Genomic DNA, 114,410 nt, shown 5'->3' with positions numbered 1-114,410 from the left:
AGGGTCTGGCGGTCGTTCGAGGGTCTGGCGGTCGTTCGAGGGGGCCTACGGTCGGTCAACGGTCTCGCGGTCGTTCAGGTCTCACGGTCGCTCGTGGGGAGCGCGGTCGCTGCGGGGCCTCGCGGTCGGTGATCTGTCGGGCGTCGCGGGGCTTCTCCCCGTTGTCAGGATTCTGTGCTTGGAACGGGGGTGTGCCGGGGCCGGCGCGCGGATATGCCCGGGCGTGGTCGGGATCGGCCGCCCGGACGTGCTCCCGGTCGGCTGTACCCCGCAGGGTCTGCTCCACGGAGATGATCCGCCGGCGCCGATCGTCTCAGACCGCGCCGGGCCGGCGCGCGACGGCCTCCTGTCGGCCTGCGCCGTGACTGTCCACCCGTGGCCTGCTCCTTGCGATCCCGCCGACGACTTTCCTCTTTCGATCACCGGGCGGTTCGGCCACTCCTCGGCTCAGCACCCCTGGTGTGGAGGGCTGTCCACAGCCGGCCGGAATTCGCGGGGTGCGTTGTCCACAGATCGCCCACAGGGCTGGCGGACGCCGCGGCCGGCAATGATCCTTCCTCTCATGGCCCGCGCATTCCTGCCCCTGCTTGTCCGGAACCTGGCGATCCTCGCCGACCTGATCGTGCCGCTCTCCTGCGCCGGCTGCGGTGGTCGCGGGGCGTCCGTCTGTCCGGCGTGCGTCGCGGAGCTGCGCGGTCCAGCCTTCCTCGCCGCCGCGGGTCCCATGGCCACCCCGCGGCGGCGGGGGCTGCCGCCGTGTCTGGCGGCGGCTCGTTACGGTGGCCGGGTTCGGTCGATTCTGCTGGCCTACAAGGAGCGCGGCCGGGTGGACGCCGCCCGGCCGCTGGGCGCCGCACTGGCCCGCGCGGTCGCGCGGGCGCTGCCGGCTGCCGCGCCCGCCGCCCTGGGTGGTCCCAGCGGGGTCCGTTCCGCGCCGGCACCCGCGCCTGCGTTCGTGCTCGTGCCGGTGCCCTCCACTGCGGCGGCGCGCCGTCGCCGGGGCTTCGATCATCTGGCGCTGCTGTGTTCCGCGGCAGCCGCCGTGCTGCGCCGCCACGGTCACCGGGTGCGCGTCGCGCCCGTGCTGCGGCCGGTGCGCCGGCTCGCCGACCAGGCCGGGCTGGGCGCCGCGGCGCGGGCGGTGAACCTCGCCGGCGCCTTCGAGGTGGTGAATCCAGCGCGGGCGGCCCGACGCGCGACATTGCCGGCGGGCGCGCGGGTCGTCGTAGTCGACGACGTGCTGACAACCGGCGCGACGATGGGGGAGGCGGTGCGGGCGTTGCGGGCCGCCTCCGTGCGAACCACCGCGGTCGCCGTGGTCGCCGTCACCGATCCGACGCGCGGAAGAGTCGGCCTACCCGCGATCCACGGTCCGCCGGGGTGAAACTGCCGGTACGCGCCGTCCGCGCCGGCCCGCAAGGGGCGAATGGCCCGGCGGTGGCAGGCCCTCATGCCTGCCGGGCGTAGCGCACGCGTCGTGCGGATGCTGGGCTGACGGGCGGAGTAGGGGCGCCGCAGAGGGGAAGGAGCCGAACGCGGGCGACCGACCGCAAACGGCACGACGGAAAGGTGCGACAACCGTGGACAGGGCGTCCGTGGATCGTCTCGACCCGAGGCCGTGACGTATCCCGGGGGACGCCGCAACATGCCGGCGCACGGCTGGCCGCTGGCGCAGGTCGCGTCGCCGGAAATGGCGAACGGGAGGTGGATCGCGTGGACATCGTGGTCAAGGGCAGGCACACTGCGGTTCCGGAACGGTTCCGCAATCATGTTGAGGCCAAGCTCGCCAAGTTGGAGCGGCTGGACTCCAACATCATCAGTGTCGACGTCGAGCTGTCGAAGGAGCACAACCCCCGGCTGTCCGACGTCTGTGACCGGGTCGAGCTCACCGTGTACTCGCGGGGCCCGGTGATCCGGGCCGAGGCCGCCGCAGCCGACTGCTACGCCGCCCTCGACCTGGCCACCGGCAAGCTCACCGAGCGCCTGCGCCGGGCCGCCGACCGGCGAGTCCGTCACCACGCCAACCACGCCGGTGCCAAGCCGGCCGGCATCACCTCCGTGCCGCTGGAGAGCCTGATGCCGTTGGAGGGCACCCGCCCGGCCGACCTGCGTCCCGCCCCCGAAGCGCAACCGTCCGTGGGGCACTCGGTGCGCCCGGTCGTCGCGGCCCCCGCCGACGCGCTCGCCGCAGCCGACAGCCCGGCCGGCCGGGGCGAGGCGGCGGACCAGGCGCCGCTGGTCGTGCGGGAGAAGACGCACGAGGCCGACCCGATGACGCTCGAGGATGCCCTGTCCAACATGGAGCTGGTCGGGCACGACTTCTACCTCTTCCTGGACGTCGACCTCGGCCTGCCCAGCGTCGTCTACCGTCGCGTCGGCTACGACTACGGCGTGATCAGGCTCGCGGGCCCGGCCGGGGCGGCGGCCGCCGCGTCGCTGGACGCGCACCATGGCGTGGACCAATCGGCGCAGGATCGCGGCGCCTTCGCGAGCTCGGTCGCTCTTTAGACGATCTGCAGGTCACGTCCACCGGCTGACGTGGGACCATTTGCCTCGGGTGTCGGAGTGCACGGCACGCCACCCCGCGTGTAGTCGCGTGGGGTGGCGTGACCGGGGTGAAAGTGGTCCTAAGGAGGTCAGATGACGGTGGAGGAGCAGCGCTCTGAGGAGGTGCTGCCGACGCCATCGGAGGCGAACCCCATCCGGGTGCTCATCGTCGACGACCATGCACTGTTCCGGCGCGGGTTGGAGATGGTGCTGGGCCAGGAGGTCGACATCGAGGTCGTCGGGGAGGCCGCGGACGGGTCCGAGGCCGTGACGATGGCGAAGGAGATGGCTCCCGACATCGTGCTCATGGACGTGCGGATGCCGCGTCGCGGCGGGATCGACGCCACGAGCGCCATCAAGGAGGCGGTGCCGAGCGCGAAGATCGTCATGTTGACGATCAGTGACGAGGAGGCTGACCTCTACGACGCGATCAAGGCAGGGGCCATGGGCTACCTGCTCAAGGAGATCTCCATCGACGAGGTCGCCGCCGACATCCGCGCCGTCTACGGCGGGCAGAGCCTGATCAGCCCGTCGATGGCGTCGAAGCTGCTCAGCGAGTTCGCGGCGATGATCAAGAACAAGGACGACCGGCCGCAGCTACCCACCCCCCGGCTCACCGACCGGGAGATGGAGGTGCTGCGCCTCGTCGCCAAGGGCATGAACAACCGCGACATCGCCAAGCAGCTCTACATCAGTGAGAACACCGTGAAAAACCACATTCGCAACATCCTGGAGAAGCTGCAGCTGCATTCCAGGATGGAAGCGGTGGTCTACGCGGTCCGGGAGAAACTGCTCGAAATCACCTGAGTCATCGGTGCAGGTTACCGGGTGGGGGTGGATCGTCCGGGAGTCGGGAGCCCACCCAGCAGTCGACTCGCCGTCCGTCGCCCACCACCAGGGCCTGTCGCAGGGTTCCCTCCAGCGTGAATCCGCATTTCTCGGCCACCCGGAGGGACGCGGTGTTGCCGACCTGGGCCCGCCAGCCAATCCGGGCCAGTCCAAGTGCCCCGAAGCCCCAGCGGGTCACGGTCGTCACCGCCTGTGACATCACGCCCTGGCCGCGGGCCGGCGCCGCGCACCAGTAGCCGAGATCGGCGTCGCCCTGGTCGGTGATGTCCAGCAGCGCGACCGAGGCGAGCAGCCCCTCGGTCGTGGCGTCGACCACCGCGAACAGTGCGCCGGTCCCGTCCGCCCAGGCGGCGGGGGCCTGCCGGGTCACGAAGTCTTCGGCGTGCCGACGTTCGTAGGGCGTGGGCACCTGCGTCCACCGCGGAATCTCCGGATCCTGGCAGGCCTCGTGCACGGCGTCGACGTCATAGGGGCGCCATGGGCGCAGATGCAGGCGGCCGGCGGTGATCTCCGCCGGTTCGAGAGACGGCATGTCTCTCCTTTTACCGGCTCGCCGCCGGCCCCGTGGCGTACCCCCGTCCACCCACCCGGGCACCCCATGGCGCCCCCGGTCGTTGGAGTGGGTGACGCCAGCGTGTCCCCGCGTCGTCGCCCCTGTTGTCCTGCTCGTTTGTGCCCACGCAATCCCCGCCCCCGGGCGTCGGTACCCGTCCCCACCCCGCACACCCCGTCCTCGACCGCGGCCGGAGGAACCGCGTCCCGATGGATGTTGTGGGGGACGGTCCAGGGGCTAGCATCGTGTGGTCGGTGCCTCGCCGACATGCCTGCCGGAGGAGTTTCGCCCGTGGTTCTAGACAAGATCTTGCGTGCCGGCGAGGGCCGGATTCTGCGCAAGCTCAAGGCGATCGCCGAGCAGGTGAACCTGATCGAGGACGACTTCACCGGGCTGTCCGACGGCGAGCTGCGCGGCATGACCGACGAGTTCCGCCAGCGTGTCGGGGAGGGCAGGGAGTCCCTCGACGACCTGCTGCCCGAGGCATTCGCCGCCGTCCGCGAGGCCGCCCGGCGCACGCTCGGCCAGCGGCACTTCGACGTGCAGATCATGGGCGGCGCGGCGCTTCATCTGGGCAACATCGCCGAGATGAAGACCGGTGAGGGCAAGACGCTGGTCTCCACTCTGCCCGCGTATCTGAACGCCCTGTCCGGCAAGGGCGTGCACGTCGTCACGGTCAACGACTACCTCGCCCAGCGTGACGCCGAGAACATGGGCCGCGTCCATCGTTTTCTCGGGCTCACCGTCGGGGTGATCCACCCGCAGATGCCGCCCCCGGTGCGTCGCGCTCAGTACGCCTGCGACATCACCTACGGCACGAACAACGAGTTCGGGTTCGACTATCTGCGCGACAACATGGCCTGGAGCGCGGACGAGCTGGTCCAGCGCGGCCACAACTTCGCGGTGGTCGACGAAGTCGACTCCATCCTCATCGACGAGGCCCGCACGCCGCTGATCATCAGCGGCCCGGCGGACCACCCGACCCGCTGGTACACGGAATTCGCCCGGATCGCCCCGCTGCTGGAGCGCGACGTCGACTACGAGGTCGAAGAGGGCAAGCGGACGGTCGCCATCACCGAGTCCGGCGTCGAGAAGGTCGAGGACCAGCTCGGCATCGACAATCTCTACGAGTCGGTGAACACCCCCCTCGTGGGCTACCTGAACAACTCGCTGAAGGCCAAGGAGCTCTACAAGCGGGACAAGGACTACATCGTCACCGACGGCGAGGTCCTCATCGTCGACGAGTTCACCGGCCGGGTGCTGCACGGCCGGCGCTACAGCGAGGGAATGCACCAGGCGATCGAGGCCAAGGAAAAGGTCGAGATCAAGCAGGAGAACCAGACCCTCGCGACGATCACCCTGCAGAACTACTTCCGGCTTTACGACAAGCTTTCCGGAATGACCGGTACCGCCATGACCGAGGCGGCCGAGTTCCACCAGATCTACTCGCTCGGCGTGGTGCCGATCCCGACGAACAAGCCGATGATCCGTAACGACCAGCCGGACGTCGTCTACAAGACCGAGATCGCGAAGTTCGACGCCGTGGTCGAGGACATCGCCGAGCGGCACGAGAAGGGCCAGCCGGTCCTGGTCGGCACCACGAGCGTGGAGAAGTCCGAGTACCTGTCCAAGGAGCTGACCAAGCGGGGCGTGCCGCACGAGGTCCTCAACGCCAAGCACCACGAGCGGGAGGCGACCATCATCGCCGAGGCGGGCCGCAAGGGCGCCGTCACAGTGGCGACGAACATGGCCGGCCGCGGTACCGACATCATGCTCGGCGGGAACCCGGAGTTCATCGCCCAGGCCGAGCTGCGCCAGCGCGGACTGTCGCCCATCGAAACTCCCGAGGACTACGAGGCCGCCTGGCAGGAGGCGCTGGAGAAGGCCCGTCAGTCGGTGAAGACCGAGCACGAGGAGGTCGTCGAGGCCGGCGGTCTGTACGTGCTCGGCACCGAACGGCACGAGTCCCGGCGCATCGACAACCAGCTGCGCGGCCGGGCCGGCCGGCAGGGCGACCGCGGAGAGTCGCGCTTCTACCTCTCCCTCGGTGACGACCTCATGCGGCTGTTCAACGCCGCCGCCGTCGAGGGAATCATGGATCGCCTCAACATCCCCGAGGACGTCCCGATCGAGTCGAAGATCGTGACGCGGGCGATCCGGTCGGCCCAGACCCAGGTCGAGGGCCAGAACTTCGAGATCCGCAAGAACGTCCTCAAGTACGACGAGGTCATGAACAAGCAGCGCACCGTCATCTACGACGAGCGCCGCAAGGTCCTCGACGGCGCCGACCTGCACGAGCAGGTGCGGCACTTCGTCGACGACACCGTCGAGGGGTACGTGCGCGGCGCCACCTCCGACGGCTACCCCGAGGAGTGGGACCTCGACACCCTGTGGACCGCGCTCGGCCAGCTCTATCCCGTCGGGGTGGAAGCGCCCGGCACCGATGACCGGGACGGGCTCACCCCCGACCACCTGCTGGAGGACATCCAGGCCGACGCGCAGGAGGCGTACGACCGCCGCGAGCTCGACCTCGGCGAAGGCGCCGACGACGAGCCGATCATGCGCGAGCTGGAGCGACGGGTCGTCCTCGCCGTGCTGGACCGCAAGTGGCGCGAGCACCTCTACGAGATGGACTACCTGCAGGAGGGCATCGGCCTGCGGGCGATGGGGCAGCGCGACCCGCTGGTCGAATACCAGCGCGAGGGTTTCGACATGTTCCAGACGATGATGGAGGGCATCAAGGAGGAGTCCGTCCGCCTCCTGTTCAACGTCGAGGTCCAGATCGCCGGCCAGGAGAGTGAGGCGGCCCCCGCGGAGAGCGTCTCGGTCGCTCCCGCGGCTCCGGCGGGAGCCGCTGCCCTGCCCGCATCGGTGGTGCCCGTGGCCCTGCCGGAGGATGTGCCCGCCTCGGGCGACAGGGCGGCCGCGCGCCGGACGCCACCGGAGGCCCCGGCTGCGCCGGCGCCGCCCGCCGCGCCGCCGGTCTTCGTCAAGGGCCTGGAGCCGCGCCGCCCGACCGGTGGGCTTCGCTACACCGCGCCGTCGGTCGACGGGGGCTCCGGACCGGTCACCACCCTGGACTCAGGCGCCGAGCCGCCGGTCGGTGGCGGCGCGGCTCGTGGCGCCGGCGGGTCGGTGACGGGGGCGAGTGCCCGCCCCGCTCGCAACGCCCCCTGCCCGTGCGGCTCGGGTCGCAAGTACAAGCGGTGCCACGGCGATCCCGCGCGGCGCAACGCCGAGTAGGGGCGCCGCCCGCACCCTCCGCTCCCGACCGCCGGACAACGGGCAACACCCGCGGTCCGGCGCCGGGAAGCGGACACTGTGATCCCCGCTCGGTCAGCCGACCTGCAGGGTCGTGACTCGCCAGCGGCCGCCCGCGGCCTCCATCCGCAGCGCCAGCGCAGCCGCCCGCGCGCCGCGGCTGATCACCGCCGACACCTCGGCCACGCCCGGCCGCGGTTCACTCACCCGCACGCTGCGCACCTGCCCGCGGCGGCGGTCGCTGAGCTGCGCGGCGATGCGTTCGAGATCGCTCTGAAGCCGGGGCGTCGTCCAACCGGCGAGGTGGGACACGGGCCGGACGCCGCCGAGTGCCTCGACGATCGCCCGGACGACGATCACGGCGGCCTCCCGCGCGGGCGCTACCGGCCGGCCGGTAGCGGGGGCGCGGGCCGGTCGGCGTCCCGTCGCAGGCAGATCGCCTGAGGCCGGTCGCAGCGGTCCCGCCTCGGTGAACACCTGCTCCGGCACGGCCAACTGCCGGGGCGAGCGGTCCACGGTGACGGTGCCGCCACCAGCCCGCTGCTCGCCGCTGCGGGGGCCGCTCGGGTGGTCCGCGGCCGTGTCCGGGCAACCCGTGCCCGTTCGGTCGGTATCCGCGTGGCTGCTCTCCGGGCGCTCGGTGGTTCTGCCGCCGGGGGGAGTGGCGGGGCGGCCCCCGCCACGGCTGCCGGTGGATCCGCGGCGATGGCCGCCCCCGCCGGGATCGGCCGCGGGTCGGGCGGTCCGGTCGGCGGCGCCGCCGGCTCGCCGGGCGGGCCGGATCCGAGTGTGGGACGGCCGGCCGGTGGTACTCACGGGGGCGGGCTCGATCTCGTCGTCGTAGGGGGGTTCGTTCGGGGTGACGGGGAGCAGCCGCATGCCGGGGACCGACTGTGGTCGCCGGGGCAGGGTCAGGGCACAGGTGGCGGTCACGGCAGGCTCCGATGGTGGCGGGCGGGGTCAGGGCCCGGATGGCGGTCTGAGGCGTTGGCCGGGAAGGATCACGTTCGGGTCGTGGCCGATCACGTCGGAGTTCGCGGCCCACCAGCGGGGCCATTCCGCCGCGATCTGCTCGTGCGTGGCGGTGGGGCCGAGATGGCGGGCGGCGATCGTCCACAGGTTGTCCCCGCGCAGGACGACGACCTCCTCGGCCTCGCCGCGTGGCGACTGACCGGTGCCCGACGGGCTGGCGGGAACGCCCGTGCCGCGGTGGGAGGACGGGACCAGCGGGTCGCGTGCCGGCGCCGAGGAGGCGGGTGTGGGTTTCGGTGCGGGCGCCGTCGAGGCACCGCCGGCGGGGGCCGGGCCGGTCGGTGCCGTCGACGGCGTCGCGGTGCGCGGCGGATCAGTGGCCGGGCGCTCGAGATCCGGCCAGCTCGCCGACGTGCGGGCCGTGGTGAGCCGGACGGGGGGGCCGGGGTCAGGGGCCGCCGGAGCGCCGCTCTGGGCGGCGTCCGGAGATCGGGGCGGCGTCGACGAGGTCGACGCCGGTGCTGTCGCGTGCATGTCGACGACGGGGATGGCCTCGCCCAGGCCCGGCACGGAGATCGTCGGGCTGGTACCCGCGGTCGAGGCCGGGGCGTGGATGGGCGTCGAACCGGCCGACGGTGGGCTCTCGGGAGCGGCGGCCGATTGGGCCGGTGCGGCGCCGGGGGAGCGCGTGGCCGTCGTCGACTCGGCGGCTCCCCCCCGGGGCGGCGGAGGCGGGGCGGCCGAGGTCGGGCAGCCGGGGGCATGGCCATGGCGGGGCGATCGAGGTCGGGCAGCCCGGCCGCACCGGGGGAGGCCGGGCCCGAACGGACGGCCTCGCCGCGGTAAGCCACGTCCTGCACCCGGGGTCCGGCCGCGCCGGTGCCGGCCGCGTCGCCCTGGACCGGGCCGGGCACCCCCGCGGCCGGGCGGTCGAGGGACGGCAGGCCGGTGGCGTGACCCGCGGCCGCTGCCGGCGCGCCCGGCGCGCCCCCGAGGCCGACCGCCGCCGGGCGGCCGAGGTCGGGAAACGTCGCTGGCGCCGTGACGCCGATCCCGGGGCCCGGGTGGCTGCCGGCGGCCACGGCGGGCATCGCCGCCATGACCGGGGCGACGCCGGCGACCAGGGTGACGCCGAGGCCGAGCTCGATCAGCCGGCGCACCGCGCGGGGCAGGATCAGGCGGGCCAGCGCCGCGCTGAGCCGGCCGACGCCGCCGGGGATGGCGGCGGCCACGCCGAGCAGGACGCCCAGGCACAGCCAGAGCAGGCACAGCCATGCCACCGCGCCGACGACCGTGACGAGGGCCTGCTCGGGCGCCGCGGTGAACCAGTCCGGCACGTCGCCGACGCTGCCCGGCAGGTCCGCCAGCCGGGGGCCGAAGACGATCAATATGATCGCCGTGCCCACGGCTCCGGCCGCGCCGGCGAACAGCGCCAGCGTCCGCCGAGCCGCTCCCGCGATCATCGTCGCCTGCTCCTGTCTGCCGGATGTCGTCGAACGACTTCGTTTGCCTATGTTTGGTTGTGTAAACCTCTGGCGTCCCACTGTCAATCCCGCTTGCGTCGTGCGTGAGGGATCGAGTCGGCCGGCGTGCAGCGGAACGTACCCGTACGGGAGGAGACCTGATGCGTTGGGAGGACCTGTTCGCGGACCTGGAGCTGCAGTGGGAGGCGAACGAGGCCGCGGAGCTCGCCGCCGAGCTCGCCGACCGCAGCCGCCGGGAGGCCGCCTACCTGCGGCTGATCGATCGCCTGCGGCCGGTCGTGGGATACCCGGCGCGCTGCCGGGTGCTGGGCGGGCAGCGGGCGCCCGAGACGCTGCACGGCACGCTGTCCGCGCTGGGGGTGGACTGGTTCCTGCTCGCCGAGCCCGGCGCGACGGAGGTGCTGGTGCCGATGCGGTCGCTGCTCGCGGTCGAGAACCTGCCGGTCGTCTCCGCCCAGCCGGGTCACGAGGGGCCGCTGGCCGCGAAGCTGGACCTGCGGTACGTGCTGCGCGGGCTCGTTCGCGACCGCTCCGCGTGCACGCTGCTGCTCGTGGACGGGACGAGCCTGCACGGGACTCCGGTGCGGGTGGGGGCGGACTTCCTGGAGGTCGCCGAGCATGCGGTGGGCGAGTTCGCCCGCCGTGGGCGGGTCCGGTCGGGGTGGACCATGCCGCTGGACGCGATCGCCTACGTGCGCCGCATCCCCTGAGCCCTCCGGCGCGGTTTGGCGGTCCGGCGCGGATCAGTCCTCCGGCACGGCCTCGTTGCGGCTCATCGGATTGGCCGCGACGAAGGCTCTGGTCTGCTCGTAGGCGCGCTGGATGTACGCCTCCAGCTCCGAGCGCTCCACCCGCCACTGCCCCCGACCGCCGATCTTGATGGCGGGGAGCTCGCCCGAGCGGACGAGGGCGTAGGTCTGACTGGACGAGATGTTGAGGATGTCCGCCACATCGCTCAGTTGAAGGAAGCGGTCGTTCATCAAAGTCCTCCTGCTGAGGGCGGATGTCTCTCCTCACGTGTGTATCAGAGATTCCACTACTCATCGCGTCCAGATGCGTCAGCTTGTGGATAACTACGCGCGGACGCGACCGAAAGCCCTCGCTCGCCGATGTTCTGGTTCGCTTCCCCCCGGATCTGCCGCCGCCGGCCGGCATCGGGGGCCCGGCGGGCCCCCGACCTGCGTCATAACCCGCGTGCGACGTCGGAGAACGGTATGGCAGCCGGGCCCGGTGACGCGAAAATCGCGTGGCTTCGTCCCGATCGCGCATCGCATCGGGCCGGCTGCGCGTCCAACCGGGTGAGCTCAGGACACCCGGGATGTCGCTGCGCGCGGGCGGTCGGCCGACACCGATTGTCGACGGTGGCGTTCCGCAGCGGAATCCTCGCTGGTTTCGGTGGGTTCGGAGCCTTCGACCGCGTACGCTCTGCGACCGGAAGGTGTGAACATGCACCAAAGGTCCGGCCAGGAGAAAAGGGAGGTCTCCCGGTGACCGAGCTCGCCGCGGCGCCGGTCCGTTCCGAGGCGCCCCCGCCGCCGGGCTCGCCTCCCGCCCGCCGGCTGACCCGGCGGCGTTGGCGGGACTCCCGGCTGCTCGTCGGGGTGCTGCTCGTGCTCGTCTCGGTCGTCGTCGGGGCGCGGCTGTTCGCGTCGGCGGACTCGACCCGGCAGTGGGTGGTGGCGAAGGCCGGCCTGCCCGCCGGGCACGTCATCGTCCAGGGGGACCTCACCACGGTGTCCGCCCGGCTCGATGCCAGGACGTCCGACCGCTACTACCCGGGCAGCCGCCTGCGCGACCTGACCGGTGCCACCCTCGCCCGGCCCGTCGACGCCGGGGAGCTGGTCAGCGGAGCCGACTTCGCCGGGCGGAACACGCAGTCCACCAGGCTGGTCCCCGTCATCGTCAAGGCGGGCCGGCTGCCTGCCCTCGAGCCCGGCGACCACGTCGACGTCTACGTGTTCTCCGCCGGGGCCGCGGCGGCCACCGGCTCCGGGGACCAGGCCGGCGACCAGCCGAACCAGCCGAACCAGCCGGCGCCGGCCGCGGGGGCCGGCGCCGAGTCGCTGGTCCTGCACGACGTCGAGTTCGTCGGGCTGGAGAAGCTGGCCAGCGGCGACCGCTCGCTGACGCTGCGGGTGCCGGTCGACAACGCGATCCAGGCGGTGGCGGCGTCCCAGAGCGAACGGGTCGACGTCGTGAAGCTCGAACGGGACTCCCGCGGCGGCGTCGGCTCGACTGGACCGACCACCGTGGCGGGGTACGGCCGGTGAGCCTGCCGATCCTGACCGCGGTGACCGACTCCGAGGTCGAGGCCGGCCTGGTCTCGGCCTTCGATCGCCGCGACCTCGGCGTCACCGTGGTCCGCCGCTGCGTCGACCTGCCGGATCTGCTGGCCGCGGCCACGACCGGTGCGGCGCGGGCGGCGCTGCTTTCGGCCGATCTGCGCCGGCTGGACCGCGATGCGCTGACCCGGCTGGCGATGGCCGGCATCGCGGTGGTCGGCCTGATCGCGCCCGGGGACGAGGACGCCGACCGTCGGCTGCGCCAGCTCGGTGTCGCCGCGGTCATCCCCGCCGACGCCACCGCCGAGGTGGTCGCCGGCGCCGTCGTCGAGGCCTCCCGCGCGCTCGCGTCGCACGCCGCCGCCCCGTCGGCCTGGCCGGCCGCCTCCTCCTACAGCGAGCCGCTGCTGGGCTTCGGGCAGCTCGCCCCGGCCGGCACCAACACCGACGGCCTCGCCCTCGGCGAGCCCGGGGGCGGCCGGGTGATCGCGGTCTGGGGGCCGGCCGGAGCGCCAGGGCGCACGACGATCGCGCTCTGTCTCGCCGCCGAGATCGCCGCGCTGGGAACCTCGACGCTGCTGGTCGACGCCGACTCCTACGGCGGGGCGATCGGCCAGCTCGTCGGCCTGCTGGAGGAGGCGCCGGGGCTCGCCGCCGCGGCCCGGTCGGCCAACCAGGGCCTGCTCGACGTGCCGCGGCTGGCGATGCTGTGCCGGGACCTGGGCGAGGGCCTGCGGGTGCTGCCCGGTATCTCCCGGCCGTCGCGGTGGCCCGAGCTGCGCCCGGCGTCCATCGAGACGGTGCTGTCGATGGCCCGGCGGCTGGCGTCGTACGTGGTGGTGGACTGCGGCTTCTGCCTGGAGGCGGATGAGGAGCTGTCGTTCGACACCGCCGCGCCGCGGCGTAACGGGGCGACGCTCGCGGTGCTGGAGGCGGCCGACGTCGTCCTCGCGGTCGCCTCGGCGGAACCGGTTGGTCTGGTCCGCTTCGTCCGTGGGCTGGCCGATCTGCGGGAGACCGTGCCGGGGGCCGACCCGCTCGTGGTGGTCAACCGGCTGCGCGCCTCGGTCGTCGGCGGCGACCCGTCCCGGGAGGTCAGCCGGGCGATCCTGCGACACACCGGGACGGAGCCGGTCGCGCTCGTGCCCTACGACCTCGCCGGGCTGGACGCCGCGCAGGTCGCGGGTCAGCTCCTGCGGGACATCGCGCCCACCTCCCCGGCCCGGCTGGCGATCCGGGACCTGGCCGGTCGGCTGGCCGGGCGGCCCGAGATCTCCCGCCGGCGCAGGGGTGGGTTCCGCCGCCAGTCGCGGTAGGCGATCGCCGCCCCCGCCATCCGCCCACCGCCCGCTCTCCGCCCCCGGCGAGCGTGGCCCGCCGGATCGACCGATGGCAACTCACCGTTACGCCCTTGGCATAACTGTGACATAAAGTATTCGTCTTGTCATGCATGTGTAGTGGGTGCGGTTACAGCGAGCGATTCATGGGCATCGCTGAGTGGAACGGTTCCGGTCGAGAAGTGAGGGTGATCTTACTCAAAGCTTCCGGCGAGATGAGGTCGACCACGTATTGATGTCGATCTGATGCGCTGCGAAGTGAAAGGGTGAATGCATGTGCAGTCATGCTGCAGAGAGTGAGGCAATGTCTGCCTGCGTTAGGATCCCCTTTCGGCAACGTTACGTTAGTGTTGAACAAGCCTCGAAGGTGCCATCCGGAGCACGGTCGCAACCGCGTCCGGCGAGCCGGGAGGCGCAAGGATGCTCGGGCGAGACGGCTTGGGGGGTGTGTCGGGTGAGCCGGGAGTACGCGAAGGCGGTGGGCGCCCGCCTGCGGGCGATTCGGATACAGCAGGGGCTGTCGCTCCAGGGGGTCGAGCAGAAGTCGCGAGGCCGCTGGAAGACCGCCGCCGTCGGTTCCTATGAGCGCGGGGACCGCATGATCAGTGTCCACCAGCTCTCCGAGCTCGCCGGCTTCTACGGCGTGCCGGTGTCGGCGCTGCTGCCCAGCGAGGACCAGCTGCCCCCGCGCGAGCGCCGCCCGCGCACGGTCCTGAACCTGGAAAAGCTCAGCGAGGCCCCGCCCGACTCCTCCGCGCTCGTCCGGCGCTGGGTGGCACAGATTCAGCGCCAGCGCGACGACTACGCCGGGCACGTGCTGTCGATCCGTGACGGCGACGTGCGCGCGCTGGCCCTGCTGCACGACACCACGCCGCAGGAGTTCGCCGAGCGCCTGCGCAACTGGGGCGTCCTGGAGACGAGTTTCCCCGAGGAGAGCGAGGAACCGCCGGAGTAGTCCGGTGGCCCGTCCGGGCGCGTCACGCGCCGCAGGGAACGAACGGTCGACGCGGACCGTGGACTGCGACTGTCCCATCCCCGGGAGGCCCCACGCGGCGCAACCGCCGCCGGCCGACCGGTCCAGGTGCGACCGGGCGGCCCACATGGCAGCGGGCGGACCGGGGCGGCAGGTGGCCCAGCGCAGGGCGCATCCCCTCCCGGCCGTCGCGCCGGGAGGTGGACAATGACCAGAAGGCGGGCCGCGCGCAGCGGCCTGGTCCTCGGCGCAGGCGGAGTCCTCGGCTCCGCCTGGATGATCGGTGCCATGCGGGCCGTCGAGACCGAGACGGGCCGCGACCTGGGCAATAGCGACCTGGTGGTCGGCACCTCGGCCGGCTCCGTCGTCGCGGCGCTGCTCAGCCTCGGCATCGGCATCGACGTGATGGCCAACTCCGAGCGCGGGCTGTACGAGGCGGGCGACCCCGTCCTCGACTATCGCGACCTCGGCGCGTCCCTCCCGCCGCGGCCCCGGATGCGGATGGGCTCCCCGCGACTGCTCACGGCCAGCGCGCTGCACCCCCGGCACGCCTCGCCGATGGTCACCCTGGCGGCAATCCTGCCGCAGGGCCGCGGGAAGATCTCCGCAGTGGGTGACCTGGTCTCGGCCGCGATGGACCGCAAGGGACTCGACCTCGCCGACTGGCCCACCCCGCCGGCCCTGCGGGTCGTCGCGATGAACTTCGACACCGGCCACCGGGTGCTGTTCGGCTCGCCCGACGCGCCCCGGGTGACGCTGCCCGAGGCGGTCATGGCCTCCTGCGCGATCCCCGGCTGGTACGCCCCGATCGAGTCCAGCGGCCAGCGCTTCGTCGACGGCGGGACCCGCTCGCCGACGTCGGTCGATCTGCTCGCCGACGCCGGCCTCGAGGAGGTGCTCGTGCTCGCACCGGCCTGCTCGCTGGCCAGCGACCGCCCCCGCGGCGCCGTGGCCATGGTCGAACGGCAGGTTCGGCGGGCCGCGACCCGCCGGCTGCTGCGGGAGGTCGAGCTGGTCGAGGCCGCAGGCACTCGGGTGACGGTGCTGTCCCCCGGACCGGAGGACCTGGCGGTCATGGGCGGCAACCTGATGGACCTGACCCGCCGGGCCGAGGTGTTCGAGACCAGCCTGCGGACCACGCGCGCGGCCCTGCGGGCGAGTGCACGTTCGCGGCCCCGGCCCCGGCCGGCCCGCGCCGGGCAGGGCGTCACCACCGGTGCCGGTACCACCACTGGTTCCACCGCGACGACCGGCGCCCGCCCTGCCACCGGGACCGAGACCGGCACCCACGGCGGTCCCGGCGCCGAGGGGGGCGCCGGTCCGCCGGGGGGCCGGCTCGGCCTGGACCTGGCCGGCTGATCCGGGCGGTTCCACGACATGGCACCGACCCGCTCCCGCCCGCCGCGTCCCGGCGGCGCGGCCGAGACCGCGCCCGTAGCGCCCATCCGGCCCGTACCGCCCAGCCGGTGGGACCCTCGTTGTTCGTCCGGCGCGACTGGTTGCGAGACTGGTCGGGTGCGCATCTACCTGCCGTCCACGCTCAACGCCGCGCGATCGGTGTGGGAGTCCGGGCAGGTGCCGGCCGGGACCGGCTTCGCGGTCACGCCTGCGCTGCGTGAGTGGTACGCCCAGTCGGAATCCGAGGAGGAGCTGGAGTACGCGGTGTTGCACGACGCTGCGCGCGCCAGCCTGCGCCTGCTCGACGCCGACCCGGCGGCGCCGCGCCGGCGCGTGGTCTTCGTCGCGGACCTCGCCGACGGCGACGTCCGCGTCCGTGACGACCTTGAACGAGGCGCCGTCGAGGTCGACTTCCCGGTGCCGTGGTCGGCCGTCGGAGCGATCCATGTCGACGACGGCGGCGACGAGGACGTCCTCGACGCGGTGGCCGAGGCGGCGGATCACATCGTCGAGGCCGACCTCGGCGGCGAGGACGCGGCCTTCACCGTCGACAGTGTCGAGGGCTTCGAGCTGCTCTGGTTCGCCCCGCAGGAGCTGCCCGACCTGCTGTGAGCAGACCCGTCTCGCCGTTCGCGGGCGTGCGGGCACCCGGGCGCTGCTCGGTGCGAGACAGGCCACACCCATTGATGGTTCGTTGGGTCGCGACGTCTGGACCGGTGCTCACCCGGCGTGAAATGTTGGCGTCGGGCGGCGTTTGCGGTGGCCATCCGTTCCATCGCGATGGTCCTGGCTCGCCAATCGGCGTCCGCGGCCGGCTTTTCTCCACGCAAACCGGTCCGGATGGACAACGGTTGTGCCTCCCCGGGGTACTGCCGATGTCGCGTGTTGCGAATAATGCGTAGGAAGGCCGTGAGGTGCCGGCCGGGTCTCCGCCCGGTTGGTGTCGATGGTCCGTTTTCCCCAACACCCTTCGTGCCGGGATGCCGGCCCGGGCGGGCGTGGATCTCGACAACCCACCGCGTAAGGAGGCTGGCAGCCCATGCTGTACCTCGCCGGGCAGATCCTGGCGTATGTGCTGGTGGCGATGTTCATCGGTGCCGCGCTGGCGTGGGTGTTCCTGATCGCCCCGCTGCGCCGGCAGGTGCGCCAGACCCGCGACGGTCGACCGGATCCCGGGGCCGGAGCCGACGCGCCGACGCCTGCGGCCCAGGTGACCGCGGCCCAGGTGACCTATGCCCAGGTGACCGACGGCCGGGTGACCGACGTTCCGGTGACCGCGATCGCGCTGCCGCCGTCCGCTGGGGCGTTGGGGGGCGGGACCGCGGTCGTGGGCGGCTTCGAGGCCGGTCTGGAGCCTGCCGAGCGCGCGGATCCCGCGGCAGCCGACGGCGACCGGCTCGGGCATGACGCGTTGCCCGGGACGGACACGCGGTTCGGGACCGACGGGCGGCTCGAGGACGGCACCGAGCTCGCCGATGGCGAGCCCTCGGCGGACCCGGTCGCGGCCGGTGCGTCCGCGCCCGATGCGGTTGGGGCGGAACTGGCCACCACCGGGCCGATCCCGCTGCCGATCAACGCCGTGCGTGTGGGCGAACCCGTTGCCGGGCTCGTTGCCCTGCTGCGCCGGCAGCGGGACGACGCCGCCCTGGAGAAGGCCGACCTGACCGCCCGCCTCGCCGTGGCCGAGCAGCGGGCCGCCGAGTCCGAGCAGCGGATCGGTGCCGCGGAGCGGCACGCCATGACAGCGAGCGCCCGGGTCGAGGAGATCGAGGCCACGCTGCGGGCCAGGGTCGAGGCGGCGACGGCCGCGTCCGGCGCCGGGACCGGGGGCGGGGGGCGGGGAGCGGACACCGGGTCGCCGGCTGCCCCGGTCACCACCGCGGCCGACACCGGGCCCACCGTCGCGGAGCTCGCGCGCGAGGCCGAGCTGCTGCGCCAGCAGCTGATCGAGGCGGAGGGCCGGGCCGCCAAGTTCTCCTCCCGGCTGGCGATGGCGCGCACCGAGGCGGAGGATGCCCAGCGCCTCGTCGTGACCATGACCACCCGGCTCGACCGGCATCAGGCCGAATGGGCCGCCGAACGGCTCGGCCTACTCGGCCGGATCGCGAAGACCGAGGCCGCACTCGGGCGTGGCGCCGAGGCCGAGCCCGCCGCCGCGACTGCGGAGCCCACCGCCTCCGCCCCCGAGACCTCCGGGACCGGGCGCGGGGTGGAGAACTCTGCCGCCGTCGAATACGCCAAGATCGTCGGTACGGCGAAGGCCGTGGCTTCGGCACGGGCATTCGGCTCCGCCCGGGCCGCCGCGCCGACCCGCACCGCCGAGTCGGCCGGCGTTGTCGAGTCGGCCGGCGTTGTCGAGTCGGCCGATGTTGTCGAGTCGGCGGGGCTGGAGAAGTCGGCTGGGGTCGCCGGGCCGGTGCACGAGGACGAGCTGGCCGGGGGCGCCGAGTCCGCTCGGCTCGCCGAGTCGGCGCTGCCGGATTCGGTCGGCGCTACCCTCACTGCGGCCCCGGCCGGCACCGGGACGGCGGTTTCGCCCGCGGGCGAAACCGAACCGGGGTGCCCGGGCCCGCTGGGCGTGGCTGGAATGAGGACCGGAACCTCGGGCGTCACCAAGGAGCGGCCGTCGGCAAAGGAGCGGCCGTCGGCAGTGGCCGGGGCTCCGGCTCCGACCGGAACCGGGCCTATCACCACGCCGGGCGTGCGAGTGGGCGCCACGGGCGAGCAGGCCGCAGGCGGCCGGGTCGTTCAGGAGTCCGCGCCGCGCTGGAACGGGTTGCTCGATCCGGGTGTCGTCGGCGGCGACAACCTCAAGGAGATCGTCGGCGTTGGCCCGGTGATCGAGTCGCGGCTGCGGACGCTGGGCATCACGACCTTCAGCCAGCTCGCCGAGATGGGCGATACCGACGTCGACCGGCTGGCCCGCAAGCTCGACGGCTTCGGTGACCGGATCATCTCCGACGACTGGGTCGGTCAGGCCCAGGATCTCCAGGCGCGCCACTACGGCGGCGTCTACTAGCCGAGCACGTTCGAAGTCCAGGCCGTCCCGGCGGCTCGCGGCTCGGGGTTCTGGCCGCCGCCTGTCGCATCCTTGCGTGATCGGTCGGGCGCAGAATCGTGCCGAGGGCTAGGCACGGTCTGCGCCCGGAATGCCGTCGTAATGCCGTCGGAATGCCGTGCTCATCACTCGGCATGATCTGACCGCTGAGGGGCGGGGGCGTCGCCGGGGCGTATGGAGCGGCGACGCCCGGTCGCGCTCACAGCCCGGAGATGAGCCCCTCGATCTCGGCCTCGAGGATCCGGCGGTCGGTGACGTCGCTGTAGAGCCACAGGTGGCCGCGGTAGCCGTCGGCCGCGGCCAGCGCTATGTGGCTGCGCTCGAAGACGCGGCCGTCGGCGAACATGACCGGCTCACGACGCAGCGTCCGGCGCCGGCGCAGCAGGGTGTCCAACCGGGCGGCGAAGCCGGACGGGTCGTCGACCAGCCCGGCCCGGGGCCGCAGATGCCGACGGCAGTCCGTGCCGACCAGGTCGACGGGCGAGTCCGCCAGGTCGAACAGGTCGCAGTACATCTGGTTGACGGCGACGATGATGCCGTCGCGTTCGGCGATGAGGACCGCGGTCGCAAGCTCCGCGAGCAGGGTCGTCAGCCAGCGCTCCCGGTCCCGGCAGGCCTCCTCGATCCGCCGCATCTCCGCGAACAGGCAGCCGCAGCCCTCGGCCGGGTGCCGTCCGTCGGCGTGCGGAGGGCGTGGATGCAGGTCGGCGTCCTCGTCGCGGTGCAGGACGACCGCGGCGCGCCACTCGGCGCCGGGTGGGAGCGCGCCGCGAGGGTAGCTCGGCAACCGGTCCTCCGCGGTCTCCCGCGGGGCCGGACGGCCGGGTGTCGGCTCGCCGGGGACCGGCCGGCGGGGCAGGGGGATCGTCCAACGCCGATTCGCCGCGGCGTCGTCCGCATCGGGCCACCGCGCCGGTGGCCCGGACAGGGGGTGCCCGGTTCCGGCGGGATGACCGAATCCGGGACCGCTGATGCCCTCAGTGCCGCTGATGCCCTCAGTGCCGCCGGTGCCCTCAGTGCCGCCGGTGCCCGCCGGGCGGCGGCCGGGCTGGTCGGCGGCGCCACCCGCGCCGAGGTCCGGCATGGGATCGGTCGGGCCGTCGCCGGACCCGTCCGGTCCCCTCGCCTCGCCCCGCGGGTCCGCGGCGCCTTGCCCAGGTGACCGGCCGGTCCCGGTCGGCTCCCCGAGCCGGTCCGGGTGTGGGTGGCCAGGCCAGGTCGGCTCGCCGAGCCGGTCCGGGCCGTCGGTGTGGTTCGGACTGTCCGAGTGGCCTGGGCCTGCCGAACCGTCGGTCCAGCGGAACGGGTCGTCGGCGGACTCGCTGAAGGCCCGGGCGGCGTCGTCGAACGGGTCATACCCCCCCAGCCCGTGGGACAGGCCGTAACGATCGGGCCCGCCGGGCAGGATGCCATCCGGTTCGAGATCCTCCCGGCCGAACAGTTCGTGGCCGAGTAGCTGCTCGTCGAGGAAGTCCGCGTCGAAGGCGGTGAGTTCCAGTGCCGCCTCCCCCCGACGCAGGCGCTCCAACTCGATCTCCTCCTCGGCTCGGCGGTCCGCTTCGGCCTGCTCCTCGGCGAGCCAGGCGAGCGCGTCCCGCTCGTTGACGCGTCGCGAGGATTCGTTCGGCTCGGCGGGCGAGGTGGCGTGTTCGGCGTCGCCGGCGGCGGGATGCTCAAATCGGCCGTCGGGGTGCGTGTGGCCGTCGGGGTGCGCGTGGCCGTCGTGGTGCGCCGGGGCGTCCAGGCCGTGGGCGTCGCGGTTGTCGGTGCCGCGGTTGTCGGTGCCGCCCGCGGTGGGCGCGCCGACGGGGGCCGGGGTGAGGGTGCCGACGAAACGGCGCCGCCCGTCGCCGGCGGACGTCGCCACTGTCTGAATGATCGCCCGCCGGGCCGCCCCGTCTGGCCGGACCAGTCGGATCTGCACGGAGAACCCGTCGCCATGCGTGACCAGGCGCCGCCAATGGTCGCCCACGGTGGCAACGTCGTCGGGATGGACGACTCGGTCCCATCCCCAGCCGACCGCCTCGTCACGGGGAAGTCCGGTCAGTTCGGACCACGGCCGGTTCACAAAGAGATGCCGGCCGACCGCGTCGGTGGCGAATACCGCCACCGGGCAGTTCTCGACAATTCGCCAGAACATTTTCCAAGCGGTCTTGTCGAACATGTCCGACGGTTGGAAATCCCGGTTGCCGCTCATCGGGTTGCCCCTTTCGAGCCGCGTGTAGCAGGCCGCAGGCAGGTCCTCGGCAGCGCCGCCGTGGTGGGCGGACGGGCTTCTCGCGAGCGGTTGGTGAGCCCGCGGATCGATGGCTGACCGGACACGGAAGGGACCCCCGAGGCAGGCGTTGGTGGCTTACCGGGTGAGATCGGCGGGGTGGGGGAGGCTCCACCGGTCGACCCAGCAGGCGATTGCGGCTTCATGGATGTGCGGGTTAGGGACCGCCGCGAGGCTACCGCCTCCGGGGCGATTCGGCCGCGAAATCATGCGGGCGTTTCCGGGGCGGTCGGTTCACCGCCGGCCTGCGGGATGTACGCGCAGAGCGATGGTGGCGACCCGATCCGCAACCGCACTCCGGATGCGGAGAGTGACTGCATTGGCGGTCAAGGTGGGACGCTGTGCACACCGTGACCTGTCTGTGTCCTACCCGGCCCACACCCCCCGATGGGGTTGTGCGAACGTTGTTGCGTCCGCCCTGATGGTCAGGGCTTGATAAGCAGTGACCTTCTTTCTACGCTTCGTAGCAATTGTCCGGGCCGGGGAAGAGGCGGAGCTGGAGGATCGGCGGTTTTCGTGGCGGTGGCACGTGGCGGTTGGTTGGACGCCACCTCGTTCGTGGAGGACGAGGTCCGGGAGCTCGTCCGGCGGCGTTCCCTGGATCCCGTGCGCGATCCGGCCCAGGTCCGTCAGCTCGTTCAGGAGGTGCTCGCCGACTACGAGGAACGCGTTCTCGTCAGTGACCTTCCGCCTGTCGTCGACCGGGATGTCACAGCCCGTCTGGTCTACGACGCGGTCGCCGGCTTCGGGCCGCTGCAACGCCATCTCGACGATCCCACCATCGAAGAGATCTGGATCAACGAGCCGGGTCGGGTATTCGTCGCGCGGGCCGGTCGCAGCGAGCTGACGACCACAATTCTCACCGCCGACCAGGTGCAGGATCTGGTGGAACGGATGCTCAAATCGTCCGGCCGGCGGGTGGACCTGTCGACCCCCTTCGTCGACGCCATGCTCCCCGACGGTTCCCGGCTGCATGTGGTGATTCCCGACGTGACCCGGGTGCACTGGTCGATCAACATCCGCAAGTTCGTGCTGAGCGCGTCCAGCCTCGACGAGCTGGTCGGGCTGGGCACGATCACCGCCGCCGCCGCCGCGTTCCTGGAGGCCGCCGTGGTCTCCGGGCTCAACATCATCGTCGCCGGCGGTACGCAGGCCGGGAAGACGACGCTGCTCAACTGCCTCGGCTCGGCGATCCCCGCCCGCGATCGGGTGATCTCCTGCGAGGAGGTCTTCGAGCTGAAGCTGCGCGCCCCCGACTGGGTCGCGATGCAGACCCGGCAGGCCAACCTGGAGGGCAGCGGGGAGATCCGGCTGCGCCGGCTGGTCAAGGAGGCGCTGCGGATGCGTCCGGACCGGCTGCTGGTCGGCGAGGTCCGCCAGGAGGAGGCGCTGGACCTGCTCATCGCGCTGAACTCCGGGCTGCCGGGGATGTGCAGCCTGCACGCCAACTCGGCCCGCGAGGCGGTCACCAAGCTGTGCACGCTGCCGCTGCTCGCCGGGGAGAACGTCAGCCACGCCTTCGTCGTGCCGACCGTCGCCGCCAGCGTCGATCTCGTCGTCCACCTGGAGAAGGATGTCTCCGGCCGGCGACGCGTCACCGAGATCGTCGCGCTGCCCGGCCGGGCCGAGGGCGACATCGTGGAGATCGCCCAGATCTACCGCTCCCGCGCCGAGGGCCTCGTGCGCGCCGACGGCTTCCCACCGCACGCCGACCGGTTCACCCGCGCCGGCTACGACCTGCCCGCCCTGCTCGCGCAGGGGGAGCGCGACCATCCCCACCGCCGACCCGGCGGGGGCTGGCCCGAGATCGCCGTGGAGCGCTGATGGGCATCTTCCTCGGCCTGCTGTGCGGGCTCGGCCTGTTCCTCATCGTCACCAGCGGCCGGCCCCGCGAGTCGCGCGGCCCGACGACGATGCGCTGGGAGCACACCACCGCCGAGCTGCTCGCCCAGGCCGGCATCCGCGGCCTGAGCCCGCGCCAGTTCGTCGCGATCAGCGCCGCGCTCGGCCTGCTCGTCGGCCTCGTCGTCCTGGCGCTGACCGGGACGCTGTCGCTCGCCGGCGCGTTCGCGGTCTTCGCGAGCCTGCTGCCGCGGGCGCTGGTGGTCCGCCGCCGCCACGGCCGCATGCACGACCTGCGGGAGCTGTGGCCGGACGTCGTCGACAACCTCGCCAGCGCCGTGCGCGCCGGGATGTCGCTGCCCGAGGGCCTGGCCGCCGTCGGGGTGCGCGGGCCGGTGCAGCTACGCCCGGCGTTCACCCGCTTCGGCGAGGACTACAGCGCCACCGGATCGTTCTCGACCTGCCTGGACCGGCTCGCCGACGAGCTCGCCGATCCGGTCGCCGACCGGATCATCGAGTCGCTGCGGATGGCGCGGGAGGTCGGCGGCACCGACCTCGGCCGACTCCTGCGCACCCTGTCGACCTTCCTGCGCGAGGACGCGCGGACCCGGGCCGAGCTGGAGACCCGGCAGGGCTGGACGGTCAACGCCGCCCGCCTCGCGCTCGCCGCCCCCTGGATCGTGCTGCTCCTGCTGGCCACCCGCGGTCAGAACGTGCAGGCGTACGACAGCCCGACCGGTGTGCTGGTGCTGATCGGCGGCGGCGGCGTGTCGGCGCTGGCCTACCTGCTGATGAAGCGGATCGGCCGGCTGCCCGAGGAGGGCCGGGTGCTGCGCGGCGGGGTCGTCGCCGCCGCCCAGGCCACGGCCGGGAGCGGGGGCGGAGGCGGTCCCGAACCGCGCCCGGACCGCCCTCCGGGCGCCCGTCCGATGATCACTTCGCCAGGTCGCCCCGGGTCGGACGGCTTCGGCGGCCCGGACGGGTCCGCCGGTTTCGACGGGCCGGGCGGCTTCGACGAGCCAGGGTTCGGGGCGGGGCCCGATCGGGGGATGCGGCCATGACGATGGTCGCCGCCGGGGCGCTGCTCGGCCTGCTCGTCGGGCTCGGCCTGGTCATCGTCGTCTACCGGTCGCCGCGGGCCCGGCGCATCCAGCTCGCCGACCGGATCGACCCCTACCTGCGCGACACGCCCACCCCGTCCCGCCTGCTCGCGGACCGGCCGCGCGTGTCGGCCCGCCCGAGCCTCGCCGCCGTCGAGGCGCTCGTGCGGCCGTTGCTTTCCGACGTCGCCGGCCGGCTCGACCGCTTCCTCGGCGGCCGGGCCGCGTTGCAGCGCCGGCTGACCCAGGCGGGCGGGCGGACCAGCATCGAGGAGTTCCGGGTTCAGCAGGTGATCTGCGCGGTCAGCGGGGCGCTGATCGGCGCGTTCCTGCTGGCGCTGCGCGCGCTGCTCGGCGTCGGCCCACCGGCGCTGGTCAGCGTCGCCCTCGTCGTCGCCGGAGCCGCCGGCGGGGTGGTCGGCCGCGAGTACTGGCTGACCCGGGCGATCACCGACCGCGAGGATCGGATGCTGCTGGAGTTCCCCACGGTCGCCGAGCTGCTGGCGCTGGCGGTCACCGCGGGGGAGTCCGCGATCGGCGCGCTGGAGCGGGTCAGCCGGCTCACCCACGGCGAGCTGGGCCGCGAGCTGCGCCTCGCCCTCGCCGACGCCCGCGCCGGCGCCACCCTCGTGCAGGCCCTGGAGGGCATCGCCGCCCGCACGGCGCTCGCGCCGCTGACCCGGTTCGTCGACGGCATGGCCGTCGCGATCGAACGCGGCACGCCGCTGGCCGACATCCTGCGCGCCCAGGCGATGGACGTCCGCGAGGCCGGCAAGCGCCAGCTGTTGGAGGCCGGCGGCCGCAAGGAGATCGCGATGATGATCCCGGTCGTCTTCCTCGTCCTGCCGACAACCGTGATCTTCGCCTTCTACCCGGCCCTGGTGAGCTTCACCGTGATCGCCCAGTGATCGCGGCGCCACCGGAGGCGGGACATGGCCTGGTCCGACACAGGCCCGGCAGGCCCGGCAGGCCCGGCACGACGCGGTGTCCGACGCGGAGGCATGGGGTGCGCGGCACGGACGGCGTGGGCGCACGGCTCATGGCCGGGCGCAGAGCTCAGACCGGATGGTGATGGAGGAGATATGGGACGGCGTATCGGGCAGACCCTGAGGGCGAGGTGGCTGGCCTGGCGGTCGGCCACCGACGCGACCGGCGCCGGCGGCGACGGCCGCGACCGGGGAGACGTCCCCGGCTGGGTGATGATCACGGTGATGACGGCGGCGCTCGTCGTCGCCATCGCCACGCTGGCGACGCCGGCGTTGCAGAACCTGTTCACCTCGGCGATCAACTCGGTGTCGGGCGTCGGCGGCGGTGGCGGCGGCTGACCTCCCGGCCACGCAGGCCACGGCCGTGCGGGACGGCGCAGAGCCGGTCGAGCCCGACAGCGAGGCCGCGCCGGGCGAGGAGAGCGCGCCGGACGAGGTCAGCGCACCGGACGAGGTCAGCGCGGCGGGCGGCAGGTCCACGCCCGGCGAAGAGGGGCCGCCGGGCGACGAAGGGTCCGCCGTCGTCGAGTTCATCCTGGTGGGGACGTTGCTGCTGTTCCTGTTCCTCGGGATCCTGCAGGTCGGCCTGATCCTGCACATCCGCAACACGCTCGCGGCGGACGCGGCGGAAGGTGCCCGGCACGCCGCCAACCTCGGCGTCCCGGCCGCGGACGGCGGCCCGTACGCCCAGGCGCTCATCGCCCGGACGATTCCCGGCCGCGCCGACACCGTCTGCACCGGCACCGACGTCGACGGCCCCGGCGGCACCCCGCTCGTCCAGGTCACCTGCCGGGTCGCCGTCCCGCTCGTCCTCGTCCCACTCGGCGACGGCGTGACGATCACCGTCACCGGCCACGCCGTCAAGGAGCAGCCGTGACCTCCCCGCCGCCGCGCGACGCCGCCCGGACGGCCCGCGTCCCGAAGCTCCGAGCACGGAACTTTCGAGTCCGGCCGGTCCGAGTCCGGCCGGTTGGAGTCCGGCCGGTTGGAGCACGTGCAGCGCGAGCACGGGCGGTCTGGGCCAGGGCGGTGTGGGGGAAGGACCGGGCGCCGGGCGCGGGCACGGGCCGGGGGCGTCGCGTGGGACGAGGGACGGACGATGGCTCGGCCATGATCGAGTTCGTCGGATTGTCCGTCGTGTTGCTCGTCCCGTTCGTGTACCTGTTCCTGTGCGTGTTCTCGGTGCAGAAATCGGCGTTCGGCGTGACCCAGGCGGCCCGCGAGGCCGGCCGGGCGTTCGCCACCGCCGACAGCGAGACCGAGGGCACCGACCGGGCCCGCCTCGCCGCCGCCCTCGCGCTACAGGACCAGGGCGTCTCCGGCGAGCCGCAGATCCACTTCGCCCCGGCGGGCGCGAACTGCGGATCCGGGAACCCCGGCGACGGCGCCCAGACCCTGGAACCGGGCGCGTCCTTCGTCGTCTGTGTCCGGACGGTCGTCGCCCTGCCCGGCACCGGAGCCCTGTTCGCCGGCATCACCGACGTCACCGTCAACGGCCAGTTCACCGTCGTCATCGACGCCTACCGGGCTGATCGGTCAGGTTTCTGATCAGAGGTTTTGCTGGTCTGATAAGCCGAGGTACCGGGACATAGCGCCTGGAACGGTAGTAACCGGCGCTGGCTCGGCCTCGTCGGGCCGACGGCCCGCAAATACTTCGCCGAGATGCGCCGAGTGTGGCGCCGTGAACCTGCGTCGCCCGGTTCTCGGCAAGAGAAGGAGTTGCGCCGTTGGCGGGACGAGCTCGGCGACAACACCCGACATACGCATGGGGGCTGAACCGCGCGTAACACGGAGCACCCCATGGTTGTCAAGTTGTTGCGTAGCGACATCGGATGTTGGGGAAAGGTTTGGTCAAACACGTAAACCTGATCGCGTCAACGTCGCTCTTAGAAGGTGGAAAACACCCGAACGGCAGCTGGGCTATCTCGGTGCGTGGTGCCACCGTGGCCAGCGCCTACCAGAGTAGGAGACGTCGATGGCGGATTGTTCTGACGGCCCTTCCCGTATCCGATTGAGGCGAACAGGCCCTCCGGGTGGCGCGAGGCGACGGATCCATCGGGGGGGACCCGAACGCCCCCGACAGCACTCCACAGCACGTCGGCTGCCCCGCGCCCTCGGCAGCCTGGCAGCCCTGGCCCTGACCGGGCTGGTGACCGTGGCGGCCACCGGCCCGGCGACGGCCGCCGGCCCGGGAGGCGGCGGTGGCTGGAGGCCGGCTCCGAGCGTGGACGGGGTGAAGGTCGGCTGGCTGCCCAGCGGCGTCAGCCTCACCGGCGCGGTGCCGACCACCCGGATCGGCCGCGACGTCGTTGTCGGCACGTTCGAGGGCGGCGCCACCCGCGTTCAGCTCACAGTCCAGCGGGGCACGCCCGAGGCGACGCTTGATGACGTGGCCAGCGCCTACGCGCAGTACTACCCCGGCTCCCAGCGTGGACGGATCGCGCTGCGGGGCACCGAGGCCGTCACGCTGCGGACCGGTGACGCTGGTATCAGCGAGTTGACCTGGGTCGAAGGCGCCCCGTCCGTCGTGCTGACGGTTGGCGGCCGGGTCGGCGGGAATGCGACCACTCCGCCGAGCCCGCTGCCCGAGGCCGACCTGCTCCGTATCGCCGAGTCGCTCACCGTCGGCCCGGCGCCGGCGCCGACGGTCTGGCAGAAGCTGTCGGAGCCACTGATCGGCGCTGCGTTCGCGGTCGGTCTCAACAACTCCGGGGCCCCTGCGCGGGTGCCGCTGGCCGCCGTGGAGAACGGCCAGAGCCTGGTCGGCCTGCTGGAGAAGTTCCGTGCCACCTACCCGGGCCTGAGCGCGCGGGTCACCGTGAACCAGATCTACCTCTGGGCGCATGACCACGCCAGCGTCAGGTTCACCATCGCCTACAAGTACAAGAGCCAGTCCGGTTCTCTCGGCAGTAGCGGCCAGGCCGTCTTCACCCACGGCGGGTGGAGGGTCTCGGAGCAGACCTATCGCAGCGTGCTGGGGTTGGCGTCCCTGCTCGGCGGCGGTCGGGCGTAGTCCGTCGACCGGTGGCTCCCCGCAAGCCGCGCGGCCAGGGGGTGCCGCGCCGCCGGAGCCAGTGACTGCCAGCCCGGCCGAAAGCGGCGCGATGGGTTCTCGTCGCGCCGCTTTCGGCCGACAGTCGGCTCGGCACGCCCAGCGGGGCGGCGGTTCGCGCCACGGCGAGCCGTCGCCTCGTCTACGTGTACGCAGCGGTAATGGGCGGCGCGGGCCAATCGATGGGGGCACTCGATGAACGAGGCGTCCTACGAGTCGTTCGAGGACTTCGTCACTGCCTCGGCCGACCGTTTGATGAGGACGGCCTTTCTGCTGACCGGTAACCGCCACGCGGCCGAGGACCTGCTGCAGGGTGCCCTGGAGCGCACCTATCAGCGATGGGGCAGGGAACAGATCATCGCTCCGGAGGCCTATGTCCGCCGTGTGCTGGTGAACGCGACCTCGAGCCGGTGGCGGTCGCGCCAGTTCCGGGAGGAACCGCTGGATGCGGTGGCCGAACGGGCCAGCGCGGACGGCGGGCCGGACCTGGCGCTGCGGGACCAGGTGCTGAGGGCGTTGCAGGAACTACCGAAACGGCAACGCTCCGTGGTCGTCCTGCGTTACTACGACGATCTGCCGGAAGCCGCGGTGGCCGAGATCCTCGGATGCAGCGTCGGCTCGGTGAAGTCCCACGCGTCGCGGGCTCTGGCCCGGCTGCGTCTGAGCCAGCATCTGGGGGATGTCCGTGTCCGACATGAGAGGAGGCGTTGATGCCTGTCGACAACGCTTACCCCGGCCCCGGTTCGCGCTCTGGGTCCGGCTCCGGACACACCTCCGCACCTGATCTGGCCTTCGAGCAGACGCTGCGCGAACTGCTCGACCGGGCCACTCGGTCCGTCGCGGCACCGGCCGACCTGACTGCCAGAGTGTGCACACCGGCGCCGCCGCGTCAGCGAGGGCGGCGCAGGGCGCTCATGCTCGCAGCGGCGGCGCTGGCCACGAGTTCTGTGATCCTCGGCGGCCTGACCGTCGAAAGGCACCTCGCTCCAGGCAGTGGGCTGAACGTCATCGTGCCGGCGGACGGAAGCTCGCTTCCCGGGCCGGCCACCGGCGAGACCGTGCATCCGGGTATTCCGCCGACCGGCGTGGCAACCTTCCCGCCGGCCGCCCCCGCGAAGCCAGACCAGGCCACCGTCGACGAGATCACGATGGCGTTCACCGGGGCGTTCGACGCGGACGACAACATCGACGACGGGTTGGCCTACGTCCAGAACGGCGAGCGGTACCGCGACATCACACGGCGTTTCACTCAGCGTTATCCAGGTGTCGTCGGCAACCTCAAGGTACGGCTCGAGAACATCACGCTGATTGCCCGCGACCTGGCCAGGGCGACCATCATCATCACCCACACCGACCCCAAGCTCGGCGCGCAATGGGGGTACGAGATCAGGCGGGAGGCGGAAGCCGTCCGCGTCGACGGCCGCTGGCTGGTGAGTTCCAGCACGTACTCGTTCCTCGTCGGAGCCTCCTGATCTGCACCAGGGACGAAGCGCTGGGCCTCCTGCGACACCGGCACAGCGTTCGCAGGCGCGTAACGACCGGGACAACCCGTGGGGGATGCTCGCCGTGGGGCTTCCGCCCGTCCGTACTGGGCGTACAGGTCGCCGAACTCGGGCAGGAAGCGGGAGTGCACGCCCGCGGTGACGGCGGGCAGCCGGCGGGCGAAGTCGGCGGTCCGGCCGTCCTCGGGCCAGTCGGCGGAAAGGCCCGGGAAGGCGTCCCGCGGGACGAGGCCGAGTTGGCCGAACAGTTCGGTGACGTCATCGAGGACGTGCCCGGGTACGCGGGTGCCGCGGGGTGCGGTGTTGTCGAGGAGCTGGCCGGGGAGGAATTCGACGATCTGGTAGCGGGGTCGCGTGCGGGTGTAGAGCAGGCGGGGGCGTGGGTGACGGTCCCGCGGATGGCGCGCAGCACGTCGGCTTCCGGCCAGATCATCAGGTCCATGATGTCGCTGCCCGGGATCGGGATGCGGACGACCACGTCTCCGGCCGGGGTGTCCATCCGGACGTTGTGGTTGTAGAAGCCGGATGCGGCGTCGGGCCGGCCGATTGCCTGCCGGTACAGACCAGCCCGCGGGCGGTGCCGAAGACCGGCAGTCCGGCCACCGTGTCGACGATGTCGGTGAGGATCGAGCTGTCGTCGACGAACGCCAGATCCGACCGGTTCAGCCGTAGATGTGGGTGGAGTCGCTGCCACAGCACGGCGTAGGCGACATCGAAGCGGTCGAAATGAACCCCCTGCGATCCCAGTTCGTTACGGAGCACCGCCAGCGCGTCTTCCTGCTGACGCAACGAGTGGACCTGAAGGTCAAGCGAGGCGGTACGGCCCTGGCTCGCGGCCCGGTCCTTCAGCTCGCGCAAGAGCCGCGACTTGCCGATGCCGCCGACCCCGGTGGCATCGAAGACGCGCGGTCCTGCGCCTATGCGCGTCAGTTCCTCGGCGAAAGCTGCCAATACCGGTTCGCGGTCGACGAAACGGCGCTGCCAAGCTGCCACCCGGCGAAAACGTGGCGCTGGCGCCAGGTAAACCTCCGACCATCACAGACCGCAATGCCACCGAGGACAATGCAATCATAGTCGTAGTCGGCATGCCGGTTGATTCCCTCACCCCGACCGGTCCTGATAGCAGGGGCTCCCCACCGTCGTCCGCACAGCGACGGTCCGTCGGTCGGCGTCAGTGAAGGCGCGACGTAGACCTACGACGTAGACCTACCCGGGCGACCTGCCGGGGGTGGCTCGGGCCTTTGCTGGTCGGCTGGGCATCGTTTCCTGGTGGGCGTCCAGGTTGTTGCGGATCATCTGGGCGGCCTGGTGGGTGCGGCGGGGCCGGTCGGGTCCGGCGTGCGGCCGAGGACGGCGCGCACGTGCGGGAGCAGCTCCCGCCAGCGGGGCCAGCCCTGGGGCTGGTCGGGAATGCCGCCGGGCAGGGCGGTGCGCAGCAGCCGCAGCAACATCGCCAGCACCTCCGCCTGGCGGTGCCGCGGTGTCCGCCGGCGGGTCGTGGCCTGGACCAGCCGGTGCACGTACTCCACCGCCAACGCCGTCTTCCCGACACCGCCCATCCCGGCCAGGGCCACCACCGACACCACCCCGGCGCCGTCGGCGAGGCGGTCGGCAAGCTGCCCGAGCAGCTCCGCGCGGCCCACGAAATGCGCCGGTCGCGGCGGTGGGTTCCACACCTCGGGCAGCCCGCCGGGGAACGACGGCCGCCCCTGTACCGCCCGCATGCTCGGCGGGAACGGTGGTGCACCGCTCGGCTTGCCCCGCCGCCCGGTGACCGCCAACCGGGCCGCGTGCAGCAGCTCGTCTCGCGCCCGCTTCTCGCCGCCCGGGAACAGGTCGAACGACACCACCTGGCCCAACAGCCCGGGGCGCTCGCAGTCGGCGACCCGGGCCACCAGCAGCCTGCGCTCCTGCCCGGTGGGGTCCGCAGCCCAGGCCGCCCGCCACTCGGCCGCGCCGTACACCGAGAGGGTGTACTCCGGCGACAGCACCGCGATCGTCCGGGCTGCCCGGGCGATCCCGACGTCCATCCCGGCGACCCAGTTCGAGCCCGGGACGAAGTCCCAGGCCTGCACCAGCACCCGGAACCCGGCTTCTTCCAGTACCCAGGCAATCCACTCCGCCCATGCCCGATCCGCCTGGGTGTAGGACACGAAGAAGTCCCAACCATCGGCCGTGCCGCCCCCGTCGGTCACCCGGCAAGTATGTCACCGTCACACAGTGCATCCGGAGACTGGCCGAGCGGGGCGGGGCCGGCTCGACGGCGGTCATCCGCGCGTCGGGCTGCGGCCGCGCTCCGTCCGTGCGGGTCAGGGCGTTGCGGAACCCGCGCCCAGACCCGGCCTACTGGGCGAACGAGCCCGGACGCCGGTGAACGGACCGGATCGACTGCGCAAGGCAGAGGTCGCCACGAACCGTGTTTATCGGCCAGTTCGGAGCGAACAGGCGGGACGCCCAGCCCTGGCAGGGGTTTCCCGCGTTCACGGGATTCCGTCCAGAGCGGACAGTGGCCGGCGCCGAACCGTGGGCACACCGTCGGCGGGGGGTATGTCGAGGAATCCAAGCAACACGCAGCGCAGCGAGTATATCGCTCAGATAGCCATCTAAGGATTCCCGGTAATTACTCTTCGTGACCAGCAGGTGTCGATGGCGACACCCACGGTTCTGAGGAGCGGACATGCTTCGTCCACGACGGCTGGGGATGGGAACGGTGGCGCTGGCCGCTGCCGGCATCGTGGCCCTGCCGGCAGCGGCCACAGCGGCCCCGACAGGGGGGACGGCCTCCGGGCTGCGCCCCCCCGTGGCGGGGTCCAGCCCGGAATGGTCCTGGGGTTACAACGGCCTCGGGCATCTGGGCAACGGCACCACCACGAACAGCGCGGTACCCGTCCGGGTCACCGGCCTGACCGGCCTGACCCAGGTGGTGGGCATCGCCGCGGGCAGGTACGCCGGGTACGCGGTGCACCGGGACGGCACCGCCTGGGCCTGGGGCTACAACGCCTACGGGCAGCTGGGCAACGGCACTATCACGAACAGCGCGGTACCCGTCCGGGTCAGCGGCCTGACCCGGGTCGTCGCCCTCGCCGGCGGCAGCGTCAACGGCTACGCGCTGCGCCAGGACGGCACCGTCTGGTCCTGGGGCTACAACAACTACGGGCAGCTGGGCAACGGCACGACCACCAACAGCCGGGTACCCGTCCGGGTCGTCGGCCTGGACCGGGTCATCGCCATCGCCAGCGGGGGCACCACAGGGTACGCGCTGCGCCAGGACGGCACCGTCTGGGCCTGGGGCTACAACGACGAAGGGCAGCTGGGCAACGGCACCACCGCCAACAGCCCGCTACCCGTCCGGGTCCTCGGCCTCCACGGGGTGAGAGCGATCGCCGGCGGCCAGGAGACCGGGTACGCGCTGCGCCGGGACGGCACCGTCTGGGCCTGGGGCCACAACAACCACGGGCAGCTGGGCAACGGCACCGTCGTGTCCAGCACGATACCCGTCGCGATCCGCAACCTCTCCGAGGTGACCGCCATCGCCGCCAGCAGCGAGGGCAACAGCGGGTACGCGCTGCGCGGGGACGGCACCGCCTGGGCCTGGGGCCTCAACAACACCGGGCAGCTGGGCAACGGCACCGACGACACCTCCCTGGTACCCGTCCAGGTCACCGGCAGCACCGGCCTCGTCGGGGTCACCGCGATCTCCGCGGGCAGCTTCAGCGGGTACGCGGTGCGCCGGGACGGCACCGTGTGGGCCTGGGGCAGCAACTTCTTCGGGCAGCTGGGCAACGGCACCACCACTCCCTCTTTCAGCCTGCGTCCCGTCCGGGTCAGCGGTGTCGCCAGGGCTGAAGCCATAGCCGGCGGTGGCTTCAGCGGGTACACGCTCGTCAACACCTGGGACAGGTGACCGGGCCCGACAGCCAGGTCACGGACACGACCGCCCTGGCTCTGTTCGTGGGAGCGGACCGCAGAGGTCAGCTACCGCCCCCCACGACGACGCCACGGACCTGATCGACGACGGGCGGGGACCCTGCCCCGCCCGATCCCCGCGGCCCCGGCCCGGCATCCTCGCCGGCCGGGGTCGCGGCACGTCCCCCACCGGCACGTCCCCCACCGGCACGTCCCTCGACCAGGCGTCCCGTCCCGGCCAGGCAGCATTCCTGCGCACGTCCTGTGGCTGCTCGGGGAATGCGGATATCAACGCAAGTCTGAACATCAGGGCGGCTGGACTGTCATCCACGGACGTGGAGATCTCCGGGTTGCCGGGACTGTGAAGCGTCAACCACCCCGGGAGGCGGCATGACCGCCCCCGGGATCCCCCTCGTTCACGAGGACCCACGATGATCCCCGCCCACGGCTACACCGCCTTCTTCAGACCCACCTCCGAAGGCGGCGACAAGAACATCGTGGGCGGGCTGCCCGCCAGCACGCCTGACGGGCAGAAGCTCGTCTGCCAGGTGCCGGTCGTCGCATGGGGCAACAACGGCGAGGCCCTGGTCGCCGACATGGAAGACGGTTGCCTACGCAGTGTCCGGGGCGCCGAAGGGTTCATTCGCCTCACCCGGGCCGCGACCGGGACGGTTATCCCGGAAGGCGGGTGACGGGCGACTTCGACGGCCGCGTCACCAGGAAGGCCAGGGGCGGGGGATCGTCGATGTTGATGTCGCCGCGGCCGGTCGCCAGCCCGCTGAGAGAGTTGGGGGTTCGGGTGTCGGCGCAGTCGCGCGCCTGATCGCGCTTGCGGCGAGTGGTGATGTGACGAAATCCACGTCGGAGCCAGAGCCGGATTTCGGTCGCCGTTGACAGTCAGAGCTGCTCGGAAAGTTCGGCCGAATGCCTCCGCCGGGCAATCCTGTCGCGCCATAATGAGACAGACGGTTCTTGGCCGGCCTGCCCTACCACTGCATGGGCTGGTTCCCGGTGGATTTCGGCTCTCCCAACTCACCACCGTCTTCGCCATGCAGGCACTTCAGCCGGGCGGACTCCGCCCCCTCCCTGTCACCGAGGCGACCCATGACCCAGCCTTCCCTCACCGGTGTGCCCAGACCCGACTTCGGGATCCGCATTCCAGAGCGGATGCATCCCGCGGCCGACCGCATCGGCGAACACCTCCTGGCCTGGGCCGCCGAGTTCGGGCTGGCCACCGACGCCGCCGCGCGTGCCCGGTTGGACGCCGCCGGATTCCACCTGGCGGCCGCCCGGACCCTGCCCGACGCCCGCCAGGCCGACGTCGAGGTCTTCGCCCAGTGGGTGCTGTGGCTGTTCCACCTCGACGACGAGCAGGACGAAGGGCCCATGGGCCGCAGCCCCGAGATCGTGCACGCCACCTACACCGCGATCACCTCGATCATCGAAGGGCAGCCCGCACCCGCCGCGGCCCCTCCCGCGGTGACCGCCCTGGCCGACCTGTGGCCCCGCACCGCCCGGCGGATGTCCGCGCAGTGGCGCCGTCGCATCCTCCAGCACATCCACCACCACCGCGACGCCTTCCTCGCGCAGATCGCCCACCGGCAGAACGGCACTCTGGCCAGCCCCGAGGAATACCCGGCGCTCCGCCGGGACGACAACGCCATGTTCATGTACGACCTGGTGGAAGTCGCCTACCAGGCCGAAATCCCCCCGGACCTCGCCGCCACGAATAGCTGGACCGAGTTGTGCGCGGCTTCGAGTGACATCATCGCCTGGACCAACGACGTGGTCTCCCTACCCCGGGAAGCCGCTCTCGGTGAGACCACCAACTACGTCATCGTTCTCCAGCACGCCACGGGCTGCGACGAGCGCACCGCACTCGAACAGGTACACCTGCACATCACCCGGCGGTTGCGCGAGCTCGATGAAGCCGCACGCGCCTTCATCGCCGACGCGCAGAACCTGGCGCCGACAGCGGACCCGGCCCGGCTGGACCTCGTCGTCCGTACCGTCCGCGACATGCCGGGCGCGCACCTGGCCTGGATGTTCACCTCCGGCCGCCACGGCGGCCAGGCGGTCGAGTGACCCCGCCATCAACCATGGTTGATGGCGGGGTTCTCGTCAACTAAGGTTGATGGCGTGGGTGATGTGGTCGAGGTCCCTCCGCCGGATGATCCGGCTACCGCGCTGGCGGCTGTCGTGGCGCTGCGCCAGCTCGCTGACCGCCTGGAACGGGCCGCGGTCGCCCGCGCGCTCGAACAGGGATGGACCTGGGCCCAGGTGGGTCAGGCTCTCGGCGTCAGTGCCCAGGCCGCCCACAAGCGTCTCGCCCGCCGTTGAGCATCACGTCGCCGTCGGAAGGACTGGAATCATGAGAATGCCCCGTGCCTTCGGGGACGTTCGCACCATCAAGGCGTTGCTGGAGGGCGCCGAGACCGAGGCGCGCAGCGCCGGTGCGCGCGAGGCGATCGCCACCCAGCACACCGCGGCGCTGCGCGCCGTGGGCATCGACGTGTCCGACTCGCTCACCGCCGGCGTGGCTACCGAGACCGCCCCCGCGCCGAGCGGCGTCTACCACGCCGGCGCGTTGAGGACGAAGCGGTGAGCGTCCAGGCGACACCATCGGCAGGCCTCGCCGCAACCGGTCGTCCCCTCGGCCGCCCCCTCGGTCGCCCTGATCCAGGACGGCGGTCGGGATGCGGACCCTCGATGTCGGGCGGGCCGTCGTCGTCGGCGATGAAACGTCGAACGATGTATCGCTGGGGCCGCTTCCCCGCCGAACACGTCGCGCTGGCCCGAACGTGCCGGTCAGAAGCCGTTCTCGGGCTACTACGTGGGGGCCTGCCTGCTGGTGTCGTTGCTGATCCACGTATCGATGGAGGAGACCTCACCAGTCGGGGCTTGAAGATCGGGGCTGACAATGCGTGTGTTGCTGGTCGAGGACGACCACGGCGTCGGCGGCGCGATCAAGGACGTGCTGGACGCGCGCGGCCACCCGGTCGAGTGGGTCACCCGGGGGGCGGACGCCCTGCTCCGCCATCGCCACGCCGACCTGCTGCTCCTTGATCTGGGGCTGCCGGATATCAGCGGGCTGGAGGTCCTGCGCCGGCTGCGCCGGCTCGCCGCGACCCCGGTCCTCGTCCTCACCGCCATGGGCACGCACGAGCGCGATATCGTGCGCGGCCTGCGTCTCGGCGCCGACGACTACCTGATCAAGCCGGTGCGGATGGATGAGCTGCTCGCCCGCATGGAGGCCATCCTGCGCCGCACCGAGCGCGGCAGTGCCACCCCGGTCGGGCGGGTGCAGGTGAACGACATCGCGATCGACCTGGACACCCATCTGGTGACGGTCGCCGGTGCGGAGGTCGTGTTGACGCGGATCGAGTTCGAGATCCTGGCCGTGCTCGCCCGCAAGGCGGGCGCGGCCGTCAGCCGCGAGCAGCTGCTCGACGAGGTGTGGGGCGACGCCTACGTGGCGGTGTCGCGGACGTTCGACGTGCACCTGTCGAAGCTGCGCAAGAAGCTCGGCCGGCCGAGCCCGCTGCACAACATCCGTGGCTTCGGCTACCGGCTGGGTGACTGAGGTGCGCCGGCGGCTGCTGATCGTCCTCATCGCGGCCGGTCTCGGCGCGCTCGCCGCGTTCGCCGTCCCGCTGCTCCACACCACCTCCGCGGAGCGCACCGACCAGTTCGTCAGCCGGCGCACCGCCGACATCAACCGGTTCGCCGAGCTCGCGCTCACCGGCTCCGACCAGCTCGAACCGGAGATCGACGCGCACGCCGACCTCTACGGCGACGCCGTGGCCGTCGTCGACGCGGCGGGCCGGCCGATCGTCTCGCGCGGTGACCTCGGCGGCGGGGACGTCGTGCAGGCGATCGACGCGGCGCTGCGCAACCAGCGCCAGGCCAGCCTGCCCGACATCCGGCCCTGGTCGTCCGGGCGGGTCCTGTTCGCCCGCCCGGTGGGCAACGGCGTCGAGGTCAGCGGCGCGGTGGTGCTGCAGTCGAGCCGGGGTCGGGCCGCGGCGGACGTCGGGCGGGTGTGGGGGCACGTCCTGCTCGGCGTGCTCGCCGTCGCCGCGGTGTTCGCGACGGTGATCCTGCTGTTGGTCCGCTGGGTGCTGCGGCCCATCACCCAGCTCGAACACGGCCTGCGGGCGGTCGGGAAGGGGGTGCTCGCGGCGCACGTGCCGCCGCAGCAGGGGCCGTCGGAGGTGCGCACGCTGCTCGCCTCGTTCAACCGCATGTCGGACGCGGTGGCCGACTCGGCGCGCCGCCAGCGGGCGCTCATCGACGACACCTCCCACCAGCTGCGCAACCCGCTGATGGCGATGCGGCTGCGGATGGACATGCTGGCCGGCTCGCTGCCCGACGAGGCACGCGACACCTACGCCTCCATGGTCGCCCAGGCCGGGCGGCTGCAGGTCCTGCTCGACGGCATGCGCGCGCTCGCCGTCGCGGACGCGGCGGCCACCGAGCTCGCCGCCCACCCGACGACCCCGGTGGCCTGCGACGCGAGCGCGACGGTGCTCGAGCGGATCGACTTCTGGCTGCCCGCCGCCGACGCCCGCGGGGTGACGCTGCTCGATCGCGTTCCGGTGGAGCCCATCCCGCTGCTGTGCGCCGACACGGACCTGGAGCAGATCGTGGACGTGCTGCTCGACAACGCCATCAAGTACGCCCCGGGCAGCACGGTGACCGTGACGGTGGCAGCCCGCTGGTCGTCGGGCCGGGGCCGGGTGACCGTCGCCGACGACGGCATCGGCGTGCCGCCCGGCGAGCTGCCGCACCTGACCGAACGGTTCCGCCGCGGCAAGCACGACCTCTCCGGGTCCGGGCTGGGCCTGGCGATCGCCGAGCGGTTGGTCACCAACAACGGCGGGCGGCTCATCCTGGAATCGTTGACGCCGCACGGGCTTTCCGTCGCCGCCGAACTGCCCGTCGGTGAACGGCCCACCCCCCCGGCGGGGGGCCCCCGGCCCTCGGACGACAGGCCGGCGGACGGCGGGCGGGGCGCGGGGCCACCCGCCGTGCCGGGGCCTGGCCGGGCCGACACGATGCCGACGGTCGTGCTGCCCAGGGTCCCGCGGCGCCGGGCGCGCCGGCGCGATGACCCGGCGCGGGCCACCGCGCGCGGGGTCGCCTCGTGACCGCCTCCCGGCGGGCCGTGCTGCTCGGCGCCCTGGCGGTCGGGGCCACGGCCGTCCCCGTAGCCACCGCCGCCGGCTGTTCGCATGACGACCCCACGGTCTCGATCGCGGCCGGGGAGCCCGACGGCTTCTACATCGAGTTCGCGAACCTGCTCCGACCGTTGCTGCACGCCCAGGTGGTGCCGACGCTCGGCAGCGTGCAGAACATCCGCAGCGTCTCGGCCGGCACGGCGGACCTCGGGCTCGCCCTCGCCGACGCCCTCGACGCCGCGCAGAAGGGCTCGCCCGCCTTCGGCCGGCCGGTGCAGCTCTACGCGCTCGGCCGGGTCTACGAGAACTACATGCAGCTCGTCGTGCGGGCGGACAGTCCGGTGCACGTCCTGCCGGACCTGGTCGGCCGGGCCGTGTCGCTGGGCGCCAACGGCTCCGGCGCCGCGCTTTTCGGCGAGCGCCTGTTCGCCACCGCGGGGGTGATGCTCGGCCAGGCGCGCCACCTGTCCCTCAAGGACGCCGTGGGGGCGCTGCGCGAGGACATGATCGACGCCATGCTGTGGTCGGGCGGCGTCCCGACGGAGGTGCTGGCGCAGGCGGACCGGGAGTGGGGCATCCGGCTGCTCGAGCTCGGAGCCTATGTCCCCGAGCTGCGCCGCCGCTACGGCCGCTACTACAACGAGGTCGCCCTGCCCGCCGGCACCTACCGGGCGGCGGGCGCCGTGCGCACGGTCGGTGTCCCGAACCTGCTGGTCGCCGGGGCGGACTGCCCCGATCGGGTGGTGCGCAACACCGTCCGGGTGCTGGTCGAGCACGCCGGGCAGCTCGTGCCGAAGCAGGCCCGGGGCACCCAGTACCTCGACGTCGGCAACCTCATCAACACCGAGCCGCTGCCGCTGCACCCGGCCGCAGCCGAGACCTACCGGGCGCTGCGGGGATAGCCCGCCCCGGGCCGCTCGTCGGTCGCGCACGGCCCCGTTCCGGCAGGTCACGGCCACGGTCGCGGTCGCCCTCCCGTAAGCAAGAGGGCACCGGGCGCGCCCGCCCGCGCCCGCTGCCGCTGGGATGCCTCACCCGCAGTCGGCACCGTGGCAACCCGACCGGAGCACCACGACAGAACGTCACGTAACGCCCAGGACGTAGTAACCTCTTTCATGGGCTACTTGGGAAGCTCTACCGCCCCGAAGCGTCCCCCTGCAGTGGGAGGAAAGGGGGCAAACGGACGCCTCGCGCAGCGTTGAGCCGAGTTGTTCACCTTGTATCCCATGGGGGTGCGGCCCCGTTGAGCATTCGGTCCCCGCTACCGGAGAACCGAGCGACGAGGTCGACTGATTTCGGCGATTCGGCCACCCGTGGATGTACGGCAGGTCTATGTCCTGGGGCGCGTCCCAAAGGTTCGTGACGGATCGGCTGGCCTGCAACTTCGATGCCTACTCGAAAAGATTGGACGTCAAGTGCGCAAATCACGTCTGGCGGGCCTGGGGCTCGCGTTCACGATCTCGGCGGCGGTGGCGACGGGAACGGCGACGCCGGCCAGCGCCGCGACGGAGTCCGGCGACGGGGACAACGCGTCCCTGGCCGCGCTGGTCGACTGGCTGTCCACCCACGAACTGCAGGACTGGCTGAACTTCCTCGCGTTGACCCAGCCGCAGCCGCCGAACGCCAGCAACCTGAACCAGGTGAGTCAGAAGGAGGCTGTTCGTTCGGCCGGGTCGAACGCCAGCAACCTGAACCAGGTGAGTCAGAAGGAGGCTGCTCGTTCGGCCGGGTCGAACGCCAGCAACCTGAACCAGGTGAGTCAGAAGGAGGCTGTTCGTTCGGCCGGGTCGAACGCCAGCAACCTGAACCAGGTGAGTCAGAAGGAGGCTGCTCGTTCGGCCGGGTCGAACGCCAGCAACAAGGCGGGCAGGTGAACGGCGCCACCCAGGCGCCGGCTCCGCGCCGCTTGACCGGGCGACCTGACTGACGCGGGCGACCCGACCAGGGTAAGAGTCACCCCCGTCCTCGCCGGGCGGCAATGCCGCGGCGACGTCGGGGGTTCGCCTCGTCGAGCCGCGCGTCAACGGGTCCGGCGGTTGAACAGGACGCTCGAGGCCACGACCGACACCGCGATGATGCCCAGGCTCCACAGCACCGCGTGCCAGGCGACGGAGCCGACCGGCCCGCCGGTGAGCGCGGCGCGGGTCGTCTCCACCACGGTGTTCACCGGCTGGTCGCGGGCGAAGCCCCGCAGCCAGGACGGCATCGTGTCGACCGGGACGAATGCGCTGCTCGGGTAGGCCAGGAAGCTGACGAAAAAGGTGAATCCGTTCGCCGCCTCCGGCGAACCGGCGACGATCCCGATCGTCGCCGACAGCCAGGACAGCGCCAGCACGAACAGCGCCAGCACACCCACGGCCACCAGCCAGCCGCCGACGCCCGCGGACGGGCGGAAGCCGATGGCGAAGGCCACGGCGACCACCAGCGCGGTGGAGACGAGGTTGCGCGCCACGCTCGCCACCACGTGCCCCGAGATCAGCGCGGCGCCGGAGACGTCCATCGACCGGAACCGGTCGATGACGCCGGTGGTCAGGTCGCTCGACACGGTGACGGCGGTGGTCGCCGCCCCGAAGCCGGCGCAGACCAGCAGCACGCCGGGCACCACGTAGTCCACGTAGGCCATGCCGGTCCGCAACGCCCCGCCGAACAGGTAGACGAACATCAGCATCAGCATGATCGGGAGCGCCAGCGCGGTGATCATCCCATCGACGCTGCGCACGGACAACCGCAGGCTGCGGCCGATCATCGTCGCCGCGTCGGCGGCGTCGTCGACGATCGGCGGGCGGGGCGCCGGGCGGATGGTCGCTTCGGCCAGGGCCGGCTCAGACATGGATGCTCTCCTTCTCGGTGGGGGCCGGGCGGGCGGTGAGGGCGAGGAAGACGTCGTCCAGGGTGGTGCCGTGCACGTCGAAGCGGGCGACGCGGTCGCGGCCGGCGTCGATCTCGTCGAGCAGGGCGCGCACGTGGGCCGCCGTGCCGTCGGTGACGATGCCGACGGTGCGCCGGGCGGGATCGGCGGTGACGGCACGCGGACCGAGCCGGCGCACGAGAGCCGCGAACGCCTCGGGCCCGGCGGTCGCCGCCAGCTCCACATCGAGGCGCTGCCCGCCGACCCGTTCCTTGAGCTGCGCCGCGGTCCCCTGGGCGACCACCCGTCCGCCGTCGACGACCGCGATCCGGCCGGCCAGCCGGTCGGCCTCCTCCAGGTACTGGGTGGTGAGGAAGACGGTGACGCCGGCGGTGGCGAGCCCGGTGACGATCTCCCACATCGCCGCCCGGCCGCGCGGGTCCAGACCGGTCGTCGGCTCGTCCAGAAAGATGATCTCCGGTTCGCCGACGAGGCTCGCCGCGAGGTCCAGCCGGCGGCGCATCCCGCCGGAGTAGGTGTCGACCCGGCGCCGGCCGGCGGCGGTCAGGTCGAACCGTTCCAGCAGCTCCTCGGCGCGCCGGCGGGCCACGCGCGGCGGCAGGTGCAGCAGTCGGCCCATCATCCGCAGGTTCTGCTCGCCGGTCTGCGCCTCGTCGAGGGCCGCGTACTGGCCGGTCAGGCTGATCCGGCGCCGGACCTCGCGGCGCTGCGTGCCGACGTCGTGGCCGGCGACGCGGACGCGGCCCGCGTCGGCGCGCGTCAGGGTCGCCAGGATCCGCACGGTCGTCGTCTTGCCCGCGCCGTTCGAACCGAGCAGCGCGAACACGCCGCCGCGGGGCACCCGCAGGTCCACGTGTTCGAGCACGGAGGTCGAGCCGTAGGACTTGGCCAGCCCGACGGCCTCGATCGCCAGGTCAGTGGTCATGGTGAGGGACGCTCCTCGTCGAGAATCTAACTGCGTACGGGATACGCGTAACTGCGTAGATGGTACGCAGATCTAGGATGGCGTCAACGGCGGTGCGTCGAAGGGCGGCTGTCGGATCCCTGACGCGGCGGCGGAGGTGACGATGGCCAGGCGCCCCGGAGCGGGCAGCGGTCAGGCCGGCGCGCCCCCGACCCCCGCCGGCGTCCCGGGGCCGGGTGCGCCCGCCACCTTCGCCCTACCTCTCGCCGTCGAGATGCTCTGGGGCGTCCGGGAGCGCCCGAGCCGCGGTCCCCGCCGCGGGCTCAGCCTGGAGCGCATCGTGTCCGCCGCGGTCGACGTCGCGCAGGCCGACGGCATCGGCGCGGTGTCGATGAGCCGCGTCGCCGCCGAGCTCGGCGCGGCGACGATGTCGCTCTACCGGTACGTCTCCGCCAAGGACGAGCTGCTGCTGCTGATGGTGGACGCCGCGATGGGCAGCCCGCCCGGCCCACGCGAGCCCGACGACGGCTGGCGGGCGGGCCTGACGCGCTGGGCGCAGGGCTCGCGGGCGGCCTACCACCGCCACTCCTGGGTCCTGCGCATCCCGATCAGCACTCCGCCGCTCGGCCCCAACATGGTCGCCTGGATGGACGACGGCCTGCGCTGCCTGGCGCACACCCCGCTGACGGAGCAGCAGAAACTGTCCTCGGTGCTGCTGCTGAGCGGCTTCGTGCGCAACGAGGCGACGCTCACCGCCGACCTGAGGGCGGCCTCCGGCGGGGAGAACATGATGCCCGGCTACGGCGCGCTGCTGACGCGGCTCATCGATCCGGCCATGTTCCCCTCGCTGCAGCGCGCGATCGATTCCGGCTCGCTCGACGATGACGACGACATGGACGGCGAGTTCGACTTCGGGCTCGCCCGCCTGCTCGACGGCATCGCCGTGCTCATCGACGGCCTCGCCGCGACCTGAAGGCCGCGGCAGATGCTTCATGATCATGACGGCAGATGTGTCGCGAGATCATGAAGGCATGCCCTGTGACCTGCGTCGATGCTACTGCAATGATCGAACTTTAAGTCGTCGACGCCGTTCTGGAGCGGGCCTGCGGCGAGATCGTCGGGGTCGAGGTGAAAGCCGCGGAGACGGTGCGCGCCGAGGATTTCCGCGGCCTGCACCGACTCGCGTCCCAGACCGGCGACCGTTTCCACGCGGGCTATGTCCTCTACGCCGGCGTCCTCTACGCCGGCGTCCTCTACGCCGGCGCCGAGGTCCTGTCCGTTGGGCCACGCCTGCGCGCCGCTCCGATCTCGGCACTGTGGGCGACCGCACCACCCGCGCCGTCGAACTACTCCTGATCCCGTATCCGCCAGGCCGGGATGGCCGGAACCCGCCCTGAGCCAGTCGTCTTCCACGGGTGCGAACCCGGACAGGGCCGGCACCGACGAGACCAGGTAGTAGACGCCGGTCAGCGGGGTGGTGTAGCGGGTGAGGGCGTCACGCACGCCCCCTTTCCGTCCGGCGACCATATGGCCGCGCATCCACCGTGACGCTACACAGCGGCTGCCCGCGGCAGGCGGTCACGTGTGCCACCGACCGGCGGTGCGCGGTGGACGCCGGGCCAGGACCGCCTCGGCGAGTAAGACCGAATCGATCTTGTGGCGCCGAGTAGTCGTTCATGAACCCTGCTGGCGCTGCATTGCCGCGGCCGCCTGCTCGCCACCCTGATTTCCGGCCAGACTGCGGCCAGATCGCGCCGAGGGCTAGCCACGGTCTTGGGGCCAGAAATCGTAACTACGCCTCGGCACAACTTTGTGCACAACTAGTCACAGAAAGATACGGACGGTGTGGCGACCAGTGTGCGCGCCGAACCCCGAGGCAATCCCTTGCTCTGGCCCCAGCTCAGGCGATCATGGTGTTCCCTGGCCGTGCCATGTGTCCCGACCCCGGTGATCTCGATGTTCCGCGGAACCGTGCCGTCCGCTACGGAGCACGTGCCCGTCCGGAGCCACCAGAGCACACCCTCGAACTGCGCCGGCGACCACTCCGGACACGGGCCGACCCGACAGGCGCCCCAGGGGCGATCGTCAGACGTGTGGCCAGGCGGTGGCGTCGAGGGCCGCGGAGACCGCCGCCGGGCTGGCATCCCGGAAGCGGGAGAGTCGGCAGACGGTGAGCACGCCGGTGCGGGCGTTGTAGCGCGGCAGCGGCCAGATGCGCTCGTACTGGGAAGTCTGTAGGGGTATGTCCCCCTCCATCAGGGTGACGGCGAGTTTTCCGGATGCCACCCGGGCCGCGTCAATCCGGCTCCAGTGAACGGTGAAGTGGTACCAACCACGTTCCATCGAGATCCGCTCCGCGTCGATCGCGAGATGTCCCGTGGGCTGCGCGGCCCGCCAGAACAACGCGAACGCGGCGATGACCGGCAGGGCGACCGAGAGCAGATGCCACGGATCCCAGAGGTTGAAATCGCCGCCGAGACCGGCGGGCACGATTCCGGAGGCGAACAGCAGGACCGCGCCCGCCGCGAGCAGCACGGCCCGCGGGATCCGTCGCTCGGAAAAGACCGCGGCACCCTCGTCCGGCGGCAGCGGCTCGCCCAGCCCCTGCTCCGCGGCCCCGTCCGGGGCCCCCGTCGCGTCGAGGCCGGCCGTCGCGTCGAGGCCGGCCGTTGCGTCGAGGTCCTCCGTGGCGTCGTGGGTCCCTGGCGCGTACTGGTCTCCCGTCGCGTCCGGGTCGGCGGCGCCGTCGAGGAACTCCCAGATCGCGGCGAGCGCCTGGTCCGTGGTGGGCCGCGCGGCCGGGTCGGGCGCGAGCATCCGGTCGAACAACGGGCCGAGTGGGCCGGACAGCGTGGTCGTCGCCGCCCGTCCGGGATGCTCTGCCGCTGTCTCGGCCCAGGTCGCGGAGTCGAAGGGCGGCCTGCCCTCGGCAGCGGTGAACAGCGTGACCCCGAGCGCGAACACGTCGGCGCCGGGCTGTGGGGCACGCCCGGTCAGCACCTCCGGCGCGACGAATCCGGGCACGCCGAGAACACCGATGGTGACCCGCTGATCGGTCGTCCGCAACGCCGCCCCGAAGTCGGTCAGCCGAGCCGAGCCGTCCGTGCCCAGCAGGATGTTCGCCGGGGTGACGTCGCGGTGCACGACGCCCGCCGCGTGCGCGGCCTGAAGGGCCTCCAGTACACACGTCCCGATCGCCGCGGTCTCCGTCAGCGCCAGCCGCCCCTCCCGGTCGAGCACCGCCCGCAACGACCGGGACGGGTAATAGTCCATGACGATCCACGGATCGTCATCCCCATCCCGGACGACATCGAGGGTCGTGACGACATGGGGGCAGTTCCGCAGCGCGGCGGAGATCTGGCATTCCCGTTCCAGCCGAATCTCGATCTCGTCCCGTTCGGCTTCGGACAGATCGGCCCGGCGCCGAATTCCCTTCAACGCGACGTCGGCCCGCAGCTTTTCATCGAATGCCCGCCACACGGTCCCGAATCCGCCGCGGCCGAGCATCTCGACCAGCCGGAAACGCTCCGCGACGAGCGTCCCCGGCGACCCTTCAGCCATGATCCTTCGTCCCCCGGGGAGGTAGGCGCGCCGCATGATCTGTACGTGGCGCATTCTCCTATAATGCGAGGATGCCGGGCGGCGGATCGGCGAAGGACGCCGGTGTGGGGTGCCCGGCGATCCCGGACGGGGAGAAGCGCATGCCTGGTGACCTGCGGCGGAACCCGGCGACCGGCGATCGGGCCGCAGCTGGCGGCGCCGACGGCGGGACGATCCTGATCCTCACGCTCGGCTACCTGGTGGTCGCCGCGATGCTGGTCGTCGTCGTGACCGACGTGTCCGCCGTCTACCTGGCCCGCCGTTCGGTCGCCTCGGCCGCGGACGGCGCGGCGCTCGCGGCCGCGCAGCGCATCGACGAGAACGCGATCTACACGGCGACCGACGCCTTCCAGAAGCTCCCGCTCGCGGACATCAACGCGACCGTCGAGCAGTACCAGCAGCAGGCCGACCCGAGCGGCCGCACGACCCTCACCTCCAGCCTCGTCGACGCGACGACGGTGGAGGTGGAGGGTTCGCGCGTGGTCGACCTGCCGGTCGTGGGCTACCTCGGGGTCGGGCCGGTCACGGTGCGGGCCGGGGCACAGGCACAGTCGGTGGTCCGCCAGCCCGCTGCACCATGACGCCGCTCGGGCCGGTGACGCCGCTCGGGCCGGTGACGCCGAAGAGCGCCGCCGGCCGCTGCGGGCCCGGGTCGGACTCCCAGCTCTCGTGCAACCAGGGCGTGGTGGCGTCGACGAGATCGTCCAGGCCCTGCCCGGTGCGCAGGTCGGCCAGGTCCGACACGTCGCGCACGAGCCGGGCCAGCCACTGCGCCGGTCGCCCGGCGGACAGGGTCACCGCCTGGTCGGCGTAGGAGGCCGCCTCGTCCCGGTCGGGGATCTCCCGGGCGAGCGCGGCGCGGGCCTGCGCCATCCGCACCGAGACCACCATGCCGGTCTGGCCGGAGCCGGCGATGAGCGTCTCGGCCCGCTCCAGATGCGGCGTGGCCTCGTCCGCGGCGCCGACGGTGGTCAGCGCCTCGGCGCAGGCCAGCGCGAGATCCGCGGGGGAGTAGGTCTCCAGGGCGAAGCCGGGGGAGCCGAAGTCGTCGTCGTCGAGCCGTTCCATCGTCTGCCAGGCGCGGGCCACCGCGTCGCGCACCCCGGCGGTGTCGCCGGTGGCCGCGCACGCGCTCGTGACGACCTTGCCGGCGATGAGCGCGCGGGTGGGGCTGAACCCGGCGATCCGCGCGGCCACCCCGGCGATCTGGAGGGCGACCGCCGGGCTGTGCGGGCGGACCATCCGCGCGCGCAGCGCCAGCGCCCGCGCGGCGAGCGGCCCGTCGCCGGCGGCGCGGGCGAGCGCGGCGGCCCGGTCCGCCCGGGTGGCGGCGTCGGCGTGCTTGCCGCGGTCGTACGCCACGGCCGCCGCGGCGGTCGTCACGGCGGCGTGCAGCCGCATCCAGTCCAGGGCGGCCCGCCCGCGCAGCCGATGCTCGCGGGGCACCATCCTGGTGGTGCGTTCGAGGGGGACCAGGGCCGCGGCCGTCGCGCTGAGATCGGTGGTCTCGTAGGCGTCCACCGCGGCGTTCAGCGCGGCGGCGCAGGCATCGTGCAACCCGGAGGCGTCGCCGCCCAGGCTCACGGAGCCCACCGCCGCGAGGCCGGTGGCGACCAGCACGGACCGCCGGTTCGAGACTTCGGACACGATGGCACCCTTCGTGCTCGGGTGGGGGTGATCGCGCCGCCGTCTGCCTGTCGGCGGAGCGCGACGGGACGGTGAACTGCCAGGTCTAACTGCACGGCCCGGTCGGTCGGATGACTGAGCTGGGTCCCCATGGCGGCCTCCCTCGCATTCCATGACAAGCGGCTCGGCACTGACTGTTCAGCCCACTGGCGGCCCGCACTAATCGTGTGCCCGTGTTCGTTGGTCTCCTGACCATGGCCTGGTGCCAGCCTGGTGGCCGGCGGGACCACGCCGCCCCGCGGAACCAGGTGTCCGGCGAATTCGTCTGCGAAGCGTCGTGGTCAAAGATATCGTTTGGGGGCCACAAACGCGCAGGATCGTGTGCGCTCGGCGATGTGGGACACGTCTCTCCTCGGATTGTCGTCGACCAGCGTCCCACCGGTGGCCCGCTCGGGTAGGCGGTGCGGTTACCGTCCGGATTGTCCGCGGTGCGGGTGTCGGTTGGCCGTAATATTCGCGAGTCCTCATCCTGTGTTTCAGACTGATGTCGCGACGCCTTTGCATGTTTCATCGACGTGGCTTTTCACGACCGCCGCCCGGTGCCGGCACGATGGCGGCGGGTGCTACCGGACGCGCCCGCCGGCCGTATGCGGCGATCGGTCGGTTCGTGGGCGGACGATCTCCCGCCGCGTCGGCCGGCCCCGCGTCGGGGGACCGTCGGCCCGGCTGCCGTGCTCCGCCACGGCCAGGTCAAGATCAGTCCTGCCCGTGGCCGGCGGGAAGCGCCGGTAAGGTGAACAGCATGGCCGTCGACCTGTCCGAGGAGATCAAGCAGCTCGATGCCACGCTGAGCGGCATCGAGTCCGTTCTCGACGTGGAGGGGTTGCGCCGTCGCGCCGACGAGCTGGAGCGGCAGGCCGCGGATCCTGACCTGTGGTCCGACCAGGACCGGGCGCAGGCCGTCACCCGGCGCCTGTCGTCGACCCGCGGCGACATCTCCCGGGTGGAGGGGCTGCGCCGCCGGCTCGACGACATCGCCGCCGCCGCGGATCTCGGTGACGATGACCTGCTCGCCGAGGCTGCGGCCGACCTGCCGGCGTTGAGCGCCGACATCGCCGCGCTGGAGGTGCGCACCCTGCTGTCCGGTGAGTTCGACGAGCGGGACGCGATCGTGCAGCTCTCCGCGGGGGCCGGCGGCGTCGACGCCGCGGACTGGACGGCGATGCTGCTGCGGATGTACCTGCGCTGGGCCGAGCGTCACGGCTACCCCACCGAGGTCTTCGACACCTCCGAGGCGGAGGAGGCGGGCCTGAAGTCCGCCACCTTCCAGGTCAAGGCCGCCTACGCCTACGGGACGCTGCGCAGCGAGCACGGGGTGCACCGGCTCGTGCGCATCTCGCCGTTCGACAACCAGAACCGCCGGCAGACCTCCTTCGCCGGCGTCGAGGTGACCCCGGTCGTCGAGCTGTCCGACCACGTCGACATCGACGACAAGGACCTGCGGATCGACATCTTCCGGTCCTCCGGTCCGGGTGGCCAGGGGGTCAACACGACCGACTCGGCGGTCCGTATCACCCACCTGCCCACCGGCATCGTGGTCACCTGCCAGAACGAGCGCAGCCAGCTCCAGAACAAGGCCGCCGCGATGATCGTGCTGCAGGCGAAGCTCCTGGAGCGCCGCCGCGCCGAGGAGGCCGCGGAGAAGCAGCGCATCACCGGCGGACCCCAGGACGTCTCGTTCGGATCGCAGATCCGCAACTACGTCCTGCATCCCTACCAGCTGGTGAAGGACCTGCGCACCGATACCGAGACCTCGAACACCAGTGGCGTTCTCGACGGTGAGATCGACGAGTTCATCGATACCGAGATCCGGTGGCGGCGGGCCGTCGAGAACCAGGCGTGAGAATACCCGCGCGGTCGGTCGGTGCTGTTGCCATCTTTCCCCTCCGCCCGCGTGGGACGGCCGATCCGGCAGGTTTCCGCCGGCCGCGGCCATCGACTTTCGCGTTCACTCGTCATGCCTTCCGGGGGATCGCTCATCCGTGTTCCCCCGATTTACCGGGTGGCTTTTAATTCGACCGTATCCCTGATGAACACCCGGTGAAATGGCAGTGATCCGACCGTCCGCTTGATCCGGGTCGCGCGGCGAGTGGGTCGGGACCGTGCAGACCACCCTCGGGCGACGTCTCCGGCGGATCTCCCGATGCCATTGGCACGCCCGGTATGCGCGTGTAGAGTCCCGGGTAGTTCGCGGACCGTTCGATGTTTTAGTTTCGACCTCCTGAGCTGGTTCGCGTACTACTTCACCCGATGGGATGTTCGCCCGTGTCACCTGTTCGTCCACGATTGCGCACCGTCGTCGCGGAGGGAGTACGGCCTGTGTCCCTGCAGATGAATGCACACAGGTATATGCACGGAAATGTCCTGCCCGATCCGGGCGTGACGGCGGTCGCCGCGGGTACGGGAACGAGGTGACCACCCTGGCGACCGCGCTGCCCGGTACCGCCTCCGGCGTGCTGGACGAGGCGCCCCCGATGCCCCTGCCCGTCCTCATGTACCACAGCGTGGGCGACTCCGTGAGCGCCGACTTCCGGCACTGGGAGGTCCCGCCGGGCGTGTTCGCCGAGCAGCTCGGCGCGCTCGCCGCCGGCGGCTACCACCTCACCGGGCTCACCGACGCGCTCGCGCACCCGCACCGCCGGCAGGTGGCCATCACCTTCGATGACGGCTTCGAGGACTTCGTGACGACGGCGCTGCCGGCCTTGCAGACGGTCGGCGCGGGCGCGACCCTGTTCATCCCGACCGCCTACGCCGGCCGGCGCGCCACCTGGCTGGACGGCTACAGCGAGCGAAATCTTCCGTTGCTGGACTGGTCCGACCTGGCTGATCTGGCGAGGGAGGGGGTCGAACTGGGCTCGCACGGTCATCGTCATCTGGAACTGGACGTGGTACCGACGGCCCTCGCCCGATATGACGTCACTGCCAGCCGGCGCATGATCGAGGAGAAGACCGGGCGTAGTCCGGACAGTTTCTCCTATCCTTTTGGATATCACTGCGCGTCGGTCCGGCACGTGGTCGCGGCGGCCGGTTTCGATTCGGCCTGCGAGGTCGGCTACCGGCTGCACCAGCCGAACCAGTCCCGTTTCGCCATCAGCCGGTTGGTCGTGGACCGGGCGGCCGGGGCCGCCGACATCCTGCGGCTGGTTTCCCTCGGGCACCGCGACGCACTCACGAGCGCCCGGCGCGGGTTGCGGTCCGGCTGGCGGGCATACCGCGCGGCGCGCTGGCGGCTCGGCCGGGGCGGCTGACCACCGGGTCAGGCGCGGGGCGCGGGCACATGCTCGTGCAGATGCGTGCGCCGTTTTCCGCTGACGCGTATGCCGACGCGTATGCCGACGCCCGGTGAACGGCGAAAAGCCGGCTCGCGCGGCCGAAATGCCCCGCCACCGCCGCTCGGGGGATTTCGGCCGGGACGCGGGGCGGATCGGCCGCGACCCGGCTCAGGCGATCGCGAGGCGGTAGCCCCGCTTGATGACGGTCTCCACCGCACAGCCGGCCGGGCCGAGCGCCGTGCGCAGCCGGGCGACGGTCATCTCCACCGCATGCTCATCGGTCAGCCCCGCGGTGCCCGTGCGGCGCAGCAGCTCCGCGCGGGAGAGGACCCGGCCGGGACGCTCGGTGAGGGCGTCGAGTACCGCCGCCGTCTTCGGCGCCAGCATCACCGGCTCCCCGTTGACGATCACGGCCGTGCCCTGCACCCGCAGGACGTGCCCGGCGGCCTCGACGGTCCGTACCCGGCGACGCGGCAGCTCGTCGGACAGCGTCCGCACGAGCGCCCCCAGGCGGTAACGCTCCGGCGTCACGGCAGGGATCCCCTCGCGGACGAGCGGTGCCGCGCAGACCGGTCCCACGCAGGCGGCGAGCACGTCGCCGCGCAGTGCGGACAGCGTCTCGTCGAGACGGTCGGCCTCCCGCGCGGTCCGCAGCAGGCTCAGCACGGCCGGCGCGCTGGTGAAGGTCACCGCGGACAGCCCGCCGGTGACGATGAGCTCCACCATCCGCCGGACCGGGCGCAGGTCCTCGGGCGGTTCCCACCGGTACACCGGGATCTCGACCACCTCCGCCCCGGCGGCGCGCAGCCCCTCGATCATGTCCGGCAGCGGCTCGCCGTGCAGCTGCACGGCGATGCGCAGGCCGGCGAGGTCGGTGCCGAGGAGATGGGCCATGAGCTCCGCGCCCGACTCCGACCGGGGCGACCAGCATTCGGTCAGCCCCGCCGCCCGGACCGCGCCGGTGACCTTGGGCCCGCGGGTGAACAGCCGGGCCTCGGCCAGCCGGTCGCGCAGCCCGTCGCCGAGGCCCCAGCCCTCGGCGGCCTCCAGCCAGCCGCGGAAGCCGATCGCCGTCGTGGCGATCACCACGTCGAGCCGCCCGGTGAGGCAGGCCCGGGTCGCGGTGAGCAGCTTGCCGTCGTCCGAGAGCGGGACGATGCGCAGCGCCGGCGCGTGCACCACCCGGGCCCCGCGCCGTTCGAGCAGGCTGGCGAGCTCGTCGCGGCGACGGGCCGCGGTGATCCCGACGGTGAACCCGAGCAGCGGCGGCAGCTCCGCCACCGTCGACTGTTCAGCGGCCTCGGCGCCGGGCGACGAGCCGGAGCAGCTGTCCGCGCGCGACGGATCGCCGGATTCGGGCCGCCCGGAACTGGGGGTTGGCAAGACGATGACCTCCTGGCCCGCGGACCCACGCCGATCTCAGGTCCCTGGCAGAATCAGGCACCTCGATGTCCGGGCGCTTACCCACACGCAACGCCGTTGTTAATCGGCGCCGTTCCCCGTCCCGCGACGCCTGCCCCGCCCGGGCCCGAGGCGTCTCACATCCGGCCGCGGCCGGGGGTGCGCGCCTTGTATCCGCACCGACGTGGACCTGAGTCGGCACCGACATCCGCCGACCGTACGGTCAGCGACCGTAGCGGGTCCCGCCGAGGGTGGGCGGACCCTCGAGGCGGATAGTGGGTGGTGCGCGGATGTCTGCTCGGTCGCTGGTGGTCGTCGGTCACGGCATGGTCGGCCACCGGCTGTGCGAGGCCTTGCGGGAACGGGACGCCGGACAGACCTGGGATGTCACCGTCCTGGCCGAGGAGCCACGGCCGGCGTACGACCGGGTCGGCCTGTCGGCGTACTTCACCGGCTCGACGGTGGACGACCTGAGCCTGGTCGCGGACGGCTTCCTCGACCATCCCCGGCTGCGGGTGCGTCTCGGTGAACCCGTCGTCGCCGTCGACCGGGCCGCCCGCACGGTGCGCACCGCCCCCGGGCACACGTACCGCTATGACGCCCTGGTGCTCGCCACCGGGTCCTACCCGTTCGTCCCGCCGGTCCCCGGGCGCGAGGCCGCCGGCTGCCACGTGTACCGCACCATCGAGGACCTGGATGCGATCAGCGCGTCGGCGCGGTCGAGCCGCACCGGCACCGGCGTCGTCATCGGCGGCGGCCTGCTCGGCCTGGAGGCGGCGAACGCCCTGCGCAGCCTGGGCCTGACCACCCACGTCGTCGAGTTCGCCCCCCGGCTGATGCCCGCGCAGGTCGACGACGCCGGCGGGCAGACGCTGCGCGCCCACATCACCGGGCTCGGGATCGGCGTGCACACCGACACGGCCACCGAGCGGATCGAGGCCGACGCCGACGGCCGGGTCGCCCGGCTCGTCTTCGGCCGCCACCCCGAGGGCCTGACCGGTCTCGACGCCGACGTCGTCGTGTTCTCCGCGGGCATCCGGCCCCGAGACGAGCTGGCCCGCGAGTGCGGCCTGGCCGTCGGCGAGCGGGGCGGCGTCGTCGTCGACGAGGGCTGCCGCACCGGCGACGAGCACATCTACGCGATCGGCGAGTGCGCGGCGGCCGGCGGGCGGGTCTACGGACTGGTCGCCCCCGGCTACGCGATGGCCGAGGTCGTCGCCGACCGGCTGCTCGGCGGCGCGGCGAGCTTCACCGGCGCGGACATGTCCACCAAGCTCAAGCTGCTCGGCGTGGACGTGGCGAGCTTCGGGGACGCGTTCGGGACGACCGTCGGCGCGCTGCCGATCACGTTCGCGGACCCGGTCACCGGGGTCTACAAGAAGCTGGTGCTCTCCGACGACGCGGCCAGCGTGCTCGGCGGCATCCTCGTCGGCGACGCCGGCGAGTACGGCACCCTGCGGGCGCTCGTCGGCGCCACCGGCGCGCTCCCGGACGACCCGGCGCGGCTGATCCTGCCGGCCGGCGGCGGGGCCGGCACCGGGGTGGCGCTGCCCGCCGAGGCGCAGATCTGCTCGTGCAACAACGTCACCCAGGGCCAGATCTGCGCCGCGATCAGCGACAACGGGCTGACCGACGTCGCCGGCATCAAGGGCTGCACGAACGCGGGCACGAGCTGCGGCAGCTGCGTGCCGATGCTGAAGACGATCCTCGGCCAGCAGCTCGCCGCCGCCGGCATCGAGGTTTCCAAGGCCCTGTGCGAGCACTTCGACCACAGCCGCGCCGAGCTGTTCGAGCTCGTCCGCCTGCGCGGGATCACGACGTTCTCCCAGCTCATCGCCGAGCATGGGCGGGGCCGTGGCTGCGAGGTCTGCCGGCCGGTGGGGGCGTCGATCCTCGCCTCGATCCACAACGGGTACGTCCTCGACGGCGAGCGGGCCGCGTTGCAGGACACCAACGACCACATGCTGGCGAACATGCAGAAGGACGGGACGTACTCGGTCATCCCCCGGCTGCCCGGCGGCGAGGTCACCCCCGAGGCGCTCATCCTCATCGGCGAGGTGGCCCGCGACTTCCGCCTTTACACCAAGATCACTGGTGGTCAGCGCATCGACCTGCTCGGTGCCCGCGCCGAGGACCTGCCGAAGATCTGGCAGCGGCTCACCGACGCCGGGCTGGAATCCGGGCACGCCTACGGCAAGTCCCTGCGGACGGTGAAGTCCTGCGTGGGGGAGACCTGGTGCCGCTACGGCGTGCAGGACTCCACCACCCTCGCGATCGACCTGGAACTGCGCTACCGCGGGCTACGCTCCCCCCACAAGATCAAGATGGCGGTCTCCGGCTGCGCCCGGGAGTGCGCCGAGGCTCGTTCCAAGGACGTCGGCGTGATCGCCACGGAGCTCGGCTGGAACCTCTACCTGGGCGGCAACGGCGGGCACCGGCCGCGGCACGCGGAGCTGTTCGCCGCCGACCTCGACACCGAGACCCTCGTCCGCTACATCGACCGGTTCCTCATGTTCTACGTGCGTACCGCCGACCGCCTGCAGCGCACCGCGGCGTGGGTGGAGAGTCTCGACGGCGGCCTGGCGCACGTCCGCGAGGTGATCGCCGAGGACTCGCTGGGCATCTGCGCCGAGCTGGACGCGGCCATGGCCCACCACGTCGACACCTACCAGGACGAGTGGAAGACGACACTGGCCGACCCGGTGGCGCTGCGCCGGTTCACCTCGTTCGTCAACGCCCCCGACACACCCGACCCGGACATCATCCACGTGCTCGAACGTGGCCAGCCCCGGCCGGCCCGCGACGGCGAGCGGGCCGCGCTGATCGCCGGGACGACCCTGCCGGTCGTCCGCCAGCGCACCGCACCCACCGACGCCGACGCCGGGACCGACGCCGGGACCGACGCCGCCACCCCGGCGCCGGGCCTGGTGCCCACGCTGACCAGCCCCGAGAAGTGACCCGCTCCCGAGAAGCGACCCGCTCCCGAGAAGTGACCGCTCCCGAGAAGTGACCTGGAGACCGCCGTGAACTGGACCGATGTCTGTGCCCTTGAGGATCTCACCCCGGACCGGGGCGCCGGCGCGCTCGTCGACGGCGCGCAGGTCGCCGTGTTCCGGCTCAGCGACGGGCCGGTCCTCGCGGTCGGCAACACCGACCCGATCTCCCGGGCCAACGTGCTCTGCCGCGGTCTCGTCGGCTCCCGCGGCGAGCGGACCGTGGTCTTCTCCCCGCTGCACAAGCAGGCGTTCGACCTGGTCACCGGGGAATGTCTGGACGCCGAGGACGTGCGCATCCCGGTCCATCCGGTCGAGGTGCGCGACGGGCGAGTCCTGGTCGGCCCCGCGGGCGCGGCCAGGCGGATTGCCTGAGCATGCCCGCCCGGCTGGCGCGATCCGCCCCGAACAGGCTGGTCAGGCCGCACACTGGGGGAAGTCGTCACGTGGGGGACCGGCCGGCAGGCGGCGTGGACAGCCGCGGTAGGCGGCGGCGGCAGGCGGTGGCGGGAGACAGATGCGGACGACGGATGCGCGGTCGGCGACGGCTGCGCGGTTGATGACGGAGGTGACCGGCGTGGACAGACCCTCCGGAGGTTGGGTGGCGCTCGTCGGCGGCGGGCCCGGACGGGCAGACCTCATCACCGTGCGCGGCCTGCGCCTGGTGCAGATTGCGGACGTCGTGGTGGTCGACCGCCTCGCCCCCCGCGAGCTGCTGGCCGAGACCCGGCCCGGCGCCGAGATCATCGATGCCGGCAAGGCGCCGCACGGCCACAACCTGACCCAGGACGAGATCAACGCGGTGATCGTCGACCGCGGCCTACGCGGGCTCGGCGTCGTGCGGCTCAAGGGCGGCGATCCGTTCGTCTTCGGCCGCGGCGGCGAGGAGGCCCTGGCCTGCGCCGCGGCCGGGCTGCCGTGCGAGATCGTCCCCGGGGTGACGAGCGCGGTCGCCGTCCCGGCGCTCGCCGGCATCCCGGTCACCCACCGCGGCATCACCCAGGACGTGGCCATCGTCAGCGGGCACGTCGACCCCTCCCACCCCGGCTCCACCGTCGACTGGGACGCGCTGGCCACGGGGCTGGGCACGGTCGTCGTGCTGATGGGCGTCGCTGCGCTGGCGGGGATCAGCCGGGAGCTGGTGAAGCGGGGCCGGCGCCCGGACACGCCGACCGCCGTCATCCACGCCGGGGGCACCGCCGACGAGGTCGTGCTCACCGGTGTGCTGTCGGACATCGCGGAGCTGGCCGCCGAGGCCGGCATCGGCTCGCCCGCCGTCATCGTCATCGGGGACGTGGTGCGCCTGCGCGACCAGATCGTCGGCGCCACGTCTGCCCCGCGCGCCCCGGGCGGATGACGGCAGGACGTCGACCCCTCGGACCCGCATGCCTTTCTGTGATCTCCTGGGCACAGAATCGTGCCGAGGGCCAGGTACGGTTTTCGGCGCTGAAACCGTGCTTGGGCCTCGGCACGATCTGGCCGCAATGTGGCCGGAAACCGGGTTGGCGGGTCGACGGGTTGGACAGAGCGCAACTCGCACGCGCGCTCTAGTGCAGGGCAAGAATGCGGTCGTCGCCCGGCTTCGGGGTGCCGCGGCCGTCGGTGTTGTTGGTGAGCAGCCACACCGAGCCGTCCGGGGCGGCCACCGCGGCGCGCAGCCGGCCCAGCTCGCCGGTGAGCAGCGCCCGCGGCCGGCCGGCCGCCCCGGCCAGGTCGAGCTCCCACAGCCGCTGCCCGCGCAGCGCTGCCACGTAGAGGGTGTCGCCGCGGATCGCGATCCCGCTCGGGGAGGCCTCCGCCGTGCTCCAGGTGACCAGGGGGTTGCGCAACCGACCGCCGTCGGTGTCGCCGGTGCCCTCGACGTCGGGCCAGCCGTAGTTCCCGCCCGGGACGATCAGGTTGATCTCGTCGAGCCTGTTCTGGCCGAACTCGGATGCCCACAGCCGGCCGGCGGAGTCCCAGGCCAGGCCCTGGACGTTGCGGTGACCGAGGCTGTAGACGAGGGAACCGGGGAACGGGTTGTCCGGCGGGACGCCGCCGTCGGGGCGCATTCGCAGGATCTTGCCGTTGAGGCTCGCCCGGTCCTGCGCGCGCGAGCGCACCCCGGCGTCGCCGACTCCCGCGTAGAGCAGGCCGTCCGGTCCGAAGCGGATCCGGCCGCCGTTGTGGACCGCGGCATCGGCGAGCCCGGTGAGGATCGGGGTGGGCGGCTCGGCGCGGTTGCCGGACAGCCGGAAGCGGACGATCCGGTTGTCGGTGGCCGAGGTGTAGTAGGCGTACACGAACCGGTCGGTCGCGAAGGCCGGGGAGACCGCGAGCCCCAGCAGCCCCGACTCGCCGCGGTGGACCACGCCGGGCAGCCTCGTCACCTCGATCGCCCGCCCGCCGCCTGCCGGCAGCCGCAGGACCCGCCCGCTGTCGCGTTCGCTGATCAGCGCCTCGCCCGACGGCAGGAAGGCGACGTCCCACGGCGCGGCGAGCCCGGTGACCACGGTGCGCACCGCGGGCGGGGCACCCGGTGCGGTCTTCCCCGCCCCGGTCGCCTCCGCGGTCGCCGGACCCGGAGTCGCTGGTCCGGAGGCCGCCGCAGGCGCGGCGGAGGGCTCGGAACCACCGCCGCACGAGACCATCCCGACCCCGGCCATCGCGAGTGCCGTGCCGATCAGGATCAGCCTGCGGACCCGGGCCCGGCCGTCGCGGCGCGGGCCGGCCCGCCCCTGGCGCGAGGCGAGCACAGATGGGGACATCGACGCTCCAGAACCGGCTGGAACCGGGCATCGGCCGATTTCGCGCCCGGACTTCACCGAAGGCCAACGATCGTCGGGGTCCTCGGGTGCCCACCCCGGGTCAGCGCCCGGGCGCCGGACCGCACAGGAACCTGGCGCCCCGGCAGACGCCCGGGCGGCGGACTGATCGCGGTGCGGTCGGCAGGCTCATCGACAGAAGGGTGCGCGATGGCCGGAAGGTGGGCGTGGCGGCCCGCGCCGGACTCAGGTGGCCTGTCGGACGGCCAGGGCCGTGAGCATCATGATGATCGCGATGATCGCAATGATCAGCTGCGGGGAGATCGTGACGGAGTTCCGGCGCAGGTACTCGCGCGACGCGCGGCAGGTGGGGCACCGGCCCTCGATCACCAGACCCGAGCAGCGCGCGCAGACCAGATCCTCGCTGCCCATGCCGCCTCCTTCCCGCCGCGGCACGCCGACCGCGGATCCGAGGGATCATCGCACGTCCCTCCGGGGAACCCCGGCCCATCGCCGCGCCGGTCATCCCCCGCCCGGTCGCCGGAACGAGATCCGGACGATCGACTCCCTCTTACGGTACGCCCGCGGGCGCCCCTTCGCCCTGCCGGCGGGCGTCGGGTATCCGCTGCCGTACAGCGCCCGCTGGACGGGGCCGGGCCCGCTGGGCGGTCGGGCCCGCTGCACGGCCTGGCGCCGGTACGGGCTGCCGCGTGCGGCCCAGCGGCGGATCCGGGCCGGCGCGGCTCGCCCTCGCGCGCCGCGCGGTCCGACTCCGGTCACGTCCTACCATCTTCGTCGCGGAATGTATGTGATCTGATACTTGACGTGAGGAGGGTATGGTGATCGTTCTGAGCTCGGTGAGCAAGTGGTACCCCAACGGCGCCCGGCCCGCCCTGATCGACGTCAGCGCCGAGATCGGCGCCGGGGAGTTCGTGTTCCTGGTGGGGCCGTCCGGATCGGGCAAGTCGACGCTGCTGCGGCTGCTGTTGCGCGAGGAGCGCGCGACCGGCGGGCGGGTCATCGTCGCCGGGCGTGACGTCGCGCGGATCCCGGACCGGCGGGTCCCGCAGCTGCGCCGGATCGTCGGCTGCGTGTTCCAGGACTTCCGGCTGCTGCCGAACCGGACGGTGGCGGCCAACGTCGCGTTCGCCCTCGACGTGGTGGGGCGTCCCCGGCATGTCGTGCGCAGCGTCGTCCCCGAGGTGCTGGAGCTGGTCGGGCTCGGGGGGAAGGCGGACCGTTATCCCGACGAGCTGTCCGGGGGCGAGCAGCAGCGGGTCGCGATCGCCCGGGCGTTCGTCGGCCGGCCGCGGGTGCTGCTGGCCGACGAGCCGACCGGGAACCTCGACCCGGCCACCAGCACCGAGATCATGAGCCTGCTCGACGCCGTCCACCGGGCCGGCACGACCGTCATCATGGCCACCCACAACGCGTCCCTGGTCGACGCCATGCGGCGCCGGGTGCTCGAACTCGGCGACGGCGCCCTGATCCGCGACGAGGCCGGCGGCCGCTACGACCAGACCGTGCCGCAGCCCGTGGCGCCGTCCGCGCCGCCGCCGGTGGTGGTGCCCGCCCAGCCGACCGGGACGGCGCCGGACGGCGAGCGCAGCCCGTGGGCGACGCCGGCGCGCAGCGGCCCGGTCGGCTGATGCGCCCGGGCCCGCTGGCCTCGTTGCTGTGGACGGGCCTGCGTCGCAACCTGGCGATGACCGGGGCGGTGATCGTCACCATCACCATCTGCCTGGCGATGCTCGGTGCGGGCCTGCTGCTGCGGGCCCAGGTGCACACCATCGACGGCTTCCTGCTCGACCAGATCGAGGTCGTCGTCGACCTCTCCGACGCCATCACCCCCGCCGAGCGCTCCGCGCTGGAGGCCGAGATGCGCCGCGACCCGCTGATCGTCGGCGTCCGCTACGAGACGAAGAAGCAGGTGTACGAGCGGTTCCGCCGCGACTTCCGGGGCTCGCCCGACGTCGTCGCCGGGGTGGGACCCGAGGACCTGCCCGCGGCCCTGCGGCTGACCCTCGCCGACCCGCGGGCGTCGCGCGACATCGTCGTCACCTACACCGGGCTCGACGGTGTGGAGGCGGTGCGTGACCAGCGCGCCCTGCTCGACCCGCTGTACCGCTTCCTCGACGCCTTCACGGTCGGCGCCTTCACCCTGGCAGCCGTGCAGGCACTGGCTTCCTTCGCGCTGATCTACACGATGATCCGGATCTCGGCGCACGCCCGCCGCCGGGAGACGGCGATCATGAAGCTGGTCGGGGCGTCGAACGGGACGATCCGGGCGCCGTTCGTGCTGGAGAGCGCGGTGGCGGGCCTGGCCGGCGGGCTGCTCGCCGCCGGTGTTCTGGTCGCAGCCAAGATCTTCCTGGTGGACGGCCAGTTCGCGAGGCAGACGATGTTCCCCCTGTTCGGCTGGGCCGCGGTCTGGGAGTCGGCGGTCGTGGTCCTCGCCGCCGGCGTGCTGGCCGCCGCGGTGATGGCGTCGATCGCGCTGCGCCGCCACCTGCGCGTCTGAGCGGGCTCCGCATGATCGATACAATGGTGGACGGTTGTCCGCCCGTGGCCGGTCGGGCGGGGGGACGCCGGCAGGACGTAGGTTCGGAAACGTTGGCGCGCAGGCGTGGCACGTGGGAAGAGGGTCGCAGACGGTGCCGAGGGAGACGGGGCGCAAGTCGATCGCGCAGAACAAGCGTGCCCGGCACGACTACGACATCCTCGACACGTACGAGGCCGGGCTCGTGCTGCGCGGCACCGAGGTCAAGGCGCTGCGGGCCGGGCGGGCCTCCCTGGTCGACGGGTTCGCCCAGATCAGCGACGGCGAGATCTGGCTGCACAACGTGCACATCCCCGAGTACACCGAGGGCACCTGGACCAACCACGCTCCGCGCCGCAAGCGCAAGATGCTGCTGCACCGGGCCGAGATCGAGAAGCTGATCGGCCAGACCCAGGAGGGCGGCCTCACCATGGTGCCGCTCGCCCTGTACTGGAAGGATGGCCGCGCCAAGATCGAAATTGCGCTGGCGCGCGGTCGCAAGTCCTACGACAAGCGGCACGCTCTCGCCGAGCGGGACGCCGCCCGGGAGATCAGCCGGGAGATGGGCCGCCGCGTCAAGGGCCGCTACCGCTGACCGGCACCGACTCCGAGCGTCTGGCCCAGCTCGACGCCCTGCTGACCGCCGACGGCGGCGCGGTGCTCGCCGCCGCGTCCGCGGTGTACACCGGCGGGGACGGCCCCGACGCGGGCGGTCCCGGCAGGAGTGGTCCCGGCAGGGGCGGGGCCGGCAGGGGTGGGGCCGGCGGAGGTGGGATCGCGGCCCGGGAGCTCGCCGTCGGCGCGCGGCTGCGGGCCGAGGGTGTTCCCGCCGGGCTGGTCGCCGCCGCCTTCACCCAGGCGGAGCTGCGGCATCGGGCGGCGGCCAAGTTCGCCCGCGCCGAGGAGATGTTCTTCACCCGCGCCGGGCTGGAGCAGGCGTCCTCCCAGACCGCGGCCGAACACCGGGCGGCGCGGTTCGCCGGGCGGCGTCGGCTCGCCGACCTGTGTACTGGAATCGGCGGGGACGCCCTCGCCCTGGCACCGGGCCGGGAGATCCTGCTCGTCGACCGAGACCCGGTGCATCTGCGGATGGCGGCGCTGAACGTCGCCGTCCACGGGGCGCGCCGGGTCGACACGCTGCTCGCCGATGTCCGCGACGCCGATCTGACCGGTTGCGACGGCGTCTTCGTCGACCCGGCCCGGCGCGCCGGGGACCGTCGGCTCGCCTCACGGGCCAGCGAGCCGCCGCTGCCCTGGTGCTTCGCCCTCGCCGACCGGGTCGAGGCCGTCGCGGTGAAGGCGGCCCCGGGCCTCGCGACCGAGCAGGTACCGCCCGACTGGGAGATCGAGTTCGTCGCCGACGGCCGTGACCTCAAGGAGGCCGTGCTCTTCTCCCCGGCCCTCGCCACGACCCAGCGCCGCGCGACGGTCCTTCACCACGCACCCTCGTCCGCGGCGACACCCTCGTCCGCGGCGATCGGCTCGCCCGGGGGAACGCCGGTGAGCCTCGTCGGCCTCCCGGACCCCGCGGAGCCCGGCGGCCCGGTCGCCGCCCCCGGGCGATACCTGTACGACCCGAGCCCGGCAGTCACCCGGGCCGGCCTGGTCGGCGAGCTCGCCCGCCAGCTCGGCGCCTGGCAGATCGACCCGATGATCGCCTTCCTGACCTCCGACGAGCCGGTGGCCAGCCCGTTCGCCCGCTTGCTGCGGATCTCCGCGGACCTGCCGTTCGATGTCCGCCGGATCGCCGCCGAGCTGCGCGGGCGCGGGATCGGGTCGTTGGACATCCGCCGCCGGGGGCTGGCGGGCGACGTCGACGAGCTGCGCCGCCGCCTCCTGCCCCGCCGGCGCGACCTGGTCCCCGGCGGCCCGGCCGTCACCCTGGTGATGACGAGGCTGCGCGGCGAGCCATGGGCCTTTCTCTGCACCGCTGCCGGGGACGAGCCGGCCTCCTGACGCCCGGACGGCACCGGGCCCGCCGCCCGTCCCGGTTGGTGGACGGCAGTGCCAGGTTCATGGCGCGGTGAGCAGACCGGTGGCGGCGGCGGTCAGGCAGCCGGCGGCGATGGCGACCGCGAGGACCAGGGGCACGACCCGATCGACGTGCAGCAGGCAGGCGCCGCCGACCATCGCTCCGAGGAACATGGCGACCGGAGCGGCAAGCCGGCGCGGCGCGTGGAAGCCGGGGCCGCCGGCGAGCCGCGAGTCGACGACCAACCCCGTGAGGGTGGTGGTCAGCACGTTGGTCGGGACCTCCGGGACGGCCACCCGCCGCGCCGTCGCGTGTTGGAGCCCCATCGCGGCGGCCAGCGGAACGATGATCGTGTAGGGCCGGTCCGCCCTGCCCTCGCCGGTGAGCGAGGCGGCGACCAGCGCCGCAATGATCAACCCGGTCTGGATGGCCAGCGCGACCGTCAGCCACCGGACCCGGCGTCCGCGGCGCAGCGCCGGGGCCCTGCCGATCCGCCCGGCGAGGACCGCGCCGGTCAGGAAACCGGCCAACGCGAGCGCGGACAGGTCCGCGGACAGCCCCGGCGCGCCCGCCAGCGCGAACGCGAGGAGCACGACGTTGCCGGTCATGTTCGCCACGAACACCTGGCCGAGCCCGAGAAAGCTGGTCGCATCGACCAGCCCCGTCAGGCCCGCCAGCGCCAACAGCAGCACCACCTGCCGCCGGTCGCGCGCGGTCGACGGCGTCATCGGCACAGTGTCACCGACCCTGAGTCGTCCGCACGGCAACCGCCGGCCGGGTGGGGTCGCGGTGCGGGCGGCGGGCGCCTTTACAGGCGCAGGGGGCGGATCGGGGCCGCGACCAGGTGGGGCTGCGACTGCCAGTCGACGCCCGGGACGTCGACGTAGAGCTCGATCTCGTTACCGTCCGGATCGAGGATGTAGAGGCTGTGCGTGATCGTGTGGTCCGACGCGCCGACGATGTCGACGCCCGCCTCCCGGATGCGGGCCAGGACCTCGCGCAGCTCGTCGTCGGTGTCGCCGACCTTCAGCCCGAAGTGGTAGAGCCCGACCCGGCGGCCGGCCGGCACCGCCGCCGCGTCCTCGCCGACCTCGATGAGCAGCAGTTCGTGGTGCGTGCGGCCGGCCGAGAAGGCGGCGGCGGGCACGCGCAGCGGGTTGCCGGCAGCCTGCGCCGGGTCCGGGAACACCTGCCGCCAGCCGAGGACGTCCCGGTAGAAGGCGACGGAACGTTCGATGTTGTGGACGTAGAGGACGAGATGTCCCAGTTCCTTGATCTCCACGATGCTCTCCCCGGGGCGGGCGGACGGGCTGCCGTTGCCCGTACAACTACCACGAGAGGTCCGACATGCCCGCGGCCGCACATCAATCCCGCCTCGGACCGGCCACCGGCCGCCGGCGCTGCCGTCCGCCGCCGACCCGGCTGGCGTCCGCCGCCGGTTGCGACGCTCCGTCCACCGGCGTCCTGCGGTACCATGAACCGTCAGGCGATACAACCGTACCTGGGGGTGATCGGTTTCGACTTCGGACGTCGAGGCAGGGGAAGCGGGCCGAGGATGAACGGTTATCTCGTTAACGATCCGTTCAAAAAAACAGCTGCCAACAAGACGCAGCCTGTTGCCCCTTACGCCCTCGCGGCTTAAGGACTAGGCAACCGTCAGCCTGGGAATGCCTCCGGCCCAGGATCTGACGTCGCTAGGAGGATCACCACCTGACCCGGTCGCGGGGCCAGGCGGAAAATCAAACAGCGACTGAGCCTACGTCGGCTTGCCTGTGTGTCCGACGGGGCTGAGAAACAAGTAGCAGGCTCCGCCCGGAGAAGTCCTGTGTCGGTGCCGGAGGACGCGGGTTCGATTCCCGCCACCTCCACTCGCTGAATTCGGTATGGGATCATCGCCGACACCGCTGTGACCAGCGGAAACGCTCGGCGGTGATCCCACCGGAGAATATCTGTAAGTGGTGGTACCCAGTCGGTCCCCAGAACGGTTCGCCCGGGGGATCGCCGCGGACACCGTCTCGGCCGCCTTACGACCTGTCGACCGCAGCAGATGCGCGTACAGGTTCCCCGTCACCGACGTCGAAGAGTGACCAAGCCTCTTCGACACGATCGTGATGTCGACTCCCTCGCCGAGCAGGATCGACGCCGAGCCGTGGCGAAGGTCGTGCAGCCGCTTGCGCGACAGCAGCCGGTCCCCGATCTCGTCGCCCACAGCCAGTGCCACCGGCAACGGCTCGGCCAGATGCAGCAGCGACCGCGAGCCTTGCACCGTCGCGCCGAGCACCGTCACCGCGCCGACGGGTTCCCGGTCGCGGTACAGCGTCCACGTGCCCTCGGCCGGTCGGTACCGCGTGCCCACGAGGACGGTGGTCACCCCGGCCGCCGCCGGTACCCGGACGGTGCCGAGCAGGCCGACGCGCCGGGCGATCTGCTGCATGCGCTTGGTCAGGTACTCCGGGAACAGGTAGCGCCCGGAGGGGTGTGTGAAGATCAGGTCTCGGAGTTGGACCGGGTTGCCGTGATCGTCGGGCAAGATGCCGTTGTCCCACTCATCGCCGATCGCCTCCCGCTCGTCCTCCTGGCGGAGCCGGTGGGCTGCCAGCGACCCGAGGGTGACGCCGTCCAGGTCGACCTTCCGCCGACCTGACCTCGTCTTCGGCGCCCATACGCCGAGCACGCCGCCACTGCGGACGATCTGCTGTCGGATCGTGAGCACGGACCCCGCATCGTCGAGTCCGGACCACGTCGCCCCGCACACCTCCCCACGGCGCACCCCATGCAGCGCCATCAACTCGTACGCGGCGGCAAGTCGATCGTCGGCCGCCTCGGATCAGAAGGAAGGGTACCCTTAAATGATCTCGCTCTGAGATCGCCCGCCAGTGCATTCGCGCAGCTCGCAGCACTGATCAGTTAGACAGTGTCGCAGCAGTCGAAAACCGGTCGTCGCGGTTGTCGACTGCACGGAGCCTGCCGGTACTCCACCCAAGAGCACCGCAACGAATACCTACAGGCCGTAGACTTGGGCGCCCTGTCCCGAACGTCTGTGTTGTCCCGCTAGTGCCAAGCCGACCAGCGGATTATGAAACCATCGGTCGGTTGTCCGTGAACGTCCGCCGATGCCCACTGATGCAGGTCAAGGATGGTGAGGGTGCTATGGACGTCCACGTTCGTCCGCCGAGGTCCAGAGGCTTGGCTGCCACCGTGCTGCCACACCCGCGAGCCGGGACCAGACCAGGCTATCGAACGTGATCAGCTGCCCTTCGCCGGATGCTTTACAGCGCCGTCGAGTCCAGCATCAGGGCGGACCTCCGTGTGGAGCCGGGCCGAGCGGCGTTCGCTCTCGCCTTCGTCCCGAACTACCCGCCTAGCGGTCGCAGAGGGGTGAACCGGGCAACACACCGTTGGCTGGTCTCGATCAGCCGTAGCCGGGCCGTTTGCTGTACTTCCGTGCTGTACCGCCGGTGCCCCTGCGTGGTGCGATGGTCCGATGCGCGCGGGGCGGGTAGCGGTCTGACGCGCCAGCCGAGCACGGCATGATTGGACCACTGCCATCACGATGAAGGATCCCATCCACCTGTGATCACACAGACCGACCTTGAGTCGCGGTTGTGGGCTGCGGCCAACGCACTCCGCGGCCCCGTCGACGCGGCCGACTACAAGACCTACGCGTTCCCGATGCTGTTCTGGAAGTGGATCAGCGACACTTGGGACTACGAACACAAGCAGGCGGTCGAGGAGTATGGCGAGGAGCTGACCGACGAGGTCGAAGCCGACTTCCACCGCTTCGAGCTCCCGAAGAACACCCGCTGGTCGGTGGTCACCAAGACCCAGGTCAACCTCGGCGACGCGGTCGCGAGGGCGTTCCAGCGCATCGAACAGGCCAACCCCAAGGCCCTCGCCCGGATCTTCGGCGACGCGTCCTGGGGCAACGAGGAGCGGCTGCCGCCCTCGGCGCTCCGCGGGCTGGTGAAGGCGTTCGACGACATCCCGCTCGACCCGTCCACGGTGAGCCACGACCTGCTCGGCGCCGGCTATGAGTACCTGCTCAAGAAGTTTGCCGACGTCTCCGGCCAGAAGGCCGGCGAGTTCTTCACCCCGCGCGAGGTGGTCAACCTCCTGGTCGCCATCCTGCGGCCCGAGCCCGGCGAGATGATCTACGACCCGGCTTGCGGCTCCGGCGGCATGCTGGTGGCCACCATCAACCAGGTGCGCGAGTCCGGCCAGGACCACCGCACCCTGCGTCTGTACGGCCAGGAGGTCAACCTGACTACCTCGGCGATCGCGAAGATGAACCTCTTCCTCCACGAGATCGAGGACTTCGAGATCAAGCGCGGCGACACCCTGCGCAAGCCGCTCTTCAAGGAGCCCTCGGGCGCGCTGACCCAGTTCGACGTGGTCATCGCCAATCCCCCGTTCTCCCTGGAGAGCTGGGGCGCCGACCAGTGGGCCTCCGATCCTCGTGCCGTCGGCGGCGTACCGCCGGCGAAGAACGGCGACTTCGCCTTCGTCCAGCACATGGTCGCCTCGATGAGGCCCGGCAACGGCCGCGTCGGCGTCGTCATGCCCCACGGCGTCCTCTTCCGCGGCGGCGCAGAGGCCAAGATCCGCCAGTCCCTGATCGAGCGCGACCTCCTCGAAGCCGTCATCGGCCTCCCGCCGAACCTCTTCTACTCCACGACGATCCCGGCCTGCATCCTGGTCTTCCGCCACCAGAAGCCCGCCGACCGCAAGGACAAGGTCGTCTTCATCGACGGCTCCGAACGGTTCGCCAAGGGCAAGAACCAGAACACCATGTCGTACGACGACATCAAGGCCCTCACAGAGGCTTACCGCGACGGCCTCGCCCTCGACGGCACCGACCTCAGCGCCTACGTCCACGTCGCCGACTTCGACGAGATCAAGGCCAACAGATTCGACCTCAACATCGGCCGCTACATCACCAAGACCGCCGACGAGGCCGTCGACCTCGGCACTGCGCTGGTCGCGTATGCCGACGCCCGCGAGCAGCGGATTGCCGCCGAGGCAGCCATGTTCGAGCGGCTTGCCGCCGTCGGGATCGACCTGACCGCCTTCGGAGTGACGGATGGATGAGTGGCCGAGGGTTCGTCTCGGTGACGTGACCCGTCAGATCCAGGATCAGGTTTCCGTCGAGGTCGACAGGTCCTACTCGCTGCTCGGCGTCAAATGGTACACCGAAGGGCCGTTCCTCCGCGAGACTGTCACGCACGAGACGTCGAAGGCGACGAGGTTCTACCGAGTCTCCGCAGGACAGTTCATCTACAACCGGCTCTTCGCTTGGAAGGGATCGTTCGGGCTGGTCGGCGACGACCTAGACGGCTCGTACGTCTCGAACGAGTTCCCCCTCTTCGAGTGCGACCGCAAGCGACTGCTCCCCGAGTTCCTCCTGCTGCACTTCCGCCAGCCCGGAGTCTGGAACTACATCGAGCGCGTCAGCACCGGCACCACGGCGAGCCGGAACCGTTGGAAGGAAGCCCAGTTCAACGTCTACTCCATCGCTCTGCCACCGCTGGCGGCGCAGCGTCGGATCGTCGATCTGCTCGCTTCAGTGGGTGCGCAATTGGCACACCTCGCAGACGAGGCGAGCAGTCTCCGAAGCCTACTGACTGCCCGCCGAGCCGAGCTCTTCGAGCGTTCAGACGTTCGAACCGTGCCAGTGCGTGACGCGTTTTCGGTGTTGATGGGTCGCCAGCGGGCGCCTCAGCATGCAACCGGTCCATACATGACGAATTACCTGCGCTCAGCGAATGTGGGCGACGGGTCGCTCGACCTGACCGACATCAAGCAGATGAACTTCGCTCCCGCCGAGCAGGAGAAGTTTGCACTTCAGCGTGGTGACGTGCTGGTGTCCGAGGGAAGCGCGAGCCCAAAGGCTGTCGGGTTCACCGCCGTCTGGAACGAGGAACTGCCGGGCGTCGTCTGCTTTCAGAAGACCCTCCTCCGTTTCCGCAGCGTCGAAGGCGTGTCCACGAGCGAGTACACGCATCACTGGTGCCAGTGGGCGTTCGAGTCCGGGACGTTCCTCGGCATCTCAAGCGGGACCAACATCAAGCACATCACCGCCGTGCGCGTCTTGGACGTTCCGGTAGCTCTCCCCACCATCGAAGACCAGACGAGGACCGCTGCGGAACTGGACGTCATCGCTGCCGGACTTTCCTCCGTTCGTGCGGAAGCCTTCCAGGTGAGAGCGTTCCGCGCTGCGCTGTTGTCAGCACTGCTTGCCCAGGAGATCGAGATCCCGGTAACATATGACTCCCTCTTGGAGGAGGTCGCATAGAGCGTGGGTTGGAGCGAGGCTTCGACGATTCAAGCAGCGCTGCTGGAGTGGGCCCAGGATGCCGGGTGGGAGCACGTATCCGGTGGCGACCTGCCGCGTGATGAGCACGAGGTCGTAGTCGAGTCGTGGGTGCGCGAGGCTCTGCTTCAGCGCAACCCGGGCCTGGTCGACGACGAGGAGTCGACTGGCATGGTGATCGCCGAGGTCAACCGGGCGATGCTGGACGCCACCAACGGCCTTGTTGCGGCCAACGAGGCGCTGACGGTGATCCTGCGGGGGCAGCAGCCGTTCGTGACCATTGCCGGGAAGCACGTGCCGCGGCGGTTCATCGACTTCGACGACCCGGAGGCCAACCGGCTGGTCGTGGCCGATGAGGTGACGATCAAGGGCGGGCACGAGGCGCGGCGGTTCGACGTCGTCTACTACGTCAACGGGTTCCCGCTCGTGGTGGTGGAGACCAAGACGCCGGTGAAGCAGACGGTGTCGTGGTTCAACGCGGCGAAGGACCTCTACGACGTCTACGAAGTGGAGTATCCGCAGTTCTTCGCGCCCAACGTGTTCAACGTGGCGACCGAGGGACTCGAGTTACGGATGGCGCCGGTGCGCGCCGAACCGGATCCGGAGAGCGAGTTCTGGGCGCCGTGGGGTGAGACCGGTGGTGACCCGAACCTGTCCGGGCCGGCCCGGGTCGAACGGGATGCCCGTACGCTGCTGACGCCGGCGATGGTGCTGGCGATCCTGCGGGACTTCGCCATGTACCGGCATGCCCGGGATGCCTCGGAGCAGGATGTGAAGTTCCTGCCTCGCTATCCGCAGGTCGAGGCCGCGGTCGCGATCCATGACAAGGTGCTCGCCGGGTCCAGGAACGAGCAGGGTGGCGGCGGGCTGCTGTGGCATCACCAGGGGTCGGGCAAGACCGAACTGATGGCATTCGCCGCCTCGCGGCTGTTGCGCGATGAGCGGGTCGGGTCGCCGACGGTGATCGTGATCGCGGACCGTAAGGACCTGGTGCGGCAGACCGCGGAGATGTTCCGCACCGCCGGGATGCCGACCCTTGAGGTGCCGAAGACCAAGCAGGCACTGTGGACCGTGCTGAAGAAGCCCGGGCCGCGGGTGGTGGTGACCACGCCGCACAAGTTCGCCGAGGCCGGTCTCCTCACCGACCGGTCCAACATCATCGTGCTTGTCGACGAGGCCCACCGTTCCCAGGAGGGCAAGCTCGGTGACGCGTGGCGGGAGGCGGTGCCGAACGCGACGTTCTTCGGGATGACCGGCACTGCGGTCAAGGCCGGTGAGCGGGACACGTTCAAGCTCTTCGGCAACCCCGAGGACCCCGACCTGGTGCTGTCCCGGTACACGATGGAGCACTCGATCTCCGACGGCTTCACCAAACCCGTCATCGTCGAAGGCCGGGCGGTGAAGTTCGAGCTGAGCAAGGAACAGCTCGACGAGGCGTTCGAGGAGCTCGCCGACGACGAAGGGCTCGACGACGAGGCCAAGGAGTTCCTCTCCGGCAAGGCCAGCCACATCGCCACCATCCTGAAGAACCCCGAGCGGGTCGTCTCAGTCTGCGCCGACATCGTCGACCATTACCTCACCTACGTGGCTCCGCTAGGGCAGAAGGCGCAGGTCGTGGCGTACAACCAGGAGCTGGTGGTGGCGTACGCGACCGCGATTCAGGCCGAACTGGAACGCCGCGCCGCGGCGATGACGCTGCCAGACGGGTCCAGTGTCGCGCGCGAGGTCGGCGTGGTGATGCATGTGGACAACTCCAAAAGCACCCCGTCGGCGTACAGGAAGTATCTGCTCTCCGACGAGGCCGAGGAAGGGCTCAAGCGTCGTTTCAAGAAGGTCGACGACCCGCTGTCGTTCGTGGTCGTCACCGCGAAGTGGATGACCGGATTCAACGCGCCGATCGAGGGCGTGCTCTACCTCGACAAGCCGCTCAAGGCGGCCAACTTGTTCCAGACCATCACCCGGCCCAACCGGCCATGGAAGAACCCGCTGACCGGGCAACGCAAGGAGTACGGCCGGGTCGTCGACTACATCGGACTCGCCAAGGCCATCGGCGACGCGCTGCTCGGCCCCAAGACGAAGGACGGGACTGAGCCCGATAAGCCGACCGTGTACGACGTGGCCAGCCTGGTCGGGCGGTTCATGACCGACATGACCGTGCTGACCTCGCTTTTCGCCGGGATCGATACCAGCGACGCGTCGTTCGCCTCGCTCGCCGAGGCGCATGAGCGGATCCCGGTCGACTCCGAGGCACGGACGACGTTCGTGGAGACGTTCACCGCGGTGCAGCGGATCTGGGAGTTCCTCGACCCCAACCCGATGCTAGCTCCGTTCCAGAGCGCGTATCTGTGGCTGGCGAAGCTGTACGCGTCGATCCAGCCCAAGGGACTCGACAAGGGACTGCTGTGGGCCAAGCTCGGCGCGAAGACCGAGGCACTGATCCACGCCCACATGGATGACATCTCGGTGAAGCCGCTGGTCTCTCGGAACGTCACCCTGGACGCGGCCGGGATCGCGCTGATCAAGAAGATCGCCCAGTCGCTCCAGGTACCAATGCCTGTGCCCGACCCGAAAGCTCCTGGGCAGATCGTGGAGGAGGTCCTCGGCTCCATCGAGGCCCGGCTCAAGCGCCGGCTCGGCCAGGACACCGATTCCGCAGCCTACAAGAGCCTGGCCGAGCGGATCGAGAAGCTGCGGCAGCGCGCCATCTCCTCGGTCGAGGAGTCGCTGCAGTTCCTAGAGGACGCGCTCCAGGTCGCCCACGACGTCGTCGCTGCCGACCGCGCGGCCGAGGAAGGCACGCTCGCCGAAGACGAGCGTCTCTACGACCCGAAGATCGGGGCGCTCACACAGATCGTCGAGCAGAACACCCCTGCCGGGCTGCACAAGATCGTGCCCGACATCGTCTTCCGGATCGACCAAATCGTCCTTGAGGTCTCCTACACCGGCTGGACCAGCTCCGACCGCGGCGACCGGGAGGTGCGCAAGGCCATCCGCACCACGCTCAAGGACTTCAGCCTGCCGGTCACTGGCGTGCTCTTTGACAAGACCTACGACTATGTGAAGAAGAACTACTGACGGGCTGACGAGTCGGAGATTTGGATCAGACTGGCGGGCGGGACACCGGTGGGGCGCGGGCGGCGGTGAGCTGGGTGTCGAGCGTGACCGAGTGATTTGTTCGACATAAAGAGCTGAGAATCGACACTCTCCGGTCGAGCGGAAGGTCGCTCACGTGCACTGGCTATGTCTGGGGGAGGCCGAGAAGGAGGGCGGTTTCCCAGGTGGCGGTGGTGTCGATGGTGAGGCTGTGCAGGACGGCGGCGATGCCGGCGGTGCCCTCGATGAGGCCGGGTGGCCATCTGCTGGCGGGCTCAGCAGCGTCGAGGCTGCCGAGGAGCTGGTCGGTCAGAGCTGGGAGGTGGTTGCCGAGAGGGTGGAAGCGGGCGTCGGCGGCGGCGCGGTGGACCGTGGTGAGCAGGCCGGCCCAGCCGTGGCAGAGCGTCGGGTCGACGAACTGGACGAGCTGGGCGGGGTTGCTGAGGCAGCCGGCGAGCGCGGCCTCAGCACGTTCCTGGCGGGCCATGTCGGTCAGTGCGATGGCGGCAAGTTGCTGGGCGCGGGCAAGGCCAGGGGTGCCGTAGCACCAGGAGGCACGGCCTGGGCCGGCTTGGACGGGGCGGCCCGCCGTTAGCTCGCTGAGGGTGATCTTCTCGGGCCACCAGGGGCCGGTCGGGCTGTCCTGGCGCCAGGAATCGAGCCAGTCGCACATGCGATTCAGGGCGTCGAGGTGGCCGGGGACGACGATGCCTCGACGGTAGGCGAGCGCGAGTAGTGCGAGGGGGCCGGCGATGCCGTGGGCCATCCCGAGGTCCGCATGCCCGTCGGCGAACGCGTCAACCGACGCCCCCACCGGAAGGTCGCCGTTCCACCAGCCAGGCAGCGTCAACCCGACGGTGCCGCTGGTGGGCAGGGGCTCGGACAGCCGGACGAGGTAGGCCAGAATCCGGCGGAGCTGCTCTGCGTCCGGGCGGGACGTAAGCAGGTGCGCACCGAGCCCGGTCAGACCGCGGACGAGATCGTACTCGGCCCGTTCCGGCCGCTGACCGGCGTTGATGCGCCCGTTGGCAGCAGCGAGCCGGCGCTCGATCATGTTCGCGACGGCGGTGTCCAGATGCTGGCGGGCGGATCGGTAGCGGCCGGGTGCCGCTGCCGTGGCCAAGGCGAAGGCGAGCGCCGGAGCGCCAAACCACAGGCCGGCGCCCGTCCCGGCGCTCAGCTCCTCTCTCGTCGCGGCTATCAGCCAGGCGTCGACGGTGGCCCAATCTCCGATACCCGCGCGGGCACGTATGCCATGGAGCACGGCGACGCCAGCGGCGCCAGCGGCCAGTGACTGGCCTCGCCAGCGTTGATCGCTCGAAGCCCGGTCGCCGCCGGGCTTGGCCGCGGGCGGGGCGAACAGCGCGTCGGCGAGGCGGCCAGCAACCGTGGCCGCACGCTCTCGCCAGTCGCCGTTCAGAGACATCGCCCATCGCCTCCTGACGGTCCGGGCGCTTCGGCGCTAGACAACCGAGCCCGGTGGCGTGCAGGGGCGCCGCCGGTGGTCGCCTCCTCGCACACGCGGGTGGCTTTAGTAGGTGACGGTGATCGCGCAGTCCTTCTTGACGATCGCGTGGTCGGTGAGGTCGGCGTGGGCAGCCAGGGGCACGGCGGTGAGGGATGGGCGGGCTGTGCGGTCGATGTTCCAGGTGTGGATGTGTCCGCACAGCCGCTCGGCGAGGGTGCGGCCGTCGGGTCCGTGTCCGTGGGCGCCGAGCTCCCAGACGGGGTCGGGGCCTTCCAACCTGCGCTTGGTGAGGTAGGCCAGCGAGGAACCGTCGATCAGCACGGGGCTCAGGTTCGGGATGAAGGGCGCGCAGAGATCGGTGCTGACCGCATCAGGGCTTGCCTCGATTCGGCAGACGGCCGGGTCGGTCGCGGTGGCGCGCAGCCAGATCCCGTCGATGGGGTCCTGCGGGCCGACGGTTGCCCCGGACCAGGCGCTGGTTCTGGGGCTGTCGAAGATGCCGGTCAGCCTGGCCGGGTCGATGTCCTGGTCGACGTCGTAGTGGACACGGACGAGCGGGTCGGTGTGGAGCGCGGCGGCGCGTTCGACGTCCTGGCCGATCATCGGGACGAAGCCGCAGAGGAACACCGACTCCGAACGAAGCACGCCGTCGTCGCCCTTGACGAAGGCGACGCCGCGGGTCTGTCCCCGCCAGCGCAGTGGCAGGACCATCCGCCCGCCGGGGACGAGCTGGGTGAACCACGCATCGGGGATGTCGCACGCGCCGACGGTGACGATGATTTTGTCGAAGGGCGCGTCGGTCTCGTCGCCGAGTGCGCCGTCACTGGTCAGGACGCGCACGTCGCTGTAGCCCGCCGCCATCAGGGCGTTCGATGCCTGTTCGGTGATCTCCTCGTCGATGTCGACGGTGACGACCTGCCCGGCGGGACCGGTGAGCTCAGCGAGTAGTGCGGCGTTGTAGCCCGTGCCGGCACCGACTTCGAAGACCCGATCGCCGGGGCTGATTCGAAGCTCGGCCAGCATCCCGGCGACGAGGGTCGCGACCGAGGCGCAGGACAGGTGAGTGCCGTCCGCCGCAGTCTTGGTGATCACTGCCTTGTAGGGGTTGTACGCCTCGTCGAGCGTGGCGCCCGGCAGGAACAGGTGGCGGGGCACCGCACGCAGCGCGTGGACGACAGGCTCACCTAGCCCCGGCCGGCTGCTGGTGATCTTCTGGACCATGTCGGCGTGGAGCTCGGCGGCGGTACCGGAAGTAGCAGTGGTCATCAATGTGTCCTTGTCGGAGGAAGACTTGGTCGCGAGTGGTGCGGCAGCGGACACCGCTGATCGGAGCAGGGGGCGCGAACAGCGGCGCGTCGGTCCGGTTGCGAGTCCGGCAGGCTCGTCCTCTGCCCATACCCGCCGGTTTCCCCGCCAGGAGCGGGACGAGCCGGAACCACCGGCCGATGGTGACGGGTCGCGGTCATGCCGGGACCGCCTGCTGGGAGTTGCGCCAGGCGAGCGCGGCGCCGCGGGCCAGCCGAAGGCAGGCAGCCTCGTGATCCCGGTTGATCCCGCGGTGCCGATTGTAGGAGAGGTGCAACAGGGACCCCGCGACCGTCACGGTGTCCATCTGGCCGGGTAACGCCGCACGGTAGACAATCAGAGCCTTAGCACGGGCCGCCCAAGCATCGGCGAGCTCGCCGAGTAGGTGCGGCAGGTCGCGGGGTACGCCGTGGCGGGCCAGCCGGGTGGTTTCGCCGACGACGCGGTGATTGATGGTCTGCGGTTTGGCGATGACCCGTGTGGTCAGATAGTCGGCGGCCGGGTGCATGCCACCGAGGAAGGCGGAGGCGATGTCAAGCATCAACAACGCCACGACGGTGTCACGATGCAGGCCAGTCGGTGGCTTGCGCAGCGCGATGATCGCGGCGGCGGTGTCGGCGCAGAAAACGGCCTCGGCGGCTTCAAGAGCCGCGCCGGCACCGTAGCGGCCAGCTTCCGGAAAATACGTATCGAACGCCACCTGGCCGGCGGCGCCGGTCCTGGCCAGCGTCGTGGCCCACGCGCCGAGGGCAGTCACACGGGCCGCATGGTTCGGCCCCCGTGTGGCGATGCGGATGCGCAGATGATCAGTTTGTTCGTTGTTGCGGTAGCGCACCATCCATAGCGGCGCACCATCGAGCCGCGCACGCAGGTCCGGAAGGTGGGTCGCGATGAGATCGTCCATGGCGGTGGGGTGTGTATGGACGCGGACGGAGAGCCATCGGGCATTCGGATCCCCGGGCCGGTCGCCGTCGGCGTTGACCCTGTTGACCAGCACCGCAGCACGCTTGTTCGGTGCGGGCGGACCCGCGCGGAACACCGGTGCGACGACCTCGTGCGCACGCCCGATCCACCCCAGCTCCTCGCCGGGCACCGCCCGGTTCAGCACGGCCAAGCCCTTGCCGGCGAGATGTCCGCGCAGGATCGTGGCGTGGGCCGGGACTGTGAGATCCAGCCGCAGGGTCATGTCGCCGTCGGCCAGTTCCACGAGTTCTGGGCACCGAAGCTGCTGCCGCCACTGCGCGAGCTGGCCGCGCCAGGCGGCAGCCGGTACATCGAGGCCGGGCAGGTCGACGGTGTGGAGGCGCCAGCGTTCGGGGGCGAGGATGATCCGGCCGTAGCGGACTTCGGGTAGGTGCGGCAGAGCGCCGGCAGCCGGTCCGACATCGAACGCGGTCAGCGAGGCGGCGAACGCGCGTGGCAGGTGCGCCAGGAACCGCGCCAGTGATGGCATCTGCCGGTCGAGTGCCAGCGCGTGGTACACCTGCGGATCGATGATCCGCCCGGTGGCGGCTTCGAGGAGCAGCAGGCCCCGGCCGGTCGCGGTCAGCGCCAGGTCCCCAGCTCCCAGCCCATGCGGCCCATGGGACGGCGGTTCGCCGAGGGCGAGCACCTCGGGCAGGAACTGGGGAAGGCGCGCGACGTTCTGGCCGCGGGCAAATCTGGGTGGGCAGGACAACTGCACTGCGGTGGCGCCCTCATGCAGGGCCGGAACCGCTCCATAGGCGTCGGCCATCGACACGTCTCGCGTCGCGGGCAGGAATCTCGCGGACAGCGTTCCGGTCGCGCGCGCTGGGGTAACGGCCAGCAGATAGTCGCCGGCGTTCAACGCCTCGATGCTGCGGGCATGGATCCTTGCTGCGATCTCTCCGTGCGGCTGGATGAAGCGCGGATCGAACAGATCACCAGCGGTGGCATGCTCGATGAGCGCGTCGGTGAGCTCAAGGCGACCGTTGTCGGCAAGCGCCTTCCAGGCCAGCGCGAGTAGCCGTTGGTCTCGATCGCTCACCGTCACCGCGGGAATGGGTAGCACCGAGCCCGGATATCCCGCCGGATAGCCAAGCCCTGATGCCTCATCAAGCACGTCGATCAGCGGAACGACGCTGTCAACGCCGTAGCGTTCGACGAACCGGCGGTGGTAGTCCGCCCACGCGGCCGGTCCCAGCGGTTCCCGACCCAGCCGCGTCAGGACGTCGGCGGCCACTGCCAGGTCCGAAGCAACGGACACGGGCAGGTGCAGGTCGCAGTCGAGGACAAGGTCGACCGCCATGGGCGAGCGCTGCTGCGGGCTGACCCGGTCCATCACCGCGATCAGATCCGCACGCGGACCCGCCTGGGCTCCCAGCTCCGGCGCTGCGTTGAGTTCCCCGAGCCGGGCGTGGATCGCGGCCAACTCATCCGCAAGCAGCCCGACCTCGGCCAGATCGCAGGCACCAGCTCGCTGAAGGGCCGCGACTAGGTGACCGAGCGGAGCGGTCTCCGTCATCGGTGCCCGAAGACTGCTGGTCAGAAACTGCTCGGCGACCAACTGGCGCAGCATCGCCTCGATGCGCTCACGGCCGACGCCGGCGAACTCTTCGTCCAGCCGGTCAGCCAGTTCGGCGAATCGCACTGGTCCTCTTGCGGTATCCAGCACGAGCCGCACTGGTGGGGTCAGGGGGATCTCGACGTGGCCGTCGGCGCGAGGCACAACCAGCCGTCCAGCTCGTTGGACAGCCAGACTGTTGAACACGACCTCCACTCGCGCCAGGACCGGGCCCGCCTCCAGTCGGCTGACGATCTCATCCAGCCACGCGGCATCGGCCCGAAGCGTCGACCGATGGCGATCACCGATGCGCACCGACGCCACCTGGCCGAACTGGGCCGGCGCGACACCCGCGAACAGCGCGAACGGCGTCGAGCGGCCCCCGGAACGCACCAGGTACCGCACGACCGTCGCCGCAGCAGCCCGCACCCGCCGGTCGGTGACGGGACGCCCGGCAACGAGCTGCTCGACCCGCGCGGCCAACGCACCGCTGGCGAGCCCAACCGACTCCCGGGCCTGCGGCCAGACCCTCGCCAACCAGTCCCGGCACGCCGCCGCGTCCTCCAACACCGGCCAGTCCGACACCACGCCATCCAGCGGGCGGCTTGCAGCTCGCAGCAACGCGGGACCTGCCGGCCGGTACAGCGTCCCGCCCATCCGCATGCTCCTTCCCGCAGCCACCGTGATGTCCATGTGAACCTCTACGCCGCGCCCCTCAAAGCCCGTCGAAGGCGGCACGGCGCTCATCCCGTTACGAGCTGGCGCACGCCGACGGGCACGTCGACGAGCAGCCATCCGAGGTGTCGCAACCGTCGCTTGCCACGCAGCTGTCGTCATTGACGATGGTGATCGGCAGGTCGAACCACTCGTCCGGCATCACGCTCGACGGACCGACCTCTTGCACGATGGACATCTACTTCTCCTCCCGTTCGTTGACCCCGTCTGCCGGTCGCTCTCGGTGTACGTCGCGTTCGGCGCCCAGCGGAGTGGGGACCGGGTGACGCTGTGGGGTCGCTACGCCGACCTTCGGCTGTAACGAGAGGTAATGATGCTGCGCCGTCGACTCACGGCCATTCCCACGGCGGGGAAGCTTTTACTTCCCCCTCAGCCGGCCGCTGACCTGCGCATACGCCGAGCGCGACAGCTCTTACTACGGCTCGACACGCCGGGGCACGAGCCCCTGTGTTCGGGTGGCCAGGCGCGGCTCGGAGTGCTGACGGAGGCCAGCGCGGGCCCGGTCAGCGGCCAGGCAGTCCGAGGGCGTCGAGGTGGTCGGCGAGCAGGCTGGCCAGGCTGTCCAGCAGCCGTTTGCCCTTCTCGGCGGTGGCGAGCGAGGGGCGGCCGATCACTCCGGTCCGGGTGTATGCCTGCATGCCGTGGATGAGCAGATGGGGGCGGGGGCCGCCGCCCTCGTCGGCGCTTTCCCAGCCGGGCTGGACGACGTCGGGGTGCGCGTGGAGAAGGATGGAGGTCTCCAGCTCGCCGGCGTGCATGTCGTCATGGCCGTCGGTCTCCAGCCCGGCTTCGGTACGCGCTGCCGCCCAGTCAGCCCGGCCGGGGAACAGGGTCATGGCCGGCCCGTCGACGTTGGCCTCCTGGACGATGTTGCTTAGAACGTAGTTGCCGCCGTGCCCGTTGACGAGCACCAGCACGGGGATATCGGATCGGCGCAGCGACGCGGCGATGTCGCGGATGACCGCGGTCAGGGTGGTAGAGGAGATGCTCACTGTTCCCGGCGCGGAGCCGTGCTCGTGGGAACACGAGAACGTGACCGGCGGGAGCAGCAGCAGACCGTACTCGTCAGCCACAGCCTCGGCGATCGCCTGGGCGATCAAGGTGTCCGTCGTGAGGGGGAGATGGGCGCCGTGCTGCTCGAAGCTGCCCACCGGCAACACGGCCGCCCGTGCTCCGGCTCGCGCCACCTCGACGCTGGTCGCCGTGGTGATCATAGGAATGGCTATCTCCTCCTGGCGGCGCTCACGACCCGGCGCGCGGCGAGGAACTGGCCGACCTCCACCACCCGATCGTTTTCCGCGAGTGCTCCCGCCATGCCGTCGAGCAGGGTGTCGGCGCGTGTGGAGCCCATGGCCTGGGCGAGTTCCAGCGCACGTAGTCCCTCGGCCCCTGCCTCGGCCGCGCGTCCGGCCGCGGTGTGCGCGTCCGCAAGCCAGGCCCTCCACATGACCTCATCCTGACTCAGCCCTGCCGGCCAGGCTGCCAGGACCTCTTCCAGTATCCGCGTCGATCCGTCCAGATCGCCGAGCAGCAGCCGGCAGCGACCCTCGTAGGCCGCTACGTAAAGGTCCGTGCAGTGGCCATCCAGCGGGTCCGGATCCGGTTCGACGCTGGCCAGTAGCAGATCAGCCTGTCGGATGGCAGCCCTGGAAGCGGTGGCGTCGCGGTTGAGGGCATGGCCGTGCGCCTGGCGGACGAGGCACAGCGCGGCGGTACACACGCTGCTGGAGTCGAGGCTAGCCGCGCCTTCTCCGAGCGCCACGGCTTCCCCGCCGCGTCCCTGATCAGCAGCCTGCTGCGCCCGTCGCATCAGGACATAGCTGGCAGTGCGATGGTCGCCCGCCTCGGTGGCCTGGCTGAACGCCAGCTCGGCCCATTTGCGCCCAGCCCGCGCACGTCCGAGGTTGTCTGCCAGCCAGGAGAGAAACTCCGACCACCGGGCCTGGACCGCAAGAAGCTGGCGGTTCTCCAGCGTCGACATCCGACGGCACGCATCGAGCAGGGCAAGCTGCCTGCGGGCCAGACCCCAGACGGAACCGGCCCCGCTGACGCTGGACTTCCCGGCGACCAGACTCAACAGCTCGACCCAGTGCTCCACCGAATCGATGCCGTCCACGCCGATAGCTGACATCTCATCGAAAACATCTGACCCCAGCACCGGGGCGGACGGGCGTTCACGCTCGCTGTTGTCGATCGCGGCGGTCGTCGAGACGATGCTGCCGTCGATCAGAGCTTCCTGCGCGGCCCCGCCTGCAACGGCGTGGTGCGCCGCTGGTAATGGCCCGTTTCCGATCTGGCTGATGACCATGAGGTCCGCCGGGGGCATGTTCTCGCGGTCGTCGAGGTCGAGCAGGTTGTGGATACTGGTGTCATAGACCTCGGCGAGCAGAGCGAGGATCCGGGGAGTGGGGCGGCGCCGCAACGGCAGGGGCCAGTTCTCCAGTTCGGACAACTTCGAGCCGGTCATCGGGGCCCTGCCCGCGGAGTCCATCCCCAGGCGGGCGGCGTGGACATTGAGATTGGCCGCGGCCTGCGTCTGCGACAAGCCGCGTGCGACCCGGTGAGCGACGCGGGGCCGTAGCCGGTAGCGGCGGGCGAACTCCACGGCGATCTCGTCGTGGCTCATCCCCGCCGCGCGCATCCGAGACCGCAACTCATCCTGCTCGACACGACCGGCCGGCCTACCCATGAAGCGGAAGGCTCCTTCCCTGTCCCGGACAGCAGCATTGCTGCTGCATCAAGGATAGACTATCTGTAGCGGTGTCACTATGGAAATAGAACCCCGTTTTGTCGGTTTCGATCCGCCCCACTCGGCCCCGGGGTCCCCTCAAGCGGGAGGTATCCTCGTTTCCCGGTGGCAGCCACTCCGACTCTGCACCTTTTTAGTGGGGTGTTCGTGGCCATGGCGAGCGAGCGATTGTCCCGTGCGGCGCAATGCGCTTCCACTGAGAAAACGCACCGTATGGGCCACGAAATCGCTGAGTATCGGCCTCGATGCACATGCGATCAGCTTGGCGTCTGACCATGTGGTCCGGTCACCTGGGCGGCTCCGAGGACCACCCGCGAATGTGCATGAATTCTCACGTCATCGGAGGTGTCTCCAGCCGTATGCGTGATCACGAATCGTAGTCGCAGGATGCCCGACATGTCGAGGTCGATCGGTACTGGGCTGCCGAGGCGCACCGTCGTGTCAGCGAGTTGCCGGCCGTCGCCGTCGATCTGAACCTCATACACGGCGTCACTGTCGGAATCGTCGGAAAGCCCGATTGTCGTCCGGAGCTGGCGGTAATGGCGACCCAAATCGTACTCGATCTTCCCCAATTCCTTATCGTTGGTGAATTCGTACCAGAGTGGTTGGATTGAAATGCTGTGGGCCATGTCCTGCCCGTTCATGGTGATCGGTTCCGATTTTACTGTGCCCACTGCTCCCAGGCCGGTGAAATTAGCGAGGTAGAGGTTGACGTCCTGAGAGCTGGTGGGGGCGGCCGGCGTCGGGTTCGAAGGCGGCTTCGCGCTCGATTTCGAGGCCGGGCTCGAGCGCGGCGTGCCGGTCTCGCTCGTGGCGGCGAATCCATCGGCGGCGCTGAGGTTCTTCTGATCCGATGGCGAATCGCCCGATCTCACGAGCAGAGCGATGACGACCGCCGCGAGCACCGCCACGCTGACCGCACTGACCAGCCACGGCAGTAGGTGCCGGGGCACGGGGCCAGGTCCCCTGGCCGACTGATTCCACGTAGGGGGCGGTGGCGTGGGCGGCTGGGAGGCTGCGGCCGACAGAGCGGGAGGGAACTGCTCGGAGCGGGGAAGCAGATAGCGAGTGAGGTCCGCGCGGACGGTGGGCGGCAGCCAGCCTTCGCCGATGCGTAGTCGCTCGTCGGTGGACGCTTCCCGGCACAGCTCGATCAGGGCCATCGGGGTGGGGCGCGTGGACGGATCCTTCTGCACGCAGCGTGCCAGCAGCTCCCGGACCTGCTCCGGGCAGCGGTCCCAGTCGGGCTGTTCGTTCACGATGCGGTAAAACACCGCTGCATCGCCGCCGAACGGGTACTCGCCGGTGACCGCGTAGTAGGCGGTGGAGCCGAGGGAGAAGATGTCGCCGGGCGAGTCGAGGGCCCTGCCCTGAACATGCTCGGGAGCCATGAACGCGGGTGTGCCGATCCGCGCCCCGGTCTGGGTGAGCGCCGCGGACGAGGCCTCGACCGCTCGCGAGATACCGAAGTCGATGACCCGCGGGCCGTCCGCCGCGAGGATGACGTTGGCTGGTTTGAGGTCCCGGTGGATGACCCCAGCGAGATGAATCGACTGCAGCGCCTCGGCGACGCCGGCGATCAGGACGAGGGTGGTCTCCGCGGGCAGGGGGCCCTGCCGGGCGACGGCAGCGGCGAGGGAGGGCGCGGCGACATAGGCGGTGGCCAGCCACGGCCGTACCGCGTGCGGGTCGCAGTCGATCACGGGGGCGGTATAGGGGCCCTGTACCTGCTGAGCGATGGTCACTTCTCGCTCGAAGCGGCGGCGGAACTCGGGATCGGCGGCGAACTCCGCCCGAGCGATCTTCAGTGCCACCGGCCGGCCGCCAGGAGTGTAGGAAAGGTAGACCGAGCCCATGCCGCCCTCGCCGATCCGGGCCCGAAGCAGGTACCCGTTGACCTCGCGAGGGTCGTTCGGGGTCAACGGCGTGAACGCCGGGCCTCCGACAGGCTGCGGTCCGTTGGGCCCGAACCGCTGTACGCCGCTCGCCAGCCCGCTGGGATCGCCCCAAGCATTGGTCGACACGTCAGCAGATACCCAGGCAATACCGGACAGTGGACGTCACGCCGCCATCATGCAGTAACGCACAGGGGAGTGCAATGCCGAGCGTGACCATCCGATTGCTGTAGCAATCACCTCAGGTCTCACTCCGTGCCTGGATTCTGACGCTACCGCGCCAGCGTGCCAAGCCCGTCCTCCGCGCTCACCATCCGCCGGCCATCGGACAGCATGCGTCCCGCCGTCGCTCGGGCCTGGGCACGCATATTAGAAGATCTTGCGTCCCGTCCGCCGGTTCGGACCCTCGAGAGGATCACTCGATCCGACGGCAAGACAGTGTCGGTGCTCGCCGAGGCGGCTGGGCCGTCGGCGGGTAGGAGCGGGCGGCTATCCCATCCAGAGTTAACATCATCTCCAGCTACGGAGAGTAGCGTCGACGCAGCCTCTGCCGATCAAGTGTGAAGACCGCTCCTGGTACCCAGTTGGCACCCAGAGCGGTCCCGCTTCTGGGCAATTTCGACCGGTCGCCAGTGATCAAGATCGATCTACGAGCCGTTGCGAGACAGTGGTTTCAGCTACTTCCGATCTTCGCCGCTCGGGTCAGGATCGGGTTCGATTCCCGCCACCTCCACGAGCCGGCCCGCCGTGATCGCTGGACTTTGTCCAGCTTCCCGGCGGGCCGCGATTTTTTTCGGGGGGACGACCCTCCGAGCCCCCCCGGCGTCGAGCTTCGCTCGACCCGCCCGGGTTCGAGTAGGGCTGGACCTCGGCACAGTCGCCGACCAGCTCGCCGACCTGCCGGCGAACGGGTTCCTAGCGCACTTCGGGCCCGGAGATGATCGGCACCCCGTTGTCGGCCAGGATGCCCGCGACGATCGCCGCCAGGCGTGTCGCGTTGGCCGGCGCCACACCGCTGGTGATTTCCGCGACCTTCGCGGTGACGCTGTCGTAGGACTTCATCGCGAGTCGCGCGCCTTTCGCGGTCAACGCGATCTGGATGACGCGTCGGTCGGCGGCCTGGCGGACGCGCTGCACGAGGCCCCGACGTTCGACCCGGTCCACCAGGCCGGTCAGACTCGAGCGCTCGACGTGCAGCGTCCCGGTCAGCTCCGTCATGCCGACCGGCCCCGGGATGAGCTCGCACAGCAACTGGACCTGCTGTGGCGTCAGCCCGTGGGCGCGGCCGGCATCGGCAAACAGACGGTCGATCAGGTGCGCGAACTGCACGAGCGCGTCCGCAAGCCTTGGCTCGCCGTCCACCTGCGGGTCCCTGGTGGTTGGCTCGGTCGTCGCACCCATGAATCAAACCTTAGTTTACGCCGTGACGACGCCGGACTGAGTGCCACTGACAACCGAGTACCACTGACAATGCAGGCGGCGTCGTCTTTCCGCCCGATCATCGGGCCCGACTGGGGCGCATGACGACCGCACGGGCGGCCCGCTGAGCGATCGGGTGGTCCGTCACGTGCTGGTCGGGGTTCCGTCGGGCTCCTCGCCGGTCGCGACCGGTCGTGTCTCGTCGGCCGACCAGGCCGACCAGGAGCCGGGGTACAGCGCGCCGGCGGGCAGCCCGGCGCGCTCGAGCGCCAGCAGGTCGTGGCAGGCGGTGACGCCCGAGCCGCAGTAGACGATCACCTCGTCGGCATCGACGGCGCCCAGCGCCGCGAAGCGTTCCCGCAGCTCGGCGGCCGATCGAAACGAGCCGTCGCGGCGCAGGTTGTCCGCCCAGGGCGCGCTACGCGCACCCGGCACGTGGCCGAGGCGCGACTCGCCTGGCAAGACGTCGGCGCCCGAATAGCGTCCGGTGGCGCGTGCATCGAGCACGACGGCTGCGTCGCCAGCCGCCGCTGCCTGGACCTCGTCGGCGCTGCGCAACAGGCGTGCGGGCCACGGCCGCGGGCGGCGCACGACCGGCGCGCGCGTGACCGGACCCGCCTCGCGCGCTCCCGGCCAACCGTCCAGCCCACCGTCGAGCAGCGCCGCGGGCTGTCCGAGGGACCGCAGCAGCCAGACGAGCCGCGCGGCGAACCCGCCGCCCTGGTCGTCGTAGGCGACGACGATGTCGTCGTCGGCGATGCCCAGCGCCCCCAGCCGTTCGGCGAACGTCTCCGGCGAGGGCAGCGGGTGACGCCCACCGGCCACGCTCGGCTGATCGGAGAGGTCGACGTCGATGTCGACCCAGACCGCGCCGGCCACGTGCTCGCGCAGGTAGGCCGCGTGGCCGGAGCGGCCATCGAGATACCAGCGCACGTCCGCCACGACGACGCCGTCGAGCCGCTGCGCGACCCACTCCGGCGTGACGACGGGCTCCACCTCGACCCGGGCGCTCATCGGGGGAGCTTCCAGCGGATCCGCTCGGCGGCGATCCGGAGCCGGACGCGCTCGCCAACACCCTCGAGCACCACCGGCGGCGGCGGCCCGCCGGTCCACTTGCCGAACGTGGTCTGCACGAGGTCGAGCGCCGGCGCGCCGGTGTCGAGAGACACCACCCGGCCACGCACCTCGACGTAGCGTTGTGTGTTGTCGGGGTCGATGATCAGCACCGAGACGCGCGGGTCGGCGACGACGTTGCGGTACTTCTGCAGCGTGGTGCTGGTGCCGATCAGCAGGTGCTCGTCGTCGGCGTGCGCCCAGACGATGCTCGTGTGCGGCTGACCGTCGGGCATGAGCGTCGCCAGCGTGACGTCGGAGCGCGCCTGCGCGAGCCGCCGGACCTCGGGATCAAGCATCCGCGGCCACCCGGGCGGCGCTGCCGAGGCCCGCCACCTGCGGGATGACCTCACTGCCCACGAGCTCCATCGCCTTCGCGACGGTGCGGGCGGGAATCCCACCGAGATCGATGGTCAGCAGGTGCAGGTCGTGGCCCCACAGCTCGTGCATGCGCCCGATCTTGTCGACGACCTCGGCCGGGCTGCCGCAGATCGCCTGCCCGGCGATCAGCGCGTCGAAGTCGAACTCCGGGCGAGTCGCGTCCTTGGGTATTGTTGCGTCGCGGAAGTAGTTGGCGAGGTACTCGCGCCACTGCGCGCGCGCCTGCTGACTGGTTTCGGCCACGAAGACGTGGCTCGCGGCGCCGGTGCGCGCGGCCTGCGGCGGGCGCCCGCTTTGCGCCCACAGCTCGCGGTAGAGGGCGAACATCGGCGCGTTGACCTCCGGTGACCGCGCGACCGTCCCCATCACCATGGGCAGGCCGAGATCGACCGCGAGGTGGATCGAGTCCGGCTTCGCTCCGCCGCTGACCCACACCGGCGGCTCGGTCTGCACGAGCCGGGGCTGCAGGTGCACATCGCGCAGCGGCGGCCGGAACTGCCCCTCCCAGCTGACGCGATCCTCGGACCACAGCCGGAGGATCAGCTCGAGGTTCTCACGCTTGCGGGCCGGCTTGCTCGCCGGATCCTGGCCGAACACCTCGTAGGGCGCCTCGTAGAACGACGCTCCGGCGATCAGCTGCAAGCGGCCGTCGCTGAGCAGGTCGAGCGTGGCGTAGTCCTCGGCCACGAGCACCGGGTCTCGATTCGCCACCAACGTCGTCGCGGTGCCCACCTTGATCGACGTGGTGCGCTCGGCGATCGCGCCCAGCACCACCTGCGGCGAGGGGATGAGATCGCGCTCGCCGAAGTGGTGCTCGCCGAGGGCGTACCAGGCGAAACCAAGCTGCTCCGCCAGCACGGCGCCCTCGACGACCTCTGACAGGCGCTCGCGCTGCGTGACACGCGCACCGGTGTACGGGTCGGTCAGCAGCGTGCCGAACGTCATGGCGCCGATGTCCATTCGATCAGTCCTCCTTCGTTGCGGATTCCGGAATGAGCTCGTGGCTGGCCGCGTCGAACGCGAGTCCAGCGTCGAGATCGGGGACCGCGGCGACCAACTCCCGCGTGTAGGGGTGCTCGGGCGCGAGCAGCACCGCCTCGCTGTCGCCCGCTTCGACGACGCGGCCCTCGCGCATCACGCAGACGCGATCCGCGATATGGCGGACGAGGGCAAGGTCGTGCGAGATGAACAGCAGGCTGACGCCGAGTTCGCGCTGGAGGTCGCCGAGCAGGTTCAGGATCTGGGCCTGGACGGAGACATCCAGGGCCGAGACGGCCTCGTCGCAGACGACGAGCTCGGGGCCCAGCACGAGCGCTCGCGCGATCGCGACGCGCTGGCGCTGGCCGCCCGAGAGCTGTCCCGCTCGCCGTCCCAGCAGCGATGCGGGCAGGCGCACGAGCTCGAGCATCTCTGCCGCGCGCGCCCGGCGTTCGGCGCGCGAGCCGAGCGAGAACGCCCGCAGCGGCTCCTCGATGAGCTGCTCGATCGTGAAGCGTGGGTCCAGCGAGGCGAGTGGATCCTGGAAGACCGGCTGCACGCGTCGCCGTGCCTGGCGAAGCCGCTCACCGTGCAGCGCGGTCAGGTCGTGGTCGTCGAAAAGCACTCGTCCGGCGGTCGGTTCGAGCAGCCGCAGGATGATCCGCGCAGTCGTCGACTTGCCCGAGCCGGACTCGCCGACCAGGCCCAACGTCTCGCCGCGGCCGATTGCGAAGCTCACCTCGTCGACGGCGCGCACGCGCGTGACGCGCGTGCCGCGACGGATCACGAAGTCCTTGGTCAGCCCCTCGACACGCAGCAGCTCCGGAGCCGATGCCGGCTGCCGCGGCGCGGCGGGCGTGAGCGCGGGCCGCGGCGGTGCCTCCGACAACCAGCAGGCGACCGCGTGGTCCGTTCCCATCAGCGGCGGCGGCTCGGCGCGGCAGCGGTCGTGCACGAACGTGCAGCGCTCGGCGAAGAGGCAGCCGGTCGCCGGCGTCAGCGGGTTGGGCGCGGCGCCCTCGATGCCGGCCAGGCGCCGGCGGCCGCCGGCCAGGCGCGGTGCGCTGCCGGCCAGCGCCGCGGTGTAGGGATGACGCGGATCCGACAGCACGCCGGATGCCGGTCCCGCCTCGACGGTCCGGCCGGCGTAGAACACGACGACGCGATCCGCTCGCTCGGCGGCCAGCCCCAGGTCGTGCGTGATCAGGAGCAAGGCGATGCCGAGCCGTGCGCGCAGCGCGTCGAGGTTGTCGAGGATCTGCCGCTGGACGGTCACGTCGAGCGCGCTCGTCGGCTCGTCAGCCACGATCAGCGCCGGCCGCGCGACGAGCGCCGTCGCGATCAGTACGCGCTGGCGCATGCCGCCGGACAGTTCGTGCGGATAGCGCCGCGCGACCTCCTCCGGGTCGCGCAGCCCGGCATCGGCGAGCGCGTCGAGGGCGCGAGCGTGCGCCTGCGCGCCCTTCGCCAAGCCGTGGATCACGAGCGTCTCGGCCACCTGAACGCCGACGCGCTGCACCGGGTTCAGCGATGTCATCGGATCCTGCGGCACGTAGCCGATCTCGACTCCGCGAAGCCGGCGCAGCTCGCGCTCACCGCGGCCGACGAGCTCGCGGTCGCGTAGCCGGATCGAGCCGCCGGTGACGCGGCCCGTCGCGCCCAGCAGGCCGAGCAGCGCCAGCGCGACGGTGCTCTTGCCCGAGCCCGACTCGCCGACCAGCGCGACCAGCTCGCGGGGGCCGATCGCGAGGCTTGCCTCGCTCACGGCGGTCAGCTCGCCCGCACCGGTCGCGAACGTGACGCCGAGGCCCTCGACGGACAGCAGCGGCGGCGTGCTCACGGCGCCGGCCTCCACGGCGTACCGCCGGCCAGCGTGCTGAGGCGGCCTAGCGCGATCACCGTGGCGACGATCACGAGTCCGGGGAAGAACGTGATCCACCAGGCGTCGCTGAGATAGTCGCGGCCTGCGCTGATCAGCGTCCCCCAGTCGGCCGCCGGCGGGAGCGGCCCGAAGCCGAGGAACGACAGCGACGATGCGGTGAGGATCTCGACGCCGATGGCGAGGCCGGCGAATGCGACGATCGGCGCGGCGATGTTCGGCAGGATATGGCGGTACGCGATCGTCGTGCGGCGCACGCCGGCGGCGACCGCGCCATCGATGTGCGGCTGGTCGCGCACGCGCAGGACCTCGCCACGCACGATCCGTGCGAAAACCGGTAGCGACGCGATGCCCAGCGCCAGCGCGATGTTGCCCGTGCCCGCCCCCGAGATCGAGATGATCGTCAATGCCAGCAACAGGCTCGGGAACGCGAGCAGGACGTCCAGCGTGCGCGCCAGCAGCGCGCCCGGCCAGCCGCGCGAGAGGCCGCACAGCAGGCCGACCGAGCCGCCGACGAGCAGCCCGATCGCGACCGCGCCGAGCCCGACCTCCAACGACGGGCGCGCACCGTGCACAACGCGCGCCAGGACATCCCGGCCGAGCTCGTCGGTGCCGAACGGATGGGCGACCGATGGCGCCGACAGCCGCGACGTGGGATGAACCGCGCTCGGGTCCCGCGACGCCAGCAGCGCGGGCCACGCCGCCGCGACGGCGACGAGCGCCAGCACCACGAGGGCGGCCGTCAGCCCCGACGCGCGGTGCAGGCTCCCGCGCACCGAGCCGGTCGGCCGCGCCCGGATCGTCGCGATGTCGGTCATTGCCCCCCCTGGGCCGCTCGGCGCCGCCCGAAGCCCCGCGACGCGTCCTGCGCGGCGACCGTCACGCGCGGATCGACCGCGCCGTAGAGCACATCGATGACGAGGTTCACGGCGACGTAGATGAGGGCCATGAAGACGACGAATCCCTCGACGACCGGCAGATCGCGCGCGTCGACCGCGGCCACGACCGTCCGGCCCAGCCCCTCACGGGCGAAGACGGTCTCGACGAGGAACGCCCCCGCCAGCAGCTGGCCGACCGCGAGGCCGGTGACGGTCACCGTCGGGATCAACGCGTTGCGCAGCGCATGGCGCATGAGCACGCGCCGGTCACCTGCACCCTTGGCGCGTGCGAGCAGGACGTACGGCTCGGCGAGCGCCTCGCGCAGGCTCGCCGACAGCACGCGCCCGAAGATCGCCGCCGCGGGCAGCGCGAGCGTCGCCGCGGGCAGCACGAGGCTGGCCAGCCCGTCGTTGCCGGTCGCCGGCAGCCAGCCGAGCCGGAACGCGAACAGGCTCATCAGGACGATCCCGACCCAGTACGCGGGCACGGCGATACCCACCGCCGGAGCACCGGACGCCAGCGCCCGCAGCAGCGGATTGCGCGAGCTGGCGCCGGCCAGCGCGACCGCGATGCCGAGCGCCAGCGCGAGCACGAGCGCCGTGCCGCCGAGCGCGAGGCTGGGCGGTACGGCGCGGACGATCATGCTCGTCACGCTCTCGCCCGACTGGATCGAGCGCCCGGAATCGCCCTGCACGAGATTGCCGATGTAGCGCACGTACTGCGTCGGGAGTGAGGCGTCCAGGCCCAGCTCGTGGCGCAGCGCGTCCCGCTGCTGCGGTGTGCTCTGGCCTCCCGCTCCGGCGTCAAGCATGACGTCGACAGGGTCGCCGGGCAGCAGGTGCACGAGCGCGAACGACAGCGTGACCGCGGCAAACAGCACCGGAACGCCCGCCAGCATGCGCCCGAGGATGAAGCGCCTCACCGGCGACTCGCTGCGGCGGCGCGGGTCATCCGGCCAGCCATACGCCGGAGAACAGGGGGTAGCCCTGGGCGTCGAACGTCAGTCCGCGCACCTTGCTCGCCGCTGCGGCGATGTACACCTCGTCGAAGATGGGGATCGCATCGGCGCGATCGAAGATCAGCTGCTGCGCCTGTGCGTAGGCCGCCTGGCGCTTGGCCGGGTCGAGCGTTGAGGCGCCGGCGGTGAGCGCCGCGAGGATCTGCGGGTCGACGACACGGGTCAGGCTGTCGGGCCCGAAATCCGCGATCAGCACGTTCGGGTCGGCACTGACGACGCTGGGATCCAACAGGTCGTAGGTGCCCTTCTGGATGGCGACCTGCTGGACGGGGACCGACACCGGCGTCAGGACGAGCTGGATGCCGACCGACTTGAGCTGCTGCTGGATGAGCTGCGCGACGACCGCCTTCTGCTTCTGCGACGGCGAGCGCAGCGGCCACTCGAGCGTGAGGCGCTTGCCGTCCTTGGTCCGATAGCCGGCGCCGTCGCGTTGCGTATAGCCCAGCCCGTCTAGCAGTCGGTTGGCCTGCGCCGGGTCGTAGGTCTTGCGGCCGTTCAGCGTCGCCAGATAGTGCGGCGTCGCTTTCGCCAACACGCTGTAGGCGTGTGGGTACTGTCCGCCGTAGATCGAGTTGACGATCTGGTCCTGATCGATGGCGGCGCGCACCGCCTTGCGCGCCTCCGGTTCGCTCCACGGGGAGTGCTGCTCGTTGAAGAACAACGTGTACGGAAGCCCGGGCTGGCGCGCCGAGAGCACCTGATAGCCAGCGCTCTGCAGTTTCTTGACGTCGCCCGTCGGGACGTTGGCGACCGCATCGAGCTCGCCGCTCTGCAGGCTGTTGACGCGCACCCTGTCCTCTGGCAGCACGCGGAAGTCCAGGCCGTCGAGACGGGTGGCCTGCGTGCCGCCGTCCGGGCCCCACGCATAATCAGCACGCCGCGAAACCGTCACACCCTTCTGCGATATGTACTTGTCGTTCACGGTGAAGGGACCGCTGCCGACCGGCTTCAGGCAGGTTGCCTCCGGGCCCTTGGTGAGGCTCGCCGGCGACTCCAGCCCGAGGAACGCGGTGCTCGCAGCCTGCAGGAACGGGGCGTTGGGCGCCGAGAAGCGCACCGTGAAGGCGTCCTTGCCCTGGACGGTCGTGCCCCCGTAACCGCGCAGGTAGATGGCCGAGAACGTGGACTTCGTCGCCGGGTCCACGATCCGGTCGAAGTTCGCCTTGACCGCCGCGGCGTCCAGCGGCGTGCCGTCGCTGAAGGTGACGCCGTGGCGGAGCTTGAACGTGTACTCGCGTGCGTCCTCGGACACCGTCCACGACGTGGCGATCCACGGCTTGATCGCGCCCGTCTTGGGATCCTGCGTCACCAGCGAGTCGACCACGCCGCGCGTGATGACCTGCACGGTGGCCGACGCCGACTGCTGAGGATCGATGCAGGTCGGGTTCAGGTCGATGGCGTACGTCAAGCGCCCGCCCTGCCTCGGCGCCCCGGTGCCGTTGCCGTCCGACTCGTCGTCACTGCCACAGGCGGCGAGCAGCGTCGCGCCCAGAACCCCGCACAGCACGCCCGCCCAGCGTCCACGCCACCGGGTTCCACCGCGCACAGTCGTCCTCCCAGGCAATGTCCACAATCTCGATCGGGATATATAGTTCGTACCAGGTATTGTCTAATCCTGTCAAATATCTGCTCTCCGAAGTACTTTGCTGTGTGGCCAGTGCCTTGCTAGGCGGCCGCCGAGCACCGCCGTGGCGACCCTCCTGGTGGTCAGCGACGCCAGCCGGGCGCCACGCCTGCCACCGGCGACGGCGGCGGGCGTGGCCGGCCTGTTCGACCGGGGCTCCGAGGCGCCTGGGCTCTCGTCGCAGCGGACCGCATGACCGACCGCGACCCGATCGAGCGGGCAGGTCGACGGCCGGCGCGACCAGGGGAGCGACCCGGCGGGGGACTCCGGGTCGGAGCCCGGGGGCGAGCACGTCGGTGAGCCCGGACAGGAACGTCAGGCCGACCGCGATCCCCATCGCTGCGGTGACAAGCTGCACGCCGGCGCGGGTCCTACCAAGCGGACCTGCGCCCAGGACCAGATTGGTCCGTGACAGCCCCATCTCCCGCAGGGCGGCGGCTGCCTGACAGCCGCGGCGATGATGCTGGCGAGATGATTTCGGCCTGCGCGGCAAGATTTACAGGGCGCCTGAATGTTCACCTTGGGTTCGGGGGCCGAACGCCCGCAGGAACGTGGCGACCGCGCTACGCGCCACCCGGCGCAGTTCAGCGTCGGACACACGCCGGGTGCCCATCCGCGAGCGCCCCTCCATCGGCCCCACCAACAACGATTTGAGCTGCTCGGCCGCCTCGGCCGGATCGCTCACGCCCAACTGCCCCGCCACCGTCAGACGCGCCAGCCGATCCGCGAGAGTGTCGGTCACCGCGTCCACCGCCCGGCCCTGGATCAGATCCAGCAACTCCGGAGCCTGGCTGACCTCCGCATACGCCAACCGCCGCATCGCCGCCGACCGGTCGTCGTTGAAGCACTGCAGCAGCCGAAACCCCGCCGCCTCCAACGCCGCACGCACATCGCGCACCGGCTCGCGCAAGCCGTTCAGAGCGGTCATGTTCCGGGCGAACGTGCGCTCCGCCTCCGCCGCGATCACCTCGCGCAGCAACCCGAGCTTGTCCCCGAAGTGGTTGTAGACCGTGTGTTTGGCCGCGCCCGCCTGCGCGGCGATCGCCTCGACACTCGCCGGCGCGTAGCCTTCCCGGGCGAACACATCGAAGGCCGCGTCAAGAATCGCCTGCCGCTTATCCAGCCGACCCCGAGGCACTGCGGCCTTCGCGACCTGCTCGGGCCCTCGACGCGTCACGCGCCCACCGTAGCAATCCGTCGATCGTCCAGCCCGACAATGGCTGGGGCGGCCCGGGTCGCCGACCGGGGCGGGGTCATCGGGGTGTGGGTCGGCCGAGTCCTGGGGCGGTGCCGGTGGCGACGAGGCCGGCGGCGGGGGTGATGAGGCGGCGGGCGATGAGCCACTGTCCGTCGTGGTGGCGGTAGGTGTCGTCGACGAGGCCGATGGTGGTCCAGTCCGCCGGCCGGGGCTGGCCGGCGGGGGTGTGGGTGGCGGCCCAGTGCCAGACGGTGGCGTAGCCGGTGAGCCGGGGTTGCCCGGTGCTCCAGTCGATGTCGGGTGGCGCGCTGGTGTGGGCGGCGGCGGGCCCGATGATCCGGTGGCGTGCGGTGGCGGGTGGCCGGCCGGGGAGCATGAAGTCGACGAACTCGTCGCGCCCGGCGAAGCGCTGCGGCGGGCCGGGCATGATCCGGTATTCGATGTCGGCGTCGGGGGTGAAGCACTGCTGGCCGAGCAGGTCGTACCGGCCGGCGTCGGTGAGCAGGAAGAAGCGGAAGTGGGTGTGCCGGATGGCGCGCTCGGCGTCGAGGCGGTCGAGGGCGGTCGTCATGGTGCTCGCGTCCCTGGTCTGGTGGCGCTGGTGACAGCGGGGGTCAGCGGGGGTCAGCGGGGTCGGCGGGGCTGGGCGGCGGGGGTGAGCCGGCGGCGACCAGTCCGGCCACGGGGGTGACGCGCCGGCGGGCGATGAGCCAGCGGCCGTCGTGGTGGCGGTAGGCGTCCTCGATCAGGCCGATGGTGGTCCAGTCGGCGGGGCGCAGGTCGCCGCGGTGGGCGTGGGCGGTGTACCAGTGCCAGGCAGTGGTGTAGGCCGACAGGTGGGGCTGGCCGCCGCTGTCCCAGTCGACGACGGCGAGCCCGGGTACGTGCGCGGCCATCTGGGAGCGAGGCGCGACCTGGGTGAGCATGTGCCGGGTGAACTCGTCGTGGCCGCGCAGCCGGTGCAGCTCGGGGACGTGGTAGTCGAGCTCGGCGTCGGGGGTGAGGCATTCGGCGGCGATGCGCTCGTACCGGCGGGTGTCGACGAGCCGGAAGAAGCGGACGAAGGTGCGCTGGATGTCCCGTTCGGCTTCCAGCCGGGCGAGGCGGGCGGCCGTGCCGTCGAGGGTGGCCGTGCTGTCGGGGGTGGCCGTGCTGTCGGGGGTGGCGACGTCGTGGGCTGTCACGAGTGCGTGGTCCTTCGGTTCCTCATCGGAGGGCTCCTTCGGGTGTCCGGGACGGTGTCGACGAGGCGCCGGCGCCACGGGTCGGTGCCCAACGGTGCAATTAGATGCACTAGGAGTGCAAAATATCGGCCTGATGGTAGAGTCGCGTTGCGACGCCGTCAATCCCGATCGGCAAATTTGGCAATGTGCCGACGGGGACTGCAACGATCTTGCGTTGTGCCTCGTGATGGTCGTCGGCGCTGAGCGCGATGCTCAGCTGATCCGCCACGGCCTGACGCGCCAGCGGCCGCATCCCCGGCAGTGACCTACTGCGGCGGCACGGCGTCCCGGTTACCGATGGCGAAGAGTGACCGAGCCTCTTCGACCGCCTGGTGGACGAGCGTGACGCCCCGATGGTCGCCGGGCCGATGCCGGGCGTCGACCCCGGCGTGGGCGAGCGGCGCCGAGTCGTGGCCGAACGCCACCGCCCGGCCGAGTCCCGCACGGCGGTCGTCCCGCTGTACGGCGACCGGGGCCGACCGCCGCGGGTGGTGCGAGCCCCGGATCCACCATGATCAAGATATTACGTTTGTTACGGTCAGTCTTCCGCTCGACCCGTCGGGCGGAAGACTGACCGCGGTGACCTACCGTCCGAACGGTCGGCGTTCAGCGGCCATTAATTCGATAAAATGCGCCCAATATCGCCTGGTTCGCCGCGGCACGGGTCTGAGACTGGCTCGCAAGCTGGGCCACCGCCGCCCTGATCTGAGTCTGACTCAGGCCTTCCACTGTCGTGCTCTTCCCCTGGTCGGCGAGGGCGGCCGGCACCGTCGCCGTCAACGCCAGTGCGGCCAATCCGACGGCGAACCGCCGCAGCCGTCGGGCCGTTGCCCGTGGGGCCACGGGGCCGAGCTCGCAGCCGTCACCCAACGGTCCGGTACCGGAAAGTTCAGATTCCACAGATCTCACCGATTTCATTCAAAGGATGGATATTAATTTCACCCTATCGAGAAGAATGATGTCAACGCAACGCCTTTGACGGGCCTTGGTCGAGATGGTAGAGGGCCATTGCCCCCATCCCCGGAATGCCTCCACCTGTGACAGGACTTCTCGCCGGAGCCGTTGCCACGTCGACTGTCAATGCCATGGGGGACCAGAACTGCCGCGTCGTGCGCTTTCCCGCAGCAAGAACAGCGAGGGGTACCGCCGACCGCATCGCGGCGTGGATCGGCCTGCCCCGTGTCAGTTCCCGGACTGCATCGGTCGCTGTCAGGGGCGGGCCATCGAGCCGGCGTCGACGGCGATGGTCGAGCCGGTGAACGTGATGAGGTCGACGTCGCGGTGGGCGGTGAGCTGGGCGCCGATCCCGTGCTCGGCGGAGGTGACGACGTTGATCACGCCCGGGGGCAGGTTGGTGTCCTCCAGTGCGATCCGGCCGAGCAGCGCGGCGGTCCACGGGGTGTCCGGTGCCGGCTTGAGCACCACCGTGTTCCCCGCGGCGAGCGCGCCGGTCACCTTGACCAGGTTCAACATCAGCGGAAAGTTCCACGGGGTGATGGCACCGACGACACCGCCCGGTTCGCGGCGCACGACCCGGCTCGCCGGTCCCATGAGGGTCGTCGTGTCGGGCAGTGCCTGCTCGTACGCGTAGGATTCCGCGAGGTCGGCGACATAGCCGATGTCGGCGATCACCGGCTCGACCTGCATGAGCCGGCTGAGCGACAGCGTGCAGCCGGTCTCGGCGATGAGGACCTCCCGGATCTGTTCGATCCGGGCCTGCAGCGCGGTCTGGAGCTGGCGCAGACAGCGCGCCCGCAACGCCGGGTCGGCGCTCCCCGCGCCCTGGTCGAACCGGCGGCGGGCCGCCGCGACCGCCGCGTCGAGGTCGGCGGGTCCAGCGTCGGCGGCGACCCCGAGGACCTCCTCCGTGGCGGGGTTGATGTTCTCGAACGTCCGCCCGGAGCCGGCGGCGACGAGCTCACCATTGATGATCATCTGCGCTCGGTCGATCATCGACCCTCCTGTCGCCGGAAGCGGGAATCCCGCATCTCCGTGACATCGGCAAAAATCTCTCGAATTATTCTCAACCTAAGGGTCGATGAAATTGGAGGCGACGGGAGTCCTACGCTCCCTGCCAGCGGTACAGGTTGCCGGGACGGCCGGACCGTCCGTAGCGGTGGGTACGGATCGCCAGCCGGTGGACGGCCAGGTGTTCCAGGTAGCGGCGGGCCGTGGCGCGGGACACTCCGAGGGCGGCGGCGATGTCCTCGGCGGAGGCCGGCACCGTCTCGGCCCGTAACTGGGCCACGACGGAGTCGAGGGTCGTGGAGGACACGCCCTTGGGCTGGTCCACGACAGGGGCGACCGGTGGCCGGAGTACGGCCAGGGCGCGATCGACCTCCCCCTGGCTGAGGTGGTGCGGGGAAGTCGCCGCCAGTTGGCGGTGCGCCGTCGCGAACCGATGGAGACGGTCGCGGAAAGTCGCGAGGCTGAGCGGTTTCACCAGGTACTGGGCGATCCCGTAAGACAGCGCGGCCCGCACCGTCGCAAGGTCGCTGGCCGAGGTCACGGCGATGATGTCGAGCGCGGAGCCTCGGAACCGCACCGTGCGGCACACCTCCACGCCCGTCGTGTCAGGCAGGAGGAAATCGAGCAGGACGAGATGCGGCTGACCGCGGGAGACGAACTCCAGAGCCTCGGCGCCGCTGTGGACGATGCCGATGACGGCGAATCCGGGAATCTGGTCGACATAGCTGCCGTGCTTTTCGGCCAGCCGCGTGTCGCCGTCGACGATCAGGGTGCGGATCAACTCGTCAGGCATGCGTCACGCTCCGGGCGGTCTGCTGGGCGGAACAGGAGGAGGGAGACATCGAGGGAATAGGTCGTCGGTTCCTCCAGGCGACGTGCGGCGGTGCGTAGTTTCACATAAAAAACCCGCTATTGCATCCGCCGGTTGTCGGAAAAGTGCGTCGGCCCGGCCGACGATCGTGCAGAACCGGTGGTCACGTCCCGCTGTCATGGTCGTGTCAGCATCCTCCAGCCACGGATCAATGGCACCATGGGGCCGCGACTGGAGAATATGAGCAGAACCGTGACACGGGGTCCAGTGCTGAGCACTGTGGTGGCGACCGTCGACCACCACCGGGGAAGATCTTCCCGCCTGGCGAGGAGGCATACGTGACCGTGCACGCTCCACCGGCCCCACGGGTCCGCCGTCCGTGGTATCGCCAGTTGTACGTGTGGGTCCTCGCAGGTATCGCCGCGGGAATTGTCGTGGGCCAGCTCGCCCCGGATTTCGCGGTCCGCCTCCAGCCGCTGGGCACGACCTTCGTCGACGCCATCAAAATGGTCATCGCGCCCATCGTGTTCTGCACCGTCGTCGGTGGCATCGCGCAGGTCGACAACCTGCGCAAGGTGGGCCGCGTCGGCCTGAAGTCCATCGTCTACTTCGAGGCCGTCACCAGCGTCGCGCTCCTGCTCGGCCTGGTCGTGATGAACGTGTTCCGACCCGGGGACGGGGTCCACGCCGACCCCGCCGGCCTCGCCGTCAACGACACCGTGAGCGGCTACATCGAACAGGGCAGGAGCGAAGGCTGGGGCCATTACCTGTCCGACATCGTGCCCGACAGCGTGGTCGGCGCCTTCGCCGACGGCGACATCCTGAAGGTGCTCTTCTTCGCGGTGCTGTTCGGGATCGCCCTGAACCTCGTCGGGCCCGCCGGCGCCGGCGTCGCGAGCGGGATCGAGCGGGTCGGCACCGCCATGTTCCAGGTCATGCGGATCGTCATGTACGCGGCCCCGGTCGGCGCGTTCGGGGCCATGGCCTTCACCATCGGCAAGTACGGCGTCGACACCCTGACCAGCCTCGGCAAGCTCATCGGCATCTTCTACGGCACCTCGGTGTTCTTCGTCCTCGTCATCCTGGGCGCGATCGCCGCCGCCATCGGCGTCAACATCCTCCGGCTCCTGCGCTACATCCGCGAGGAGCTGCTCATCGTCCTGGGCACCTCCTCCTCGGAACCGGTGCTTCCCCAGCTCATGCGCAAGCTCGAAGCGCTCGGCGCCCCCCGGCAGGTCGTCGGGCTCACCGTCCCGACTGGATACTCGTTCAACCTCGACGGCACCTGCATCTACCTGACCCTCGCCTCCCTCTACCTCGCCCAGGCCGTCGACGTCGACCTGTCGATCGGCCAACAGCTCGCCATCGTCGGTGTTCTGCTGCTGACCTCGAAGGGCGCCGCCGGCGTCACCGGCTCCGGATTCATCGTCCTCGCCGCCACCCTCTCCACGGTCGACACGATCCCGGTCGCCGCCATCATGCTCATCTTCGGCATCGACAAGTTCATGTCGGAATGCCGGGCGCTGACCAACGTCTGCGGGAACACGCTCGCCACCCTCGTCGTCGCCCGCTGGGAAGGCGTCCTCGACACCGAACGCCTGCACCAGGTCCTCGCCCACGGGCCCACCGAACCGCCCGCCCTCGTCGAGACACCCCGGGACGTTGCCGATCACCAGGAGACGGACCAGCCACCCGTCGACCCCAGTGACGCGGAATTGCGTGACGTGCCCGCCCTACCTCGCCCCTGACCAGGCGTGGGCCCGGGAGCTGAACTTTTTACGGGCACTGAACCGCAGTCCCGTCCAGGTGAGCGCGGGTCCCACCCGGAAATGGGACCGCTCGCCGATTCGGTGGATGGGCCCGGGGCCCGCTACCGCTTGACGGCGACGCCGCCGTAGCCGGCGACCTGGATGTCGGTCAGGTTCGTCGCGGTGCCGTCGGGACGCCAGCGGTGCACGATCTGCACGCCGGGGTCGATCAGGTCCAGGCCGGCGAAGAGCCCTTCGACCTCGGCACGGCTTCGTAGCTGCAGAGGGATGCCCTGCTGGTGGTAGGTGTCCATGAGCCGCGCCGCGGCGGGGGGATCGAAGTCGGCGGACAGGTGGGTGAGGACGAGGTGGCTGCCGGGCGCCAGAGGGTCCAGGAGCCGGCGCAGGATGGCGTGCGGATCGTCGGCGTCCGGGATGAACGGGAAGATCGAGATCAGGGACAGGGCGACCGGGCGGGACAGGTCGAGCGTTCCGCGCAGCTCCGGGGCGTCGAGAATGTGCTTGGTGTCGTGCAGGTCGGCGTCGATGTAGGCGGTCCGCCCCGCCTGCGTGCCGGTGAGCAGGGCTCGGGCGTGAGTCAGCACGATCGGGTCGTTGTCGGCGTAGACGACCCGGGCGTCGGGGGCGATGCTCTGGGCGACCTCGTGCAGGTTCGGGCTGGTGGGGATGCCCGTACCGATGTCGAGGAACTGGCGGATCCCGACCTCGCCGGCCAGGTACCGCGTCGCCCGGATCATGAACTCCCGGTTCTGGCGGGCGGCGATGCGAGCGTTCGGGAACACCGACAGGGCCTGCTCGGCGGCCTCCCGGTCGGCGGGAAAGTTGTCCTTCCCGCCCAGGTAGTAGTCGTACATCCGGGCCGAGTGCGGCTGGTCGGTCTTCAGCGCCACCGGGGTGCCGCGCTCGTCCGCGAGGGACTTCCACCACTGCCCGTCCTTCGTGGGCCCGTCCTTCGGCTGCTCACCCTCCGGGTCGGGTAGATCCGCGCTCGACACCACAACCAGCCCCTTACCTTTTCGGACGATCAAGCCTGAATTACCCTAATGGATGGCTGTGCTCTGCGTGGCACTCTGATGCGATCTGAGTAACCGGTTCCGCAGACTCGACCGCCGTCGTCGTCGCGGGAGGGCCGGTCGCGGGCGACGTGGTCGTGGCTGTGGCCGTGGCCGTGGCTGCGGCGACCCCGAGCTGGGACAGGGCGGCGCCGACGAGGACCACCGCCGTACCGGCCGGCTCGTTCCACGTCAGGCTCTCGCCGAGGATCAGCACCCCGGCCAGCGTCGACACGACAGGGATGACGTAGGTGACCGTCGCCGCGACGGTCGCGCCCGCGTCCCGGACGAGCCCGTACTGCACCAGGAACGCCCCGCCGGTACCGAGGACGCCGAGAACCAGCACCGCGAGCAGGGATCGGGCCGGGAAACGGGTCGGAAGGTCCGAGAAGGCACCGGTGACGATCGCCAGTTCCACCGTCCCGGCGGCAAGCTGACCCGCCGAGAGCGACAGGCTCGAACAGCCCGAACCGGTCAGGAAACGGCGCACGTACACCCAGCCGATGCCCATGCTCGTCGCGGCGGCCAAGGCCATCAGCATCCCGGTGATGCTCTGCCCCGCCGTGCCGTCCCAGACGCCGAACACGACCAGGACGCCGAGAAAGCCGATCAGCAGGCCGACGAGCTGACGCCGGGCGGGCCGCTCACCCGGTAGGGCGACGAGCGAGGCGAGGGTCGTGAACAGCGGCGTGGTCGCGTTGCAGATCCCGGTGAGCGCCGACGGGATCCGTTGCGCGGAGAAGGCGAACAGGGCGAACGAGGCCGCGTTGAGAAACATCGCCGCCACCGCGAGGTTGACCCACAATCCGAGCCCACGTGGTAGCCGGTCGCGTCTGAGCACGAGGACGGCGGCGAGGGCGGCCGCCCCGAAGGCCACCCGGCCGAACGCGACCTGCAGGGCGGGAAATCCCTGCGTGCCGGCCTTGACCAGGAGAAAGCTGAGTCCCCAGATCGTCGCGAGCAGCAGGAACCGCACTCGCCAGCCGATCCTGGGCAGCGGTCGGCAGGGGGCGTTCGATGACAAGGTTCTTTCGTCGGCCGGGCCACGACTCCCGGCGGCCGGGTTCGACGTCTGCGGGCTACGACGGAATGGCAGCGGCATCGGTCCATCATTGGCGCGGCCTGGTGCGGAGAACAAGGTAAACCTACTAATGAGCACCGCGTAGCATTACTTGAATGTTGAACCTGGAACGATTGCGGGTCCTGTGCCTGATCGCCAGGTACGGATCGGTCGGTGCGGCCGCGGACATGCTGCATGTCACCACCTCGTCGGTCTCCCAGCAGATCGCGAAGCTGGAGCGGGAGACGGGCACGGACCTGCTGCTCCGGCACGGCCGAGGGGTGCGGCTCACGGACGCGGCGACCCTGCTGGTGGACCACGCCGAGCGCATCCTGTCGATGATGAGCGAGGCGGAGGCGCACCTTCATGCCCAGCTGGACAAGGTGGTCGGCACGCTGAGGATCGGCGCCTTCCCGACCGCGGCTCGCGGATTGTTGCCGGCCGCGCTGCGGCTGCTGAGGGAGCGATATCCCGACCTTGCCGTCCGGGTCGAGGAGATGGATTTCCAGAGCCCCCTGGTGCGGGTCGACCGGGGTGAGCTGGACCTGGGTCTGGTACAGGACTGGGAGAATGCGCCCATGACCCTGCCGGACGGGGTCCAGCGCGCCAGGCTGATGGAGGACGTCGCGGAGGTGGCGCTGCCCGCCGACCATCCGCTCGCCGGGCCCGGCCGGGACTGGATCGCCATCGACGAGGTGCTCGGCGAGCGCTGGATCAGCCGGACCATGGGATCCACCTGTCATGACTGGCTCGTCCACACGATGCTGGCCCACGGTGCCCAGCCCCGGATCGAGCACACCGTGATCGAGTACCCGACCCAGCTCGCGATGGTCGCCGCGGGCATGGGGCTCGCCATGGTGCCGCGACTCGGCCAGGAGCCGGTGCCGGCCGGGGTCCGCGTGCTCGCGCTGCGACCCGTCCTGGGCAGGAGCATCTACGCTGTCTGGCGCGTCGACAACGCCGGTCGGCCGGCCGTGCGGCATGCGGTCGCGGCGCTGCGGGTCGCGGCGCAGCGGGTCGTGGCACAGCGGGTCGCGGCACAGTCCCAGTGACGGTTCTCGGCGCCACCGGGAGGGCGAGTGGCCGTGCCTGCACAGCTCCGGCCTTTTCCTCGAGCAGCTTCACCGACGGGGCAATACGGGCATAGCGGGTCTCGGTAGCTCGATGCCGTATTTTGACGCACCTGGGTGTTGTCACGAGGTGCCGGGATCGTTACGCTTCCCCTGCGCTGGTTCGTGACATACCTTTCGGGCGGCCGGCGGAATCATGGGGGTTCACGTTTCTGCCCCGGCGCGGGTCGCCGGCCTTTGCCGGCTGTCTCGCGGGCGGCCCGGCTGGTTTTTCTGTTCTCTTTCGCCGGCGGAATTCTTGCATGGCCGAGATACGGCCGTGCGGACACGAAAGGTGGCAACATGTCCCTTTACCACACCGAAATCCAGTGGGGCGGTCCGGGTGCGGACTGGCACAAGGACAGCGACCTGCAGATCGTCATCAGCAACCGGAACGGCGTCGTGCCGCAGTCGGGCCGGCCCGCCACCGGGACCCAGGTGTCCTGGTCGGGCCCGCAGGGCAGCGGCAATGTGCTGTTCTTCGACGACGGGGCCTCGTTCCAGGGCGCGGCCCAGTTCCCGGGCGAGGGCCCGGTGGGCTACCGCGGAACGGCCGCGTCGTAGGCGGTCCCATGGCGTGACAACCGGTCGCGGTCGGTGTGGCCGCGGCCGGTGGCACGCATGTGGTCGTGCCGTCGGAGCGGCGTCGACGTCGGCAGGGCGTCCGGGTCTGGCGGGTCTGGCGGTCCGTCAACTTCGAGTTGACGATTTCGGCTCCGTCAACCTAAGGTTGACGCCATGGGTGAACCGGTTCGGATGACGCGCGCCGTCCGCCTCGACGACCTGATCGAGGCCGTCACCGCCGCGCACCCGGACACGCTGTCCCGGTTGTCGAACGCCGTCATCCTCGCCGACCACCTCGGCGAGGTGGCCGACCATCTGATCGGACATTTCGTCGATCAGGCGCGCCGGTCCGGAGCGTCCTGGACCGACATCGGCCGGAACATGGGGGTCACCCGGCAGGCGGCGCAGAAGCGGTTCGTGCCGAAGGCCGCGGGCGACGCGGCACCCCCGGAAGGTGACCCCGGATTCGGCCGTTTCACCGCGCCGGCCCGAAACGTGGTGATGGCGGCGCAGAACGAGGCGCACGCGGCGGGCAACGACGAGATCGGCCCGGCGCATCTCGTCCTCGGCCTGCTCGCCGAGCCCGAGGCGCTCGCCGCGCAGGCGATGCGGGCGCAGGGGGTCGAGCTCGCGGACGTCCGGCGGGCCGCCGCCGCGGCGCTGCCCCCGCCGGTCGCGCGGGTGCCCGACCTCGTCCCGTTCGACGCGGGGGCGAAGAAGGCGCTGGAGCTGACCGTCCGCGAGGCCCTGCGGCTGGGGCACGACGATGTCGGGACCGAGCACATCCTGCTCGCGCTGCTGGAACTCGAGGACGGCTCGGGCGTGCTCAGCGGCCTCGGCGTCGCCAAGACCGCGGCGCAGACGCATGTCACCGCGGCGCTGGCCGCCGCGCCCCCCGCCGCCGCGCCCCCCGCCGCCCCGTAGGCGCCCAGACGCAGCCCTCGATGAGCTGGGGCGCGCCGGGGCGAACCGCGGCAGGTCGGTCAGGCTCGGCAGGTCGGCCGCCATGGCCAGGGCGGTGACCGTGGCGGGCGCAGAACCACGCCGGGAACGAGAAGGAGAAGTCCAGCCCGACGACGGTCTGCGGCTCGCGGCGGCCGCGGTCGATGAGGGCGGCGTCGACCCCACACCCGTCGACCGTGTCCAGACCAGTGCCCGTCAGCCCGGCGGCGGACAGGGGACGCCGGCCCAGGACATCACCTGGCAGTAGGTCTGGCGCGTGACCTTCCACCGGCCGCCGTCGAGGACGGCGTGGCCGATCCGCCGGCCCGACCTGGACCTGGACCCGTAGAAGATTTCGAAGCGCACGGCGGCCCGGTCCGGGCCGAGGAAGACCACCTCCTCGACGATCGGCCGCGCCGTGCGCACCGAGTCCGGGAACCGGGCCCGCAGCAGGGCCAGGGTCGCCAGCAGGCTCGGGCCGTCCTGCACGGCCGACAGCACGGCCTGCGGGTCGCCGGTACCGCCGGTGAACGCCTGGGTGAAGGCCGCCTGGACAGCGGCGCGGGCCGCCGCAGGATCCGCCGGGGGACTGGCGTCCGCGGGCAGCGCCGGACCCGCCGGCCACAGCTCGATCGCCTGCTCCGCGGCGCTGCGGATGAGCGCGCCGTCGACGGTCAGCGTGGACTCGGCCAGGTCCCGCTCCGCGAACGAGGTCGTGAAGGTGACCGGACCCGGCGGCGGCAGCGGTCGCAGCCAGTAGCGCAGCCGGGTCCGGCCCGGAATGCTCGACGAGCCGCGGAAGGCGAGCGTCACACCGGGCGTGGGGCCGGTCGCGTCCCGGTCGAAGCTTGGTGCGGGTGGACCAAAGGGCGAATCCGGGCCGGTCGCCTCGGTGCCGTCGGCGAAGCGTACCCGTAGCGGCACCCGCACCGGGGCCCCGTGCAGCCAGCCGCGATTCGGTGACAGCTCGGCCTCGCCGGGATCCCCCCGCCGCAGCAGCACCTCGACGGTCACCGTGACCCCGTCCTCGCAGGCGGCCAGCCCGGCGAGCACGATGGCGGTGTCGGCGGTCCGACCGATCACCGCCATGACCGGGACGATGCCCGGCACCACGTTCTCCGGCGGGCCGTCCGACCCGGCCTCGGCGGCCCAGGCATGGAAGGCCGAGAACGGCTCGTCCGCGAAGGAGCTCACCCCACGAGGATCGCCGATCATCGAGATGGACACGCCGAATTCGCGACGCATCACCGGAAAATCCCGACGCCTCCTACCGGCTGCGCCGACGTTCCCGCGGGCCGGGCCCGGTCGGGGCCGTGCCGGGGGGAGGATCACGTCATGACCGAGGACGACGCATCGCCGCACCCCGCGTCCGCGGGGCCCGCCCTGCCCGAGCCGTCCGCCCTGCCCGAGCCATCTGTCGCGCCCGAGCCACCCGTCCAGCCCGAGCCACCCGTCCAGCCCGAGCCACCCGTCCAGCCCGAGCCACCCGTCCAGCCCGAGCCGTCGTGGCGGCAGGTGGAAGCGCGCAATCCCGAGTGGCTGCCGTGGGTGCTCGAGCTGCACTCCATCGCCCAGGCCGGGCTCGCCTATTCCCAGGACCCCTACGACCTCGAACGGTTCTCCCAGCTCCGGCGGCTCAGCTACGAGATCGCGGCCCACTGCGCCGTCCTCACCGTCGAGGCGGCGGAGGGCCTCTTCGGCGGTGAGGTCGGCTACCAGACGCCGAAGGTCGACGTGCGCGGCGTGCTGTTCGACGGCGACCGGATCCTGCTCGTCCGCGAGAAGGAGGACGGCGGCTGGTCGCTGCCGGGCGGCTGGGCCGACGTCGGCCTCACCCCGGCCGAGGTCGTCGTCAAGGAGATCTTCGAGGAGGCCGGGCTGCGCGCCGAGCCGGAGCGCCTGCTCGCGGTCCTCGACAAACGCCGCCACGCCCACCCGCCGTACCCGAACGACACCTACAAGATCTTCATCAGGTGCCGGGTGGTCGGCGGGAGTCCCGGCGGCGGCCTGGAGACCTCGGAGGTCGGCTGGTTCCCGCGCGACGCCCTCCCGCCGCTGTCCGAGAAGCGCAACACCGCCGGCCAGCTCGCCATGATGTTCGGCTACCTGGACGACCCCACCGCCCCGGCGGTCGTCGACTGAACCGGTCTGCGGACGTCAGGGCGCGGCGCCGAGGGCCGCGGCGAGCCTGGTCGCGAGGTCGTCCATCGCCGCCGGCGGCACCCAGTCGGCCTCCGGGCGGCGCAGGAACGTGAAGACGTCCGGGCCCTGGGCCGCGGCGGGCAGATCCGCGGCCCGCGGCACGACGTGGACGTGCAGATGCTCGAACCCGGCGGCCTCCGAGAACGCCGCCACGTAGGTCTTCGCGCAGCCGGTCACCTCGACGAGGGCTCGGCTCAGCCGCCAGCTCAGCACGCCGAGCTCGGCGGCCTCGGCCTCGGTGAGCTCCGCGGGGGAGGTGACGTGCCGGCGGCTCACCAGGACCAGCCACCCCGGCAGGGCCGTGCGGATCGCGTGCGCGGCCCGCCACCCCGCCCCGATCAGCACCCGCTCCCGCGGCGGCAACCCGGCCAGCGCCGCGTTACCCGCACACGAAAAACAGTCCCGCCCTTCGCTGGCCCAGATAGCCATCAGGCGATATTGAGCTGGATGTTGCCGACGCGGGCGACGAGGTCGAGGTGCCCACCGAGACCGGTGATGTACGCGCGCAGCACCTCCAGTCCGGTGGCGGTGCCGTTCTCGAGCTGGCTGATTCCGGCCTGGGTCGGTCCGGTGGCCTCGGCGAGTTGCGCCTGGGTGATGCCGAGCTGCCCGCGGATTTCGGCGAGTTGCGCGCCACTGACGGATGCGAGCCTCCGCCCACGCACGGCCGCGCGACGTGCCGAGCGGCCATCGCTGTCCCACTCGGGATCGGTTGCTCGGGCGCGAGCTTTGACGCCACGCCAGTTCGACGGGGTGGTCATGATCCCTCCTGCTCCTTCAACATCGTCAGATGCTCACCGAATTATTCGTCCGCGAGCGGAATTGCGAAGCGGTACCAGGCGTGCCAAATGCCTGACTTGTCCCCGGCGACAAATGCTATTGCTTCCCTATGAACCGGGCTTGTAGTCGGCATCCAGGCGAGGCGAGTTCCCTTACGGCACCCGCGCAGCGGGCCCGACCTTCGCGACGGGTACTGGCGTGACAGGCGGCGACGGTGGGCGTCAGGTGGTGAACAGGGTGCTGGCCCAGAAGTCCTTGGGGTCGCGGACGCCGGGCGGGATCGCGAACACGGCGCTGCTGGTGTGGACGATGTACTCGTTGAGCGCGTCCGACGCGGCGAGCCGGCGCTGGATCGGGAGGAACCCGGTGCGGGGGTCGCGCTGGAAGGCGATGAAGAACAGGCCCGCGTCGAGCTGCCCGGTCTCCTGGTTGACGCCGTCGGTGTAGGAGTAGCCGCGGCGCAGGATCGTCGCGCCGCCGTTGCTCGACGCGGCGGCGAGCCGGATGTGGGCGTCCGCGGCGACGACCGGTTCGCCGTCGGCCCCCTTGGCGCTCAGCGGGACCGGGTCGAACTCCTTGGCCGCGCCCAGCGGCGCGCCGCTCGTCTTCGTCCGCCCGATGACCTGCTCCTGGTCCAGCAGGAAGTCGCGGTCCCAGGATTCCAGCAGCATGCGGATGCGGCGGGTGACGACGTAGGTGCCGCCGCGCATCCACGCCTGGTCGCCGTCCGCGCCGACCCAGACGTGCCTGTCCAGCGACGCGGTGTCCTCACGCTTGATGTTGTTCGTGCCGTCCTTGAAGCCCATCAGGTTCCGTGGTGTGTCCTGGCTGTCGCTGGTCGTGCTGGTCCGGCCGAAGCCGAGCTGGAACCAGCGCAGCACGGCGGTGCCCTGGGCGAGCCGGCGCAGGTTGCGCACCGCGTGGAAGGCGACCTGCGGGTCGTCGGCGCACGCCTGGACGCACAGGTCGCCGCGGCTGCGCAGCGGGTCGAGGTTGTCGCCGGGCAGCGGCGGGATGTCGGCGAGCGCCGCGGGCTTGCGCCCGGCCAGCCCGAAGCGTCCGTCGAACAGGCTCGGCCCGACCCCGAAGGTGATGGTCAGGTTGCCGGCGGTCAGCCCGATCGCCTCGCCGGTGTCCCGCGGCGGCGAGTGCGGCGCGGCTTCGTCGTCGGCGACGGCCTGCCCGGCGGCCATCCGGGCGGCGGCGGCGGTCCACCCGGCGAGCAGCTCGCGTAGCTGATCCCGGCTCACCCCGGCGGAGACGTCGAAGGCGGCGAACGCGAGCCGGTCCTGGGCGTCGGTGATGATCCCGGCCTGCTGTGCGCCGTGGAACGGCACGACGCCCCGCGGCGCCGCGGCGGTCGAGGTCGACGAGTCGTCCGAGCAGCCCGCGGCGGTGGCCGCGACCACGCCCGCCCCGGCGAGGCCAGCGGCGCCGAACAGCGCCCGCCGGCGCGACAACGCGATCCGGTCGGCCATGAAGATGCCCCTTCTCCCGTGGGTCAGAGGGTTCTCCCATGGGCCGGGGTCCGGGCGACCGCCCGACCCCCGGCCCTCTGACCTGGTCCTTCGCGATGTGCGGCCGACCGCGCACCGCCCTGTACCGCGGCCCGGCTCCCGCCGGAGCCGAACTAGCTGACGACGATGCCCGCGACCTGGGACAGCGGCTCGGCCAGCGCGTCGACCGTCTGGGACAGGCCGCGGCGCTGGTCCTGCGTCACCTTGTCGTAGGTGACGTAACCGGTGCCCTCCTTGTACGGGTCCAGCGCCTTGTACATCGCGGTGAAGCGGGTGCGCACGGTGGTGGCGAGCTTCGGGTCGAGCGACTTCAGCGCCGGCTCCAGCAGCGTGAACGCCTTGTCCGCGCCCTCGACGTTGCCCTGGATGTCGACGAGGTCGAGCTTGCTGTACCGCTCCTCCTCGCCGGTGATCTTCGTCTTGCCGACCTCGTCGAGCAGCTCGGTGGCGCCGTTGGCGATCTGCGCCGGCTGGAAGGTCGCCTTCGCCACGAGCGTGTTGAGCCTGCCGACGTCGGTGTTGAGCTTGTCGGCGAGCGGGCCGGTGCCCGCCAGCGAGCGGTCGGCGAAGATGGCCTTCTCCAGCCGGTGGAAGCCGGTCCAGCTTGCCTCGTCGGGCGCGTCGTCGATGCGCGAGTCGATCGCGGGGTCGAGGTCCCCGAACGACTCGGCGACGGGCTCGATGCGCTCGTAGGCCAGGCGCGGCGCGGCGTAGAGCTTGGCCGCCTGGTCGAGGTCGCCGGCCTTGACCGCGGTCACGAACGCCCCGGTCGTGGTGACCAGGTCCGTGACCTGCTGGCGGACATAGGCGGCGTAGCCGGTGGTCGCGGTGTTGAGCGCCGCGGTCACCTCGGCGCTGCGGGTCGCGGCGGCGGTCGCGCCGGCGGCCTGGGTGACGGTGAAGTCGACCTTCTCCGTGTCCGCGCCGGGGCAGTACAGCTGGTACTTGCCGGCCTTCACATTCAGCGAGAACGTCCCGGACAGGCCGGGGGTGAGGTTCTCCTTCTCGCCGAGGATGGTGTCGCCGTCGATCAGCTCGGCCTCGGTGACGGCGCCCGCGTCCTTGTTGACCACCTTGAACGTGGTCGGGCCCGACGGGATCGTCGACACGTCCGGCGAACACCCCTTCGGGGTGATCGTGACGGTGACCGTTCGCTTCTCCCCGGCGGCGCCCGACCCGCCGGAGCCGCCCGAGTCACTTCCCCCGCAGGCGACGGCGCCCGTCGCGATCACAACGGCGATGGCGCTATACGCGACAGGTGCGCGGCGCACGTGTGCCCCCACTCTGTTTCTGAATCAGTGAAATGGATACTTACGGTGACTGGCCCCTCGCGGCGGCTGGTCCCTCGCGGCGGCAGGGGCCGGGCTGGCGGCCTGGGGGCGGTCACTGGGCCGCGGGTGCCGGGTCGGTGGCCGGTACTCCCTCGGTGCTGCGCTCCGCGGTGGTCGTGGGCCGGGGCCCGGCCGGCGGGCGACGGCGGGCCGGCCAGGCGACGTAGGCGGCCAGCGGTACCAGGTACACCAGCCAGGCCACGACCTCGGCGACCACGGGCCGAGGCTGCAACCCCAGCACCCCGGTCAGCACGCTCGCCAGCGGTGTACCCGGGCGGACCAGCCACGACAGGTCGAACGTCCGCTGCTGGCCGGAGTTGAGCCAGCCCGCCTCGTGGGCCGTGTGCGCCGCGGTCGCCAGCAGGCCGGCCGCGATCAGGACGAGGACGAAGCCCGTGACGCGGAAGAAGCGCGACAGGTTGATGTGCACGCCGCCGCGGTAGATGCCGAAGCCGACCGCCGCGGCCACCAGCACACCGAGCAGCGCGCCACCGCCGGCCGACCCCGGCGAGGTGCTCGCGTTGAACGCGGCGATGAGGAACACGGCCGTCTCGAACCCCTCGCGCAGCACGGCCAGAAAGGCCATGAGCACCAGCGCCCGGGTCGAGCCGGTCTCCAGCGCCGACGCCGTGGCCGACTCCAACGATCCCCGCAGGTCCCGGGAGTGGCGGCGCATCCAGACCACCATGTATGTCACCATGGCCACCGCGATGAGTCCGATGACCGTCTCGAGCCCCTCCTGCTCCCGCTGGGGCAGCTCCCGGTCCACGAGGTGCAGCGCGATGCCGATGCCGAGGCAGAGCAGCAGCGCGAGCGAGACGCCGAGCCACACCTGGCGCAGGGCGTCCCGGCGGTCCCGCTGCCGGAGGAAGGCCGCGACGATGCCGACGATCAGGGACGCCTCAAGGCCCTCCCGAAGGCCGATCACAAACGTGGGAAGCAAACCCTGCCTCCGTCTCTCCTCGCCGCGGTTTCCGGCATGCGCATGTGCGATCCGTCACCTGTGGTTAGCCTAAGCTAAGTTAGGGCAACCTAATGGTGTTGGCAAGAGAACCGTGACGGCCGTGGCGGGCCGGGGCGTCGTGGCCGGCGTGCGGACCCGACGCGCCCGCCACCTGCCCGAACGATGGTCGCGCCCCGCTGGGGTGCCGCCGGCCCGCCGCCATTCGCGCTCCCGTGGGGCTACGCGAAGCCGTTGGTCCACTGTTCGCATGAGGCGGTCACCAATGGTGCGCGGATGAATCGTCACGGTGGTTTTCCGGAGTCCTTTCCGGCTCCGTGGTCGCTCGGGCGGACGGGTCCTGTGCGGTAGCCGGCACGATGATTTCGTGCCCGAGTAACTTCACCAAACCGCTCGAAATATGCTTGAATTGGGGCGGATCGGTGGAGATGACGGGAATCACATCGCCCGGCGGCTGGCGGCGCGGGGGTGGGGCCGGCCGGCACCCGCGGGTGGTCGCGGCGCGGGTCTCCGTGGTGGTCGTGCGGTCACTGTCGCGTCGGCCGGCGGCCGGGGTGAGGTCGGCGGACGGGCGGGAGGGGCCTGGGCGCCGCCGCGGCCCAGCTTCGGATGTACATCCGCATCCACGGATCGAAGCTCGGTAAAAAACCGCATCTGCGTCACGATCGAGCAATAAAGTCCGCTTATGAGGTTCGATGATTTTCATTTCGGGGCGGCACGGGAGGGCCTCCGGCCGAGTCCACCGTTCACCGCGGTCCGGTCGGAAGGCGAGCTCTTTCCGCATCGTCGACAGTGCCCGCCTTAGTCGGCGCACCAGCTCGTCCCGGATGCTCGCCGACGCCGCAGATGTCAACGAAATGAACGCGCGGTCTCGTCGATTATGCTCGCCTGGAAGTTCATCCTTGCGGCGCGTGGTCTTCCACGAGGTCGCCGGGAATCACTGGCGAGGACGGCCATTTCGTGGTCGGGTATCGGTGATGCGGCTGCGCAGGCGGTCCGCTTCGTGGCTGCCGGCCTGATCGTCAGTCCTGTGCCAGATGAGGACGGACATGAATGAAGATCGTGAGAGTTCCAGGATGACGGACGGAAGCGGATCCCATAACGGAGCGCATTTCGCCGGACGCGAACAGCGTTCGCCGGGGGGGCCGGCGGACTATCCGGTGGACGGTGGAGTGCCCACCGTGACCCGATCGGCCTCCGGTGGTCAGATCCCGCCGATGGCGCAGCCCTATGTAGCCGCCGGCGCCCTCTTCTTCGACGACGACGACCGGGTCATGCTCGTCGAACCGTCCTACAAGCCCGGGTGGGACATTCCGGGAGGTTTTGTCGAGCCCGGTGAATCTCCGTACTCCGCGTGCGTGCGCGAGGTGGAGGAGGAACTCGGCATCACCCCGCCGATCGGCGAGCTCCTCGCGGTCGACTGGGCCCCGCGCCCCAAGGACGGCTGGCTGGAGGGGGAGATGCTGCTGTTCGTCTTCGACGGCGGCCTGCTGCCCGCCTCTTGGCGCGAGCGCATCCGGCTCGACATGGACGAGCTCGTCAACTTCGCCTTCGTCCCGGTGGACGAGGTCGACCGGCTGCTCCCGCCGTTGCACGCCCGCCGCGTCGCCGCGGCCGCCCGCCTGCGGCGAACCCCGCGCCGGGCCGGCTACCTGGAGTACGGCGACCAGATTCCCGTCCAGCCCACGGCCCGCAGGGCAACCGGGCGGGGCGCGATCCGCCGCCCTCCCGGCCCGGCGCCCGGACCCGACCTCGCCGACTGGCCGCCCGATCTCGGCGCGCTGTCCGCCAATGCCCGCGAAAGCCGTGGCTGAGCGAACCGTGGGCTGAGCCGCGGCCCGAGCGGGTCGCGGCTGGTTGGGTCTTGGCTGGTTGGGCCGCGGCTGGGTGGGCCGCGGCTGGGCGGGTCGCGGCCGAACCGGTCGCGGGGCCCGCTCAGGCAGCGTCGATCACCATCTCGGCGAACGACGCGACGCACCGATGGCCGCCGGCGCTGCCGTGCGGCTCGCCGGGCCGCAGGACGGCGACGGTCGAGAACCCGGCGGCCGCCGCGGCGTCGAGTTCGGCGGACACGTCGGACAGGAACACCCCCCGTCGCGGGGGGACGGCGAGCTCGGTGGCGATCCGGCGGTAGGCGGCCGGGTCGCGTTTGGGGCCGGCGCTGTCGATGTCGAAGTAACCGTCGAACAGGCTGGTCAGATCACCCTCGGGGGCCGCGGCGAACCAGGCCCGCTGGGCCCGGGCCGAGCCCGACGAGAACACCGCCAGCCGGACCCCCGCCGCGCGCCAGCGCCGCAAGGCGGGGGCGACGTCGCCGAACAGCTGGCCGGTCAGGTCCCCGGCGGCGAAACCCGCCGCCCAGATCAGGCCCTGCAGCGCCTTCAGCGGCGCCACCTTGCGGTCGTCGTCGCTCCACTGCGCGAGCGTGTCGACGACCCGCTCCACCGGCGCGTCGGCGTCGCCGAGCAACGACCGCACCTCGCCGACGATCCGCCGCACCTCGGCGTCGTCGCCGTGCTCGCGGACCCACGACCCCAGCCGCGCCCGGGCGTACGGGAACAGGGTGCCCAGCACCGCGGCGGTGGCGCTGGTCGTCCCCTCGATGTCGAGCAGGGCGAGCTCGGCGGTCAGGCGCGGCGCGCTCACGAGGCCGCGGCCGCCTTCCCCGCCCTCGGCTGGGCGGCGCTCGCGGCCCGCCGGGCGAGGGCGTCGAAATCCGGAATCCGGGTGGCGATGTCGCTGCCGGTGAAGGCGCCGACCCAGCCGTCCTCGGCGCGGAAGAACCGGACCGCGGCGAAATCAGGATCGACGCCCATGTCGAACCAGTGGGTCGTCCCCTTCGGCACGCTGATCAGGTCGCCGGCCTCGCAGCGCACCGCCTGCACCCGCTCGTCGACGTGCAGGTAGAACACACCGCTGCCGGCCGCGAAGAACCGAATCTCGTCGTCGTCGTGGGTGTGCTCGGCGAGAAAACGCTCCCGCGCGGCGGCCGCGACCTCGCGCCAGTTCGCCGCCCCCGTCGGATGCAGGGCGGCGACGTCGACGAGGACGAATCCCTCCGCGGCGGTCAACGCGTCAATGCGCGAGCGGTAGGCGGCGAGAATTTCCTCGGCTCCGGTGCCGGCCGGCAGCCCGGGCGCGAGCGGCCACCGCTCGAAACGCACGGAAATTCCGGCCAATACCGCCGCGATCCGCGCCGGATCGGTGGTTTCCTCGAGAAGGCGCGGCCGGGTATCGGCCGTCCACGTCGTGAGATACGTCATCGCCTCCCAATGTTCCGCCGGGCCGGGATGCGGGTCAAGGCCGGTGTGCCGGTGGTGCCGGGTGGGTGCATCCCGGCCGTTTCGCCGTGCGCGCCGCGCGGGTATCGGTTACGGTCCGATCATGGTGGATGCCGGTGAGCCCGAGCCGCGGCCGCTGGTCTGGACCGGCACCTCGCTGCGCCTGCTCGACCAGACCGCGTTGCCCGAGGCGCTGGTCCACCTGGAGGTAAACGACCCGGACGAGCTGGTCGCCGCGATCCGCCGGCTGGCCGTGCGCGGGGCGCCCGCACTCGGGGTCGCCGGGGCGTTCGGCGTCGCGCTCGCGCTGCGCAGCGCCGAGCGGGACGGCTGGGAACCCGGGCAGCTCGACGCGGCGCTGCGCCGCCTGAGGGCCGCCCGGCCGACCGCGCTGGCGCTCGCCNCCGGCGTCGACGCGGCCGTCCGGCGGATCCACGACGGCCTGCCGGCCGTGCTGGCGGTGGCCGAGCGGCTGGCCGCCGAGGACGAGGCCGCCAATCGTGCGATCGGCCGGCACGGTGCCGACGGCGTGCTCGCCCGGACCACCCGGCGCCCCCTGCGGGTGTTGACGCACTGCAACACCGGCTCGCTCGCCACGGCCGGCTGGGGGACCGCGCTCGGCATCATCCGCGAGCTGCACGCCCGCGGCGCGGTCGAGGTCGTCCACGTCGACGAGACGCGGCCGCTGCTGCAGGGCAGCCGGCTGACCGCCTGGGAGCTCGCCCGGGCCGGCAT

Annotated in this window: 100 protein-coding genes, 1 other RNA gene and 2 pseudogenes (1 of these 103 cut by a window edge); 55 read left to right on the top strand and 48 right to left on the bottom strand. The window is 71.4% G+C overall.

The window, feature by feature from the left end; all coding sequences use genetic code 11:
* Nucleotides 1-562: 562 nt before the first annotated feature.
* The 3 genes from FRAQA3DRAFT_RS17240 (at nt 563) to FRAQA3DRAFT_RS17230 (ending at nt 3,354) form a co-directional block, all read left to right on the top strand.
* A complete protein-coding gene (locus tag FRAQA3DRAFT_RS17240; RefSeq protein WP_009740326.1) occupies nt 563-1,384 on the top strand; it encodes a ComF family protein in 822 nt (273 codons plus the stop codon).
* Between the two features lie 329 nt (nt 1,385-1,713).
* On the top strand, nt 1,714-2,508 hold the full coding sequence (gene hpf, locus FRAQA3DRAFT_RS17235) for a ribosome hibernation-promoting factor, HPF/YfiA family (RefSeq protein WP_009740325.1): 795 nt from the start codon (nt 1,714-1,716) through the stop codon (nt 2,506-2,508).
* A gap of 132 nt (nt 2,509-2,640) precedes the next feature.
* On the top strand, nt 2,641-3,354 hold the full coding sequence (locus FRAQA3DRAFT_RS17230) for a response regulator transcription factor (RefSeq protein WP_009740324.1): 714 nt from the start codon (nt 2,641-2,643) through the stop codon (nt 3,352-3,354).
* Nucleotide 3,355: 1 nt separating this feature from the next.
* On the opposite strand, the gene FRAQA3DRAFT_RS17225 is transcribed toward FRAQA3DRAFT_RS17230, so the two are convergent.
* Nucleotides 3,356-3,928, bottom strand: a complete 573-nt coding sequence (locus FRAQA3DRAFT_RS17225) for a GNAT family N-acetyltransferase (protein ID WP_009740323.1) — start codon at nt 3,926-3,928, stop codon at nt 3,356-3,358.
* Between the two features lie 312 nt (nt 3,929-4,240).
* On the opposite strand from FRAQA3DRAFT_RS17225, the gene secA reads away from it, so the two are divergent.
* Nucleotides 4,241-7,192, top strand: a complete 2,952-nt coding sequence (gene secA, locus FRAQA3DRAFT_RS17220; RefSeq protein ID WP_009740322.1) for a preprotein translocase subunit SecA — start codon at nt 4,241-4,243, stop codon at nt 7,190-7,192.
* 93 nt (nt 7,193-7,285) lie between these two features.
* Here the strand turns inward: secA and FRAQA3DRAFT_RS17215 are convergent, their stop codons facing one another.
* Both FRAQA3DRAFT_RS17215 and FRAQA3DRAFT_RS31625 read right to left on the bottom strand, forming a co-directional pair.
* Complete coding sequence (locus tag FRAQA3DRAFT_RS17215; RefSeq protein WP_009740321.1) at nt 7,286-8,143, bottom strand: Rv3235 family protein; 858 nt, start codon at nt 8,141-8,143, stop codon at nt 7,286-7,288.
* Between the two features lie 27 nt (nt 8,144-8,170).
* Nucleotides 8,171-8,752, bottom strand: coding sequence for a LysM peptidoglycan-binding domain-containing protein (locus FRAQA3DRAFT_RS31625; RefSeq protein WP_051054382.1), 582 nt, complete (start codon nt 8,750-8,752; stop codon nt 8,171-8,173).
* Between the two features lie 383 nt (nt 8,753-9,135).
* Between FRAQA3DRAFT_RS31625 and FRAQA3DRAFT_RS17205 the strand changes: the two genes are divergently transcribed.
* Nucleotides 9,136-9,753 carry a hypothetical protein gene (locus FRAQA3DRAFT_RS17205; protein WP_157467449.1) on the top strand — a complete coding sequence of 206 codons (618 nt, stop codon included), beginning with the start codon at nt 9,136-9,138 and terminating at the stop codon, nt 9,751-9,753.
* Between the two features lie 53 nt (nt 9,754-9,806).
* Nucleotides 9,807-10,376, top strand: a complete 570-nt coding sequence (locus tag FRAQA3DRAFT_RS17200; protein ID WP_009740319.1) for a hypothetical protein — start codon at nt 9,807-9,809, stop codon at nt 10,374-10,376.
* A gap of 33 nt (nt 10,377-10,409) precedes the next feature.
* On the opposite strand, the gene FRAQA3DRAFT_RS17195 is transcribed toward FRAQA3DRAFT_RS17200, so the two are convergent.
* Nucleotides 10,410-10,646, bottom strand: a complete 237-nt coding sequence (locus FRAQA3DRAFT_RS17195) for a helix-turn-helix domain-containing protein (protein WP_009740318.1) — start codon at nt 10,644-10,646, stop codon at nt 10,410-10,412.
* 507 nt (nt 10,647-11,153) lie between these two features.
* Between FRAQA3DRAFT_RS17195 and FRAQA3DRAFT_RS17190 the strand changes: the two genes are divergently transcribed.
* From FRAQA3DRAFT_RS17190 to FRAQA3DRAFT_RS17165, 6 genes are all read left to right on the top strand, one after another.
* Complete coding sequence (locus tag FRAQA3DRAFT_RS17190; RefSeq protein ID WP_009740317.1) at nt 11,154-11,936, top strand: SAF domain-containing protein; 783 nt, start codon at nt 11,154-11,156, stop codon at nt 11,934-11,936.
* On the top strand, nt 11,933-13,264 hold the full coding sequence (locus tag FRAQA3DRAFT_RS17185; protein ID WP_009740316.1) for a chromosome partitioning protein: 1,332 nt from the start codon (nt 11,933-11,935) through the stop codon (nt 13,262-13,264). Before FRAQA3DRAFT_RS17190 ends, FRAQA3DRAFT_RS17185 begins: the two co-directional genes overlap by 4 nt.
* A gap of 475 nt (nt 13,265-13,739) precedes the next feature.
* Nucleotides 13,740-14,240, top strand: a complete 501-nt coding sequence (locus FRAQA3DRAFT_RS17180; protein ID WP_009740315.1) for a transcriptional regulator — start codon at nt 13,740-13,742, stop codon at nt 14,238-14,240.
* 225 nt (nt 14,241-14,465) lie between these two features.
* Nucleotides 14,466-15,617 carry a patatin-like phospholipase family protein gene (locus tag FRAQA3DRAFT_RS17175; protein ID WP_009740314.1) on the top strand — a complete coding sequence of 384 codons (1,152 nt, stop codon included), beginning with the start codon at nt 14,466-14,468 and terminating at the stop codon, nt 15,615-15,617.
* Nucleotides 15,618-15,773: 156 nt separating this feature from the next.
* Nucleotides 15,774-16,268 carry a hypothetical protein gene (locus tag FRAQA3DRAFT_RS17170; protein WP_009740313.1) on the top strand — a complete coding sequence of 165 codons (495 nt, stop codon included), beginning with the start codon at nt 15,774-15,776 and terminating at the stop codon, nt 16,266-16,268.
* A gap of 427 nt (nt 16,269-16,695) precedes the next feature.
* Nucleotides 16,696-18,675, top strand: coding sequence for a hypothetical protein (locus tag FRAQA3DRAFT_RS17165; protein ID WP_009740312.1), 1,980 nt, complete (start codon nt 16,696-16,698; stop codon nt 18,673-18,675).
* Between the two features lie 238 nt (nt 18,676-18,913).
* Here the strand turns inward: FRAQA3DRAFT_RS17165 and FRAQA3DRAFT_RS37370 are convergent, their stop codons facing one another.
* A complete protein-coding gene (locus FRAQA3DRAFT_RS37370) occupies nt 18,914-20,911 on the bottom strand; it encodes a PAS domain-containing protein (RefSeq protein ID WP_009740311.1) in 1,998 nt (665 codons plus the stop codon).
* Nucleotides 20,912-21,505: 594 nt separating this feature from the next.
* Here FRAQA3DRAFT_RS37370 and FRAQA3DRAFT_RS17155 point away from each other — a divergent pair.
* The 9 genes and pseudogenes from FRAQA3DRAFT_RS17155 to FRAQA3DRAFT_RS17115 all read left to right on the top strand — a co-directional run bounded on the left by FRAQA3DRAFT_RS17155 (nt 21,506) and on the right by FRAQA3DRAFT_RS17115 (nt 29,441).
* Nucleotides 21,506-22,813 (top strand): CpaF family protein, encoded by a 1,308-nt coding sequence (locus tag FRAQA3DRAFT_RS17155; protein WP_009740310.1) that lies wholly within the window; start codon nt 21,506-21,508, stop codon nt 22,811-22,813.
* Nucleotides 22,813-23,667: pseudogene (locus FRAQA3DRAFT_RS17150) on the top strand (type II secretion system F family protein); the annotation flags it as partial. The gene FRAQA3DRAFT_RS17155 and the pseudogene FRAQA3DRAFT_RS17150, both read left to right, overlap by 1 nt.
* A gap of 221 nt (nt 23,668-23,888) precedes the next feature.
* A complete protein-coding gene (locus tag FRAQA3DRAFT_RS17145) occupies nt 23,889-24,839 on the top strand; it encodes a type II secretion system F family protein (RefSeq protein WP_009740308.1) in 951 nt (316 codons plus the stop codon).
* 174 nt (nt 24,840-25,013) lie between these two features.
* Nucleotides 25,014-25,256 (top strand): hypothetical protein, encoded by a 243-nt coding sequence (locus FRAQA3DRAFT_RS17140; protein ID WP_009740307.1) that lies wholly within the window; start codon nt 25,014-25,016, stop codon nt 25,254-25,256.
* A 25-nt stretch (nt 25,257-25,281) separates the two neighbouring features.
* Nucleotides 25,282-25,794, top strand: coding sequence for a TadE/TadG family type IV pilus assembly protein (locus FRAQA3DRAFT_RS17135; RefSeq protein ID WP_009740306.1), 513 nt, complete (start codon nt 25,282-25,284; stop codon nt 25,792-25,794).
* 233 nt (nt 25,795-26,027) lie between these two features.
* Nucleotides 26,028-26,465 carry a hypothetical protein gene (locus FRAQA3DRAFT_RS17130; RefSeq protein ID WP_009740305.1) on the top strand — a complete coding sequence of 146 codons (438 nt, stop codon included), beginning with the start codon at nt 26,028-26,030 and terminating at the stop codon, nt 26,463-26,465.
* A gap of 676 nt (nt 26,466-27,141) precedes the next feature.
* A complete protein-coding gene (locus FRAQA3DRAFT_RS17125) occupies nt 27,142-27,930 on the top strand; it encodes a hypothetical protein (RefSeq protein WP_232291641.1) in 789 nt (262 codons plus the stop codon).
* Nucleotides 27,931-28,164: 234 nt separating this feature from the next.
* Nucleotides 28,165-28,680: a SigE family RNA polymerase sigma factor gene (locus FRAQA3DRAFT_RS17120; protein WP_009740303.1), complete on the top strand. Its 516-nt coding sequence runs from the start codon at nt 28,165-28,167 to the stop codon at nt 28,678-28,680.
* A complete protein-coding gene (locus FRAQA3DRAFT_RS17115; protein ID WP_009740302.1) occupies nt 28,680-29,441 on the top strand; it encodes a hypothetical protein in 762 nt (253 codons plus the stop codon). Before FRAQA3DRAFT_RS17120 ends, FRAQA3DRAFT_RS17115 begins: the two co-directional genes overlap by 1 nt.
* 462 nt (nt 29,442-29,903) lie before the next feature.
* On the opposite strand, the gene FRAQA3DRAFT_RS37365 is transcribed toward FRAQA3DRAFT_RS17115, so the two are convergent.
* Together FRAQA3DRAFT_RS37365 and FRAQA3DRAFT_RS31620 are read right to left on the bottom strand one after the other, a co-directional pair.
* On the bottom strand, nt 29,904-30,464 hold the full coding sequence (locus tag FRAQA3DRAFT_RS37365) for a hypothetical protein (RefSeq protein ID WP_232291640.1): 561 nt from the start codon (nt 30,462-30,464) through the stop codon (nt 29,904-29,906).
* Between the two features lie 299 nt (nt 30,465-30,763).
* Nucleotides 30,764-31,666 carry a toll/interleukin-1 receptor domain-containing protein gene (locus FRAQA3DRAFT_RS31620; protein ID WP_009740301.1) on the bottom strand — a complete coding sequence of 301 codons (903 nt, stop codon included), beginning with the start codon at nt 31,664-31,666 and terminating at the stop codon, nt 30,764-30,766.
* Nucleotides 31,667-32,148: 482 nt separating this feature from the next.
* Here FRAQA3DRAFT_RS31620 and FRAQA3DRAFT_RS17100 point away from each other — a divergent pair, with 482 nt between their 5' ends.
* From FRAQA3DRAFT_RS17100 to FRAQA3DRAFT_RS36120, 9 genes are all read left to right on the top strand, one after another.
* The gene (locus FRAQA3DRAFT_RS17100; protein ID WP_009740300.1) at nt 32,149-33,375 is read left to right on the top strand and encodes a chromosome condensation regulator; all 1,227 of its coding nucleotides are present in this window, start codon (nt 32,149-32,151) and stop codon (nt 33,373-33,375) included.
* 433 nt (nt 33,376-33,808) lie between these two features.
* Nucleotides 33,809-34,069, top strand: coding sequence for a hypothetical protein (locus tag FRAQA3DRAFT_RS17095; protein WP_009740299.1), 261 nt, complete (start codon nt 33,809-33,811; stop codon nt 34,067-34,069).
* Nucleotides 34,070-34,481: 412 nt separating this feature from the next.
* Entirely contained in the window at nt 34,482-35,462 is a 981-nt protein-coding gene (locus FRAQA3DRAFT_RS31615) for a terpene synthase family protein (RefSeq protein ID WP_157467447.1), read from the top strand.
* A gap of 21 nt (nt 35,463-35,483) precedes the next feature.
* Nucleotides 35,484-35,717, top strand: a complete 234-nt coding sequence (locus FRAQA3DRAFT_RS33255) for a helix-turn-helix domain-containing protein (protein ID WP_083873624.1) — start codon at nt 35,484-35,486, stop codon at nt 35,715-35,717.
* 31 nt (nt 35,718-35,748) lie between these two features.
* Nucleotides 35,749-35,982, top strand: a complete 234-nt coding sequence (locus FRAQA3DRAFT_RS17080) for a hypothetical protein (protein ID WP_009740297.1) — start codon at nt 35,749-35,751, stop codon at nt 35,980-35,982.
* Between the two features lie 315 nt (nt 35,983-36,297).
* A complete protein-coding gene (locus FRAQA3DRAFT_RS17075) occupies nt 36,298-36,960 on the top strand; it encodes a response regulator transcription factor (protein ID WP_009740296.1) in 663 nt (220 codons plus the stop codon).
* Nucleotides 36,953-38,527, top strand: coding sequence for a HAMP domain-containing sensor histidine kinase (locus FRAQA3DRAFT_RS17070; RefSeq protein WP_009740295.1), 1,575 nt, complete (start codon nt 36,953-36,955; stop codon nt 38,525-38,527). Before FRAQA3DRAFT_RS17075 ends, FRAQA3DRAFT_RS17070 begins: the two co-directional genes overlap by 8 nt.
* Nucleotides 38,524-39,459: a TAXI family TRAP transporter solute-binding subunit gene (locus FRAQA3DRAFT_RS17065; protein WP_009740294.1), complete on the top strand. Its 936-nt coding sequence runs from the start codon at nt 38,524-38,526 to the stop codon at nt 39,457-39,459. The genes FRAQA3DRAFT_RS17070 and FRAQA3DRAFT_RS17065 overlap by 4 nt, the downstream gene beginning before the upstream one ends.
* Nucleotides 39,460-39,870: 411 nt before the next feature.
* Nucleotides 39,871-40,431, top strand: coding sequence for a hypothetical protein (locus tag FRAQA3DRAFT_RS36120; protein ID WP_198286921.1), 561 nt, complete (start codon nt 39,871-39,873; stop codon nt 40,429-40,431).
* Between the two features lie 146 nt (nt 40,432-40,577).
* On the opposite strand, the gene FRAQA3DRAFT_RS17055 is transcribed toward FRAQA3DRAFT_RS36120, so the two are convergent.
* The gene (locus tag FRAQA3DRAFT_RS17055) at nt 40,578-41,387 is read right to left on the bottom strand and encodes an ABC transporter permease (protein ID WP_009740292.1); all 810 of its coding nucleotides are present in this window, start codon (nt 41,385-41,387) and stop codon (nt 40,578-40,580) included.
* Complete coding sequence (locus tag FRAQA3DRAFT_RS17050) at nt 41,380-42,351, bottom strand: daunorubicin resistance protein DrrA family ABC transporter ATP-binding protein (protein WP_009740291.1); 972 nt, start codon at nt 42,349-42,351, stop codon at nt 41,380-41,382. Before FRAQA3DRAFT_RS17050 ends, FRAQA3DRAFT_RS17055 begins: the two co-directional genes overlap by 8 nt.
* Nucleotides 42,352-42,493: 142 nt before the next feature.
* On the opposite strand from FRAQA3DRAFT_RS17050, the gene FRAQA3DRAFT_RS17045 reads away from it, so the two are divergent.
* Together FRAQA3DRAFT_RS17045 and FRAQA3DRAFT_RS17040 are read left to right on the top strand one after the other, a co-directional pair.
* Nucleotides 42,494-43,303, top strand: a complete 810-nt coding sequence (locus FRAQA3DRAFT_RS17045; protein ID WP_009740290.1) for a TetR/AcrR family transcriptional regulator — start codon at nt 42,494-42,496, stop codon at nt 43,301-43,303.
* 155 nt (nt 43,304-43,458) lie between these two features.
* Nucleotides 43,459-43,686 carry a hypothetical protein gene (locus FRAQA3DRAFT_RS17040; protein ID WP_035921072.1) on the top strand — a complete coding sequence of 76 codons (228 nt, stop codon included), beginning with the start codon at nt 43,459-43,461 and terminating at the stop codon, nt 43,684-43,686.
* A gap of 729 nt (nt 43,687-44,415) precedes the next feature.
* On the opposite strand, the gene FRAQA3DRAFT_RS17035 is transcribed toward FRAQA3DRAFT_RS17040, so the two are convergent.
* Nucleotides 44,416-45,891, bottom strand: coding sequence for a serine/threonine-protein kinase (locus tag FRAQA3DRAFT_RS17035; protein WP_009740289.1), 1,476 nt, complete (start codon nt 45,889-45,891; stop codon nt 44,416-44,418).
* Between the two features lie 140 nt (nt 45,892-46,031).
* On the opposite strand from FRAQA3DRAFT_RS17035, the gene FRAQA3DRAFT_RS17030 reads away from it, so the two are divergent.
* Nucleotides 46,032-46,511 (top strand): pilus assembly protein TadG-related protein, encoded by a 480-nt coding sequence (locus FRAQA3DRAFT_RS17030; protein WP_035923033.1) that lies wholly within the window; start codon nt 46,032-46,034, stop codon nt 46,509-46,511.
* On the opposite strand, the gene FRAQA3DRAFT_RS17025 is transcribed toward FRAQA3DRAFT_RS17030, so the two are convergent.
* Nucleotides 46,453-47,577: a hypothetical protein gene (locus FRAQA3DRAFT_RS17025; RefSeq protein WP_009740287.1), complete on the bottom strand. Its 1,125-nt coding sequence runs from the start codon at nt 47,575-47,577 to the stop codon at nt 46,453-46,455. The genes FRAQA3DRAFT_RS17030 and FRAQA3DRAFT_RS17025 overlap by 59 nt on opposite strands.
* A gap of 781 nt (nt 47,578-48,358) precedes the next feature.
* Between FRAQA3DRAFT_RS17025 and prfB the strand changes: the two genes are divergently transcribed.
* Nucleotides 48,359-49,459, top strand: a complete 1,101-nt coding sequence (gene prfB, locus FRAQA3DRAFT_RS17020) for a peptide chain release factor 2 (protein WP_009740286.1) — start codon at nt 48,359-48,361, stop codon at nt 49,457-49,459.
* Nucleotides 49,460-50,027: 568 nt separating this feature from the next.
* Nucleotides 50,028-50,864: a polysaccharide deacetylase family protein gene (locus FRAQA3DRAFT_RS17015; protein WP_009740285.1), complete on the top strand. Its 837-nt coding sequence runs from the start codon at nt 50,028-50,030 to the stop codon at nt 50,862-50,864.
* A gap of 192 nt (nt 50,865-51,056) precedes the next feature.
* On the opposite strand, the gene FRAQA3DRAFT_RS17010 is transcribed toward FRAQA3DRAFT_RS17015, so the two are convergent.
* Complete coding sequence (locus FRAQA3DRAFT_RS17010; protein ID WP_009740284.1) at nt 51,057-52,271, bottom strand: uroporphyrinogen-III synthase; 1,215 nt, start codon at nt 52,269-52,271, stop codon at nt 51,057-51,059.
* Nucleotides 52,272-52,579: 308 nt separating this feature from the next.
* On the opposite strand from FRAQA3DRAFT_RS17010, the gene nirB reads away from it, so the two are divergent.
* The 3 genes from nirB (at nt 52,580) to cobA (ending at nt 56,639) form a co-directional block, all read left to right on the top strand.
* A complete protein-coding gene (gene nirB / locus FRAQA3DRAFT_RS17005) occupies nt 52,580-55,246 on the top strand; it encodes a nitrite reductase large subunit NirB (protein WP_009740283.1) in 2,667 nt (888 codons plus the stop codon).
* Between the two features lie 66 nt (nt 55,247-55,312).
* The gene (gene nirD, locus FRAQA3DRAFT_RS17000; protein ID WP_009740282.1) at nt 55,313-55,657 is read left to right on the top strand and encodes a nitrite reductase small subunit NirD; all 345 of its coding nucleotides are present in this window, start codon (nt 55,313-55,315) and stop codon (nt 55,655-55,657) included.
* A 184-nt stretch (nt 55,658-55,841) separates the two neighbouring features.
* Nucleotides 55,842-56,639, top strand: coding sequence for a uroporphyrinogen-III C-methyltransferase (cobA, locus tag FRAQA3DRAFT_RS16995; protein WP_009740281.1), 798 nt, complete (start codon nt 55,842-55,844; stop codon nt 56,637-56,639).
* 190 nt (nt 56,640-56,829) lie between these two features.
* On the opposite strand, the gene FRAQA3DRAFT_RS16990 is transcribed toward cobA, so the two are convergent.
* Together FRAQA3DRAFT_RS16990 and FRAQA3DRAFT_RS16985 are read right to left on the bottom strand one after the other, a co-directional pair.
* Nucleotides 56,830-58,029 (bottom strand): sorbosone dehydrogenase family protein, encoded by a 1,200-nt coding sequence (locus tag FRAQA3DRAFT_RS16990; protein WP_009740280.1) that lies wholly within the window; start codon nt 58,027-58,029, stop codon nt 56,830-56,832.
* 243 nt (nt 58,030-58,272) lie between these two features.
* Entirely contained in the window at nt 58,273-58,458 is a 186-nt protein-coding gene (locus FRAQA3DRAFT_RS16985) for a hypothetical protein (protein WP_009740279.1), read from the bottom strand.
* A 407-nt stretch (nt 58,459-58,865) separates the two neighbouring features.
* Between FRAQA3DRAFT_RS16985 and ftsE the strand changes: the two genes are divergently transcribed.
* From ftsE to FRAQA3DRAFT_RS16965, 4 genes are all read left to right on the top strand, one after another.
* Nucleotides 58,866-59,675 (top strand): cell division ATP-binding protein FtsE, encoded by an 810-nt coding sequence (gene ftsE, locus FRAQA3DRAFT_RS16980; RefSeq protein ID WP_009740278.1) that lies wholly within the window; start codon nt 58,866-58,868, stop codon nt 59,673-59,675.
* Entirely contained in the window at nt 59,675-60,547 is an 873-nt protein-coding gene (gene ftsX, locus FRAQA3DRAFT_RS16975; protein WP_035923030.1) for a permease-like cell division protein FtsX, read from the top strand. Before ftsE ends, ftsX begins: the two co-directional genes overlap by 1 nt.
* 133 nt (nt 60,548-60,680) lie before the next feature.
* A complete protein-coding gene (smpB, locus tag FRAQA3DRAFT_RS16970) occupies nt 60,681-61,160 on the top strand; it encodes an SsrA-binding protein SmpB (RefSeq protein ID WP_009740276.1) in 480 nt (159 codons plus the stop codon).
* Nucleotides 61,161-61,222: 62 nt separating this feature from the next.
* The gene (locus tag FRAQA3DRAFT_RS16965; RefSeq protein WP_009740275.1) at nt 61,223-62,521 is read left to right on the top strand and encodes a class I SAM-dependent methyltransferase; all 1,299 of its coding nucleotides are present in this window, start codon (nt 61,223-61,225) and stop codon (nt 62,519-62,521) included.
* A 57-nt stretch (nt 62,522-62,578) separates the two neighbouring features.
* On the opposite strand, the gene FRAQA3DRAFT_RS16960 is transcribed toward FRAQA3DRAFT_RS16965, so the two are convergent.
* Nucleotides 62,579-63,265, bottom strand: coding sequence for a YoaK family protein (locus FRAQA3DRAFT_RS16960; protein ID WP_009740274.1), 687 nt, complete (start codon nt 63,263-63,265; stop codon nt 62,579-62,581).
* Nucleotides 63,266-63,345: 80 nt separating this feature from the next.
* Nucleotides 63,346-63,819, bottom strand: coding sequence for a VOC family protein (locus tag FRAQA3DRAFT_RS16955; RefSeq protein WP_009740273.1), 474 nt, complete (start codon nt 63,817-63,819; stop codon nt 63,346-63,348).
* A 221-nt stretch (nt 63,820-64,040) separates the two neighbouring features.
* On the opposite strand from FRAQA3DRAFT_RS16955, the gene ssrA reads away from it, so the two are divergent.
* Nucleotides 64,041-64,408: a transfer-messenger RNA gene (ssrA, locus tag FRAQA3DRAFT_RS32105) on the top strand.
* Between the two features lie 233 nt (nt 64,409-64,641).
* Here ssrA and FRAQA3DRAFT_RS35185 read toward each other — a convergent pair.
* A pseudogene (locus FRAQA3DRAFT_RS35185) lies at nt 64,642-64,971 on the bottom strand (recombinase XerD); the annotation flags it as partial.
* Between the two features lie 1,139 nt (nt 64,972-66,110).
* Here FRAQA3DRAFT_RS35185 and FRAQA3DRAFT_RS16945 point away from each other — a divergent pair.
* The 3 genes from FRAQA3DRAFT_RS16945 to FRAQA3DRAFT_RS16935 are packed head-to-tail and all read left to right on the top strand — an operon-like array spanning nt 66,111 to nt 71,922.
* Nucleotides 66,111-67,625: a class I SAM-dependent DNA methyltransferase gene (locus FRAQA3DRAFT_RS16945; protein ID WP_009740271.1), complete on the top strand. Its 1,515-nt coding sequence runs from the start codon at nt 66,111-66,113 to the stop codon at nt 67,623-67,625.
* Complete coding sequence (locus FRAQA3DRAFT_RS16940) at nt 67,618-68,829, top strand: restriction endonuclease subunit S (protein ID WP_009740270.1); 1,212 nt, start codon at nt 67,618-67,620, stop codon at nt 68,827-68,829. The genes FRAQA3DRAFT_RS16945 and FRAQA3DRAFT_RS16940 overlap by 8 nt, the downstream gene beginning before the upstream one ends.
* A gap of 3 nt (nt 68,830-68,832) precedes the next feature.
* The gene (locus FRAQA3DRAFT_RS16935) at nt 68,833-71,922 is read left to right on the top strand and encodes a type I restriction endonuclease subunit R (RefSeq protein ID WP_009740269.1); all 3,090 of its coding nucleotides are present in this window, start codon (nt 68,833-68,835) and stop codon (nt 71,920-71,922) included.
* 163 nt (nt 71,923-72,085) lie between these two features.
* Here FRAQA3DRAFT_RS16935 and FRAQA3DRAFT_RS16930 read toward each other — a convergent pair whose 3' ends face one another.
* The 15 genes from FRAQA3DRAFT_RS16930 to FRAQA3DRAFT_RS16865 all read right to left on the bottom strand — a co-directional run bounded on the left by FRAQA3DRAFT_RS16930 (nt 72,086) and on the right by FRAQA3DRAFT_RS16865 (nt 91,829).
* Nucleotides 72,086-73,366: a lanthionine synthetase C family protein gene (locus FRAQA3DRAFT_RS16930; protein WP_009740268.1), complete on the bottom strand. Its 1,281-nt coding sequence runs from the start codon at nt 73,364-73,366 to the stop codon at nt 72,086-72,088.
* Nucleotides 73,367-73,471: 105 nt separating this feature from the next.
* Nucleotides 73,472-74,674 (bottom strand): methyltransferase, FxLD system, encoded by a 1,203-nt coding sequence (gene fxlM / locus FRAQA3DRAFT_RS16925; RefSeq protein ID WP_009740267.1) that lies wholly within the window; start codon nt 74,672-74,674, stop codon nt 73,472-73,474.
* A 196-nt stretch (nt 74,675-74,870) separates the two neighbouring features.
* On the bottom strand, nt 74,871-77,984 hold the full coding sequence (locus tag FRAQA3DRAFT_RS16920) for a lantibiotic dehydratase (protein ID WP_198286920.1): 3,114 nt from the start codon (nt 77,982-77,984) through the stop codon (nt 74,871-74,873).
* Nucleotides 77,985-77,988: 4 nt separating this feature from the next.
* Nucleotides 77,989-78,150 (bottom strand): FxLD family lanthipeptide, encoded by a 162-nt coding sequence (locus FRAQA3DRAFT_RS33245; protein WP_009740265.1) that lies wholly within the window; start codon nt 78,148-78,150, stop codon nt 77,989-77,991.
* A 325-nt stretch (nt 78,151-78,475) separates the two neighbouring features.
* Nucleotides 78,476-79,192 carry a creatininase family protein gene (locus FRAQA3DRAFT_RS16915; protein ID WP_035923026.1) on the bottom strand — a complete coding sequence of 239 codons (717 nt, stop codon included), beginning with the start codon at nt 79,190-79,192 and terminating at the stop codon, nt 78,476-78,478.
* A 2-nt stretch (nt 79,193-79,194) separates the two neighbouring features.
* Nucleotides 79,195-80,661 (bottom strand): helix-turn-helix transcriptional regulator, encoded by a 1,467-nt coding sequence (locus FRAQA3DRAFT_RS37360; protein WP_009740263.1) that lies wholly within the window; start codon nt 80,659-80,661, stop codon nt 79,195-79,197.
* Between the two features lie 317 nt (nt 80,662-80,978).
* Complete coding sequence (locus FRAQA3DRAFT_RS16905; RefSeq protein WP_009740262.1) at nt 80,979-82,745, bottom strand: protein kinase; 1,767 nt, start codon at nt 82,743-82,745, stop codon at nt 80,979-80,981.
* A 786-nt stretch (nt 82,746-83,531) separates the two neighbouring features.
* Nucleotides 83,532-84,017 carry a MarR family winged helix-turn-helix transcriptional regulator gene (locus FRAQA3DRAFT_RS16900; protein WP_009740261.1) on the bottom strand — a complete coding sequence of 162 codons (486 nt, stop codon included), beginning with the start codon at nt 84,015-84,017 and terminating at the stop codon, nt 83,532-83,534.
* A 162-nt stretch (nt 84,018-84,179) separates the two neighbouring features.
* Nucleotides 84,180-85,049 carry a sulfurtransferase gene (locus FRAQA3DRAFT_RS16895; protein ID WP_009740260.1) on the bottom strand — a complete coding sequence of 290 codons (870 nt, stop codon included), beginning with the start codon at nt 85,047-85,049 and terminating at the stop codon, nt 84,180-84,182.
* Nucleotides 85,046-85,447 (bottom strand): TIGR03618 family F420-dependent PPOX class oxidoreductase, encoded by a 402-nt coding sequence (locus FRAQA3DRAFT_RS16890; protein ID WP_009740259.1) that lies wholly within the window; start codon nt 85,445-85,447, stop codon nt 85,046-85,048. The genes FRAQA3DRAFT_RS16895 and FRAQA3DRAFT_RS16890 overlap by 4 nt, the downstream gene beginning before the upstream one ends.
* Entirely contained in the window at nt 85,440-86,489 is a 1,050-nt protein-coding gene (locus FRAQA3DRAFT_RS16885; protein ID WP_009740258.1) for an LLM class flavin-dependent oxidoreductase, read from the bottom strand. Before FRAQA3DRAFT_RS16885 ends, FRAQA3DRAFT_RS16890 begins: the two co-directional genes overlap by 8 nt.
* Nucleotides 86,490-86,493: 4 nt before the next feature.
* Nucleotides 86,494-88,347, bottom strand: coding sequence for an ABC transporter ATP-binding protein (locus FRAQA3DRAFT_RS16880; protein WP_009740257.1), 1,854 nt, complete (start codon nt 88,345-88,347; stop codon nt 86,494-86,496).
* Entirely contained in the window at nt 88,344-89,117 is a 774-nt protein-coding gene (locus FRAQA3DRAFT_RS16875; RefSeq protein ID WP_157467441.1) for an ABC transporter permease, read from the bottom strand. Before FRAQA3DRAFT_RS16875 ends, FRAQA3DRAFT_RS16880 begins: the two co-directional genes overlap by 4 nt.
* An 83-nt stretch (nt 89,118-89,200) precedes the next feature.
* Complete coding sequence (locus FRAQA3DRAFT_RS16870; protein WP_009740255.1) at nt 89,201-90,187, bottom strand: ABC transporter permease; 987 nt, start codon at nt 90,185-90,187, stop codon at nt 89,201-89,203.
* 25 nt (nt 90,188-90,212) lie between these two features.
* Nucleotides 90,213-91,829 carry an ABC transporter substrate-binding protein gene (locus tag FRAQA3DRAFT_RS16865; protein WP_009740254.1) on the bottom strand — a complete coding sequence of 539 codons (1,617 nt, stop codon included), beginning with the start codon at nt 91,827-91,829 and terminating at the stop codon, nt 90,213-90,215.
* Between the two features lie 142 nt (nt 91,830-91,971).
* On the opposite strand from FRAQA3DRAFT_RS16865, the gene FRAQA3DRAFT_RS38115 reads away from it, so the two are divergent.
* The gene (locus tag FRAQA3DRAFT_RS38115) at nt 91,972-92,103 is read left to right on the top strand and encodes a hypothetical protein (protein WP_255347032.1); all 132 of its coding nucleotides are present in this window, start codon (nt 91,972-91,974) and stop codon (nt 92,101-92,103) included.
* A 300-nt stretch (nt 92,104-92,403) separates the two neighbouring features.
* Here FRAQA3DRAFT_RS38115 and FRAQA3DRAFT_RS16860 read toward each other — a convergent pair whose 3' ends face one another.
* The 4 genes from FRAQA3DRAFT_RS16860 to FRAQA3DRAFT_RS35180 all read right to left on the bottom strand — a co-directional run bounded on the left by FRAQA3DRAFT_RS16860 (nt 92,404) and on the right by FRAQA3DRAFT_RS35180 (nt 94,581).
* A complete protein-coding gene (locus FRAQA3DRAFT_RS16860; RefSeq protein WP_009740253.1) occupies nt 92,404-93,084 on the bottom strand; it encodes a TetR/AcrR family transcriptional regulator in 681 nt (226 codons plus the stop codon).
* 76 nt (nt 93,085-93,160) lie between these two features.
* A complete protein-coding gene (locus FRAQA3DRAFT_RS16855; protein WP_009740252.1) occupies nt 93,161-93,676 on the bottom strand; it encodes a nuclear transport factor 2 family protein in 516 nt (171 codons plus the stop codon).
* 43 nt (nt 93,677-93,719) lie between these two features.
* The gene (locus tag FRAQA3DRAFT_RS16850; protein ID WP_009740251.1) at nt 93,720-94,289 is read right to left on the bottom strand and encodes a nuclear transport factor 2 family protein; all 570 of its coding nucleotides are present in this window, start codon (nt 94,287-94,289) and stop codon (nt 93,720-93,722) included.
* Nucleotides 94,290-94,398: 109 nt separating this feature from the next.
* On the bottom strand, nt 94,399-94,581 hold the full coding sequence (locus tag FRAQA3DRAFT_RS35180; RefSeq protein ID WP_009740250.1) for a hypothetical protein: 183 nt from the start codon (nt 94,579-94,581) through the stop codon (nt 94,399-94,401).
* A gap of 79 nt (nt 94,582-94,660) precedes the next feature.
* Between FRAQA3DRAFT_RS35180 and FRAQA3DRAFT_RS35175 the strand changes: the two genes are divergently transcribed.
* On the top strand, nt 94,661-94,843 hold the full coding sequence (locus FRAQA3DRAFT_RS35175) for a hypothetical protein (protein WP_157467439.1): 183 nt from the start codon (nt 94,661-94,663) through the stop codon (nt 94,841-94,843).
* 694 nt (nt 94,844-95,537) lie between these two features.
* Here FRAQA3DRAFT_RS35175 and FRAQA3DRAFT_RS16845 read toward each other — a convergent pair.
* Nucleotides 95,538-96,281, bottom strand: a complete 744-nt coding sequence (locus FRAQA3DRAFT_RS16845) for an aldehyde dehydrogenase family protein (RefSeq protein ID WP_232291638.1) — start codon at nt 96,279-96,281, stop codon at nt 95,538-95,540.
* 109 nt (nt 96,282-96,390) lie between these two features.
* Nucleotides 96,391-97,089: a response regulator gene (locus FRAQA3DRAFT_RS16840; RefSeq protein ID WP_009740248.1), complete on the bottom strand. Its 699-nt coding sequence runs from the start codon at nt 97,087-97,089 to the stop codon at nt 96,391-96,393.
* Between the two features lie 356 nt (nt 97,090-97,445).
* Between FRAQA3DRAFT_RS16840 and dctA the strand changes: the two genes are divergently transcribed.
* A complete protein-coding gene (gene dctA, locus FRAQA3DRAFT_RS16835; protein ID WP_009740247.1) occupies nt 97,446-98,855 on the top strand; it encodes a C4-dicarboxylate transporter DctA in 1,410 nt (469 codons plus the stop codon).
* A gap of 122 nt (nt 98,856-98,977) precedes the next feature.
* Here dctA and FRAQA3DRAFT_RS16830 read toward each other — a convergent pair whose 3' ends face one another.
* Nucleotides 98,978-99,874, bottom strand: coding sequence for an SAM-dependent methyltransferase (locus tag FRAQA3DRAFT_RS16830; RefSeq protein ID WP_009740246.1), 897 nt, complete (start codon nt 99,872-99,874; stop codon nt 98,978-98,980).
* A gap of 37 nt (nt 99,875-99,911) precedes the next feature.
* The gene (locus FRAQA3DRAFT_RS16825; protein WP_009740245.1) at nt 99,912-101,030 is read right to left on the bottom strand and encodes a DMT family transporter; all 1,119 of its coding nucleotides are present in this window, start codon (nt 101,028-101,030) and stop codon (nt 99,912-99,914) included.
* A 74-nt stretch (nt 101,031-101,104) separates the two neighbouring features.
* Here FRAQA3DRAFT_RS16825 and FRAQA3DRAFT_RS16820 point away from each other — a divergent pair, with 74 nt between their 5' ends.
* From FRAQA3DRAFT_RS16820 to FRAQA3DRAFT_RS16810, 3 genes are all read left to right on the top strand, one after another.
* On the top strand, nt 101,105-102,040 hold the full coding sequence (locus FRAQA3DRAFT_RS16820) for a LysR family transcriptional regulator (protein ID WP_009740244.1): 936 nt from the start codon (nt 101,105-101,107) through the stop codon (nt 102,038-102,040).
* 360 nt (nt 102,041-102,400) lie between these two features.
* The gene (locus FRAQA3DRAFT_RS16815) at nt 102,401-102,661 is read left to right on the top strand and encodes a hypothetical protein (RefSeq protein ID WP_009740243.1); all 261 of its coding nucleotides are present in this window, start codon (nt 102,401-102,403) and stop codon (nt 102,659-102,661) included.
* Nucleotides 102,662-102,835: 174 nt separating this feature from the next.
* Entirely contained in the window at nt 102,836-103,585 is a 750-nt protein-coding gene (locus FRAQA3DRAFT_RS16810) for a Clp protease N-terminal domain-containing protein (RefSeq protein ID WP_009740242.1), read from the top strand.
* Between the two features lie 234 nt (nt 103,586-103,819).
* Here FRAQA3DRAFT_RS16810 and FRAQA3DRAFT_RS16805 read toward each other — a convergent pair whose 3' ends face one another.
* Nucleotides 103,820-104,851 carry a hypothetical protein gene (locus FRAQA3DRAFT_RS16805; protein WP_157467437.1) on the bottom strand — a complete coding sequence of 344 codons (1,032 nt, stop codon included), beginning with the start codon at nt 104,849-104,851 and terminating at the stop codon, nt 103,820-103,822.
* Nucleotides 104,852-104,938: 87 nt separating this feature from the next.
* Here FRAQA3DRAFT_RS16805 and FRAQA3DRAFT_RS16800 point away from each other — a divergent pair, with 87 nt between their 5' ends.
* Nucleotides 104,939-105,745 (top strand): NUDIX hydrolase, encoded by an 807-nt coding sequence (locus FRAQA3DRAFT_RS16800; RefSeq protein WP_009740239.1) that lies wholly within the window; start codon nt 104,939-104,941, stop codon nt 105,743-105,745.
* A 15-nt stretch (nt 105,746-105,760) separates the two neighbouring features.
* On the opposite strand, the gene FRAQA3DRAFT_RS16795 is transcribed toward FRAQA3DRAFT_RS16800, so the two are convergent.
* From FRAQA3DRAFT_RS16795 to efeU, 5 genes are all read right to left on the bottom strand, one after another.
* Entirely contained in the window at nt 105,761-106,234 is a 474-nt protein-coding gene (locus tag FRAQA3DRAFT_RS16795) for an HIT family protein (protein ID WP_009740238.1), read from the bottom strand.
* Nucleotides 106,234-106,566, bottom strand: coding sequence for a helix-turn-helix transcriptional regulator (locus FRAQA3DRAFT_RS16790; RefSeq protein ID WP_009740237.1), 333 nt, complete (start codon nt 106,564-106,566; stop codon nt 106,234-106,236). Before FRAQA3DRAFT_RS16790 ends, FRAQA3DRAFT_RS16795 begins: the two co-directional genes overlap by 1 nt.
* A 240-nt stretch (nt 106,567-106,806) precedes the next feature.
* Nucleotides 106,807-108,063: an iron uptake transporter deferrochelatase/peroxidase subunit gene (gene efeB, locus FRAQA3DRAFT_RS16785; RefSeq protein ID WP_009740236.1), complete on the bottom strand. Its 1,257-nt coding sequence runs from the start codon at nt 108,061-108,063 to the stop codon at nt 106,807-106,809.
* Between the two features lie 152 nt (nt 108,064-108,215).
* Nucleotides 108,216-109,334, bottom strand: coding sequence for an iron uptake system protein EfeO (gene efeO, locus FRAQA3DRAFT_RS16780; RefSeq protein ID WP_198286919.1), 1,119 nt, complete (start codon nt 109,332-109,334; stop codon nt 108,216-108,218).
* A 151-nt stretch (nt 109,335-109,485) separates the two neighbouring features.
* Complete coding sequence (gene efeU / locus FRAQA3DRAFT_RS16775) at nt 109,486-110,376, bottom strand: iron uptake transporter permease EfeU (protein ID WP_009740234.1); 891 nt, start codon at nt 110,374-110,376, stop codon at nt 109,486-109,488.
* 1,199 nt (nt 110,377-111,575) lie between these two features.
* Between efeU and FRAQA3DRAFT_RS16770 the strand changes: the two genes are divergently transcribed.
* Nucleotides 111,576-112,208 carry an NUDIX hydrolase gene (locus tag FRAQA3DRAFT_RS16770; RefSeq protein ID WP_157467435.1) on the top strand — a complete coding sequence of 211 codons (633 nt, stop codon included), beginning with the start codon at nt 111,576-111,578 and terminating at the stop codon, nt 112,206-112,208.
* A 121-nt stretch (nt 112,209-112,329) separates the two neighbouring features.
* Here the strand turns inward: FRAQA3DRAFT_RS16770 and mtnC are convergent, their stop codons facing one another.
* On the bottom strand, nt 112,330-113,040 hold the full coding sequence (mtnC, locus tag FRAQA3DRAFT_RS16765) for an acireductone synthase (protein WP_009740232.1): 711 nt from the start codon (nt 113,038-113,040) through the stop codon (nt 112,330-112,332).
* Entirely contained in the window at nt 113,037-113,657 is a 621-nt protein-coding gene (locus tag FRAQA3DRAFT_RS16760) for an acireductone dioxygenase (RefSeq protein ID WP_009740231.1), read from the bottom strand. Before FRAQA3DRAFT_RS16760 ends, mtnC begins: the two co-directional genes overlap by 4 nt.
* Nucleotides 113,658-113,778: 121 nt before the next feature.
* Between FRAQA3DRAFT_RS16760 and mtnA the strand changes: the two genes are divergently transcribed.
* Nucleotides 113,779-114,410 carry the 5' portion of an S-methyl-5-thioribose-1-phosphate isomerase gene (mtnA, locus tag FRAQA3DRAFT_RS16755; RefSeq protein WP_009740230.1) on the top strand. Its footprint extends 397 nt past the window's final position, so only the first 632 of its 1,029 coding nucleotides appear in the window; it begins with the start codon at nt 113,779-113,781; the stop codon falls past the right edge of the window.

This window comes from Frankia sp. QA3 (genome assembly GCF_000262465.1).
GTDB lineage: Bacteria > Actinomycetota > Actinomycetes > Frankiales > Frankiaceae > Frankia.
The sequence above is the reverse complement of the archived record's forward strand: the minus strand, read 5'-3'. Positions and strand labels throughout refer to the sequence as shown.

Coding starts and splice junctions, on each gene's coding strand:
- FRAQA3DRAFT_RS17240 (WP_009740326.1), top strand. CDS start 563: ATGGCCCGCGCATTCCTGCCCCTGCTTGTCCGGAACCTGGCGATCCTC.
- FRAQA3DRAFT_RS17230 (WP_009740324.1), top strand. CDS start 2,641: ATGACGGTGGAGGAGCAGCGCTCTGAGGAGGTGCTGCCGACGCCATCG.
- FRAQA3DRAFT_RS17225 (WP_009740323.1), bottom strand. CDS start 3,928: ATGCCGTCTCTCGAACCGGCGGAGATCACCGCCGGCCGCCTGCATCTG.
- FRAQA3DRAFT_RS17200 (WP_009740319.1), top strand. CDS start 9,807: ATGCGTTGGGAGGACCTGTTCGCGGACCTGGAGCTGCAGTGGGAGGCG.
- FRAQA3DRAFT_RS17195 (WP_009740318.1), bottom strand. CDS start 10,646: ATGAACGACCGCTTCCTTCAACTGAGCGATGTGGCGGACATCCTCAAC.
- FRAQA3DRAFT_RS17175 (WP_009740314.1), top strand. CDS start 14,466: ATGACCAGAAGGCGGGCCGCGCGCAGCGGCCTGGTCCTCGGCGCAGGC.
- FRAQA3DRAFT_RS17165 (WP_009740312.1), top strand. CDS start 16,696: ATGCTGTACCTCGCCGGGCAGATCCTGGCGTATGTGCTGGTGGCGATG.
- FRAQA3DRAFT_RS37370 (WP_009740311.1), bottom strand. CDS start 20,911: ATGAGCGGCAACCGGGATTTCCAACCGTCGGACATGTTCGACAAGACC.
- FRAQA3DRAFT_RS17145 (WP_009740308.1), top strand. CDS start 23,889: ATGACGATGGTCGCCGCCGGGGCGCTGCTCGGCCTGCTCGTCGGGCTC.
- FRAQA3DRAFT_RS17140 (WP_009740307.1), top strand. CDS start 25,014: ATGGGACGGCGTATCGGGCAGACCCTGAGGGCGAGGTGGCTGGCCTGG.
- FRAQA3DRAFT_RS17130 (WP_009740305.1), top strand. CDS start 26,028: ATGATCGAGTTCGTCGGATTGTCCGTCGTGTTGCTCGTCCCGTTCGTG.
- FRAQA3DRAFT_RS17120 (WP_009740303.1), top strand. CDS start 28,165: ATGAACGAGGCGTCCTACGAGTCGTTCGAGGACTTCGTCACTGCCTCG.
- FRAQA3DRAFT_RS17115 (WP_009740302.1), top strand. CDS start 28,680: ATGCCTGTCGACAACGCTTACCCCGGCCCCGGTTCGCGCTCTGGGTCC.
- FRAQA3DRAFT_RS17100 (WP_009740300.1), top strand. CDS start 32,149: ATGCTTCGTCCACGACGGCTGGGGATGGGAACGGTGGCGCTGGCCGCT.
- FRAQA3DRAFT_RS17095 (WP_009740299.1), top strand. CDS start 33,809: ATGATCCCCGCCCACGGCTACACCGCCTTCTTCAGACCCACCTCCGAA.
- FRAQA3DRAFT_RS31615 (WP_157467447.1), top strand. CDS start 34,482: ATGACCCAGCCTTCCCTCACCGGTGTGCCCAGACCCGACTTCGGGATC.
- FRAQA3DRAFT_RS33255 (WP_083873624.1), top strand. CDS start 35,484: ATGGCGGGGTTCTCGTCAACTAAGGTTGATGGCGTGGGTGATGTGGTC.
- FRAQA3DRAFT_RS17080 (WP_009740297.1), top strand. CDS start 35,749: ATGAGAATGCCCCGTGCCTTCGGGGACGTTCGCACCATCAAGGCGTTG.
- FRAQA3DRAFT_RS17075 (WP_009740296.1), top strand. CDS start 36,298: ATGCGTGTGTTGCTGGTCGAGGACGACCACGGCGTCGGCGGCGCGATC.
- FRAQA3DRAFT_RS17055 (WP_009740292.1), bottom strand. CDS start 41,387: ATGTCTGAGCCGGCCCTGGCCGAAGCGACCATCCGCCCGGCGCCCCGC.
- FRAQA3DRAFT_RS17050 (WP_009740291.1), bottom strand. CDS start 42,351: ATGACCACTGACCTGGCGATCGAGGCCGTCGGGCTGGCCAAGTCCTAC.
- FRAQA3DRAFT_RS17045 (WP_009740290.1), top strand. CDS start 42,494: ATGGCCAGGCGCCCCGGAGCGGGCAGCGGTCAGGCCGGCGCGCCCCCG.
- FRAQA3DRAFT_RS17035 (WP_009740289.1), bottom strand. CDS start 45,891: ATGGCTGAAGGGTCGCCGGGGACGCTCGTCGCGGAGCGTTTCCGGCTG.
- FRAQA3DRAFT_RS17030 (WP_035923033.1), top strand. CDS start 46,032: ATGCCTGGTGACCTGCGGCGGAACCCGGCGACCGGCGATCGGGCCGCA.
- prfB (WP_009740286.1), top strand. CDS start 48,359: ATGGCCGTCGACCTGTCCGAGGAGATCAAGCAGCTCGATGCCACGCTG.
- nirB (WP_009740283.1), top strand. CDS start 52,580: ATGTCTGCTCGGTCGCTGGTGGTCGTCGGTCACGGCATGGTCGGCCAC.
- cobA (WP_009740281.1), top strand. CDS start 55,842: ATGACGGAGGTGACCGGCGTGGACAGACCCTCCGGAGGTTGGGTGGCG.
- FRAQA3DRAFT_RS16990 (WP_009740280.1), bottom strand. CDS start 58,029: ATGTCCCCATCTGTGCTCGCCTCGCGCCAGGGGCGGGCCGGCCCGCGC.
- FRAQA3DRAFT_RS16985 (WP_009740279.1), bottom strand. CDS start 58,458: ATGGGCAGCGAGGATCTGGTCTGCGCGCGCTGCTCGGGTCTGGTGATC.
- ftsX (WP_035923030.1), top strand. CDS start 59,675: ATGCGCCCGGGCCCGCTGGCCTCGTTGCTGTGGACGGGCCTGCGTCGC.
- FRAQA3DRAFT_RS16960 (WP_009740274.1), bottom strand. CDS start 63,265: ATGACGCCGTCGACCGCGCGCGACCGGCGGCAGGTGGTGCTGCTGTTG.
- FRAQA3DRAFT_RS16940 (WP_009740270.1), top strand. CDS start 67,618: ATGGATGAGTGGCCGAGGGTTCGTCTCGGTGACGTGACCCGTCAGATC.
- FRAQA3DRAFT_RS16930 (WP_009740268.1), bottom strand. CDS start 73,366: ATGTCTCTGAACGGCGACTGGCGAGAGCGTGCGGCCACGGTTGCTGGC.
- fxlM (WP_009740267.1), bottom strand. CDS start 74,674: ATGACCACTGCTACTTCCGGTACCGCCGCCGAGCTCCACGCCGACATG.
- FRAQA3DRAFT_RS16920 (WP_198286920.1), bottom strand. CDS start 77,984: ATGAGCGCCGTGCCGCCTTCGACGGGCTTTGAGGGGCGCGGCGTAGAG.
- FRAQA3DRAFT_RS33245 (WP_009740265.1), bottom strand. CDS start 78,150: ATGTCCATCGTGCAAGAGGTCGGTCCGTCGAGCGTGATGCCGGACGAG.
- FRAQA3DRAFT_RS37360 (WP_009740263.1), bottom strand. CDS start 80,661: ATGGGTAGGCCGGCCGGTCGTGTCGAGCAGGATGAGTTGCGGTCTCGG.
- FRAQA3DRAFT_RS16900 (WP_009740261.1), bottom strand. CDS start 84,017: ATGGGTGCGACGACCGAGCCAACCACCAGGGACCCGCAGGTGGACGGC.
- FRAQA3DRAFT_RS16895 (WP_009740260.1), bottom strand. CDS start 85,049: ATGAGCGCCCGGGTCGAGGTGGAGCCCGTCGTCACGCCGGAGTGGGTC.
- FRAQA3DRAFT_RS16890 (WP_009740259.1), bottom strand. CDS start 85,447: ATGCTTGATCCCGAGGTCCGGCGGCTCGCGCAGGCGCGCTCCGACGTC.
- FRAQA3DRAFT_RS16885 (WP_009740258.1), bottom strand. CDS start 86,489: ATGGACATCGGCGCCATGACGTTCGGCACGCTGCTGACCGACCCGTAC.
- FRAQA3DRAFT_RS16855 (WP_009740252.1), bottom strand. CDS start 93,676: ATGACGACCGCCCTCGACCGCCTCGACGCCGAGCGCGCCATCCGGCAC.
- FRAQA3DRAFT_RS35180 (WP_009740250.1), bottom strand. CDS start 94,581: ATGCGGCCGCTGGCGCGTCAGGCCGTGGCGGATCAGCTGAGCATCGCG.
- FRAQA3DRAFT_RS16845 (WP_232291638.1), bottom strand. CDS start 96,281: ATGATCGACCGAGCGCAGATGATCATCAATGGTGAGCTCGTCGCCGCC.
- FRAQA3DRAFT_RS16840 (WP_009740248.1), bottom strand. CDS start 97,089: ATGCCTGACGAGTTGATCCGCACCCTGATCGTCGACGGCGACACGCGG.
- FRAQA3DRAFT_RS16825 (WP_009740245.1), bottom strand. CDS start 101,030: ATGCCGCTGCCATTCCGTCGTAGCCCGCAGACGTCGAACCCGGCCGCC.
- FRAQA3DRAFT_RS16820 (WP_009740244.1), top strand. CDS start 101,105: ATGTTGAACCTGGAACGATTGCGGGTCCTGTGCCTGATCGCCAGGTAC.
- FRAQA3DRAFT_RS16815 (WP_009740243.1), top strand. CDS start 102,401: ATGTCCCTTTACCACACCGAAATCCAGTGGGGCGGTCCGGGTGCGGAC.
- FRAQA3DRAFT_RS16810 (WP_009740242.1), top strand. CDS start 102,836: ATGGGTGAACCGGTTCGGATGACGCGCGCCGTCCGCCTCGACGACCTG.
- FRAQA3DRAFT_RS16800 (WP_009740239.1), top strand. CDS start 104,939: ATGACCGAGGACGACGCATCGCCGCACCCCGCGTCCGCGGGGCCCGCC.
- FRAQA3DRAFT_RS16795 (WP_009740238.1), bottom strand. CDS start 106,234: ATGGCTATCTGGGCCAGCGAAGGGCGGGACTGTTTTTCGTGTGCGGGT.
- FRAQA3DRAFT_RS16790 (WP_009740237.1), bottom strand. CDS start 106,566: ATGACCACCCCGTCGAACTGGCGTGGCGTCAAAGCTCGCGCCCGAGCA.
- efeB (WP_009740236.1), bottom strand. CDS start 108,063: ATGGCCGACCGGATCGCGTTGTCGCGCCGGCGGGCGCTGTTCGGCGCC.
- FRAQA3DRAFT_RS16760 (WP_009740231.1), bottom strand. CDS start 113,657: ATGACGTATCTCACGACGTGGACGGCCGATACCCGGCCGCGCCTTCTC.